Below are 115,343 nucleotides of genomic sequence, written 5' to 3'. Positions count from 1 at the left end.
TTGATGCTCGAGACCTGGCCGGCGCAGGTGGCGGATGCGCTGACCGGCGAGATCCACGACGTGCTGACCACGACCCGGACCGATGCGCTGACCATCGGCGCCGTGCTCGCGGTCTACTTCGCCTCGAACGGCGTCGAGGCGCTGCGGGTCGCGCTCAACCGCGCCTACGGCGTGATCGAGCAGCGCCGCTGGTACTGGCTGCGGCTGGAATCGATCGGCTATACCCTGGTCGCCGCGTTCACGGCGCTGGCAATGTCGTTCCTGATCGTGCTCGGCCCGCTGATGCTGGCCACCGCCCGGCGCTACCTGCCGCTGGCGGTGGAAGCCAACGAGCGCTTCGTCAACCTGACGCGCTACGGCATCACCATCAGCGCGCTGGTCGTCGCGCTGTTCATCCTGCACGCCTGGCTGCCGGCGGGGCGGCGCAGCTTCATGCAGATCCTGCCCGGCATCGTCTTCACCTTCATCGCCTCGCTGGTGTCGGGCATCGTGTTCGGCCAGTACCTGGCGCGCTTCGCCAACAACTACGTCACGATGTATGCGGGGCTCGCATCGGTGATCATCGCACTGGTGTTCCTGTATTTCATCGCCGCGATCTTCGTGTATGGCGGCGAATTGAACGCTTCGATCATCAAGTCGCGGCTGCCGCGCGGCGTGTCGCTCCAAGAAGCGCAGTCGCTAGAGCCCGCGGCGAAACGGGCTTGAGCAGGAACGCGTCCGCGCCGGCAGCACGCGAGGCCGCCTCGTCCTCGCCGCGTCCGGACACGCCGATGATCGGGATAGTCCCGTGGGGCGCGTCCAGCTTGCGAATGCGAGCAATCGCCTCGACGCCGTTGATGCCGGGCAGCACCATGTCCATCAGCACCGCATCGTAATTGCCGGCCGCGATCCGCTCCGGTGCGGCCTCGCCGCGGCCGATGAACTCCGCCTGGTGGCCGAGCTCGTTGAGGATCGTGTTGAGCACCACGCGGCCGAACGGATTGTCCTCGACGCCGAGGATGCGCAAGGGCCGCGTCGGCCCCAGGGTGACGCCATCTTCCGAGCCGCCCGCCGTGGTGTGCGGCGCGGCCGCCACGGTCAGCGCCACGGTCAGCGTGAAGGTCGTGCCGCCGCCTTCATGCGGCGCCACCGCGACGTCGCCGCCCATGGCGCGCGCGATTTGCCGAACCGAGGACAGGCCGAGGCCGGCGCCCCCGAAGCGCGAGGCGATCGAGACATTGGCCTGGCTGAACGGGCGGAACAGCCGCTTGATCTCCTGCAGGGTCAGGCCGATGCCGGAATCGGAAACACGGAAGGCGACCGCGACCTTGCCCTTGGCGGCGCGCCTGATCGGCCTGCCGCGCCCGGCCTTGCCGGCCAGCGCGATGTCCAGCGCCACGCCCCCCTGCTCGGTGAACTTCACCGCATTATCGATCAGATTTTCGAGTGCGGCGCGTAGCCGCACGGGGTCACCGACGACGAGCCCCGGCAAATCGTCGGAGACACGGACCTTGGCCTCCAGCCCCTTGGCGGCGGCGCGGCCGGACAGCGAGTCCCCGGCGGCGCGCGCCAGCACGCGCAGGTCGAACAGATCCTCGCGCAGCAGCGTCCCCGCGGTCTCCTGCTTGGCGGCATCGACGAACAGGGTCGCCAGGCTCGACAGATGCTCCGCGCCGGCCTTGATGGTGTCGACCCAGCGCCGCTCGCGCTCGCCGAGTTCGGATGTGGCGAGCAGGTCGCTGATGGCGAGAATGCCTGTCAGCGGCGTGCGGACCTCGTGGGCGAACACCGCCAAGGCGGCTTCGACGACTCCCGCACCTGGTCCGCCAGGCCCGAACGCCGCCCCTTTCGCCGAGACGGGCTTGGCTGATCCAGGTTTGGCTGATCCGGCCTTGGCCGCGCTGCGCCGGCTCCCCGCCATCGCCGTGACCTGAGGAACGTGCTTCTTGAGCGGTCGCGCCTTGGCGCGCTCCCTGGCCGGCGGCGCCTTCGCGGCGGGCGTCTTCGGCTTCCCTGCTTTGGACGAGACCTTCGACGGCGCCATTCCAGAGGGCGTCTTTCCACCGGCCGGCCTCGACGCCGCGGCGGGCCTGGGCGCAGCCGGCTTGGCCGGTCGGGCCCGGCGCCCCGTACTCATGTTCCGAACGCGCTTCATCATGGCCCCTGTGACATGAACTCCGAAAAACGAAGGGGCACTTCTACTGTCATGTCTCGTCGTGCCGCTTTCGATTGAAGCTCCCGATTACCCGCGCCACCGAGCAGCATGGCACGGTCGTTTCCGGGTGTCACGATGCCCCGGAGGTTGTCCCCGCCGGAAACGTGGGAAGACATCGGGCTTGCGGCAGGACGCGGCTAGACCATGCCGATCCTGTGTCGGATTTCCGCCGGCGAGACGCCTTCCGCGCGCAAGGCGCGCAATCCCGTCGCCTGGGTGGACTTGGACAGCTTGTGGCCCTGTGCGTCGCGAATCAGTTGGTGATGCCGATAGGCCGGCGCCGGCAGGCCGAGCAGGACCTGCAGCAGCCGGTGGACGCTGGTGGCATGAAACAGATCCTGGCCGCGCACCACCTCGGTCACCCCCTGCAGGGCGTCGTCGATCACGACGGAAAGGTGATAGCTGGTCGGTGTCTCCTTGCGCGCCAGAACCACATCCCCCCAGGCCTCCGGCCTTGCTTCGACCCTGCCGCTCTCGCCCGAAGGCCCGGCGCCCTGCTCGTCCCAGGCCAGCCGGCCCACGCGCGCGATCGCCGCGGCCATGTCCAGCCGCAAGGCATAGGGCACGCCACCGGCCATCAGCTCCGCACGTCGCGCTTCGGAAAGCGAGGTCGCCGTCCCCGGATAGAGCGGCGCCCCGTCGGGGTCGCGCGGCCAAGCCCCGTCCGCATCCCGTTGCGCGACCAGCCGCGCGATCTCGGCCCGGCTCTCGAAGCTCGGATAGACCAGCCCCATGCCCCGCAGCCGGTCCAGCGCAGCGCGGTACTCGGCAAGGTGCTCCGATTGTCGCCGCACCGGCTGCTCCCACGCGATGCCGAGCCAGGCGAGGTCCTCATAGATCGCCTGCTCGAACTCCGGCCGGCACCGGGTGGGGTCAATGTCCTCGATGCGCAGCAGCAAGCGGCCGCCGCTCTGCTGCGCGCATCGGACGTTCAACAGCGCCGAATAAGCGTGGCCGAGATGCAGATAGCCATTCGGACTGGGGGCAAATCGGAAAACGGGTGGCATGACATCTTGTCATTGCCGGACTTGAGCTGGCGCGATCCGACAATCATCCTTCAATTACGTTCGATCCGAGATGGATGCGCGGGTCAAGCCCGCGCATGACGACGCAGAAAGCTTTAGACACATGACCCTCCATCTCGACAGCCAGGACATTCTCGAGGACGCGGTCCGCGAGCTGGTGAAGCAGGACAACCGCCTCGCTCCGATCCTCGCCGCCACCGGCATGCCGGCGTTGCGGCGGCGGGAGCCGGGCTTTGCCGGGATCGCGCACATTGTCTGCGGCCAGCAATTGTCGACCGCGAGCGCGGCGGCGATCTGGGGCCGGCTGCAGGCGGCGTTCGATCCGTTCGATGCCGACGCGATCCGCCGCGCCCGTGCCGACCGGCTGGGCCGGCTCGGGCTCTCAGCGGCCAAGATCAAGACGCTGAAGCACATTGCGCGCGAACTCGGCGCCGAGCGCCTCAATCTCGACGTTCTCGCCAATGAGGACGCCGACGCCGCGCATGCGACCCTCACCGCGCTGCCCGGCATCGGGCCGTGGACAGCCGACGTCTACCTGCTGTTCTGCCTTGGCCATGGCGATGCCTGGCCGGCGGGCGACCTCGCCGTGCAGGAGGCCGTCAAGGTCGGGCTCGGCCTTGCGGCGCGGCCGACGGCGAAGCAGATGATGCCGCTTGCAGAAGGCTGGCGGCCGCTGCGCGGCGCGGCCGCGCATCTGTGGTGGAGCTATTACCGCGTGCTCAAGAAACGCGAGGGCGTCATCACGCAGGCGAACTAACAACTTCGGTGAACGCCGTTTCAAACAAAGTTGGGGTTGCAAAACGGTCATCGATGTCGGCCAGGATCGCACCACGACGCACATCATCGCATGGCCGGGGTCTTCATCATGCAATCGTCCGATTTCATCGTCGCACGCAGCGATCTGCAGCAGTGCCAGACGATCGTCACCGAGCTTCCCGGCAGCGACGCGCTTCCGGCCGACGCGCTGCTGGTCAAGGTAGACCGCTTCGCCTTCACCGCCAACAACATCACCTATGCCCTGCTCGGCGAGCAGTTGAAATATTGGCAACTGTTTCCTGCGCCCGGCGGCTTCGGCATCATCCCCGTGTGGGGCTTCGGCGACGTGATCGCCTCTCGCCATCCTGCCGTGGCGGAAGGCGAGCGCCTGTTCGGCTACTTCCCGATAGCGACGCATCTCGTCATCGAGGCCGCCGATGTGAGCAAGCGCGGCCTGCGCGACGCGGCCGCACACCGCCAGGGCGTCGCGCCGGTCTACAACGCCTATGCACGGGTGGGCGACGATCCCGCCTTTGCCGGACGGCACGGCGATCATCAGGCCCTGCTGCGCCCGCTGTTCATGCTGTCGTTCCTGGTCGACGACTTCCTTGCCGAGCAGGTGCATTTCGGCGCCACGACCGTCATCCTGTCCTCGGCCTCGAGCAAGACCGCGTTCGGTCTCGCCCACCTGCTGCATACCCAGCGCAAGGGCATCCGCGTGATCGGGCTGACCTCGCCATCGAATGCAGCCTTCGTCCGCTCGCTCGGCTGCTATGACGAGGTGGTGACCTACGATGCGGTCGACAGGCTCGACGCGGGGACGAGCGCGGCCTTCGTCGACATGGCCGGCAATGCCAGTCTGCGCGCCGCGCTGCATCGACGCTACGGCGACAACCTGGTCTATTCCGGCCGCGTCGGGCTGACGCATCAGGACGTCATCGACGACGCAGACGCGCTTCCCGGTGCCCGGCCCACCTGGTTCTTCGCGCCCGACCAGATCAGGAAGCGCGCCAGGGAATGGGGACCCGGCGGCATCGAAAAGCGGCTCGGCGCGGCGTGGCAGGACTTTTCCCCGCGGCTCGACGGCTGGCTGACGATCGTGGATGGACGCGGTCCCGACGCGGTGCAGCGGATCTATCTCGACACGCTGCAAGGACGCATTCCGCCGGATCAGGGGCACATGCTGACAATGACGGCATGAGGCGCTTTCCGCCGGGTGCCGGTCGCGTGTAGCCTTGCGGCAGCTCAGATCAGGCGAATTCCCGGAGGCTGCTTCATGTCCATCACTCTCGGCTCCGGCGAGCACAGCTATCGCGTCGTCAAGGGCTGGGCCAAGCTGCCCGACGGCTGGGCGCTGACCGACGTCGCCTCGGTTGCCGTCGACAGCAAGGACCGCGTCTACGCCTTCAATCGCGGCGCCCATCCGATGATCGTGTTCGACCGCGACGGCAATTTCATCAGGAGTTTTGGCGAGGGGCTGTTCAGCCGCGCCCACGGCCTGTCGATCGACGCCGACGACAATCTCTACTGCACCGACGATGGTGATCACACCGTGCGCAAATGTACGCCCGAGGGCAAGGTGCTGCTGACCATCGGCCTGCCGGAGCGTCCGACGCCCTTCATGAGCGGCGAACCATTCAACCGCTGCACCCACACCGCGCTGTCGCCATCCGGCGAGATCTACGTCTCCGACGGCTACGGCAATGCGCGGGTCCACAAATACACACCCGACGGCCGGCTAATCCGCAGTTGGGGCGAGCCCGGCTCCGATTCCGGCCAGTTCAACATCGTTCACAACATTGCGACCGATGCCGACGGCTTCGTCTATGTCGCGGACCGCGAGAACCACCGCATCCAGATATTCGACGGCGACGGCCGCTACGAGACGCAGTGGAACAATCTGCATCGGCCCTGCGCGCTGTGCGCCTGCGGCGCCGGCCGCAAGACCTTCATCATCGGCGAGCTCGGTCCGGGCATGCCGGTCAACCTCAACGTTCCCAATCTCGGCCCCCGGCTCACGATCACGGACGCCGGCGGCAAGCGACTGGCGCGGCTCGGCGGCGAGCATGGCCCGGGGCTGGAAACCGGCCGTTTCCTGGCGCCGCATGGCCTCGCAATCGACAGCCGCGGCGACATCTATGTCGGCGAGGTCGGCGTCACCAATTGGAGCACGAGCTTTCCGGACCGGCCGATGCCGGACGAGGTCAGGATCCATCGCTGTCTGCAGAAGCTGGAGCGCGTCCCTGGCTGACCTTGGCCACCAGCGGATGCTGGCCCCGGCCGAGGACATGCAACTGATTTGCAGTGCAGCGGCTGAGCGCTCTGCCACGGTTCTGACGCGCTTTGACCGCAGCTCGAAAGGCGGGAGAAGCCAGGTCAAACCATGTGTCAAGCCATTCTTGGGGCTTCACAATCCCGTCACGCTGCATGTAGTATGTCAGGGCATGCTGCTTCGCAGCCGTTATGGAGGCCAGGAGCGTTACTTGAACGCACATGTCTCGCAAGGCGGTTGGCCGGTGTTGGTGCTGAACGCGGACTTCCGGCCGCTGAGTTATTACCCGCTGTCTCTCTGGTCGTGGCAGGACGCGATCAAGGCGGTGTTCCTCGATCGCGTCAATATCGTCGAGTACTACGACCGCGCGATCCGAAGTCCATCCTTCGAGATCCAGCTGCCCAGCGTGGTTTCGCTGAAATCCTTCGTGAAGCCGTCGACGCATCCGGCCTTCACCCGCTTCAACGTCTTCCTCCGCGACCGTTTCGCCTGCCAGTACTGCCACTCCGGCGACGACCTGACCTTCGATCACGTCATTCCCCGCAGCAAGGGCGGCCAGACCACCTGGGAGAACGTCGTCGCCGCCTGCTCGCCCTGCAATCTGCGCAAGGGCAATCTGACGCCGCAGCAGGCCAAGATGTTCCCCAAGCAGGCGCCCTATGCGCCGACCGTCCACCAGCTCCATCGCAACGGCCGGCTGTTCCCGCCGAACTACCTGCATGATAGCTGGCTCGACTATCTCTATTGGGACACCGAGCTCGATCCGTAGCAGATCGGCACGTCGTCGGAGCTGGTGCGGACGTCGCCCTGGGCGCGGCGACGCTTTGGCTGTTGCCCGCGCATGCCCCGCCGCCCGATCCGCTGGCCGAATGGCGCGGCCGTCCGGCGGTATAATGGACTGGATTAACCCCGCCTTAGGCCCCTGTTCAGCATGATCGCGCGTTGCCGCGTGGGCCCCATCATGGCTGCCCGCTTCCGTCATTGTTCGAGCAGGCTGTCCGTTCCGCGCATGCAGACCGCAATCCCCGAGTGCAAGGCGGCGGCGCTCGCGAAAGCCCAGGCGGCGAGCTCGCTGCAGAACATTTCCCTGACCCTGTTTGCCAACGTGGCGATCGCAACCTCGCTGGCGCTGCTGCTGTATCTCAGGGAGGGCGGCACCCTCATCTTCGGGTGGCTGGGCGCCGCCATCGTTTTCGCCGCATTCCGCGCCGGATGGGTATCGTACCTGAAGGCATCCGGACGGATCGAGCGTGATGCCCAGCGCGTGCTGCGCAATCTCACCATCATGGCTTTCGCCAGCGGCGTGCTGTGGGCGATCGTCCCGATCGCGCTGCCGGCCTTCTCCCGCGCGCACAACGTCAACGACGTCGTCTTCATCATGGCCGGCACCACCACCGGCGCCATCATCCAGAGTCTCGCTTATTCGCCGATGGCGATCGCCTTCGGCGCGCCACTGATGGGCGCGACCGTGCTGCGGATGCTGATCTCGGGCAGCGACGTCGACTACGTCGTCGCGGCCGACGTCGCGTTCCTGACCTTCATGCTGTTCCGCGCCTCGCGGCTCGGCGAGCGCAACTTCATCGCGAGCCAGAATACCGCCATCGAGGCGACGGTGCTCGCGGAGTCGGTGGCCGAGGCCAATCACGCCCTGGAGCGTCTGGTTCGCACGGACTCGCTCACCGGGCTCGCCAATCGCAGTCACTTCCGCAGCGTGGCCGCGGCGGCGTGCCGGTCCGGACGCGGGGTCGCATTCCTCCTGATCGACGTCGACAACTTCAAGACCATCAACGACGCGCGCGGCCACGATGCCGGCGACCGTGTCATTCAGGCCATCGCCGCGCTGCTGCAATCCGCCTGCCGCGGTGAGGATCTGCCGGTCCGCCTGGGCGGCGACGAGTTCGTCGTCGTCATGCAGGGCGACGATGTGGCGAGCCGATCCGTCGCACTCGCCGAATGGCTGATGGCCGCCCTCGCGCAGCCGCTCGCGATCGCGGGCCAGTTGCTGCCCGTCAGCTGCTCGATCGGCATCGCGACGCATGCGGAAGGCCCGATCGATCTGGAAGAGCTCTCCGCCCGCGCCGACGTCGCGCTCTACCGCGCCAAGGACGACGGCCGCGCCTGCATGCGCGTGTTCGACGCCAAGATGCAGTCCGAGCTGACGCTGCAGCGCCGGCTCGACGCCGAGCTGCCGGCGGCGCTGGCCCGCCGCGAGCTCCACGTCGAATTCCAGCCTCAGGTGGCGATGGCGACCCAGGAGGTCATCGGCTTCGAGGCGCTGCTGCGCTGGAAGCATCCGAGCGCCGGATTGATCCCGCCGCCGGACATCGTGTCCGCGGCGATCCGGTTGCGCCTGTCCGGCCAGCTCACGGAGTTCGTGGGCGAGCGCGTCTGCGCGTTCCTGCGCGCGCTCGACCGCAAGAAGGCGCACGGCATCCGGGTGTCGATCAACGTCTCGCCGCGCGAATTCCCGCTTCACTCGCCGGCGCAGACCCTGAAGACCGTCTCCGAGCGCTACGGCGTCGATCCGCACCGGATCGAGATCGAGGTGACCGAAGAGGCGATGTTCGATCCCAGGCGCTGCGCCGACGAATTGAAGCTGATCGACCAATATGGCTTCGGTCTTGCGATCGACGATTTCGGCGTCGGCCATTCCTCGATCGCCAACCTGATGGCGGTCGAGATCGACACCATCAAGATCGACCGCTCCTTCATCCACGGCATCGCCGCCAACCGACGGGATCAGCAGCTCGTCGCCGCCATCACCGCGGTGGCGCTGCCGCTCGGCCACCGCATGATCGCCGAGGGCGTCGAGAGCGAGGCGGATGCCGAGTGCCTTCGCATGCTCGGCTGTTCCTACGGACAGGGCTGGCTGTACGGCAAGCCGATGAAGGAGGACGACGCGATCGCGTGGCTCGTCCAGCATCGCAGCGGTGCTGCTGCCGCAGGCGAGCCCTTGCCGCGCAGCGCGTAGGCGCGGCGCGGTCACGGAAGGACCAGCATCTGCGCAAGGCCCGGACCGAAGGCGCCGGCCCACGCGGCGGCAATCACGACGATGAGTCCAGGAACGAGGCGCAGGGCGAAGGACGACCCGCCGCTGGTCCACGCCACCACGATCTTGCTGATCGTGTTCGCCGACAGCGCCGCCAGCACCGGCGCCACGGCATCGGCGGCGCCGATCTTGCCCGACGCGGCAAGCGTGGCCGCAGCCACCGCCGGCGCATGGGTGTCGACCAAGCCGGCGACGGCGGCGCTCGCCACCAGGCCGGCTTCGCCGAACGCCTCGCGCAACGCGGCCGAGAGCACCAGCACCGCCGAGATCGTCAGCGCCAGCAGCAGCGCGCCCGGCAGGCTGAAGGCGCGCCCCGTCGGCAGGTCGGCGGCGCCGCTCTGGCGCAGCCCGACGATCGTGAATATCCCACCGTAGATCGCCGCCGCCGCGCCGGCACAGAGCAGCGGAACCAGCAGCGCGTGCAATGCCGGCAGGCTGGTGACGGCCAGCACCGCGGCGAGCTGGGCGATGGTCGCCACCGTCGACAATGCCGCGCCCGCGGCGGCGGCACCGCCAAGTTCCGGAGCCTTGCGCGCCCGCGCGCCCATCGCGCCGATCGTGGCGGTGCTGGAGACGAAGCCCGAGGCGAAGCCGGACACCGCGAGCCCGCCGCGGGCGCCGAGCAGACGCATCGAGATATGCCCGGCGGCGCCGATGGCCATCATCAGCACCACGAGCGTCCAGATGCCGCGCAGGTTGAGCGCCCCGAACGGACCGATCGGCTGATCCGGAAGCAGGGGCAGCACGACCAGCGTCGCCGCGGCAAAGATCAGGCCGTCCTTGAGCTCGCTCTCGCTGAGCACCGAACGGACGAAATCGTGCAGCATCGGCCGCGCCGCGAGCAGCACCGCCAGCACGACGGCGACGCCGGCCGCCAGGGCCGGACGCTCGGTGGCTAGGCCGCCGAGCAGGACGGTCAGGATCAGCGCCGCCTCCGAGGTCAGTCCCGGATCGTCGCTGCGCGAGCGCCAGTAGGCGATCGCCGTCAGGACCATGATTCCGGCGGTGACGACGGCCAGCAGCAGCTTGCCGCCGATCAGCATGCCGATCGCGCCGGCCAGCGACGCCACGGCAAAGGTCCGCAACCCCGCGGACGAGCGACCGGGTCCCTCGCCCTTGCGCCGCTCGCGCTCGAGACCGATCAGCAATCCGATGCCGAGTGCGACGACGATCGCGATGATCTCGGGACTGAGGCTCATGACATCCGGCATCGCCATCGTCCTGAATCACACCTGTTCACGGCGCGACGAATGCGCTGACGATCATCAGCAGACATGTGATGAGACCGAGTGCGGGAATCCATAGCGGCACCCTGACATGGGGAGCATCCGACCCGATGCGCCGGATGCGAATCCGGAGCAGGCACAGATTGACGATGGCAAAGATCGTCAGCGTCGCGAGCGAGGTGCCTTCCGCCAGCCGCTCCAGCGGGAAGGCCAGCGCCAGGATCGCGACCGCCAGCATGACGAGGCCGGTTGCGATCAGCGGCGTTCCGGTGCGGGGATCGACCCGACCGGCGATGCGCGGCAGGTCGCCCTGCCCCGCCATGCCGTAGACGACGCGGGCCGTCATCGTCATCTGGGCGAGAATGGTGTTGAGCGTGGACACGATCGCGATCGCATTGAAGGTGGCCGGACTGATGCCGGCGACGGCATTGAACACCAGGCTGAGCGGCGCCGGCGAGGCCGACAGCACGCCCGGCGGCACGGCGGTCACCGCGATCGCGGCAATCAGCACATAGAGCGCGGAGGTGATCAGCAGCGTCAGCGCCATCGCCCACGGAATGTTGCGCTGCGGGCGCTTGGCCTCTTCCACGACGTTGGCGAGGTCCTCGAAGCCGACGAAGGCGAAGAACGCCAGCAGGCCGGCGAAGGTAATGCCGGAGAGAACGCCGAGCTCGAGCGGCGGCGGGATCAGCAAGGCCGGGCCGAACGCGACGCCGGAGTGGACGGCCGAGACGATGATCCACAGCAGCCCGCCGGTCTCGATCAGGGTCAGCAGTCCGGCGAGCATCACCGATTCGAGAATGCCCCAGGACGCGACCATGCCGAGCGCGACCACGATCGCCATCGCGATCAACGGCGTCGGCAGGTCGATGAGCTGCCGGATGTAGCCGGCACCGCCGAGCGTCACCGCCGCCGCCGCAATGATGCCGGTGGCGAGTCGCAGCGTGCCGACCGCCGTCGACAACAGCCGCGACTTGAAGGCCCCGCGGACATAGGCGGCCTCGCCGGCGCTCACGGGATAGCGGGTTGCAAGCTCGGCATAGGAGGCGGCGGTGAATGTCATCACGAATGCCGCCAGCGCAAACGCCCAGGAGGAATGGATGCCGGCATGGCCGGCGACCGCGCCGATCAGGACGTAGATGCCGGCTCCGACGGTCACGCCCGTGCCGTAGAGCACGAGCAACGGCAGTCCGAGCCGACGCCGCAAGCCGGACGCAGGCACGATTGGATCTTGCGGCACCACGAATTCCATTCCTGATCACGACGAACAACAGAGTTGTAGGGGCTTAAGGGAGCAGGCGCGAGCCCTGTTGATCTCGGTCAACCGGGACCTGCGCAAGATCCGCTCGGCTGCGGCATTCGACCGCCTGTCAGCGCAACGCGGGTCGCCGACGCACCGGCGCCCAGTCGCGTTCGTGCTACATGCGTCTGCCGAGACACGCGTCTGCGCTCTCGCGGCGCAATCCGCCCGAGCCGTGCTGATAGAACTCCCTCTCTGCAATCGAGAGGGTGCAGGGAAGACCGAGCCTCGGCTGAGGCCCGTGGCCCCCGTGCGGAGAAAATGCACGGGGCAGGAACCACAGGTACAGCCGGATCGACCCGGCCTTCCCCGCGCGATGGTTTTCACGGCTGCTCCGCGCTCTCCCCGGGGACCGGCTTGTTTGCCCCCGTCATCCGCACGACACGTCATGTCGCAGCAGACTTGACGCCAGCGTCGGGGCGCCAGGACCACACGGCTTGACCGTCCGTCACGGCGTCAGTCGTCTGCGCGCGAACGCGCCCGACATCGCAACGGCCACCACTCCCCACCCCAGCGTATCGTGACGACGCGTACGCCCCTCTGCATGAGGCGGGATGGCGATAGATGACCACAAATTCCGAAAACAAGAAACAAGAATCTTTTTCGTCGAGGCTCTGGACAATGTCGGCCGATTGCGCGCGAAACATTGACTGATTTGGCCGGCGGGCAGCCCCGCACGACCTGAATACGCCTGAGCGACTCCATCACACGCGCGTTCGCCGCCTTCCACCGCGAGCCGCAGCGGCTTAGGATGCCACAACATCGCATCATTCCGGAACAGGCACTGTGCCCGAATTCGAGCCGCTCTACACGACAACCAGCGCCGAGAGCATCGGACGCTTCGTGGCCAATCACTACGTGCTATCAGAGCCGCTCGCGTGCCGAATGGTGAATCGCGGTTTCAACGACGTCTATCTTGTCACGACCGCGAGCGGCGACCGCTACGTCTTTCGGCTGTCGCATCACCGCGCCCGAGGCGCGGCCGATGTCCGCACCGAAACCGACTTTCTCGCGCATCTGGCGCGCTGCGGCGTGCCCGTAGCCGCGGCCGTTCCGGCGCGCGACGGCAACCTGTTCGTGCGCGGCGAGGCGGCGGAAGGCCGACGGGAAGGCGTGCTGTTTCCCGCAATCGATGGACGAATGCCGGACGTCGCCTCGCAATCCGATGCTCACGCCAACGGCGTCACGCTTGCGAGAGTCCACGATGCGGCGATGTCTTATCAGCCGGAAGCGCCGCTCTACCGGCTGGACCTCGACCATCTGTTGCACCGGCCGCTCGCGCGCGTTGAGAATCTCTGTCGCACCATCGGATCCGACGACGGCGGCTTTCTTCAGGAGGTCTGTGCGCGAACAGCCGCCGGAATCGAGGCGATGCAAGGCCTGGCGTGGACGCATTGTCACGGCGACTGCCATGGCTTCAATGCGCGTATCGGCGCCGCTGGCGAGGCCGTCTTCTTCGATTTCGACGATAGCGGCCGCGGCTATCTGGCCTATGACCTGGCTGTGTTCCTGTGGGCCAAGCTGTCGTTCGGTCGGCGCTTTCACGCGGCGTGGCATGCTTTCGTCGACGGCTATCGATCGGTCCGCCCGATCTCGGCGGCGGATTTCGAGGCCGCGCATGCCTTCGTGATCGTCAGGCACATCTGGCTGATGGGCGAACAGGCCAGCCGCTCGCGCGAGTGGGGCAGCGAGCCGGTCCGCTGGATCACGCAGCAGCGTGAATTCCTTGAAGGCTGGGAGGCGCAGCAGCTGGGGGCACGCCTTATATGAGCTTGACCGACGGCAGCATGGGAGACTTTGAACCATGACTGATACGATCGTTCGGGTACGCCGGCTCGGCATCATCGGCTGCGTGGCGGACATGTCGCTCAGGTCGCAGCGCTTCCGTCGCATGGGGTGCTCCCGGTAATCGATCCGCCACCGTCCTTCGACAAGGTCATCGTCGACGCATCGATTTCCTGACGTTGTTCTGATCGCTGCGGCGGTTGCCGTGTCGCGTCCGCCACAGCCAGCAGATCAACTCATCAGACGCATTGTCAAACCACGAACGATGTGATTAGTACGCCACCGGCGTCGAGCATTCCGCTCCGCCGATTGGAGAAAGACGATGACTGCGATCATCCGTTGCTCCGCCAGGAGCCGCCGGGCCTGATCCTCGCGTGAGGCGAGGTGTGGCGCGGCCTGCGTGCGCCTTCGCGCGCGCTGATCATCCCTGACCATATCTCCCTGTCTGTCTCCAAGGTACTCCCATGGGCATTTCCCATCGCGTGGACGGCCGTGCGCCGATTCACGGTTACTACTCGTCCAGCTCCTGGATCGAGGGCGCCGCCGTGCGCCAGCTCGAAACGGTGGCTGCCATCTCCGGCGTGCGTGCCGTCGCCGGCATGCCGGACCTGCATCCCGGCAAGTTCGGCCCGGTCGGCTGCGCCATTCTCGCCGACCATATCCACCCGGCCTTCGTCGGCTCCGACGCGGGCTGCGGCATGGCGCTGTTCGCGCTCGACCTCGCGTCGCGCCGCATCCGCGTCGACAAGGCGGCCGACCGGCTGCGCGACGTCGCCACACCCTATGACGGCGACATCGCAAGCGAGCTCGCGAGATGTGAGCTGGCACCGTCCGACTTCGATGCCTCGCTCGGCACGATCGGCGGCGGCAATCATTTCTGCGAGCTGCAGGCGGTCGAGGAGGTGTTCGATCCCTCCTGCGGCATCGATCGCGACCGCGCGCATCTGCTGGTGCATTCGGGCTCGCGCGGCCTCGGCCACGCGCTGCTCGAACGGCACGTCGCGGACGGGCTGAAGCCGCTCGCCCCCGACAGCGAAGCCGGTCAGGCCTATCTGGCCGCGCATGACCACGCGCTGCGCTGGGCGTCGTTGAACCGCCAGGTGATCGCTCGCCGGGCGGCAGCGGCCTTGCGCTGTGAGGCCGATCCGGTCTGCGCGTGCTCGCACAATTGTATCGAGCACCGCGCAGACGGCGTGCTGCACCGGAAAGGCGCGGCGCCGTCCGACCAGGGGCTCGTCGTCGTGCCGGGCTCGCGCGGCGCGCTGTCCTATCTGGTCGCGCCGCTCGCGTCAGCGCCAAACGAGGCGTTGTGGTCGATCGCCCATGGCGCCGGTCGCAAGTTCGACCGGTCATCGATGATCGGCCGTGTCGGCGCCACGCGATCGGATCGCGAGCGTCTCGCGCGCAATCCGTTCGGCGGCCGCGTGATCTGCGAGGACCGCGCGCTGCTCGCCGAGGAGGCACCGGAGGCCTACAAGCCGATCGCCGGCGTGATCGCCGATCTCGAAGCATTCGGGCTCGCGCGCGTCGTCGCCAGCTTCCGCCCGCTGGTGACGGTGAAGAAGATCGCCGTCGAGCGGCCGCGCAAGGAGGACCGTCGATGAGACGGCTGCTCCTCACGGCGGGGCGCGGTCCCGCCGAATGCCGGCTCGCGGTGGCGCATGCGCTTCAGCGGCTCGCCAACGAGGCCGAGGCGGCGGATTGCGCATGCGCGATCGCGCGAGAGCAGACCGACCGGCATGGGCCGGCCAGCGCGATCGTCGTGCTGGACGGGTCGACGGCGTCTGACCTCGCGCGGCGCTGGACGCAGGGCTCGCTGCTCTGGGTGTGCCGCAGTCCGCTGCGGCCGCATCACGGCCGCAAGAACTGGTTCGTCGGCATCGTCGATCTGCCCCTGTCGGAACGGATGGCGGCGTTGGCGGCCACCGACGTCCGGTTCGAAAGCTTTCGTGCCGGCGGGCCCGGCGGCCAGCACCAGAACAAGACCGAGAGCGCGGTGCGCGCGGTTCACGTGCCGACGGGGCTGGTCGCGATCGCGCGCGACGGCCGCTCGCAGCATCGCAACAAGGCGCTGGCGCTCGCGCGTCTCGCCGCACTGCTGGACGGCCGCGCGCGCCTGGCGGACGCCGGCGTGGCGCGCCTCATCCACGCGGCGCATGACAGCGTCGAACGTGGCGCAGCCGGGCTGCGCTTCGAGGGACCAGCGTTCAGGCCGGCGGGATGATCACCGGACAGCCGGGGGCGTGAGAGCCCCCGACTGCACCTTCGACAGGCAGGGATGCACAGTCATCTCTCCGCCAGACGACCGCCATGCGCGCCGCTCCGCATATTGGCGGATGACATCGCGCCGCCGAACGGCTAAGCGGACCGCCCCCCGGACGGAAACGAGACGAGCATGGCGGCAGCGGCCCATTGTGGCATCGACTTCGGCACTTCGAACACCACCGTCGGCCTCAGCGATCATGCCTCAGCCCAGCTCATCCCCCTGGAGGGCGAGCAGCGGACCTTGCCGAGCGCGATGTTCTTCGATTTCGAGGATCACGGCATCCAGTTCGGGCGCAACGCGATCGAGCGCTATCTGACCGGCCACGACGGCCGCTTCATGCGCGCGCTGAAGAGCATCCTCGGCACCGCGCTGATTCACGAGAAGACCTATATCCGGCAGAAGGCGGTGCCGTTTGCCGGCATCCTCGGCTTCTTCTTCGCGCATCTGAAGACGCAGATCGAGAAGAGGCTCGGCAGGGAGATCAACCAGGTCGTGCTCGGCCGTCCCGTCCGCTTCGTCGACAAGGATGATGCGGCCGACGCGGAAGCGCAGAGCGCGCTGGAGGGAATCGCGCGCGACCAGGGCTTCAAGCACATCGCGTTCCAATATGAGCCGATCGCCGCCGCGCTCGACTACGAGCAGCAGGTCGCGCACGAAGAGCTGGTGCTGATCGTCGACATCGGCGGCGGCACCTCGGATTTCTCGATCGTGCGCGTCTCGCCTGAGCGGCGCAGCAAGGCGCATCGCGAGGACGACATCCTCGCCAATGGCGGCATCCATATCGGCGGCACCGATTTCGACCGGCTGCTCAGTCTGAAGAGCGTGATGCCGCATCTCGGCTATGGCAGCCTGACCGCCGACGGCAAGCGCAATTTGCCGACGCTGTACTACCACGAGCTCGCCACTTGGCACCGCATCAACCAGCTCTACAAGAGAGGCGTGATCGGCGAGCTGCGCCAGATCCGCTACGAGGCCGAGCGGCGCGATCTGGTCGACCGCTTCATCAAGGTGGTGGAGGAGCATCGCGGCCATACGCTCGCGATCGGCGTCGAGCAGGCCAAGATCGCGCTGACAGCGGCGAAGTCGCTGACCTCGGTGCTGTCGGAGAAGGACGACTGGGCGCGCATCAAGTTCACGCGCAAGGATTTCGACCGCGCCATCGCCGATTCCGTCGAGCGCGTCGTCGGCACGGTGACGAAGCTGCTCGACGATGCCGGCGTCGAGGCCGCTGCCATCAACACCATCTTCCTCACCGGCGGCTCGAGCATGGTGCCGGCGCTGCGTCAGGCCATCCTGGCGCTGTTTCCGGCGGCGCGCATCGCCGAGACCGACCTGCTCGGCAGCGTCGGCATCGGGCTCGCGCTCGACGCGCGGCGCAAGTTCGGCTGACGCCAATTTCAGGAATGGCTCATTCGGGGGAGACCGTCGCGGCCGCCCGCGCCGGCTTCTTCGGTGCGTTCTGAAGCTGGGCGCGCGGCGCCGCCGATGTCGGGACGACGGCACGGACAGCGGCGGGTTTCGCGCGAACCGGACGGGCATCAGCCGCGCCGGTCCGCCCGGGATCGCCGCTGCGGATGATGCCCCAGGGTCCCGAATCCGTCCGAGGCGGCAGCGAATAGCCTGGCACGGTGCGACTCGTCCGCCGGGTCCGAGTCTGTTCTGCGCGCACCGGCGGTGCCGGGGCCTCGCCGACCGCGGGAGCAGCGACTGCGAGGGGCGCGGCGTCAATCGCAATGACCTCGGCCTTGGTGACGGCGGCGGGGGCCGGATCGAGGTCCACGGCAGGCCCGACCGGCGCCGGCGAGCCTGCGTCCGGAACGGCGTCCACGATCTGCCTTTCAGGTTGGACCGCAGCAGAAGGAGTGTCGGCCGGATCCGGCTCGTACAGGACCACGCCGGCCGTCTCGTCGGCCAGCCCGTGAAAAACATGGCTCGGCAGCAGAAACCCCGCCGCCGTCACGGCGACGGCCAGGCTTCGGCCAAGCGCGAGCTTCGTGGATGGGGGAATGGACATCGCGCCACCCGTCCGCCAAGCCAGGTCGACGCCGGCCACCGCAATGAACGCCGCAAGGCCGAGGCTGCCGCCGACCAGGGGCAGAACCGTCGAAGCCTGGACCAGAACCACGGTGAGCGTCAGCGCGGCCACGATCGGCTGCAACCGGCCTGACAGCCGCTGCGGCGAAGACATCCCGAGAAAACATCCGGCATAATAGGCATCGACGAGACAGCGTTCGTCGGACCAGAGCCCTCGCATGACCGCCATTCCGGCAAACGCCAGCGTGGCCGAGACGAAGGTGCGGGCTGCCCGCCCCGACTCTGCGACGTGCGGAAGCCGTTGCATGACCATGGTCAGGAACGTCCCGGCGAGACAGGCCGCAAGGATCGCGAGCGAGCCACCGAGCTCCTGGTCGAATTGATTCAGATGCCCCAGACGGAGCGATCCGCCTTGTCCGGCGAGCCACGGCCCGAGCGTGACGAACAGCAGCGATCCGATCGCAGCCAACACGCCGAGCCGACCACCATAGCCCTGCAACAGCACGACGCGCCGCCGGGTTTCGATCGCAGTGAAGATGCAGAACAGCAGGCCGCAGGATATCGACAGCAGATAGAGCGATGCCTCCTGTGGCAATCCGGTACGAGCGACGCTTTCGCTGAGCTGTCCGATCGGAGTCATGCCGCTGAAGCTGCCGCCATAGACCGAGGACGAAAACGTGGTCGCGGCGAGGTTGTCCGGAGACGCGACGACCAGGCCTGCGCACAGCACGACCGTCACCGCCGCCGAGGCGAGCGCGGGCGACAGGCCCAGCGCGTTCAGATGCAGCGTGGCAAGACAACCGAGAAAGGCGCCGGCGAAGGCCACGACAAGCGCAACAGGGAGATCAGAACGCCGCGGCTGAGGACGCGGCTGGAACAGGACCGGCAGGCCCGTCCGGTATGGCGCACCATCAAAGGCCTGCTGCATCTGCGAACCGCCCCCAAATGTGGATCGGCTCGGCCCTCACCTCCTCCTGACGCCGAACGACAGCCGCGATGCGGGCGAAAGATCCCACGTCGTTTGCGTCCTGACGTACGAGCAGAAGACAAGAGCCGGACGGGCCTGCATCATCCGCTAAGCACCGCTGTGTGCACGATGCAGTGAAAACATGGCAAAACGCGTGCGGAGGTATGGCCGAGTCGGGTTATGGCCGCAAAAATGCTCGCGGCCCGTCAGGGGCCCGCCAACGTCGACGGATCAGGCCGCCACTCCGGCACGGGCTGCTGCACCTCATGGCGGGCCATGATGTGCTGTCGGGTCGTCGCGTGCGGCACCACCCGTGTCTGTTGGCGCTTCAGCCGCGCAGCCAGGACGCCCGCCGGCCGACCATCGCGACCGATCCGCCGGGACGGCTCTGCAGACGCGGGCGACGCGGACTCCTGGGCCGGCTCACTCGAGGGCCGCAGGGCGAGCGGATTGGCGCCCTCCGGATTCAGGATCTGAAGCGGCAGATCCGGCGCTGTGTCAGCGGCCGAGGCCGGCTCGCCGAACGCCGCGCCATCGCGCCGATCCTCGTCGTGTAAGGGCATCGTGGTCCGCGCCGGCGCGGCGGCTTTGTCCGCGTTCACGAACGGACCGTTGGGCTCCGCCACCGGCGGCTGAAACATCAGCTCGCTGGCGAGCAGCACCGCGAAAATGGCGAGTGTGGCGACGACTCCCCGCGTCCAGGCGAGGACGGTCTGCCACGGCGATTCCCCTGCCTCGACGAACAGACGAACCGCAGCATCCACGAAGATGACCGAGACGAAGGCGATGTATCCGAGGCTGCCGCCGACGCTCGGCAGGATGGGACCGGTGAGGATCAACAGGCCCGTCAGCAGCACCGCCGCAGCCATCGCCTGCGGCAGGCTGCGCAGCCGCCGCGACGACGACATGCCGACGAAGCAACCGGCAGAATAGGCGTCGAGATCAGGGGCCCCGCTGGGCAGAAGCTGCAGCGCCACGAGGCCGGCAAAGGCCACCGACGCCGCAACGAAGATGCGTACCGCGCGGCGCGACCCTGCCACGGGCGCCCAGCGCAAGGCGGCCATCGTCGCCAGCATGCCGACCGCGCACAACGCGAAGGTGAGCGCGGTGCTGCCGAGCCCCTGCTCCAGCACGCCGCGGCGCGCGATCGGAAACAGCTCGCCCTCGGTGCCGAGCAGCGGCGCGAGACCGACGAACAGGAACGAAGCGACCGCCGCCAGCGCGCCCAGTCGTCCGCCATAGCCGCGCGCGAGCCCGCCACGCAGCCACATGTCGAGCGCACAGCCCAGACAGAACGCCAGTCCACAGAACAGCGAGAGCAGCACGAAGGCGGCGTCGAGCGGCAGGCCGGCGCGAATGACGCTTGCGTTCAACAGCGCCACCGGAGTCATGCCGACGAAGCTGCCGCCATAGGCCGACGAGAAGAACGTGCTCGGCACCAGATCCGCGGTCCGTGTCAGGATCAGCGAGGCGCACAGCAGCAAAGCCGCCGCGGCCGAGGCAATCAGCGGCGACAGCCCGGTTGCACTCAGATGCAGGGTCATCAGACAGCCGAGGAACGCGGCGATGAACGACGCCAGCGGCGGGCAGCCGAGCTGGAACAGCTCCGAGCCGTAGAACGGAACGGCACGGCCGAGCTGCCGATCGCGCCATGTGCGTGGATCGAAGCTCTGCTCCGCCTGCAGACGACGTAACTGACGATCCGCCGCTTTGCGCTTCATGTCCACGACACCCCGAATCGCGCCCGCCCAAGATCTGCGTGATGATCTCGCGGCAGACGAATGGTTGACGTTCGGGCGCAACCCTGAGCCCGAGCCGGCACAGTTTCCTGCGACGGTTGTACGCACGCTGCAGTCGCGCAGGTTGCGTGTGCCCGAATTCATGCACTGCAATGCAACGTTGTGGAAGTATCGGGCTCCAGCACGGGCGTGAAAGTTCCTGGCAACCTTAATGGCGACGCCCGATGCGCATTATCAGTGACATGCGGGTCGGGCGGCGGAGCAACCCCGGCTTGCGGACGAGCTTGGTAAACGACAACATGGCGTCATGCTCTCGCCCACGTTGCAGACCGCCCGTCTGATCCTGTGGCCGCTGTCGCTCGCCGATGCGCCGGCGATCCAGCGTGGGTTCGACAACTGGAACGTCATCCGCAACCTCGCAGCCGTCGTTCCGTGGCCCTATCCTCCCGACGGCGCCGAGACCTTCGTGAGGCTGCAGCTCGACAGGATCGCGGCCGGCGAGGAGCTGTATCAATGGGTGCTGGCGCTGCGCGACGGTGACGGCGAGGCCATCGGCAACATTCACTTCCGGCCGCGCATGGAATCGACGAAGGGCCATCGCGGCTTCTGGCTCGCCGAGCCCTATTGGAATCGCGGGCTGATGAGCGAGGCGGTCGCCGCCGTGAACGACTTCGCCTTCGGTCCGCTCGGCCTCGATCAGTTCACCGTCTGCAACGTCGCGAGCAACATCGCGTCACGGCGGGTCAAGCAGAAGACGGGCGCCGAGTTCGTCGACTTCATCGAGGTCGCGCACCACAATGGCGAGACCCGCTCCGAGCAATGGATCGTGCGGCGCGAGACGTGGCTGCAACGCCAAGAAAAGCAACGCGCTCCCGCCTGAGATCGTCGGCGCTACGCGCTCGCCGTCACGTCAAGCACCGCCTGCGCAAACGCCTGCGGCGCCTCCTGCGGCAGGTTGTGGCCGATGCCGCCAGTGATCAGCCGGTGTTCGTAGCGGCCGGTGAACTTCCTGGCATAGGCTTCTGGCGCCGGATGCGGCGCGCCGTTGGCATCGCCCTCCATCGTGATGGTGGGGACGCTGATGTCAGGAAAGGTCGCGAGCTTCGCCTCCAGCGCATCGTATTTCGCCTCGCCCTGCGCGAGGCCGAGCCGCCAGCGATAATTGTGCACGACGATGTCGACGTGATCGGGATTATCGAAGGCGGCGGCGCTGCGCGCGAACGTGGCGTCGTCGAACGTCCATTTCGGCGAGGCCGTCTGCCAGATCAGCCTGGCGAAGTCGCGCCGGTTCTTGTCGTAGCCCTCGCGGCCGCGCTCGGTCGCGAAGTAGAACTGATACCACCATTGCAGCTCGGCGGCCGGCGGCAGCGGCATGCGGCCGGCCTGCTGGCTGCCGATCAGATAGCCGCTGACCGAGACCATCGCCTTGCACCGCTCCGGCCACAGCGCCGCGATGATGTTGGCGGTGCGCGCTCCCCAGTCGTAGCCGGCGAGGGTTGCGATCCTGATCGCAAGCGCGTCCATCAGCGCGACGATGTCGGCGGCGACGGCGACCGGCTGGCCGCTGCGCAACGCGGACGGCGACAGCAGCCGCGTCGTGCCGTAGCCGCGCAGATGCGGAATGATGACGCGATGGCCGAACGCGGCCAGCGCCGGCGCGACGTCGGCGAAGCTGTGGATGTCGTACGGCCAGCCGTGCAGCAGGATGATTACGGGCCCATCGGCTGGACCTGTATCGACATAGCCGATGCTGACCTCGCCGGCCGTGACCTGCTTGATCGGTCCGAGCGACGTCCCCGCCCCCGGGCGGATCTCCGGCAGCTTCGACGCCGACTTGAAGCCCTGCGCCTGCCCAGCGCTGGAGCCGAGTTGAAGGGCCGCAACGGCGGTTCCGGCAAGGGTGAGGAAGCAGCGGCGGCTGGGGCGAAGAACGGTCGGCATGGCGGAGGCTCCTGGTTCCGATGTGCCGTTGTTGTGCGCCTTGCGCCCGCGCGGCGCTTGGAGGAGGCATTGATTTTTCCTTGAGGCCGGCTTGATTTTGCTGATCGCGTGACGCGAAGGTGAAGCCGGCGGCCAGGACGGTGCATGTGGTATATTGCTTCGACGATTTCGTGCTCGATCCCGACCGCCGCGAGCTGCGCCGCGGCGGCGGCCTGGTCGCGATGGAACCGCAGGTGTTCGACCTGCTCGCGTTCCTGATCAAGACGCGGGACCGCGTTGTCAGCCGAGACGACATCCTCGCCGAGGTGTGGGGCGGCCGCATCGTCTCCGAGGCGACGCTGGCGAGCCGCATCAGCGCGGCGCGCAGCGCGATCGGCGACAGCGGCGAGGCGCAGCGCCTCATCCGCACCATTCCTCGCAAGGGTGTCCGCTTCGTCGGCGAGGTCCGTGAGCAGGCCGAAGCGGTGCAGACGCCGGCGGTGTCGGCCGCGCCCGCGTTCGACGGCCCCGCCATCGCCGTGCTGCCGTTCACCAACATGAGCGGCGATCCGGAGCAGGACTATTTCGCCGATGGCATGGCCGAGGACATCATCACCGCGCTGTCCCGCTGCAGCGGCCTCGCCGTGATCGCCCGCAACTCCTCCTTCATATACAAGGGCAAGGCCGTCGATATTCGGGCGGTCGGACGCGAGCTCGGCGTCGGCTACGTTCTCGAAGGCAGCGTGCGCCGCGCAGGGTCCCGCCTGCGCATCAACGGGCAGCTGATCGACGCGGCGTCCGGCGCGCATCTATGGGCGGAGCGCTTCGACGGTCAGCTGGACGACGTGTTCGCGCTGCAGGACCGCATCACCGAAAGCATCGTGGCCGCGATCGAACCGACGCTCGAACTGGCGGAAGGCGAGCGGCGGCGGGCGACGCCGCCGCTGCATCCCGACGCCTACGACCTGCTGCTGCGCGCCGCCAGCCTGCGTGACGCCTTCACGCCCGACAGCCTCGCTGCGGCGATCGTCTGTCTGGACCAGGCGTTGGCGATCGATCCCGCCTGCGCACCCGCGATGGCGGCTTGGGCCTATTGCCAGGCGCTGCGCCACTTCCAGGGCTGGAGCGCGCCGGACGAGACCTATCGCACGGCTGCCGTGGCGCGGGCGTGGCAGGCGTGCGAGCATGCGCCCAGTGACGCGCAGGTGCTGTGGATGGCGGCCTTCGCGATCTGGAACATGGCCGAGGACATCGCCCCGGCACGAGAGCTGTTCCGCCGCTCGCTTGTGATCAACCCGAACTCGGCGATGGCGCTGACCTTGAGCGGCTGGATCGAGATCATGGCCGGACACACGGCTGCGGGACGCGCGATGATCGAACGGGCGCGGCGGCTGAACCCGCGCGATCCGCGGGGCTGGTTCGCAGCCGGCGCGCTGGCGATCTGTGCGGTGGCGGAGGACGATCTCGCCGGCGCCGTTCAATGGGCGGAGATCGCGCTGGCGCAGAACCGGCGTTTCGCCGTCGCGCTTCGCGTCCTGATCGTCGCCCTGGTCAGGAACGGAGAGATGGCGCGCGCCGGCGACGTCGCCCGTCAGCTTCTGAGCCTCGAACCGCATCTCACGGTGTCCGAGTTCCTCGAACGGATCCCATTTCCGGCCGGGACGCTCGCCACAACCTATGCGGAGGCGCTCCGCGCAGCCGGCGTGCCGCCATGATCCCGTTCACGTGCAGTGGGCCATGTTGCAACTGGAATTTTCGACATCAACGGCAGAGTTGCGAAACTTGGCTCGGCCTCGTTCATACTACCTTAGGTTCCATTCCGTAGTTTCGCGGGCATCGTCCTGGCGGGCTTTCGCCGGACGCCGGAGGGGATCAATGCGGAAATTGCTTCTCAAATTTTACGAGGATGAATCGGGCGCAACCGCGATCGAGTACGGCCTGATTGCGGCCGGCATCGCCCTTGCGATCATCACCATACTCAACAAGCTCGGACTCACCCTGGAAGGCATCTTCACGACCCTGACCACGAAGCTGAACGGCGGCTGACCGATCGATTGTCTGCGATGGCGTTCTCAGGACTGGAGCAATCCGGTCGCCATGGTCGGACTGGCCGGGCCTCGCGCCCGGCCTTTGTCTTTTTAATGGGCCTCCATTCTTCGATGGAGCAGCGCCGCAACCGGCCTCTCAGTGCGTCGTGCTGCGTCCCGCCTCCTCGCAGGCGTTCATGCAGCGACGGCAGGACTCGGCGCAGATCCGGCAATGGGCATGCATCTTGGCGTGCTTCTCGCACTCCTCGGCACATCGCCGGCAAGCCGCCGCGCAGGCCTCGAGCATGCGACTGATCATCTCCTGGTCGGAGCCCGTACGCCGCGTGGCAAGCCGGCCGGTGACGTTGCAGACGTCGGCGCAATCGAGATTGAGCCGGATGCATTGCGTCAGCCTGGCGACGCTGTCCTCGCCGAGACAGGCGTCGGCGCAGGAGGTGCAGATCTGTGCGCAGGAGTAGCACTCCTCGATGCAGCGGACGAGTGCATCGTCGACTCGGCCGCGGACGTGCGGGTGGGTTTCGATCATCTGTTGAGCGTGCATGGGAGCTCCTGTCCGTTGGACCCCGCGAGCGACAATGAAGATCGGCTGCAAAGGTTCTTATCGCCGCGCCGTTCGGTGCGATGCCTGACCTGTTCCCCGTGGCGCGACCTCGACCGTCTTACGATCCGCGTGACGGAATTATCAGTCCACCTGCGTCACGGCTTCCAGCCTTTCACTCCTGCCTCATGTGTATCAGCGCCATTTCGCAGAACTGCCATCCGAAACCTGGCGCCGCGCGCGTATGGACGACCCGGTTCGGTTGAGGCACAACACCTCTCGTCACTGACGTCGGCGGCCCGAGCCGCAGACCAAGAACGGGCGCCCGAGCAAGGCGGCCGACGATGTGGAGGAATGGATGCTGATTCCGATGGCCGACGTGCCGCGCTGGTATGCGGAGCGCAAACCCAGGGATAGCGTCGCGGTCCGGCACGGCACCGATACGCTGACCTGGGAGCAGCTCGAGCGCCGCGCCAATGCGCGTGCGCGCGCCTTCGCGGCCAAGGGCGTGAAGCCCGGCGACTTCGTCGCGATCGGCCTGCCCAACGGCAATGCGCTGTTCGAGACCAGCTTCGCGGTGTGGAAATGCGGCGCGACGCCGACGTCGCTGTCGTGGCGGCTGCCGCGCGGCGAGGCCGCCGCGGTGCTCGATATCCTCAAGCCGTCGCTGGTCGTCGGGGGCGAGGCCGACTGGAATGCGCCGAACGCGCTACCGGCCGATTTCATGCCCGAGGGCTTTTCCGACGCGCCACTCGCCGCGCCGGTGTCGCGCTATTGGAAGGCGATGACCTCGGGTGGCTCGACCGGACGACCGAAGGTGATCCTCGATCACCAGCCGGCGGTGACCGACACCGCCGCCGAGCCGCCGCTCGGAATCCCCAGGGGCGCATCGCTGCTCAATCCCGGTCCGCTCTATCACAACGCGCCGTTCATCGTGTCGCACTACGCGCTGTTCGCCGGCGGCAGCCTGACCGGGATGGTGAAGTTCGATGCCGAGGAGACGCTGCGGCTGATCCAGGCGCAGCGCATCCAGTGGGTCAACTTCGTGCCGACGATGATGCACCGGATCTGGGCGCTGCCGGAGGCGGTCCGCAACAGCTACGATGTGTCGAGCTTGAAGATGGTGTTCCACATGGCCGCGCCGATGCCGCCATGGCTCAAGGAAAGATGGATCGAGTGGCTCGGGCCGGAGCGCGTCTACGAGCTCTATGGCGGCACCGAGCGCCAGGGTCGCACCGTCATCTCCGGCACCGAATGGCTTGAGCACAAGGGCTCGGTCGGCAAGATCGACGAGTCCTGCAAACTGCGCATCCTCGATCCCCAAGGCAACGACGTGCCGCCGGGCGAGAGCGGCGAGATCTACTTCCTGCCGGCCGATGGCGCCGGCAGCACCTATCACTACCTCGGCGCCGAGCCGAAGCGGCGCGCCGATGGCTGGGAGTCGCTCGGCGACATCGGCCGGCTCGATGCCGACGGCTACCTCTATCTCGGCGACCGCCTCGCCGACATGATCCTGCGCGGCGGCGCCAACATCTATCCGGCCGAGGTCGAGGCGGCGCTGATGGCGCATCCCGACATCCGCTCCTGCGTCGTGGTCGGCCTGCCCGACCCGGAACTCGGCCAGCGCGTGCATGCGATCGTCGAGATCGACCGGGCCAGGAACGCACAGGCTATTGTCGACGGCATGAGCGCGTTCCTCGCCGACCGGCTGAGCCGCTACAAGCACCCGGAGAGCTACGAGCTGGTCGACACCATGCTGCGCGACGATTCCGGCAAGGTGCGCCGCACCCTGCTGCGCGACGAGCGCGCGGAATGGATCAAGGATGGCCGCGACTTCCGTCTCGCACCCACCCGGGCACGACCGGCCGCAGACTGACCGCACGGAAATTTTTCGAACGTTTACGATGCCGGCGTAGACTCCGTCAGGGGAAGGAGAGTCCGCGCCATGATGTCGAGACGACGGTTTCTGGGCGCCGCAGCCACGGCCGCGGCGCTGCCCCTGGCGCGGATGCCGCGGGCGCGGGCCGAGCTGCGCACCATCCTCAACGACGCCAGCCGGCTCAACCCGACGCCGGTTGCGAAGCATGTGGTGATCCGCAAGCCCGCCACCGACGATCTGATCGCGCGGCTGCGCGCCGAGCTGAAGGAGGCTGCGGCCGCGAAACGTCCGGTGACCGCGGCCGTGGCCCGGCATTCGATGGGCGGCCAGAGCCTGCCGCGCGACGGCACGGCAATCACGCTCGACGGCGGCGCGATCGAGCTCGACACGGCGGCAAAGACCTATCGGACCGCGGCCGGCAACCGCTGGTGGGACGTGATCGCCGCGCTCGATCCCAAGGGCTTCTCGCCGGCCGTGATGCAGTCGAACAGCGATTTCGGCGTCGGCAGCACCTTCTGCGTCAATGCCCATGGCTGGCCGGTGCCGTACGGCCCGTTCGGCTCGACGGTGAAATCGATCCGCATGCTGCTCGCCGACGGCACCTTGGTGCAGTGCTCGCGCACGGAGAATGCCGAGTTGTTCGGGCTCGCGATGGGCGGCTATGGCCTGTTCGGCCTCATCGTCGATCTCGAGGTCGAGATGGTGCCGAACCTGCTGCTCGAGCCGCGCTTCGAGCGCATGGCGCCGGAGAAATTCGCCGAGCAGTTCACACGCAACATCGATGGCGACGCCAATGTGAAGATGGCCTATGGACGGATGTCAGTGTCGCGCAAGGCGTTCTTCGACGACGCCCTGCTCGTCACCTTCCGCCCCGCCCCCGATGCTCCGGCGACCCTGCCCGCGGCCGTGAGCTCCGGCAAGCTCACCGGCGTCGCCAACACGATCTATCGCGCCCAGACCGGATGGGAGGTCGCCAAGGGCCTGCGCTGGTTCATGGAGACCCGGCTCGGCCCCGCCATTTCCGACAGCCGCTACACCCGCAACTCGCTGATGGCCGAGCCGGTCGCCAATCTGGCGCAGAAGGACATGCACCGCACCGACATCCTGCACGAATATTTCGTGGCGCCGGAGCGCTTCGGCGAGTTCCTCACCGCCTGCCGCGAGATCATTCCCAAAGCGCGCGCCGAATTCCTCAACGTCACCCTGCGCTACGTCGCCGAGGACAAGACACCCGCGCTCACGATCGCGCCGGTGCGCCGGATCGCAGCCGTCATGTCGTTCTCGCAGGCGACCTCGCCCGAAGGCGAGATCGACATGCTGCGGACGACCGAAGCGCTGATCAACCGCATCACCGCGATTGGCGGCGCGTTCTACCTGCCCTATCGTCTGCATGCCCGCCGCGACCAGGTCGAGAAGGCCTATCCGGCGGCCGCGCGTTTCGTCGCCGCCAAGCGGCAGTATGATCCGAACCTTCTGTTCCGCAACGCGATGTGGGACGCCTATTTCGCATGAATACATCAGCAGCAGACGGCTTCGCATTGGACCGCTATCGCATCGCCGCGCTCGCGCTCGCCATGGCGCTCCTGTTCGCGGCCGCGACCGACTACATCCCGACCTTCATCGATGCGCAGGGCCGCGTGTTCGGCCTGTTCCAGCTCGACATCTACAAGGATGCGCTGCATGTCGTCTCCGGCCTGTGGGCGCTGGCGGCGATGCTGACCCGCCGCAGCGCGGTGTTCTTCCTGCGCGTGTTCGGCTCGCTGTATTTCCTCGACGGCGTGATGGGCGTCTTCACCGGCTCGGGCTATCTCGACCTCTCGATCGTCATCGACGGCATTCGCGACACCTCATGGCTGGTGAAGATCCTCTCGAGCCTGCCGCATCTCGCGCTCGGCGCGATCGGCATCGCGGTCGGCTGGTCGCCGTGGCGTAGACAGGCTGCCGTCGCATGAGCCTGCGTCGCAAAGCGCTGTATCTTCTCGGCGTCGTCTTGGCAGCCACGGCGATAGGCATTGCCACCACCGTGATCAGCGTCGAGACGGTCTGCGTGGCCGACGTCCCGACCCCGGTGGTGAACTCCGACTTCGGCATCACCGATCCCGCCTATGCGAGGTCGCAGGGTGACAGCTTCCTGACCTTTCCTGAATGGTACATCGTCCACGCCTATGCCGACCTCGCTGCGGTGACCGGGCAGGCCTCGGAGTCCGACTTCCACTATCTATCGAGCGTCTCCGGCTTCTGGCGCAGCCTGTGCCGGGCCACGCGCCAGGCGGCCGGCTCCGGTCCCGCCACCTCGGAGCAGAAGCTGACGAACTACATCATCGGCTTCAGCTTCACCGCCGAGATGGCGTTGCAGGGCGCTTACGAGAAGAGCATCGGGGCGATCAGCTGGGAGACCACGGACGGCGTCAAGACGGCAGAGGACGTCTTCAACCTCGCTCTGCTGAAGGATTACGCGGCATTCCTGTATCAGACCCCCTGGTATCGCTATCCCTTCGTCGCCAAGCTCGATCAGTTCTGGCGCGAGACGCCCTTCGTGCCGTCGTTCCGCGCCGTGGAGCGGCGCGTCTCGCTCAGCCTGCAATATGCCGGGCGCGCCGCCTATGCGGCCGTCATCGGCTATGCGGCGGGCTACGATCCGGCCGTGCTGGCCATCCAGAGCGTCGTCACCGGCCTGCCTGCCGCCGAGCTTGCAGTCATGCCGGGCGTGAAGGTGATCCGTGAGGTCACGGACGCCAAAGGCATGAAGGGCGTGCTGGTGGAGACCGAGCGCTACGCCAAGTTCGATGCTTTCGCCAAGGAGCTCGGCCGTCATGACGGCGCCGGGCTCGGCGAGGTCGCGGGCAACCATCGCATCCTGGTCACGATCATGGTGCCGCCGGGCGACGGACGGCTGGCAGCTTTCGATGGGCTGCCTATATTCAGCGTCCCGATCCAGTCGCGTCCCGGTGCCCGCCGCATCGGCGTCGACGTACCGGTGCGGTCATTGGTTCAGGACATCGGCCGTTTCGAAGCCGCGGGATATACGTTCGAGCATGCCTACGACTATTGACCGGCCTCCCCCGTCCCGCGCCCTTCCCTTGAAGGGCGTGCTGGCCGTTGCCCTCGCCTGGTTTGCGGGCATGGCTGCCATGGCCCTGGTGATCAAGCCGGATGCGGTGGTCGTGTTCGGCCCGTCCGACCGTATGATCTCGGCGATCGTCGCCTCCGATGGAGCCTTGCTCGATGCCGGACGTTTCCACATCGCGGCCAGAACCGGAGCCTCGACTGTCGGCAGCCTGTATGCTGCCGGCGCGTGGCTGGTCTGGCCCCTGATCGGCAGGGGCTGCGGCCGCGGGTAGTCGGCACGGGCAGTTCCTCCCAGCGCCGGCGCGGGGCCCGCGGAACTGGCGCAGCCGCCCAAAGATGTTAAGCTCGCGTTCACGCTGTGGCCGTCACGCGACACGAAGCAGAAGCTTGGTCGATACATCCGGGCGTATCGACAGAGCAGGAGAACGAAATGCCTTCTTTGACCGAATGGAAAGTGCCCTCCGCCTTCCAGCCTCGCGCCGAAGACTATCAATACGATCTCGATCAAGCCCTGTCCTCGATCGTGGGCCTGCATGCCATCATTCCGTCCGACGCCTTCAGCGCGGAAACGCTCGGGACCGAGCGTGCCGGCAATGCCGTCGTCATCGACGACGGGCTGGTGCTGACCATCGGCTACCTGATCACCGAGGCCGAATCCGTCTGGCTGCACCCCAATGACGGACGCGTGGTCGAGGGCCATGTGCTCGGCTTCGACTTCACCACCGGCTTCGGGCTGGTGCAGGCGCTCGGGTCGCTCGACCTGCCCGCGCTGCCGCTCGGCTCGTCGGCGGCAACCAAGGTCGGCGATCACGTCGTGCTCGGCGGCGCCGGCGGACGGACGCGATCGGTCGCGAGCCAGATCATCGCCAAGCAGGAATTCGCCGGCTATTGGGAATATCTGCTGGACGAGGCGATCTTCACCCACCCCGCCCACCCGAATTGGGGCGGCACCGGCCTGCTCTCGGCCAAGGGCGAGCTGATCGGCATCGGGTCGCTCCAGTTGGAGCGCGAGCGCGACAGCAAGGACGAGCACGTCAACATGGTCGTGCCGATCGATCTGCTGAAGCCGATCATCGATGATCTCAGGCGCTTCGGTCGCGTCAACAAGCCGGCACGCCCCTGGCTCGGCATGTACGCGACCGAGGTCGACGATCGCGTCGTCGTGATCGGCGTCTCCGACAATGGCCCGGCCGCCCGCGCCGAGCTGAAGGCGGGCGACGTGATCCTCGGCATCAACGGCGACAAGGTGACGAGCCAGAGCGAGTTCTATCGCAAGCTCTGGGCGCTCGGCGCAGCCGGAGTCGACGTGCCGCTAACGGTGCACCATGAGGGCGTCACCTTCGACGTCACCATCGCCTCGACCGACCGCGCCAAGCTGCTCAAGGCGCCGCGGCTGCACTGAGGCGGCCGCGGGCCTGCGTTCACGCGTTGACGTGCCAGGCCGCGGCGATCTGGTCGTGCAGTTGCGCATCCGTCGGCAACTGTGATGCTACCGTGGGATCGAAGGCCGGATGCGCCTGGGCGTAGGTCGCCATCGCCTGCACGAGCTGCGACACCTGGGTATCGATCTCGAGACCGCCGGCCTTGATCTCCTGCAGCTGATAGGAGCCGCCAAGGAACCAGTCGGCGACGGTGACCTGCTGATGGGTGCCGAGAATGTCGATCTCGAGATCGTTGCCCGATTTGACGAACCAGAAATTGTCGGCCGTGTAGGCCATTCCGAAATCGAGCGTGCCGGTCGGCTTCGACAGCGAGGCGACGCCGTTGATGATGACGTCGTTGCCGTCGCCGGGCGCATAGACGTAGGTGGCGCCGACGCCGCCGACCAGGATGTTGTCGCCGGCCCCGCCCTTGAGCACGTCGCTGCCGCCGCCGCCGATCAGCAGGTCGTCATTGGCGGTACCCGCCAGCGTGTCGTTGCCGCCGCCGGCGATCAGCAGCGCACCGTCGGAGGCGGCAATGATCGCGCCGGGCACCGGATCGACCGCGACCGAGGTCGCGGCATCGCTCAGCGCCGCGCTGAGCCAGTCGAGATTGTCGGTCTTGCCGCCCCACAGCACGCCGATCGCCATGTCGATCAGGTTGGCGTCATCGCCCTCGAAGCTCGCAACCGCATCGATCAGCGCGAGCTTGCCGAGGATGTCCACCGTAGATCCGGTGTCGGTGTGCGACCACAGGTCGGACGACAGATCCGCAACCAGCAGGTTGTTGGCCGTATCCTGATAGAAAATGCCGTGCTCATGGCCGATCACGCCGGGCGTCGCCGTGACCTCGTCGTGGTTCTGCGCCAGCAGCGCCGAATATTCCACCACGATCTCGGCCAGCGCCTTCTCGACCCCGCCGTTCTTCAGGTAGGTCGCCGCGGTGTCGGCGCTGACGCTGTTGCCGAGCACGCCGCCGCTATTGAACAGGGCCTGAACGGCGCTGTTGCCGTAGCCGCTCGCATCGGTGACGGTCGAATAGGCGATCATGTCCTTCATCTTGTCGGACGGCGCGCCTTCGCCGCTCAAACCGGCCGTGGGAATGCCGACCGCCGAAGCGATCGCGTCATCCTCCAGCGGCGCCAGCAGCACAGCCGCCGCCTTCTTCCAATCCTGGGCACCGTTGTCGCTCGCCCACTGCATCATCGTCAGCAGCGCGATCGAGTGCAGGCTGACCGGATCCAGACCGAGATCTGTGCCCGCGCCGAGCACGGTCTTCTGCTCGGACGAGATGCCGATCGCAGCATCGGCGATGGCGAGCGAGCCGGCGACCGGTCCGAGTTGCAGCAGCGCCAGCGGCGCTTCCAGCACCGGCGCCGCTGCCCGCACATATTGCAGGATCTCGCCAGACAGGGAGACCATGTGAATGTCGGAATAGCGGTCGACCGGGTGCGACGTCAGCGCGCCCCAGAAGCCGTGCAACTGGTCGTAGCGGACTTCCGCCGCGAATTCGAACGGCATCGCGTCATACGCATAGGCCACCTTGTCGTTGAGCGCCGCGATGTAGCCGGCAAGTCCGCCACCGAGCGAATGTCCGGTCAGTGAGACGTTCGATGTCGCCCATGTCTTGTAGTAGGACTCCGCATCCGGGAACTGCGTCGGCCAGCCAGCCAGACCGGCGCCGCCGAGCCACGACGGCACGTCGGCGAGACTGTCGGTGCCGCGAAACGAAATGATCCGTGTCGATGGATCGCCCGCGAGCTGATAGGTCGCGGCCTCGAAATTGTCGGCGGTCGACGTCACGCTCGCCGCCACCAGCTCATAGCTCCCGATACGGTTGAAATTGACCACGAGCGTCGGGTTGACGCCTCTGTTGTAGACGTCCATGGCGAGCACCGCGTTGATCAACGCGGCCGACGGCGACTTGGTCATGATGCGAATCCCCCCTCGGCAACCGATCGGCAGTTTTGACCCAGGGCGGTGATCCATGAGGAACCCTCCGCTGCGCCGTCGGCTCTCACCAAGTGCGACATCGCGCCCGAATTTTGTCAATCAACTATCGTCTGCGCGTGTATTCGCGCGCGACTCACCTGCCACGCGCGACGGCAACGTCCGCACCATGTTGACTTGCGGGAGCCGCATCGCGAGATTGCGGCTTCGCGGAGCGAACACGCGTTCGGAAAATGGTCATTGCCCGGACGGCCGATTTTGCGTTGCATGACAGCGCTCGCCGGCAAACAGACGAGACGGCCAGACCCGCGGTTCGCGTATCAAGGAGACCTGCATGACGGATGCCGTGGTGGATGACATTCTCATCGTGTTGCCGCCACTGCTGCAGACGCTCGAAGCCCTGTCCTACGTCGCGCGCTACCTGAATCCGCCGGATTTCGATCGCGTGATGGCTGATGTCGGCGATCCGGAGCAGGCGCTGCACACGGCGCGGATTCATCTCACGTCGTGGCCGGCGGACTTCGCCCATATCCGTATCGCTTTCGACACCGCAGCGGACGCCGCGCTGATGTCGTTTGCCGGCCTGCGCGCCGTTCAGCGCGGCGAGGGCGACCTGGTCGACGTGTTCAGGGCCCTGCGTCAATTGCCGCGCGCACTCGAGGCGCTGTTTCCGCTCGCCGCGACGCTGCCGCCGCTGAGCGAATTCTTCCTCGATCCCGCCGTCGATGGCGACGACGGGCTGCGCCGGTTGCTGGCCACGTCCTCTGCAGGCAAGGACGCCGTGTTTCACGACCATAACGAGATCGGCAATCGCGGCGGCTTTTCGCTGTATGTGCCGGAATACTACACGGCGGACCGGCCCTGGCCGCTGGTCATGGCGCTGCATGGCGGCAGCGGCAACGGCCGCGACTTCCTCTGGAGCTGGCTGCGCGCCGCGCGCAGCCTCGGCGCCATCCTGGTTGCCCCCACCGCGGCCGGACCGACCTGGGCGCTGATGGGCGACGACGCTGATACGCCGAACCTGCTGCGCATTCTCGACCTCGTCCGCAGCCGCGTCGCGATCGATCCCACCCGCATGCTGCTGACCGGGATGAGCGACGGCGGCACGTTCTGCTACGTCAGCGGACTGGCCGCAGGCTCGCCGTTCACGCACCTTGCGCCGGTGGCCGCGACGTTCCATCCGCTGATGGCTGAGATCGCCGACCGCGACCGTCTGCGCGGGCTGCCGATCCAGATCGTGCACGGCCGGCTCGACTGGATGTTCCCGGTCGAGATCGCGCGGCATACCGCCAACGCCCTGGCCAAGGCGGGCGCCGATGTCGCCTATCGCGAGATCGATGATCTCAGCCATTGCTATCCGCGCGAGGCCAATGTCGAGCTGCTGCGCTGGCTGATGCGCTGAGCCAGCGTCTCCCGACGACATGGCTGATCGGTAATGCCGCCGACACAATGTCGGCGGATTTTGTCCGCACTGGTTCTGCTCGGCCATACAGCGGGGGCGCTGCATACGGGCGGCCATGAGGCCGCCGAAGGTCCGCTCATGCCCTCGCCGCTGATGCCCTCGTCTCCTGCGTCCGTCGCGCAAGTCTCCTCCGCCCGCTCCTCCACCTCCGTCGTGCTCGCCAATGGCGTCAGCCGTCTCGAAGTGACGCTGAAGCTCACGACCGCGATCCTGGCGCTGGCCGCCGGCGTCTACACCTATCTCGGCGTCCGCGAATTGCTCAACGGCAGTCCGACCACGGTGTTCTTTGCGGCGGTCATCTACTCGGTCGCGGTCTCGGTCGGCATCTACGCCTTCTGGGTGTTCATGATGCAGTTCATGCCGCACGTCACCAGCACGATCGGGCGCTTGATGATGGCCGGCTGCATGTTGCTGGGCTCGCTGATGATCGTCGCGATGTCGTCCTGGCTGAATGCCTCGGCGCTGGCCGGCGCCGCCGCAATCCAGCAGCATCTTGCGATCACCGTGCAGAACTACACGCGCGACCTCGACCGGGCCAACAGCCAGGCGATCGCTGCGCAAAGCCTGCTGCCGGACATCCAGCTCGCCTCCTCCCGCTTCGCCAAGCTGGCGGACGCCGAACGCGCGGGCTCGCTCACCGGCACCTCCGGATCGGGCACCGTGGTCCAGCTTCTCGCGCAGATGTCGACGCAGCTCGACGGACTGGGCCAGCAGGTCCAGGAGTCGGGCAAGCGCGTCTCCGCTCTCTATGAGCAGGGCGGCAAGAGCCTCGCCAGGATGCGCGAGCTGATCTCCGACCGCGGCCCGATCGCAACGCGCAGCGATGCCTTCGCCACGGAGTCGCTCAACCTGATGGGCGTGATCGCCAATCTGCAGCAGACCTCGGTGGCCCCTGCGGTGAAGCGCGCCGCGACGTCGCTGTCGGCCGGATTCATCGCGCCTGCCCCGGGCGGACGCAGCGGCGACCTGGCCGAGCGCCAGACCGCCGTCGTCGGCAAGGTGGAGGGCGCGATCGCCACGCAGGCCGCCTCGCTCGCCGACGCCGCCGACAAGATCCTGGCGCTGCCGCGGATCGAGCCGACCCGGTTCCAGACGCTGTCGCCCGCCGAAGCCGTGCTGCGCTACGCCGGCGACTTCATCCCGAGCTGGGCGGGCGCGATCTCGATCGACCTGATGCCGGCGGTGCTGGTGCTGATCCTCTGCGTCGTCCATGCCGCCATCCGCCGTGAGGGCCTGCCCGCCGTGAGCGCCTCCAGCCTGACGGCCAGCGATCTGGTCACCGCATTGCAGATCGCGCGCGAGGTCGAGGATGCCAGGCGGGCGGCCGAGCGACGGCCTGCCGAAACGCCTGCTGAGCAGCCTTCCGCGCCAGCCATCGAGCCGGCGCCGGCCGCGGTGGATGAGAACGTGACGTCGCTGTCGTCGGCTCGGCTTGGAAAGTAGTCCCGTGGCTTCGGCGCTGAACCGACGCGTCCATGCCTGGCTCGCGGACAATCCCGATGAGAGCATTCTGCGTTGGGTCTTCCGCAGCATCCTCGTCGTCACCGTCGCAGTTCTCGCGGCGGACCTGCTCGAGCTGAATGCTCCACAGGCGCCATCGGATGCGGCCCCGTCTCAGCTCGACATTCGGCGCGACGCGCCAGACATGCCGGCCGAATCACCATCCGTTCTGGCGCCCCTGATGAAGCGGCTGATGCCGCTGCCGCAGGGCGATCGTGCTTTGCAGCTGCCGATTCAGTTCGAGCTGCGCGGCGGCGGCCGGCTGTTCGCGATCGGCACGATCACGCCCGGCAGCGCGCGCAGCTTCGCGGACGCAGTCGAACGTCATGGCGAATATATCAAGACGGTCGTGCTGAACTCGCCAGGCGGCTCCGTCGCCGACGCGCTGGCGATGGGGCGACTGATCCGCGCGCGGAAATTCACAACCGAAGTGGAGGCGGGAAAATATTGCGCGTCGTCGTGCCCGCTGGTGTTCGCCGGCGGTGTCGAGCGCCGGGCCGGCGAGCGGGCGATCATCGGCGTGCATCAGATCGCCGCAGTCCCCACGTCCGGGACCACCGTGAGGTCCGGCGACGACATGAGCCTTGCGCAGAACATCTCGGCGCGATGCCAGCGCCACCTCGCCGCGATGGGCATCGATCTGAAGGTCTGGGTGCATGCGATGGAGACGCCGCATGACCAGCTGTTCACGTTCAAGCCCGACGAGATGAAAGCCCTCAATCTCGTCACCTCGCTGCCGGAATCGCGGCCTGAAAAATCGCGCAGTTAGGATGTTCTGATCGCGGTGGACCGGGACCGCGGCGAGCGCGGAACCAAGTTTCGACCGCGGCGTTGTTGGCCGTCACACTGGAGAACATGACATGCGGACATTCGTGGGAATGATCCTGGGGGCCCTCATCCTGGGTTTGGGCGTCTACATCCATGATTCGATGCAGACCTCGGAGGTCGCCAACGGACCGAGCGCGCAGTCGCGCCGGACCATCGTGAACTGGGACGTCGCGGCGGACAGCTGGAATTCGCTCAAGACCCGCGCGCATGACGACTGGGTTCGCATCTCGTCGAAGTAACGCGCACGACGCTTCGTTTTCAGGGCGCCTCGGCTTCGGTCGAGGCGCCTTTGCTTTGCCAGCTAGTTGGCCGCCTTAGTTGGCCGCCTTGGCCTTGCGCGCGTCGGCGATGACCTGCTCGAACTGCGCCATGGTCAGCACGCCGGGCACCCTGAACTTGCCAACGATGAAGGACGGCGTGCCGCGGAAACGCAATCCCCGCGCCTGCTTGTCGTTGCGCGCCAGCATGGCGTCGATGGCCTTCGCGTTGGCTGCGAGGTCGCGCTTGGCGCGGTCGATATCAACGCCGGCTTCAGCGAGCAGCTCGTCGATGCGCGGCTCGGTGAGCTTCGAACTGACGCCGATCAGCGCGTCATGGGCCTTGGCGTATTTGTCCTGATATTTGCAGGCCAGCGCCATCCGCGCCGCAACCACCGAAGTTGGCCCGAGGATCGGCCACTCCTTGAGAACCCAGCGCAACTTGCCATCATCATGGATGACCTGCTGCAGCTCGGGATCGAGCTTGCGGCAATACGGGCAATTGTAGTCGAACCATTCGACGATCGTGATGTCGCCCGCGGCATTGCCGAGCACCGGCGCATCGGGATCGCGCAGCACCGCGCCCTCGTCGGGCTCATCGGCATCCTCGGCGCGACTGTCGCGGGGCCACAAGGACAGCGCCGCGGTTGCGCCAAGAAGCGTCAACACGTCACGCCGGCTGCTGGCGGAGATGATCGCAGTCGAGGGGACGCGCTTCATTGAGGTCAGCTCCAGATATGCAGCAGGCTGCGTGTCAGCATGTACAGCGCCACCACCGCGATCACGACCGAAAACACCACGTTCAATGCGCCGCGCCGTTCGGACAGATGGCGCGCCAGGCGCGTGCCGGCAAGACCTCCGGCGATCCCGCCGGCGATGAACAGTCCGGCGAGATCCCAGGCGACGAGCCCGGACCAGGCATAGCTCGCCGCGGTGGTGAGCCCGAAGGTCGTCACCGCGACCAGCGACGAGCTGACCGCATTCATGATCGGCATGCCCGTCGCAGCCATCAGCGCCGGCACGATCAGGAAGCCGCCGCCGATGCCGAAGAAGCCGGACAGCGTGCCGGTGGCGAGACCGAAGCCGACGATCGCCGGGATGTTGGCCATGCTCATCTTCACATCGGGGGTGCCGATGCGGGCGCGCGTCTTCAGCATCAGCATGGCGATGACCATCATCACTAGCGCGAACAGCGCCAGCAGCTTCTGGCCATCGACCATCTTGCCGAGCAGCGAGCCGGTGAAGGCGCCGACGATTCCCGCCGTTGCGAACAGCGCCGCGATCGGCCAGATCACGGTGCCGCCGCGCGCATGATTGGCGAGATTGATGGCCGCGTTGGTGGCGACCGCGATCGCGCTCGAGCCGATCGCGATGTGCGGCTCGGGCACGCCGACGACATAGACCATCAGCGGCACCGCCAGCACCGAGCCGCCGCCGCCGACGAGGCCGAGCGAGAACCCGACCATCGCGCCGCAAACCAGGCCGAGCATACCTTGGACAGCAGAGATCATGGCGAGAGCAGGGTCATTTCCCGCACCGGAAGGCAAGCCCCAAAATCACCGGAGCAGCAATGCCCCGCCACCGGCGAGGACCGCCACGCGACATGCGCCGAGCGGAGTCCGGCCGGCGCTCTCGCGGCGATGCATGGCGTCGAGAGCGGCGGCCGGCCGCATGATGCCCCCGGCCCGCCGGCAACGTCACGTCAATCCGGATCAGGCAGCGCCCTTCAGCTTCTTGGTGCATTCGCTGTAGTAGCCGCCGCCCTTCTGGATCCACTTCAGGCCGCCATTGGCGTTGGTCGCCTTGTTGGCATTGTACTGATCGACGCAGGTCTGCAGCCGCGCCTTGCCGGGCTTCTCCTTCGCATATTTCGGGTCCACCGCGTTGGGGAACACGGCGGGACCGGTCGGCGCGGGAGCGGCCTCCTTGGCGTCGGATTTCGCCTCCTTGGCCGGCTTGGCCTCGGCCGCGGGTGCGGCCGGAGCCGCCGGTGCCGCGGCCGCGGTGGCATCGCTGCCGCACTGGGCCTTGCGGAAGTCGTTCCACTTCTGGCCGCCCAGCGTGCCGGCCTCCTTCGCCTGCTTGTACTTGGCGCTGCATTCCTGCGCGGTGAGCGCCTGCGCCGGCGCCGCGGCGAACGTCGCGAGGCCGATCACGGCCAGCGTGGCGAGTGATGAAGCAACCAACGATTTTGCGTGAAAACTCATCCCAGATCTCCCTGTGGAGCATGTTGAATGGGACGGTAATTCTAGCGAGACGCCTGCGACCGACAAAGCAGGCGGGAGCGTGGCCGCGCGAAAATATAATTTGCCTCGCGCGGCGATCCGGCTCATTCCATTCACTGCGGGTTCAGCATCGCCGGACATCGCACCATGCCTTTCGTTCGAGGACTTCAGCATGAGAGTAACTGCCCGGGCGGCGATTGCGGCCATCGCAATGGCCACCCTGTCGGCCGCGGGCCCCGCCCGCGCGCAACCCGGATTGACGCTGCCGGCGCGGCCCGATGCCGCCACCGACAAGTTCGCCACCCTGGACAAGGCTGCGCGCCGGACGATTTCCATCGCCTGCTCCAAGGAGGCCGACGAGCAGGGGCTGAAGGGCAAGGCACGCGGCAAATTCCGCTCGGCCTGCAAGCGCGACAAGGCGGCCGCCGCCGCGCCCGCTCCCTTGCCGACGCCGGACAAGCCGAAATGACCAGCGCCCGCGGACGCAAGCGCGCATGGCGCCTGCGCAACGGCGGGAATTGTTTGCGCAGGCAGCTTTTGGCATAAGGCGCCGTGCGCCAGATCATCTCCTCCCTCCCCTTCGACCTGCCGAGCCGCGCCAAGACCCTGAGCGCGATCGAGACCCTCGTGCTCGGCACCGCCGGCGGCCTGATCTTCCTCGTCGCCCATCTGCCCGGCGGGCTGATCTCCGGCGCGATGATCGCGACCGCGGTCGCCGCGATCGCCGGCCGCCCGCTGGCGATGCCGCCCATCCTGACCCAGACCGTTCTGCTGCTGCTCGGCATCTCGATCGGCGCCGTGGTCTCGCGCGAGCTGATCAACCATGTCAGCGCCTATCCGGTGACCATCGGCCTGCTGGCGCTCGCGACGTTCTGCTCGACCTTCGGCTCCAGCCTCTATCTGCAGCGCGTCCATGGCTGGGACCGCACCTCGGCGCTGCTCGCCGGCAGTCCCGGCGCGCTGTCGCAGATCACGATGCTCGCGGTCGAGCGCGGCGCCGACCTGCCGGCGATCGCCGTGGTGCAGACGCTGCGGGTGATCATCCTGACGGCGGCGCTGCCGCTGGTGCTGGCCGTGGCCGGCGTCGCACCCGCCGCGCCGATCTCGCTCGGCCAGAGCGTCGCCTCGCCGCTCGGCCTGCTCGCATTGCTGGTGGCCTCGCTGGTCGCGGCGATGCTGATGCAGCTGATCAAATTTCCGGCGAGCTGGCTGTTCGGCGCGATGGTCGCCAGCGGCCTCCTGCACGGCACCGGCCTCGTCGAGGGCGGCCTGCCGGAATGGATGCGCGGCGTGGCGCTGGTCGGCATCGGCGCCCTGATCGGCAGCCGCTTCGCGCGGATGCGGGTGAAGACCCTGGTCGGCCATATCAGGGCCGCGCTCGGCTCGTTCGCGATCGCGGTGGCGATCTCGGCGCTGTTCGTCACCGTGATCGTGCTGGTGACGCATGTGCGCTTCTCCGACACCATCGTCGCGTTCGCGCCCGGCGCCATGGACGCGATGATGGCGCTGGCGCTGACCTTGCACATCGACCCGATCTTCGTCGGCGCGCATCACCTGTCGCGCTTCGTGTTCGTCACCATCGCCACCCCCGGCATCGTCCATCTGTTCGGACGGCCGCAGGAGGATGTCGACGACTAGGCGCGCTTCCGGGTGATGCCCCAGCCGGCGATGGCGGCGATGGCGAGCGAAATCAGCACGCTGTAGCCGGCGAGCGACAGGCCGAGGAAGCGGAATTGCACCTCGTCGCAGCGCACGACCTTGACGCTGTCGAGCCGCTCCAGGAGGCTGCCGGCGCTGCCGAGATTGCCGATCGGCCCGGTGCATTCGGTCGGGCCCGGCCAGAAGCCCCATTCGACCCCGGAATGATAGACGCCGAGCCCGGCATTGCCGAGCGCGGCCAGCGCGACCACGCCGAGCCCCGCGAGCACCAGCGCGCGCGGTGCGCCGCCTTTGGCGGCGAGCGCGATCAGCAGCCCGAGCGGTACGATCGCATAATAGGCCCAGCGCTGCTTCAGGCAGAGCTCGCAGGGCTGCAGGCCCCAGACCAGCTGCATGTACCAGGCGCCGGCCAAGGCCGCCGCCGCGATGCCGGCCGCGAGCAGCGCCGCCGCCACCGCCGGGCTCATGCTCCCCGCCGCAGGGCGCGCCATCACAGAAGTATTGGTCATCGGTCCTCCCGAACGGGGCTGCATCCGGTCCCATGCCGGGCCGTTCCGGCTCCTACTCCGGCCCGCGAAAGCTGTCGAGATGCGCGCCCATCACGTCCGTGCGGGTTGACCCGGCCCGACCGCCCGCTATAGTCCGCCCGCTTCGCTATGGTTCCTGCACAGGCCCGGCGAATGCCCCTGTGGCGGAACTGGTAGACGCGCTCGACTCAAAATCGAGTTCCGCAAGGAGTGCTGGTTCGATTCCGGCCAGGGGCACCAACTAGGCCGTTCGGACCCGTTCTAAATCGCCCGCAACCGTTCGCGCAGCACTCGGAACCCCTTGAAAAATAGGCACTTCCGCGTACATCGGTGTTCGTCACCGTTTGTTCTCATCCGATCCCAGCCGTCCGATTTGTTGGTATTTTTGTTGGTATCGTGTTGGTATCGGGAGAACAAACGTTCACGGCGACTTTCGCTATTCCGAACGAGGAATTGAGCCGATGGCCCGCAAGAACGACGGCGCGTGCGCCAACCCCAAGCAGATCAGGACCGACGTCGACTGCCGCACCGCCCGACCGAAATTCGACAAGGGCGCGTGGAGCCCCGCCAAGATCTCGGATGTGACCGGCGGCGGTCTTTATCTCTTCGTCACGCCGGACAAGAGCAGACCTGGTAACGCGGCCTCCAAGCTGTGGCGGATGAGCTACCGCTTCCATAGCCGTCAGAAAACCTACTCCATCGGCCCTTACGGCAACGGCAAGGATGGCACGTTTTCGCTCGCCGACGCGCGGCGCGAGCGGGACAAGGCGAAAGACCTGCTCAAGGAAGGCAAAGACCCGAGCACCGAGAAGCAGCTCGATAAGCACAGGCAGGCGGCCGCCCGGCCTTTCGAGCAATGGGCCGACGAGTGGCTCGCGAAGAAGAAGGTGGAAAAAGTCAAACGGGGCAGGATCGTCGCGGTGCGCGACCCCAAGACCATCGAGGTGCTCGAGCTGCGCGTCGGCTACGTCAAGGCTCGTTTCGGCAAGCTGTGCAGGCAGGACATCAAGCGTCCCGACGTGCTCGCTTTCATGCGTTCATACGAAGCCGAGGGAAAGCTGGAAACCCGCGACCGCGTGCGCAGCATCGGTGCGCAAATCTGCGACTATGCCGACGTCGAAGGCGACGGCTACAACCCATTCCGCAACCTGAATGGGCAGATGATTGCCAACATTTCGACGCCGCGTCCCGGCGTAACCGAACCACGCGACGTGACGCGCGTCTTCAAGCTCATCAGCGCACCGTGGACGAGAGGGAGGTTTGGCGACATTGTTGGCCATGCCTTGCGCTTCGATGCGCTGACCATTCCCCGCCCCGGCATGGTCAATGAAATGGAGTGGAGCGAGGTCGATTGGGACGCCGAACGCTGGACTATTCCGGCTGCCAAAATGAAGACCGGTTGGGACCATGTCGTGCCCTTGTCACGGCAGGCACTCGCAATCCTGCGCAACGTCCAAAAGCTGACCGGCCATCGCCAGTACGTTTTTTCCTGCTCAAAGGATACCCCGCTATCGAACAACACGCTCAACAAGCGCTTGCGGCTGCTTGGCATTGACACCAAGACTGATCATTGCGCCCACGGATTCCGGACTACCTTCTCGACCCTGTCTCACCACGAAGAAATCAAGGAGGCCAAGGCATGGGATGGCGATGTCGTCGAGCTGCAGCTCGCGCATCTCGATAGTTCAACCGTGGAAGGGCTCTACAAGAAACACGGACCACTCGCGCTGATCGGCTCGCGCACAAAGCTGATGCAGCATTGGGCTGATCGTATCGACCACTGGCTCGATCCCAAGAAGGTGATGCCGATCCAGCGCGGCACGCAGCGCTGAGCCACGTATCTTCGTGCGCGGTTGATGCTGCCTGTTCGATCCCTGGCAAAGATCATTTGACGTTTCAGCAGACCGCTGGGGCAAAAATGGCCTGCTACCTCGTAACCTCTCCACCTGGCCAAAGGGAAAGACCTCGAATGCGGGCTAGAGACCGGCGGCCAAATCGCAAGCAACCCGAAGAGGAATATTTTCCGGTTGCTCACGTGAAATCGGTCACTGCGAGCTACTACATCTCAATGCATGGCAGCGAGCGTGACGCCAGCACAGATGAAGCTATCACCCATTTGCTTTCCGAAATCGTCACGACCAAACCCAAGATGCCCAAGCACCTCGGCAGGAAAATCCGCTGCTCTCTGATGTGCTCGCGCATTGTTCATCGCAATGATGCTAATGCTGCTCAGGCACACCCCGTGTTGCTGTACTTGAGACTCAAGCCGGACTTCCGGCTCTTCTCTTCCGGCAGACGTATTTTGGGCGCTGCAGACTGATCTGAAAAGTGGGCGGCTGCAGTATGTTGAGGCTCGGTTCAACAAGCCGCGATATGGCTCGGGCGAGCTCGTAAGTCTGTATTTCCCGGATATGCAGCCAGAGTAATAGCCTCTTGGGTCCGCAAGCGCCGACGGCCCACGCGCCCGATCCAAATAGAACGTCGATGCAAGGGGCATAGGTGTGGCCCGCCAGGGGCGGGATCGAACTTTACGCTATGATATACAGAGAGTTTCTTACGTCTCTTGGCTGTACCCGCCAGTGTATCTGTTTCGGCGCAGCGTGTGCCGGCAGACTTCATCTTCGGTGATTGCGGGGACCTGCAGCCATCTCAAATCGCTCTTCGGAGCGACTGCTTAGAGGCTATCCGGCAGCCTTTCGGGTCCGAGCGGCTCAGCGAGGCGGCTCTTTCGGTCAAGGAAAGCTGGCATTCCGGGCGCGCTTTGCCGTAGCCCATGGCGTTTCAGGCGAGGCTCCGCGCCGCGGATCCCTGTCGCGCGGAACTTGTTATATGATCCCGGCTCGAAAGCTATGGCAAGAGCACGATAGGGCAACCATGGCAACGCTCTCGCCGAAACCATCAAAGGCCTCTACAGAGGCTGAAGTGATCCATCGGCGTGGGCCATGGCGAAACTTCGAAGCCGTCGAGTTCGTGCTCCTGGAACGGGTGGACTGGTTCAATAACGGCAGGTTCCTTGAGCCCATCGGCAACCTCCCGCCGGCCGAAGCCGAGCAGCGACACTACGCCATGCTGGACCAACCCGCCATGGCCGCGCATCGTAGATCAAATGGCCTCCCCAAACCCGAGGCGGACCAGCCGGGTTCGGAAGCGCGCTCGACTGGGGTGTCAGTTTAACGGATGTCTCGCAACTCCGTACATTCCTACAACCCATGCCAGTCGTTTGACATAGCGCGATTCGTGTCTTCGGCGGCTTGCGCGAGCCAATTTACCAGAACTCTGGTGTGTGGATCTCCAATGCGATCCTGGCTCCAACGCGCAATGTGAACCTTTTTGGATAGTACATGAGGAGCACTCGCTAGTGCGGGCACGAGGCGCCCGTCGCTGATTGCATCGGCGACGAGGAGGGAGCGGCCGATGGCCACGCCAGCCCCCTCCACAGCGGCGGTCAGGCAAAGGCCCATGTCCCCCAATAAAAGACCGCGCGGTTCGGTGCGCTTAAGCCCAAGTTTCCCGAACCAGTAGGCCCAACTCCATTCACCCTCAGGGGGATGACCTTTCTGTATCAATGGAAGATCGAGCAGTGCCGTTGGGTCCGACAAAGGTATGCCCTGAGGAAGCAGAGACGGGGCGCAGACCGGAAAGATACGTTCGCGTAGGAGTGGTTCTTGCAATGGCGTGGCGCGGGACTCTGCGAGAGTAGTCCACAATATCCGCACATCCAGCGGCGGTTCATCGACAGCCTCAGATTCGACAAGCCGGAAATCAATCTCTATTTCCGAGTTGGAATGGCGAAAGGCTCTCAACCGGCGAACCAACCACCATCCGGCTAACGACGAGCCAGCTCCCAAGCGCAGCATCTGTCGGGCCGATCTATATCTTAACCTAGGCCCAAGACCGGCTATCTCGTTGAGGAGTGGGCCGAGCTCGCCTTCTAACCTTGCCCCGTCATCGCTCAATTCGACTCCTGGATTGCGGCGTATCAAGAGTTGCATACCGAAGAATTCTTCAAGGCGTCGCACCTGATGACTGATTGCGCTCTGGGTAACCCCCAGTTCGTCGGCCGCGCGCGTAAACGAGCGATTGCGGGCGACTGCGTCGAACGCGACAAGCGGGCCGAAGGGCGGCATGCGACGGATCATATGGGACCTCGCGTACCATGATACAGATTCATGCCGTTTTGAGAAGCGATCATTCGCGTCTGCCCGAGTTGTTCGGCATTTAAACCGGTATGACCATTGCGCCTTCGAGAAACGAGCATTGGTCGCAAAGCCTGCATTTTGTGCAACTGCAGAAAGCAATCCGGGCCGGGCAGCCCGCAGCTGGGACCTTATCGTCTTGCGTTCCGAACCGGCATTAATCACCTGGAATGCGTCGTCTTCCACTCTCGGAAGCTCTCCCGACGTACGCGTTATCCACCGGATGCGTTCATTCGCTAGAGCTCCGATAACCCACCCGAAATGTGGCAACACCTTCAGATAGGGGACGACACTTGACCGCGGAAAGTTCGACCAGCTTAGACGACTCCACATCGCTGCTGAACACGTTGGTTCCTACGATCGTAGGCTTGGTATTATTCGTCGTAAACTTCGATATCACAGCAATTGTTATGGTGATGCCCCTCGTAAAACAGGATCTGGCACTCGATGTCGGCGGATTCGCCTGGCTCATGGATTCTTACAGCATTGCGCTGACGGCCTTCTTGTTGTCCGCCGGAATTCTCGCCGACCGCTTCGGCAGGCGCATGATGTTGCTTGGTGGCGATGCCATCTTCCTTCTCGCGTCCCTCCAATGTGCCTTTGCTGGAGCTCAGACTTCTCTGATCATTGGCCGCGTAGGCCAGGGTATCGGCGCGGCCTTTATGATGTCCTCTGGGCTCGCAATAATTGGTAATCGCTACACTAATACAGCAAGTCGCGCTCGGGCGTTCGCCTGGACCGGAACGATGGCAGGAGTCGCAACAGCCCTCGGCCCGGCCGGGGGCGGCCTGATCGCGGACCTATTGGGGTGGCATTGGGTGTTCTTAATCAACATCCCCATATGCTTATTTATCGCAATTGCAGCGATCATAGTAGTCGACGAATCTCGCGATCCAGCTAAGCGGAAAATTGATCTCCGCGGCATCGCAACGTTGAGTGCACTGCTTCTTTCGGTCGTCTGGCTCCTGCTTCATGGTGCACGCATCTCGACCTTCGAAATTCCCAGTTGGCTTGCAATTCTATGGGTACTGGCCCTCTTTATTGCCTTCTGGTCAACTCAACGCTTTGGTACTCAACCACTTATAGAACTCGATATGTTTTCCAGCCGAACATTCGTGGGATTCTGTCTCGTGCCAGTTGCTCTGTCGGTCGCTTACTGGGCCGTGCTAATTTATCTACCCCTCTTCCTGCAAGAACGGTTGGGCCGCTCTTTTAGTGACGCTTGGGTCTTGATGCTGGCTGCAACCATGCCTATGGTTGCATTGCCCATGTTCTCCGCTCGCATTGCACTGGCAATGGAAGCGAGAGTCTTCTTTGGCGCCGGGCTTCTGATCGTCTCGATCGGCGCTTTTGTGATGGCCGCGGCCGCACAGATGCAGCATCTCGTCATGGGCCTTATTGGCATGGCCATCGCGGGGTGCGCAAACGGTGCACTCAATCCGCAACTAACGGCGAGGATTGTCGGATCTGTACGTCGCGAGCAGGCGGGAGCAGCTTCTGCGATAAGCGTAATCCTCCGTCAGGGTGGATTCGCTATCGGGATTGCGATGTTCGGTGCCGTGATGAGAACATCGTTGGAACAGCCCAGTTTAATTTTGACCGGAATCAACGTATTTGCCACGATCTTTGCAATTGCCGCGATCGCTGCCGTGGTCGGCTCGGCGGCGGTTTTTACTCTGATTGGGTTGCATTCTTCGGATCGAGAGTTGCCATCTCCAGCCGCAGTCAGCATCATGGATGACGATAGCGAGCGTAAGGCCAGGTCGGAATAAGAATGAAAGAGAGCGTGTAACTGCGCCACGAGTGCCAGAATGGCGGCAGCCCACGACTAGCAAAGTGCGGATGGCCATAGATGGTGAGCGCGACCTCCCGTATAAGCGGTATCGCGTTCAACATCGAGCATTCCAACAGTCTTATCGTTGTCAGCATCACACGAGGAACGTCACTCGGCGTAGACCCCGAATACTCGAGGAGCCTCAGTATTCCCGCCGACTTCCAATCTTCTCAGTAATTTTCTGACTCGAACGCGATGTCGGCGTACAACACACAATCATTTTTCCGACTATTGGACGCTCAAAGACCCCTATACGAAGGCCGGACACCTCGGACCGTCAGCACCTCTCAATCGCGTCAGCTTCTAGCCAGAGATTCTGGGAAAGAGTGTGGATCGCCATCGTCCCAGGATCCGGCGAACTCCCTAGCGCGCTTGGCGTTTTGGCAGTACCTCCTCAGTGATCGGATCAGCGCTCAAAAGCGCGATGGTTTCCAGCGTCATGTCACGGGCGCGCTGGACCGCCCCCTCGTTCTGCTCGAGCAGGATCGCGCCGACGAGACGAACTGGCGTCCCCGTTTGGGACGATGCCGACTACCTCGGCGCGCCGCTTGGTCTCGCCATTGACCTCTTGATTGGATTGGTCGAGTGCATCTTGGCGCAGTGCCGAGCCGGAACGCTCATATAGGCGAGCACATCAGGCTCGGCCTCATCCATGATGGCGGCGAGCTTGGACACCTTTTATTCCGCCGACCATTCTTGCTTCGCGAACAAGGCACTCATTCGTCATCCTCTATCTTGCGAGCCTTCCAGTAATGAGACCTTTGGGAGAAGTCCCATGCGATTGCAATCAGTCGGACCAAACGCGCTTTGCAGCGCTCCTTAAGGAACGCGCTGTGAGGACCAATTGGCCAATAGACGACTTGTACGCGATGGATTCCCAAAGGACTCTGGACGCACCCTCGGATTGAACCATTCGAACACCGCCGGTATAGGACGCCTATTTCGCAGGGACGAGCAAAGGTGGATGTGTGGCCGCCTTCAGCGTTGGTGTAGGCAACAAGCCGCATTCGGCGAGACGCCCGTACATTCTCGCAAAGTAGCTGCGGTCGAGTACTGGATATGGCTGTCCGAGTCGTTCGCGGAAGCGTCTGGAATTGTCTACGCCGAACCGCGGCCAATCGCGATTATCGACCTTCAGTTTGTCAATCATATCTGTCAGAGGTAGGAGGACATTGTCGCTCCCCGATTCGCGCTTTCGAACGAAGGCCGCGTACCACACGTCCCACGAAACGAGCGGCGCTTCATACCCGAACTCATCAAAATGGCCGAACATATCTTCCCATTCTAGCACTTCGGGATGGACAAGATGAAATGTACGGCCAATCGCATCTTCTTGCAGCGAGAACATCACCAGCATCCGAGCCACATCGTCTACGGTGCCGACCGGATAAGCTGCGCGCCGGCGCGGGGCTAAGCCGAGATCGATGCACCCCTGGGCAAACTTGGTGAAGAAGTCCTCCGGATTGCAAATCCCGGTATGCTGATGGCAGAGAACGTTGCCTGGCCGATAGACCACGACGGGTACGCCCCGTTCAGCGGCGAGACGACAGAGGCCTTCGGCGACCCATTTGCTCTCTGTGTAGGACGATGAATGTCCGACCGGAGGTGGAAGCGGATCTTCTTCGCCAACGAACGTTGCGCCGGTTGCAAAGGCTCCCACGTTGACGAACAGCGTCGAAACGTAGTGTACGGTCTTGAGACGATGACGAGTCGCCAAGCGCAGAACCTCTTCGGTTCCGAGGACGTTTGCGGTCTTCAAGACCGAATAGGGCCGAACGAAATTTACGCGTGCTCCGCAGTGATATATCGCATCGACACGACCAGCCAGAACCTCGTAGTCGGCGGCCGGCACGCCTAGCCTGGGCTTCTCAAGGTCACCTGGAACGACAACGAGCCGACCAGGCTTCGGAGCTGGCAAACCGTTATTGCTTAATGTCTCCAGCAATCGGTGCTCCCCTTCCACCGGATCGACAGCCCTGACCAAGCAATAGACGGTCGCTTCCGTCTGCTGGAGAAGTTCCGACAACAGGAACGCACCGAGAAATCCAGTGGCACCGGTAAGTAGTACTGCTGATGCTTCTCCCGGCCGGGCCGCGGGAAGGCCGGATGCTCGAATTGTCGGATCCAGAACCACTTCGGCGGAAAGATCGACGGCGGATCGACTCCCTGCTGCGCCAATCAGTGCAGCCAGTTTGCGGATGGTTGGCGAACCGAAGAAATCCGTTATCTTGATGGGCGCGTCGCTTAGTGCGCGAAGATGTGGCAGCATTTGTGCCGCAAGAAGCGAATGGCCGCCGACTGACTCGAAATGATCATCAAGACCGATCTTGTTGCAGCCTAAATGGCTCCGCCAAATCCCCGCGACGGCTCGCTCTCGTTCGGACATCTCCACGTCCGCGATATTGTCCGCCACATCGATCGGATCGACTTCCGGAGAGAATGATCCTTCTGCGGCATAACCTGACTCTTCGCCACTCGATCCGGGGCCGATAGCTTTGCCACGGTTGATCCAATAGCGCTTGCGCTGGAAGGGATAGGTCGGCAGCGATTCGCGCTGTGGCGCGTCAGCCCGGGTCAGGGATTTCAAGTCGATGGTTGCGCCAGACTGCCACAATCGGCCGGCTGCCCCCAGCAAGCTTTCGAAGTCGGTACGCGGATCATTAGGGTGCCGCAACGATGGTATGGCATTCGGGCGTGATTCCGCATGCTGTGCCCCGGCAAGTGTGCAGAGCGTATTGCCTGGTCCAACCTCGAGCAAAACCGTACCCAGCTGAGAAAGGGCTGTGCGAACCATGGATTCGAATTGAACGGGTGATCGAAGTTGTCGGGCCCAATAGCCGGGATCTGTTGCTTCTTCGGGTCTGATCCAATTGCCGGTGAGGCACGAGAGATAGGGAATTGTCGGAGGTGAAAGGTGGTATTCAGCCACGGTCCTTGTGAAACCGTCGAGATAGGGATCAACCAAATAGGAGTGGCTTGCCATTCGCACGGGCAAGACGCGGCACGTGACGCCGCGCTGCGCCAACTTCTCGCTGAGCGCTTCGAGATCGCCGTTGAGTCCAGAGACCAGGCACAATTCAGGGGCGTTTACCGCTCCTAAGGATAGCTTATCGCCAAGGAACGGCTTGATCTCAGATGCGGAAAGAGGAACGCCCATCATACGGCCTTCCGGAATGAGATCGAAAAGGCGCCCCCTCCTCACGCTCAGGCCTAACGCATCGGGTAGCGACAAAACCCCGGCCAAGCATGCGGCAACATACTCGCCGAGGCTATGACCGAGCATGGCGTCGGGCTTGACGCCCCAAGACTGCCAAAGCATGGCAAGGGCGTACTCGACGGTGAAGATAGCCGACAGCACGTGCGGCACTGATTCCCGATCCACCTCGACGCCCGGATAACGAGATGGAAACAGGTAGTGTCGAACGTCCATACCAAGACCCTGCAACACAATGGAGGCGCATAGATCAACCTGCTTCCGAAATTCCGGTTCACTCTCATAAATGTCGAGTGTCATGTCCGGATACTGGGTGCCGACCCCAGGAAACATGAATACGATCCGGGGCTTCGACCCATCGGAAGTGACCGCCTGTGCTGGCTCACGCAAGGCTCGCGCTGCGCTGGCGGCGTCTGCGGCCACGACGAAGCGTCGCGATTGCAGTCTCGACCTCCCCTCTGAGAGGGTGAAGGCCACGCTTGCAAGGTTCTGATCGAGATGCTCATCGATGTGGTTGGCGAGACGCCCCGCCACCACATCGATCGCCTTTTTATTGTGCCCGGATAATACGAGCAATTCGTGCGTTCGGTGCCGCGGGCTAACAACGGCTCTTGGCGGTGCTTCTTCGAGAATAACATGGGCATTCGTGCCGCCCACCGCAAACGCACTGACGGCGGCTCGACGCGGCCCGTCGACAGATTTCCATTCCCGTGGCTCCGTCGGCACATAGAAGGGAGATGTATCGAGCTTGAGTTCGCGGTTCGGCTCTACAAAATTCGCCTGTGGCGGGATACATTTTCGTTCGAGCGCCAACACCGCCCGGATTAGTCCAGCCACCCCGGCCGCGGCATCGAGGTGCCCGATATTGGCCTTTAACGAACCGAGAGCGCAGAAATTCCGGCGTTTCGTACGGAGCCGAAAGGCATCCGTCAATGCCGACACCTCGATGGGATCTCCAAGACGCGTACCGGTTCCGTGCGCCTCCACGTATCCGATTGTGTCTGGATTTACCGCGGCCATGGTGTGTGCCGCGATGATAGCCCGCATCTGCCCTTCTGGGTTAGGTGCTGCGAAGCTGACCTTATTACGTCCGTCATTGTTGATTGCCGCAGCTCGGATTACCGCTCGGATGTTGTCGCCATCAGCGATCGCGTCGCTCAGCCGTTTTAATGCGACAATTGCGCACCCCTCACCCGGAACCGCTCCGTTGGCAGCGGCATCAAATGGCCGGCAACGGCCATCAGGCGAGAACATCGCTCCTTCCGGCGCCAAGTAACCGGCGCTTAACGGCACTCTTATCGTAACGCCCCCTGCCAGCGCGATATCACAATCGTGCGAAAGCAGCGCCTGACATGCCAAATGCGTCGCGACCAGCGATGTCGAGCAAGCCGTCTGGACCGTGATGGCCGGACCTCGAAGATTGAGTTGATAGGCCACCTGTCCCGTGATGAAGTCCTTGTCATTGTAACGCCACGCGTAGTGAACCAGGGGTGACCGTGCGAATTCCTCGTTAGTATAAAGGTTAAAGATATAGCGGTTCATATAGCAGCCGCCATAGACTCCGATCATTCCTTCGAATCGGTGAGGGTCATAACCAGAGTCCTCGAGTGCCTCCCAAGCGCATTCCAGGAAGATCCGATGTTGCGGATCAAGCATCGTTGCCTCGCTCCGGCTGATGCCAAAGAATTCCGCGTCGAATTGATCGGCGTCGGTGAGCACCGCCGCGGCTGGAACATAGGCCGGGTCACCATAAAGCTGGCGTGGCACTCCGGCACCATCCAATTGAGCCGGATTGAACCATGTTACCGATTCAATCTTCCGGACAATATTGTGCCAGATCTCGTCGGTCGTCCGTGCTCCGGGGACACGCACTGTCATGCCGACGATTGCAATCGCCTCTATATCCTCGTAGCTCATGCTGACGCTCCTGTTGTACTGATCCGCTTTCGCCGGCTGCGTGAGGCAGCGAGGCGGCGCTCCGCCGCCTCCGCAGCGCGAGACGCGGAACTGTTGTTGTCCTCTTGTGGTTGCGCACGCGCCGCGAATGCGGTGGCGAGTGTGGCGACCGTCGGATGGCGGAATAGATCCACGAGAGAGACATCTCCAACGCGGTCGATTAGAAGACTCCGGGCCCCAACAATCAGTACGGAATTTCCACCAAGGCTAAAGAAATTGTCGTTCCGGCCGACCCTATCGATCTCCAGAACCTCTCGCCAAATCGCTGCGATCCTCTCTTCGAGATCGCTGAGCGGCCCCATATCGCCCTCGTTAGTATTGTGATTCACGACTGGATCTGGGAGCGCCTGCCGATTAATCTTTCCGTTAGGCGTCTGCGGCAGGGCGTCAATCCAGACGAAGTCGGAGGGGACCATGTACTCCGGTAAGGTGCGTGAACAGAAGGTGCGCAATTCAGCAACAGTGGGTGACGCATGCCCGGCAGCAATCTCGCCGTAGGCAACAAGTCGCCGTCCATCGCCGTCTCCACGTACATCACAAACGACACGTTTGACGGCCTCGTGCGCACCGATCGCAGCTTCGATTTCGCCCAGCTCGATGCGTCGGCCTCGCAGCTTGACTTGGTGGTCAACTCTTCCGAGGAACTCCAGGTCCCCGGATGGACGCCATCGGACCAAGTCCCCGGTGTGATAAAGTCGCCCATGACCGTCGACTGAGAAATGGTCTGCCGTGAACCGTTCGCTGGTTAGTTCAGGCCGATCATGGTAACCGTCGGCGACGGCTTCGCCCGCGATCATCAATTGACCCGCCACGCCGATAGGCACTGGCTGCATCGCAGCATCGACGACATAGGTACGATAGCCCGGCAGCGGTCGTCCGATCATTGGCGCCTGATCGGGCGACACAGTGTAAGAAGTTGCCCACACGGTAGCCTCAGTCGGCCCATACATGTTGTGGACTGTGCCACCAACGGCTTTGGCAAGGGCAGAAGCCAAATCCGGCGGCAGTGCTTCGCCGCCGACCAGGAGTCGTTGCAGACGCCGCATCTGATCGCCCGATCCACGCTCCGCTAAGAGCATGCTGGCGAGGGTTGGCGTGCACTGGAGATGGCTGACATCATGACGTCGCATGTCGTCGATGATGCTGCTGCCACCTTGGTACGTCGTCTCGTCTGCCCCCCGCTTGTTCAGATACAATTCTCGAGCTGAGACCAAGTGTGGCAAGGCCTCTAGGACGAGACTGTCGTCGATGCCGAAATCAATCAGGCACCCAACTTCGTCGACACCGATCTCAGACAGCTTTGCCACGGTCGTCGCGACGTCGCCGATCGAGCCGAGGAGTCCGTATTCTGCGAAGAATCGCTCGAACCCAAGGTCGAGCAAGCCTTCCAGTTCTTGTTCTGGGAGATCTCGTATATTGACCCCATGGGCGACGCCTAAACCCGCCATAAGATCATATGAAGAGCGGATGTAATCTTTGAGGGGTTGGCGAACCAAGTTCTTCACTAGGTGCACGTTATTGCCCACGAAGGTGTGCACCATCAGAGTGACATGTCCCCGCCCCGGCCGTCCGCTCCGGTTCCATGCATCTCGATAGATTGCAATTTTATCGGCAAGTTCGCTGAGACTCTGACCGATTAAGTGGGTGAGAACTCCAGCGCCGGCTTCACCTGCCGCGACAAACGTTTCTGGATGACGCGAGCTCGTCAACCAGATTGGCAATTCCCCCTGGACCGGTCGCGGATAGACAGAGACGTCGATCTCCTTCCCAACACCGTTCCGCCGACGTACCGTGTCGCCGTTCCATAGCTTTCGAACCTCTTCAATCCCCCGAAGCATCTCCTGCTTTCGGCCTTCGTACCGATCGCTAGCGAGTACGAAATCATCGGGCTGCCAGCCCGACGCAAACGCTATTCCAATGCGGCCGCCGGATAGATTATCCACGAGCGCCCATTCTTCGGCGACCCGTAATGGATCGTGGAGAGGTAGCACGACACTTCCCGCACGAATGCTGATCCGTTGAGTTGTGGCTGCCAGCGCCGCCGAAAGGACGGACGGATTCGGATAAAGTCCACCGAAGGCGTGGAAATGTCGTTCTGGAGTCCATATGGCGGTGAAGCCATTTTGGTCGGCGAATTTGGCGGCGTCGAACAACAGCTGATACCGCTCGGCTTTCCTATCACTGTCGGACGCGGCGTTGCCGAAGAAGAAAAGACTGAACTCCATCGGTCGCTCCGACGCGAAAGCCGGACGTGCAGGCAACGGTGTCGAGGGGGTCGTTTCTTGGAGCTTCTGATCGGCTCTGATCACCACTCGAAAGCCCTTCGTCAAGGTCCAAAATATCTCCAGCACTGATATGTCAAACGAGATACTTGTAACCGCGAGCCAGGTGCCTGGCGCGTCGGCGCCGAATTGGGCATCCATTGCGGTGAGGAATGTCGCGAGGTTTCCTTGTGTGACGCGAACGCCTTTTGGTCGCCCTGTCGAACCGGAGGTGTAGATCAGATAGGCGAGGCGTGCCGAATCCGCCTTGACAGGCGTTAGCTGGGCGCCTGAGTTCATGACCGTATCGACCGGAACAACGTGGGCTCCTAAGGAACGAGCCGCAGACAGCATTGATATTGTCGAAACGATGATCGCGGCTCCTGAATCCGAAACCATAAAAGACAAGCGGTCGATCGGATATTCAGGATCGAGGGGTAGGTACGCCGCGCCAGCCTTTAGAATTCCGAGCAACGCTACGACTGTCTGAACGGAACGTCCCATGTAAACGCCAACCACGGAGTCCGGACCAACACCGAGAGATTGCAGGTGTACTGCCAAGGCGTTCGCGGCCTCATCGAGGTCTCGATATGACATCGTACGCACGGCATCAACAACGGCCGAGGCACTTGGACTGCGCTTGGCTTGGGCTGAAATGCGTTCGTGAACGAGGTGGCGATTCTCCACCTCAACTGTTCCGCAAGCCCATTCTCTGAGGAGAAGGTCACGCTCGGGCGTGGGTAGAATCTCCAGAAGTGCAAGATCAGCTCCTGGGCGATTAACGCCTTCGGTGATCATGGTTACGAAGTGCCCGACGATACGGCTTGCCGTCGCCTCGTCGAATAGAGCCGTCGAATAGGCCAATCGCACAATGAGGGACGAGCCATTATGGATGACGTTCAGTGAGAGATCCCCATGGGCTGCACCGCTGAGGCCCATGGGTCGAAGTCCGCCGCTCGTCGCTTCGTCCTCTGTTAGATCCGTCTGGCCCTGCAAAAATGCGAAGAACACTTGGCAAACTGCACCGTGCGCGGCGTCGGGTTCTGGCCGCAACACCTCGACTAGCGCCGCGAACGGCATTCGGTATTCTGCATCACGGGTTAAATCTGTCGTCAATCGATCGACCAACTCGGAAAAGCAACGCGATGTGGAGACGACAGGCCGCACCACGACGACATCCGTGAAGACGCCACCGTTCGATTGAATCAAAGCGCCCGTCTTCCGCGGGAATGACGTGCCAATGGCGATGTCCGCATCGCGATTATATCGCTGTAGAACTAAGGCGAAAGCCGCCAGGCAAATCGCCTGCACGGACGCGTTCTGCTTCCTGCCAAGCGCGGCAACGCTAGCCTCCAATTCAGGAGGAAGGCTGCTTGTGATGCTCGCGTATCCGGTTTTCATTTCTGGCGCGCGATGCCGGTCTTCCGGCAGGTTGACGCACGGGGCCAGATCTGCAAGGCGTTCACGCCAGTAGGTAATCAGTCGGCTCCGTTCTGGTTCAAATACGTGCGGAATATTCCACTCCGCAGAAACGAAAATCTCGTGCCTACCGGCTGGCGTTTTCCAGCCTTGCATTCCGGTCTGCACGAGGGCACTGGATGGTGAGCGCAGCCAAATATGGCCAATCACTCCAGGCTCGACTGGATTGGCGGATTTGTCAGCAACAACTAACAATGAATCGTCTTCAGCCTCGTGAATCGCGACCAACGGGTCGCTGTCCGCCGGGCTGATCGGCAGAAATAGATCCGGTGACTCTCCGAATCCCGTGAGCGCCACAAGCGTGCTGTGGCTTGCCGCGTGAGCAGCCATTGCGGCAGAATGCGCAGGGTTCAGCCCTGTTCCATGGATTATTAGCCCGTCGATGGCTCTCAGTAGATTTGGTATTGCGGCCAACAGGGCATCCGCCGTAGCCGGTGTCAGAAAGATGGACATGCTCCCATGCTCATCCGCCTCGGAAGACAGCGTCTTGACGAGTGCCGCTAAAGACTCGCTCGCGGAAGGCATTAAATGGATGACAGAGCTCAAAAGTAATCCGGCCCAGAGCTCCGGCAGGAACTCCTTTGAGTGAGTATCCGAGAACAGCGCAATTCGCGTCGGATGGAAGCGACGTTGCTTCAAACCGTCCACAAAGGTCACAATTGGATGCTGGGGAACCATCGCCTTGTTCGACCCAACCGCCTGAGGCTTGTCGGACTTTGGTGGCGCGGGTTCAATGTGATGGGCACCATTCAATCGATCGATGACGTCCCAATCGTCTATGCAGATGGCCGGCGAAGATGGAAAACTCGCCAGTAGGGTACGTTCTGTAAGAACGATCTTACCGGATGTCGCCGCAACAAGGTCGAACCGCCACATCGACGGCGACAAAACTGAGCAGCTCCGCCCTGACAAGGCTGCGGCGATGATCGCAACCACGAGATGAGAGCCTCGACGAGCCACAATGGCAATTTCCTGTCCGTTCTGGGCAAGCGCCAAGACTCGATCAGCAATTGCGCTGGCTCGCTCGTTAAGCTCGCGGTTCGTAAGGGCGATGTCTCCGCATCTGAGTGCGATCGCTTCAGGGCGCTCCGCGATGCGCCTCAACCATAAGGATGCCAATGTCGGCCCGGGCGACCCATCCCACGAAGCCGAAAACGGCTTCGGCAACTCTGATCTCCCATCATGCGGGCGCGCTGGTCCGGCAATAGCGCAATCAACTCCGGCCGGTTGCGAGTGGTCTGTCATGTCAGCCTCACAACGCCTTGCGGTGAGGAAGAAACGTCCACGAGGCCGAGCAATCGTCGGGGCCTGCAGGCGACAGTACGAGGGACGACTCGGAGCCGAAGTCAAAGCGGCGGCCAGGGACGGGTCTGGCCATCTTTATCTTCAGCTCCACGGTCCCTTCTCGTGGAGATTCATCCGCGAGAAAGATAAATTCGGCATCTGTTCCACGCACTCGGATGCCGGAATCCATGGCTGACACGTCATATCCCAAGGTCGAGAGGACTGCTGACGCCCGTTCAATTCGACCGGGACGCAGTCGGACGGTCACCAGTGAAATGTCTTCCATAAGGTGGTCAGCCGTATGCAACCGTCCAAGGGCCGCGTTGAAACGTTCCGATCGATCCTGCCGGCCACCGGGACCGACCTTCGCACCGATTTCTGCCAAGAAGCCGGGTTGCATTTCATGCAGGAACAATGCGATCGGGCTGATCCCGCCCAATTCAGGTCTGGTGAATTCATACCAAGGGCTTCGGTCACGACCACCATCAGCCCGTGGCGTAACCCGCTCCACAATTTCGCTGCTGAACGGAAGCCCGGCCGAATGAAGTGCTCGATGAGCCTCCTTCATTTCGCCGGGGTGGTCGAAGCTGAGTACAATGCCTGCACAATGCTCAATAAACGTATCGTTGCCGCCGAATCTGTCGTGGAATATCTCCACAACAGTGTTTTTGCCGTAGGCTCGCGTTGCGGTGTAAGACGATAGCAGTGAGCTCTCCGAAGAGCGTGTTGCAAATCGACTAAACTGTTCACCGCGAAGGAACTCGCATTCGTTGATGAGTTTCAACGCTTCGGCGCCGACCGTCAGAAAGACGTGGTCCAAATGCGGAGGGGTTGCAAATGCCACGTCACGGCCGTCGATCTCATTGTTGCTATATTGAGTCATTGCGTGGTTACCATTCCCTTCAGGAGGCCGTTGCTTCGCGTCGGATTTATTACCTATCTCTGTCGACCGGAACGCGCGTGACGTCGTCACGCGAGGTGACACATGTGCGCCTCAAGTCCATCAAATGTTGGCACAATGACAAAGCCAGTTGGCGCCGTTAGTGCGCAAAAGATGCGAACCGGCGGTCCGTTCCCAAGGTCAATTGTGTGAACTGGCATTCGTGCATAGTTTGTTGAGACAACGTCAGTTTGATTATTGAAAATATAGGAATCCGGAGCGCTCAACTCGATCCGGTCGCTCCGGATGTGAAGAGTCGAAGATAAGTAGTCTGGATTTCGCACGCTGTTCACAGCCTCATGTATTCTTCTCGCCGTGTCACGCGCCGCTGATGGCGAGTCGATCACGTCTGCAACGGGAACGATTGACTCCAGAAACGCATTACCAATGAACGTGCGAGGAATATTTGGATGTACATTCCGCACATTCACCGGCACGCGAAGGCGGAGCGCCGTAGCGCCGCCCAGAAGTTTCGGGCCGTAACGATGAAACAGAAATGCCGTCAGCGCTTCGTTGAGAGTTGGCACGAACTGACCTGTCGCAAGCTCGCCGCGCAGCGAATCCAGAAACTCCCGACCAAAAGCGATTACGCTGAACGCGCGCCTGACGCGGAAGTCTTGTTGTCCATATGCGGCCTGCGACTCCGATGCATTAGAATGGACTATTTTGTTTAGCTGCTCCTCTGGGGATAGACGAGACGGAGGTGCGGCTGCCAATTGTTCAAGCAAATACGACATAAATAGATAGAACGAATAGCCATCGCCGACCGCGTGCGACATGCTCAATCCAATCACAGATCCGCCGTTCACGGGGGTCAGAGTAGCGGTGAAGACCGGATCTCCTGGCGCTAGATCTAAGCCAGTGACGAAGAGCGAAAGGTGATTCGCAGCATCTGAATCGGGATTCCAGGTCACCGGCGATCGTACGATCAGACGTTGCGGACTCTGTAGCGGTAGCAACTCGGACGATCCGCGCTGCGATCGAGCGAGTGCGGTCGCAAACTGCGGAAATCGTTCGAACGCCCGACTGAGTGCGAAGTTGAACCGCTCGATGTCGGGAACGTATCTGTAGCTGAGCACACGAATGACCGACGGCGCCAGGCCGAACGACTGGTCATAGGCAGAGAGCGGGATCGGAGCCGATTGTCTGATCATCGCTGCTTTCCTCAATATGCAGTCGCTTCGATTGCGCGCCGACGTCGTGCCGAGTGAGCACCCGTTTGCCCGCGGGAAGCGTTCCCCCGATTTGACGACAAGCAGCACTGCTCCATGAATTCATTTCGATCACAGGATGATTTGCGCATGCAACTATCAACCTAGGTAGGTGCGGCGAAGATCATTCGAATGGACCTGCACCTTACGAGATTGGTAGACTAGCGGCTGAGCAGTTGCTCAGATTCGAGGCTTGACTGGTTCGATCAGACGGGTCGGGAGGGAGGCCGGTGTTTGGCCCAACAGCGCACAGCTCGCGTTCGGCAGCATTGCTGCTCATGCTCCGCCGAGGGGCAATGCTCGAAGCATTTGAACACCTCACAGCGCTTGAGGCTTTAGTCGATTGCCTCGGCGATCTAGGTCTTGCCGGACGTCTCGGCGCGGCGTTCGTGGAGGGAAGCTTCAAGCTCTTCGACCAGCGAGCAGCTGCGCTCGTTGCGCAAGCCCTGCGCTGGTGGGCCGGCAGGGTGTTGATCTCGCGCTCGACCGCGTACAACGCATCGATCTTCGCGATCACTTCGGTTGTGATCGGCGCGTGCTTTCAGCTGCGCAATCTCGAAGAACTTGCGCCTTGCATGCGCCCAGCAGCCGACCTCGATGATCGAACCGGCTTGCGCGAGGCCTTGGAGAGGCGGCTAAAAGCCGGCATAGGCATCCGACCGCATTACCCGGCATACCCGGCACTATGCCGTCGGGACGTGCACCGGTGCGGTCGGGTGGGTAGACGAATGACACTACTGGCGGCGCATGCCCGACGAAGGGACGATCGTTGGAAACGTGGGTCCATACCCGACCGCTGCGCGTCTTGCTCGTGGCCAGAACCGGCACCGTGTCGTCGGCATGATGCGCACGCCCGTAAGCACCTCGATCGCCTCCACCACCGGCATCAATGTAGCAGCCGCCGCTCCGATCCAGTCAGCGAGCGTGGAGACGTCCAGCGCCACGCCGCCATTCCATCTCGCGTGGGCGCGCGGGACCGCGGCTGCTGGCGCTTGAGGTCATCGGCACGGAAATTGATGGGAGCCAAATCGAGTATATCGGCGAAGGCATCGGCACAATGGCGACGGGCGTGACTAGCGCCTTCTCCGTAGCAAGCGGATGCCTGACGGCATTCTGGATATGGACGCTGTTTCATATCGAGAAGAGGCGGCTCTGGCGAGTTGAGCTTCGCAGGTCCGTCGCCCCCCACCAGCGTCGCAGCACCAACCTGGGCAGCGTCTTCCTTCAGTGTTTCAGCCTGGCGAACCCACCTGACAGGGTTGCAAGGATGAATATCGGCGTCGTTCGCGTGACCGGCCATCCCGGATTGGATGGAAACATGCTTAGCCCCTTCGGGCAGCCGGACTGCCGTGGCGGATACACTATCGGTAACATCCCAGGCAGCTGACCGACGCCATAGCGCTGTTGAAGCAGGAATTTGGTCGGCTCGTTCAAAGCAGCAATATTCGAAACCTGCCGTCACACGCGGAAACATTGTGTTGCAGAGGCGCGCTGTTTTTGCGAAGTCTCGTTCATGAGCCCGAATTACGAGTTTGTGTTTCGACGAGCACTTTCGCTGTCTGGCGTTGAACGCCCCCGCGTCTTGGATTACGGCTGCGGGCGCGGCGAGGTGGTGGTCTATGGACGAAACGCAGGCTACGAGTTCTTCGGAGCGGACCTCGATGCCCCGGCATCGGAACGTCCTGAGCACTTCCGCGCGCTCCGCAATGGACGCCTCGATTTCGACGAAGGGTTCTTCGACGTTGTCATATCCAACCAGGTCTTCGAGCATGTGCGAGATCCGGAGCTTGCGGTCTCCGAGATCGCGCGCGTACTAAAGCCCGGAGGGGTATTCCTGGCCTTGTTTCCCGACCGCACGTCGTGGTTCGAGGGACACGTGGGACTCTACTTCGTGCACCACATGCCCGAGTTATTCGCCCATCTCTACATGCGAGCCGCGCATCGGCTTGGCTTCGGCTATTATCGGGAAGGCAAGAGCAGCAAAGAGTGGGCCGACTTCATGCTGTGGCAGCTCAAAACTGACGTTTTCTATTACTCGCCGGGTGAGTTGCGAAGATGGTGGCAATCGGCCTTTGGGTCTCCTCCGGTCCCCGCCGAGGCGGACTTCATGCGGTTCCGCATTCAGTCCGCAGGACGGCGCGGGCTGTCGTTGCTCGCTCGCCTGCCGGCGGCTGCGGAGGTCCTCTCGTTCGTCTGCCGCAAGCGCGCCGGTATTGTCTGGGTAACCCGCAAGACGGACGTCCCAGCCTGATGTCAATCGCCGACTGAACTCGATCATATCGGGCGAGCTTGACGTGCTCGCTACTTCCGGTCGAATGGCCTGACGAAGTCGGAATATGGTCACTTTGCTGAGCCGGCCGCTCGCCTCATGGCCGTTGGGCAGCGAACTGCGCCGGACAGCAACGGCTGTGCAGCTTCCGTGCCGGTGCAGCTAGCCGGAGGCGGCGCTCTCGGCCGAATTCCCCAAGGCCAGATTGCGAAGCCGGAGACTGATCGTAGCTGCACTCGTTGAGCGATTTGCATATCTGATGCGTGTGCTTCGCAGACCGCGAGCGTTGACGGCCTATCTTGAGCGCGCGGAGTAGTTCGGTCTCACCGCGAAGCCAATTTTGCCGGAGAAAACCGACGCCCTTCAATTGCTTTCGACAATTTTCGGTCGCAGTTTAGGATGACTATCGCCTCGCGCGCATCCGGATTGCGCAACCTCAGCGAGCTTTTACCTTGCTCGTGCGGATGATCGTTCGTATGATTCGAATGTGATCGGATCGTGAGAAAAGTTCACTGCCGGCACGAACTCCCTCCCAATGCTCGCGGGACCCGGCCAGTGTTACAGCGACGTAGTTTTCTCGGGCTTCCGTTATTGGCGTTGTGTGCCTCGGCGGACTTCGCCTCGGCGGGCAACTCTCTCGAGATGTCGAGAGTCAGAGTGACGATCGGCGGAAAGGCTTTTCTACAATACGCACCAGTGACGCTTGCAGAGCGCCTTGGCTTCTTCAAGGACGTGGGCCTCGACCCCGAGATTCTTGACGTGAGCGGCGGATCGAAAGCGCTCCAGGCTCTCGTGGCAGGAAGTGCTGAACTCACCGCTGGCGCTTTTGACCACACGATTCAGATGCATGCCAAGGGGCAGAAGATTGTTGGGGTTGTGCTGTTTGGCAGGCATCCGACGTTCGCCCTAGCTCTACGAAAAGAGAAGGCTGCGGAATATCGCGACCCGAGCAGCCTGAGAGGTATGAAGATTGGGGTGACGGCGTTGGGATCCCAAACGCAGTTCATGGTCGAGTACATAGCCCTACGAGCTGGCGTCTCGCCAGCCGACATTTCCTTCGTCAGTGTGGGTGGTGGCACAGGCGCGGTTGCCGCGATCCGCAACGGCGCTGTGGATGCGGTCGTCACGGGAGAGCCGGCACTCACGGCGCTGACAACCGCAGGCGACGTCAAACTGGTCGCGGACACTCGCACCAACGAAGGCACCATCGGCATTTTTGGCGGTCTCTATCCGTCAGGAACGATCTACGCGCGGTCGGACTTCATCGAACGCAACCCAGAGACGCTCCAGGCCTTTGTTCTCGCGATGGTGCGCGCCCTTCAGTGGATTGATCGCGCATCCGTCGATGAGATCGCCGATGCACTCCCGGAGGAATGGGCGAAGCCCGATCGAAACATATTCCTTGCCTCCATCCGAGGTACACGAGACATGTTTTCTCCCGATGGCCGGTTCAGCGCCGACAGCGCAGGCATCGCGCTTCAGGTGCTATCGACCGTCGACCCGCAATTGCGTGGCGTGAAGGTCGATCTCGCGGAGACATTTACGAACAGATTCGTCGAAAAGGCTCTCCAGACGCTAGCATCGAAATAGCATCGCATCGTGGAAAGCTCGGGTCGATGAATGCGCTCGCGGCACGGTGGGATCGAGGCTAGGTGGTGGCGCCCCGAGTTCCGCAGCATTCGAACGCTTCTGCTTCCGCCGTCAAGAAAACGGCGCGGAAGACGCGTCCGACAGATGAGCCCAAGCGCCCAAAAGGACGGTCCGCGATCCTTGCAAGACGCCGGCGCGACATACCGCTTCATCATCAGGTCTTCTTGGTCCTGCAGGACGAAATTGCAGAACGCCGCTATGCACCGGGAGAAGTATTGCCCGCGGAGGCGGATCTGGCTGTGCTCTTCGGCGTCTCGCGCGTGACGATCCGGGCAGCTTTGGACACTCTCGATGAGCTCGGATTGATTGAACGCCGCCAGGGCATCGGCACGTTCGTGCGGGAGCTCTCGAAGCCAGAGCCCCTCACCGTTCCGATGATGGACCTCGCTGCCCGAAACAGGGAGATCGTTCGCACAACGCGAGCTCACGTGGTCGAGTTCGAGTTCAAGGTGGCTCCTCGTCACGTTCGCGAGCACTTCCAAGCTCAGCCAAGCGACCTTTTCCAGCGAACAGTTCGCATCCGTTACATGAATGACTGGCCAATCATGCAGGTCACGACCTACATTCCGGAAGCGATCGGACGGCAATTTGGTCCTGAGGACATGGAAGGAGGGTCGCTCTATGCGATTCTGCAGCGCTTCGGCATCACATTTGCATCTGGCGAGCAGATTGTGACGGCAGCTGCAGCCGACCCCGTCGTCGCAGCACGCCTCAATGTCGCGATAGGCGCGCCACTCTTGAAGGTGGTACGCATTCATTTCGACAGTGCCGGACGTCCGATTCAGCACTTCGAGCTGCTGGCTCCACCTGCAACCTACGAGCTTCGCATGCCATTGAAAGACTTTTAGCCTGCCTGCAAACGCGCCAAGTCCCAAGCACGACCTGTCCCAACTGACATTTCGGTGCGCGAAGGGAAGCGCTCTCGATCTCATGGGGCCGCCGCGAGCGGACCGGCCCACACCGGGAGGCATCACAAGACATGAGCCTCTGCACGGCGGCCGAACGACACAGATGACGTCCGAACCAGCTTCTCCTTCATTCCCTCGCTTTCAATCGACGGTCCCGCACTACGTGGCCGGGCGACCAAATTACGCGCCCGCGCTCATCCAAGCCGTGGCAGATCACCTACGTCTGACGAAGGACCACCGATTGATGGATCTTGGCTGTGGACCAGGGTGGCTCGGCATCGCATTTGCGCCGCTGGTCGGCAAGGTCATCGGAATAGATCCGGAGCCTGCCATGCTGGAGGCTGCTCAGGCGATCGCCGACGCGGCGGCCGTTGAGATCGAACTGATTGAAGGCAGCTCGTTCGACCTCAGCCCGCCGCTGGGCCGCTTTCGCGCCGTCGCGATTGGACGCGCCTTTCATTGGATGGATCGCGCCGATACGCTGCGAAAGCTCGACCCATTGATCGAGGAGGACGGCGCAGTCCTGCTGTTCAATGACGTACGTCCCGATGTTCCACAGAACGCCTGGTACAAGCGTTACTCGGACGTCGTCGATCGCTTCACCAACAAGAGTGTCGGTTTCGCACCCGAGCGCCTACGTCACGAACCGATCCTGCTCGAGTCGCGCTTCAGTCAGCTCACCAGAATTGGTGTCATTGAGCAGCGTCTCGTGCCTGTCGCTCGCCTGATCGATCGCGCATTGTCGATGTCGACCTCCTCGCCTGAACAGCTGGGCGCACTCTCAGGTCAGCTGGCGCAGGACTTGACGATGGAGATGTCGCCATTCGCAACCGCCGGCGCCGTCGTAGAAGTCATTGAATCGCAAGTTCTCATTGCGCAACGCCGCTGATGCCGACAAACTTCGCTGCCGAATCGACTTACTTGGCCACACCGACAGCGGCGGGAGCGCCGGCACACGCCGGCCGCCAAGGGACCATCGTGCCGCCCCATGACGGAGACGGCCCGCAGAAAAGACCCTAGCTTAGCTCAGCTCTACACCGGCGACTGAACAAGCGGATTCGATGAGATGCCGCACTGTCCGGGCATCCCAGTCGAGCCTCTCGGGGACGTCCGTCCAGTAGTTCGATAGCACATGTGCAGCATGTCGTGCCTTTACCCCCAGACCGACGACCGTTCTGGCTGGAATCGCCATGATGGCGCGCTCAATCGGGTCAAGCGAGCTCAAGATCGCTTCGATGCGCTCTACGCAGGGCGCGACCACGGCGGTCACCTGCGATTTGGCATCGCAGGTGACGGCAGCTGATTGCGCATCTTGCTGTTGGAGAGTTACGAGTTCCGCGGAGAGCGTTTCAAAGCTGCGGCCAAGAGCAACCAGCACGGCATCGGGATTGCTTTCGATGGCTTGCTCATCGAGCATCAGACCACCAGGCTCGACGGTTGCCAAAATCCGCAGTGTTTCATCAAGAGACATCACCGAACTCCAGGCCGAAAACGGTCGGTGGAAGGTCGCCGACAGCCGGTCGGTTGCAAGGGATCGACGTGCACCCAGCGGACACCGTCCGCCTCTCCTTCTCGACGTGAGACGATATCGCCCAGTCGTATCAACATCAATACAATATCTGTTTCAGGCCGTAATCAATAGGTCCCAGACTGCCAGAGTCCAGTGACGACTCAACGCGGAGAGCTCACATGGCGAGCGCCGGATAAGGCGTCTTCTTTGACGCCGGCTCATGCCGCGAGATGACCCGACACAGAAAGAGAGGTTGCGCTCGGCTAGCCTGACCCATTCATGTCACGCAAGCTTGCGCTTGGCGAGCTACCGAGATTGGTGGTCCTACGCCGGCGGCGGCGTCACTGGTTCAGGCATCCGTAGTGCGGCCTATTGCTTGGCGAGCCTTCTTCATCATTGCTCGCCTTACGCGAGTAGTCAGATGCCTGCCGACCTCCACTCGGCACTGCGATGGGAGCCCGGGCCGGGCGCGCACATTTGGACGTCGATCCAAAGTCTGGATTCAATCGGTCCGCCATCCAGATTGAACATCGATCCGATCCATCTCTCAGATCGTGCATCGAGACGTCTCACGATCCGCCTCACAACCAGTCTCAAGCTCGCGCGGTCAGAATGCCCCTGCGGCGCGAACGCGCTAATCTCCCATTCATGCAGGTGCCGGTACCAGCTCGGTCACGCGCAATCGCGCTGCGCCCTCCCGTCGCATCCGCATCAGATCATGGAGCGGCGCAATCAAATGTCCCGGTTGAGCAGGTGGCTACGACTATGGTCGCTTGAATTGCGCAATGGCAGAAACAAGGGATGCCGTGCCGCGTTGCCGCGGGCCAAACCACGAATTGCCAAGTTGCGAGGCAACTGGCGTATGGAAAGCGGGCGTTCAAGAGCCGGAAAGCTCGCAAGGTGGTACTCGAACCACGCGCCATGAGAGCTGCATCAACCATCCTTGCGCTGGATCGTCCGGCTATCCGGGGGTGGATGCGACGTTCTCGACGAGCGACGCACCGACAAGCCGAGCTGGTCTGGAGCCAGTCGAACCGCAGGGAAGGATGAGGCGCCTGTAGTGCACCCGCAACCTGTCATTTCGGTGCGGGCGCCGGATGACGGCGTCAACGTCGTCGAAGAGCGGCTTGCCTGTACGAAGCACATGGTCGTAAACGCCACGGACCCATTGGCCGTAATGATAGTCGGGCTGCTCCTCGAGCGGCAATCCCGGCGCATGCTGCTGCCAGGTTCTGCCGAAGCTTTCAAACCCCGAGCCGATGTCAGCGAAGATAAGCCGGCCGTCGACAGGCTCGATGATGACGAAGCGCTGCAGCGAGTGTAGATCGAGGAGGCCCTTCAGTTCGGTATTGTCGCGGCCCTGATCACATTCGAGCCATCGCATGAACAGGACCCCAAGAGGCTCTGCCTCTTTGGCAAGCGCAGTGATGGGCAACTCACGGCTTCTGAACACCGGCGACAGATGCAGGCGGGCTCGCGCGACCTCATCCCCGATATAGGTCATCGCCTGGCCGACCCTCGGGAACATTCGCTCGACAACTTCATCGCCCGTTTTCACAACGATGATTCGCTCCACGGCCCTATCCGCGATGAAATATAGCGCCGAAGCGATGCTGATCCCGCAGGCGGTCCTCGGCCTGAGCCGGATCCGGGCTGATCGGCTGTCGATCATGGTGACAGCGACAAATCCAAGATTGTCGACCACATAGGACGAGAAATCGAAATCCGACACCGGGCATTGCAGGAATCTCCGCAATACAGGGGAATGAGCATCCCAAGCTCGCCCATGATCGTCCAGAAGGATGGTTGTCATCGGATCCACGCCATCTTCAATACGAACGCGGCAGCGCGCCAGCGTCTCTGCCGCCCATTGATGTATCGTCATCAGATCCGCCAAACGGCGGATCCGGATGCCGAACGAAGCAACCAGTTGAACGCATATCGGTCCTCGCCGCTACTACAAGCTTAGGTAGCGGCCGGCCATCGCCCTCTCTCCAGGCACGCGACTTTCCGCGGCGGCGCAAGCGGACACGGCAGGGCCGCGGCCCCCTTGCCTGCTCGCCGGCAGTGCTCGCCCTCGGGCGAGATCGCCTCCGTTGCCCCTCCCCACCGGAACCTATGCACTGCTGTGACTACCAGAGTTAGTAATTGATCCCAGCTTCGCAAAACTGTCAACTAGTGGTTGATGACAGACCCGCACGGGGAAGGGAGACCTTGCATGCTCACGCGACCGCAATCGATCCGTCATACCGCAGATCATCGTCCGGAACTCGTCACTCGCGCCGCAGTGCTCCGCGAGCAGATCTGCTGCAATCGAGATCTGAGCTTTCTGATGGAGGCCCATGATGGGCTCTCAAGCGCCGTCGCCGAGCGCGCCGGCTTCAAGGGCCTATGGGCATCCGGCCTGTCGATCGCCTGCTCTCTCGGCTATCGCGATGCAAGTGAGGCGTCCTGGACCCAGCTCATCGACGTCGTCGAACGCATGGTCGATTCGACTGATCTCCCGGTTCTCGTCGACGGTGACAGCGGCTTCGGCAATTTCAACAATGCGCGCATTCTGGCCCACAAGCTCCGTCAGCGGGGCGCCGCCGGTGTGGCCCTGGAAGACAAGCAGTTTCCGAAGATGAACTCGTTCGTCGGCGATCGTCATCCGCTCGCCGCTGCCGGCGAATTCTCCGGGCGTCTGCGCGCCGTGAAGGATGCGGTTGGAGACGAACTCGTCCTCGTCGCCCGCATCGAGGCCTTGATCGCCGGCCACGGCATGGACGAGGCCCTTCACCGCGCTCACGCCTATGCGGACGCCGGAGCGGACGCCATTCTCATCCATTCCCGGAAGAGCACGGCGGACGAGATCTTCGCCTTCGCCAATGGTTGGCAGAACCGCCTCCCTGTCGTGATCGTCCCAACGAAATACTATCGGACTCCCGCGTCCGCTTTTCGTGCTGCCGGCATCTCGACCGTGATCTGGGCCAATCATTCGATGCGCGCCGCGACAAGCGCGATGCGCAATGTCTGCGAGCGCATCATCACCGAGCAGAGCATCGCGGGGATCGAGGCTGAGGTCGCGACCCTCGAGGATGTCTTCTCGCTGTTTCACTACGACGAGCTGGCGCGCGCCGAGGCCCGATACCTGCCCGTGAATGCCGCGCCAGGCCAGCCAGACTAGCCGAACAACTCATGCCGTTCTCGTAAAGGATCAGACCCATGACCCCGACTGCACTCGCATCTCGCATCGACACGCCGACCGATGTCTCACAGGTCGACCGCCCCGACATTGCCAAGGTCATCAAGTGGCGGGACAGCTCATACGCCGCCGACCTCTACATTGCAGCGGTGTCCTGGCTCGACCTGTTCACCTATCTAGACGGTCATCCCGTCTCTGAAGACGAACTGCGGGAGCATTTCTCGCTTCGTGACCGGCCGACACGTACAATGATCAGGCTCTTCGAATCCTGGGGCCTGATTGCCCGCGAGGGCGGAAAACTTCACGCCACCATCGAAGCCGTCCGATATCTCAGCAGCCGATCCGACGAGAATGTCGCCTCCTACATCGCCACAATGAAGTACAAGTCGTCGGTTCGCGAGCTGTACGACGTCCTGCGGAACGACGGCTCCGACACCTGGCATGTCGCGCGCGGCGACACGACCAGCTGGGACGATCTGATGCAGACGGATGAGTTCGCGGACCTCAACACGCGCGGCATGGAGGAGCGCGGCCGGATCTTTGCCCCGCATCTCGCTACCCTGCTCGATTGCAGCGGCGATACGTCCATGCTCGACATCGGCGGCGGCTCCGGCGTCTATTCCGCTCATCTGCTGATGCGATATCCTCGGCTATCCGCGACCATCTTCGAGCGCCCCCCGGTCGACGAGCTCGCGCGATCCTGTCTGATCGCACGGGGTCTCTATCCCGACCGCGTCCGTATCGTCGCTGGCGACATGTTTGTCGACCCGCTGCCACGCGATGCAAGCCTTCATCTCTATTCCCACGTTCTTCACAATTGGGGACCCGAGAAGGTCCGCCTGCTGATGCGCAAGTCCCACGGCAGCCTCCAGCCCGGTGGCCGCATTGCTGTCTACAGCTGCCATCCCGACGATCGCGGCGGGCGTCCGGCCCCGGCCGCCGAAGCTGAATATTCGGTGCTCCTGACCACGGGCTACGAAGGCTGCTGCTACAGCTTTGAAGACATGCGCGGGATGCTCGAACAGGCCGGATTCGGGCAGGTCGAGTACCACAGATCGCTCTGCAATCGCAGCCTGATCGTGGCGAAGAAACTCAGTTGAGGTCACAGGACGTCGATTCATTGGGGGCGGCAGAGCCGCTCCCAATGCCCTTGTGCAGGAGCAAAAAGACATGTCCGTGCCGACGAGCGTTCTTCTATCGAGATTGAGTGCAGCACGCTACACCTTCTTCTCGGGCGTTCCGTGCTCGCACTTCGCTGACCTGTTTGAGAGGGCGACCGAAAGCAGCGCGTTGACCGACGTACCCGCGGCCAACGAGGGCAGCGCGGTGGCGCTCGCCGCCGGCGCCGCGCTGTCTGGACAGCGCGCCGTTGTCGCGCTGCAAAACTCCGGTCTTGGTCACGTCGTCAATCCACTCACCTCGTTGTTGATGGTCAACAGGATCCCGGTCCTGTTGCTGATCTCGGTGCGAGGCCATCCCGACGAGAGCGCAGATGAGCCGCAGCACATCTTCATGGGTGCCGCGACCAAGGCGATCCTTGATCAGCTCGCCATCGACTGGGACGAGTTCGACGGAACGACGGGCGGACTGGATCGGCTTCTCGTCCGCGCCGCTGAAGCACATCGGCAGGAGGCACCTTTTGCTGTTCTGTTGCGAAAGGGCCAGCTCACGCCGAGCGCCGCAGGGGCGCCCCCTGACGCACCGCTCGATTACCCGCTCAGCGCGGGAGAGGCGATCGAACTGATCTGCGAGCGGCTCGATCCGACCACGTCGATCGTCTCGACGACCGGATTCATCACGAGAGAGCTCTTCCGGGTCAACGATCGTCCCGAGAATTTCTACATGCAGGGCTCGCTCGGGCACTGCAGCGCATTGGCGGCAGGCCTCGCCATCGCCATGCCCAACCGTCCCGTGCTCGCACTGGATGGCGACGGCGGCGCGCTGATGCACATGGGAGTCATGTCCACGATTGGCCACACCCAACCCCAGAACCTCATCCACGTCGTGCTCGACAATGAAAGCTACGCATCCACCGGTGGCCAGGCCTCGACGTCACGAAGCTCGTCCCTGGATCTTGTCGCATCCGCCTGCGGCTATCGCTCGTCGGTGCGTTGTGCTGAAGCCGGGGATATCCTGAAAGCAATGGAGCACTTTGCGACGACGCGGGGCCCGCATTTCCTGCTTTGCAAGATCAATCGTTCCCATCCCGCAACGCTTCCGCGCGTGACCACCCGCCATACGCCTGTCGGGAACAAGCGCCGATTCCAGGACGCCATGGGGCGCCATGTTCTTGAACCTTCAGCTGCCGGCTAAAGGGAAACGATGTGATGGTCCGCAAGACGTCTGCTTCGGCAGCCCTCTGCCTGATCTTCGTGATCCTGATCTGGGGCATGAACTGGCTCGTCATCAAGGACGCGCTGCAGATCGCGCCGCCCCTGTTCTTTACAGGACTGCGTCTTCTCGGCGGCGCGGTGGCGATCGCGGTGGCGCGCCTCGCCTTGGGGTATCAGCTCCGCATCGGCGATCGCGGACGGCTCAACCTGCTTGCCGTGGGCATGCTGCAGATGGCCTGCGGGCTGGGCCTGAGCCTTGTTGGGCTCCAATATCTGGACGTCGGCCGAAGTGCTCTCATTTTCTATACGATGCCGCTCTGGCTTGCGATCATTGAGTGGGTTTTGGACGGAAGGCGGCAGACCGGCTTCGAGCTTGCAGCGATCGGGAGCGGGCTTGGTGGAATCATGTTGTTGGGCGCCAATGGCCTCGGGCCTATGGCTGCGCCAATGACTTTCGACAACGCGGAAGGGGTTGCCCTGCTGCTGATTGCGGCCATCTGCTGGGCCTTGGGAACGTGGCTCGCCAACCGAGCTCACAGCGATATCGACGTCTGGAGCCGGACCACATTCCAGCTCGCAGCGGCAGGGATGGCGGTCATGACGGCCTCAGCCGTCCTCGAGCCGCATTTCGAGGTCAAGCGCCTTTCAGCTCTCGCCTTCCCGATCGCGTTCAACTGTATCGTAGCGACCGGCCTCGCATTCGTTGCCTGGTACTATGCGTTGGCTTCAATTCCGGCGCGGATCGCATCTCAGAGCCTCGTTCTCATTCCCGTCGTCGCGCTGATCTCAGCTCTCATCCTGCAGGGGGAGGAGCTCGCGTTGCGCACGGTTCTTGCCTGCCTGCTGATCATCATGGGCGTCACGGTCGTGATCTGGCAACGCGAAGAGCGGCCTTCGCGCAACAAGCCGGCCAGAGCGCCTTTCAGCCAGATCGACGAGGCCGACAAGCCGCAAGCAAGCGTCAGCCGGCGCAGCCTTTGAGTTGAGGAGCCATACATGGACGCTGTTGAGCCGATCTACCAGCCGATGCTCCTGGCTGGAGCATCAGCAGACGCGGATCGCGTCATTGAAGTCAGGAATCCCTTTTCCGGCGCGCTCGTCGGGACGGTGCCGCAGGCAGAGCCACGTCAAATACGGGCTGCATTCGCGGCGGCCGCGCGCTTCCGCCCGAAGCTGAGCCGCCGCGAAAGGTCCGATATCCTGCTCGGCACGGCGCGCGCGATCGCAAGAGATCAGGACCGGCTCGCACAACTCATAACCGCCGAGACCGGTCTCTGTCTGAGGGACTCCCTGCATGAAACCAGGCGCGCCTGCGACGTCTGGTCGTTTGCCGCCCATGCGCTGATTCAAGCTGATGGCGAGATCTACCCTGGCGACATCGGCGGAACCCCTCATCAGCGGCGCATTTTTTCAATGCGTACGCCGCTCGCGGGGGTCATCGCGGCCATCACCCCCTTCAATCATCCGCTGAACCTGGTCAGCCACAAGCTGGCGCCGGCAATTGCGACCAACAACCGCGTGGTGCTCAAGCCGTCGGAGCAGACGCCCCTGACGGCACTTGCGCTGGGCAGAATCCTCCGCGAACAAGGCTTGCCGGAGGGCATGCTCTCGATCGTGACCGGAACGCCGCGCGATCTTGGAGATTGCGTGTTCACCGATGAGGACGCCGAGCTCGTGACATTCACGGGGTCGGTTCGCGTCGGGCACCAGATCGCGGAACGGGCAGGTTACCGGCGGCTCGTCCTCGAACTGGGTGGGAACGATCCGTTCATCGTCCTTTCGGATGCGGACGTCGATCGGGCCGCGCATCTGGCCGTGCAGGGCGCAGTCAGACATTCCGGTCAACGCTGTACGGCCGTGAAGCGGGCGCTCGTCGTGGAGGAGCTTGCCGATCACTTCGCCGAGCGTGCCCTGCACCACATGCAGCAGCTCTCAACAGGCGACCCCAGCGATCCTTGCGTTGATCTCGGCACCGTCATCAGCGAAGACGCAGCTCAGCTGATTGCCAGACGCGTGGCCGGTGCGGTCGCGGCAGGTGCCAGGCTTCTGCTCGGCGGTGAACCTCGCGGCGCCTTTTATCCTCTCACCCTGCTCGATCATGTCTCGCCCGCTTGCGAGCTCGTTGCCGAGGAGACGTTCGGCCCGGTTCTGCCGATCATCCGATGCAACAATGATATCGACGAGATCATCAGGATTGCGAACGCCACCAAGTTCGGACTTTCCGCCGCCGTCTGCTCCAACCGCCTCGATCACGTCACGAGGCTCATCGAGGGCCTCGCGGTCGGCTCCGTCAATGTGTGGGAAGTTCCCGGCTATCGCACCGAACTCACTCCGTTCGGAGGCATCAAGCAGTCCGGCCTCGGTCACAAGGAGGGCATCCTGGAGGCAATGCGCAGCTTCACGCAGGTGAAAACCTACTCCCTGCCCTGGCCGGTCTAGGGCCTCGACCTGCTCGCCGGCTGCCACCGAGCGAGTAAGCGGTCGAGCCGCCGCGCCAGGAACGAAGCGGCCGCGCATGCAATGCCCACCTAGTCGACCAGCAGCTTCTCCGCCGCATTTTCATCAGTCACGAGAACATGACAGAGCCCGGCCAGCAGCGCGGCGCGAATGATCGCGACCTTCTGCAGTCCTCCCGCTGCCAGAACCCGGTGCTTGATCCGATGAATATGCTCCCAGGGCGGATTGATGGTCCGCCGCGACAGCGGATGATCCACCCGTTTGCCACCGCGATCGAGGTAGTGGCCGCAAATGTCTCCGACCGCGCCGGCCGCTCGCAGCGATGTCCAGGTCTTGCGCGAGATGACGTTGTATTCGAGCACCTTGGACTGCTCGGAAAGGTCGATCGCGCTCAAGAGGGCCATGTCCAAACTTGGCACCATGGCCAGCACGGAGCGAACCGGCTCGCTGTCCACGATCAGGTTTCGGAAGGCCGCGTCGTCGACGAACATGGGCGCGGTGAGATAATAGCAGCGGGCTCCGAGTGCGCGAGCGATCATCGCAGCGTTGTCGTACGGATTGATCGGCGCGCTTTCCGCCAATCCGCCGCAGAGCAGGACGACCTTGGTGTTCTGACCCTGACGCGGCCTCAGGTTCTGGGCGGCTGCGTTGATCGTCCCTCCCCAGGTGATCCCAAGCGAGCCATCCGCGGGGAGCTGTTCAGCAACGTAGTTGGCAGCTGCCGCTCCCAGAAACGACCTGACGTCCGGGTCGGTCATAGGGGTTGGGACCACGATGGCTTGCGTCAAGCCGTATCGTGCAGCGAGCTCCGCCTCGAGTTTCGTTCTCTGCCCGGCGGGATCGGTGATCGTGATCTGTACGAAGCCGCTTTCCCGCGCGAGCCCGAGGATCCGGTTGACGCGCTTCCGCGTCATGTTCAGCCGCTGCGATATCGCTTCCTGGGTCTGCCCTTCCTTGAAGTAGTACCAGCATATTCTGGCAACCAGGACCCGGTCTTCCAGGATCGTATCGGCGTTGTCGGTCTCGCCGTCGCGCAGTTTCAGGTTTGAGGTGGTCACGTCACAGCCTGAGTCGGGTTTGGGTCAGGACCCATGTGTGCCCCGTCGCGGTCGCTACGACAACTGCCATACCGGATAGCCCAATTGTACCTTACACGTCACAAATGTGTCAGCGAAGCGGGTTAAGTACCCCCTACCAAAAATGGGGGGCCTGACCATGCGAAGCCTACTGCTGTCGGTTGCATTTCTGTCCGTCTCGATGAGTGCCGCATTGGCCGAATTCTCGGACGGCAAGGTCGTGATCGGCGTCATGGGAGATCAGAGCGGCGTGGTCGCCGACGTTGGTGGTCCTGGCTCGATCCTCGCGGCCCGGATGGCTGTTGCCGATTTCGGAGGAACCGTCGACGGCACCCCGATCGAGATCATCACGGCAGATCATCAGAACAAGCCGGACATCGCATCCGGCATCGCCCGCGAATGGTTTGACCGGCGCGGCGTCGATGCCATCGTCGATCTGCCGCATTCGGGCGTGGTTTTCGGACTGATCCCGCTCGCAACCGACAAGAAGCGCTCGCTTCTAATTTCCGGCGCAGCCTCCACCGACATCACGGGCCGCTATTGTTCGCCCTATGTCACGCACTGGACCGACGACACCTATGCGCTGGCCCGCGGCACTGCGGCGTCGCTACTCGACCAGGGCTTGAAGAGCTGGTTCTTCCTCACCGCGGATTATTCCTTCGGCCATGATCTGGAGGGAGTGGCGCAACAGGTCGTGGACGAGCGCAGCGGCAAGGTGATCGGCAGCGCTCGCCATCCGCTCGGAACCGCCGACTTTTCCACTCTCCTGGTGAGGGCCCGCAGCTCCTCCGCCGAGGTGATCGCGCTTGCCAGCGCCGGCGCCGACACCGTCAACGCCATCAAGCAAGCCGGCCAATTCGGGATAGGGCGGGCCGGGCAGAAGCTGGCCGCGCTGCATGCCTTCGTGACGGATATCAACAGTATCGGTCTGGAGACGGCGCAGAACCTGATCATCAGCACCGGCTTCTACTGGAACGACAATGATGCGACGCGCGCATTCGCCCGGCGGTTTTTTGCCGCCCACGGACGGATGCCAACGCGTGAGCAGGCCGGCGTCTATGTCAGCGTCCTGCACTATTTGAAGGCCGCACGGGCAGGGCACAGCGACGACGCCGCTTCTGTCAACGACCAGATGCGGCAGCTGCCGGTCGACCGCTTCGGCCGCGAAGCGCACATTCAGGCGAATGGACGGGTGACCTATGAGATCGGCGTCTATCGCGTGAAGGCACCTGCCGAAAGCAAGGAGCCGTGGGACTTCTACGTCCGCACGGCCACGGTTCCTGCGAGCACGGCATTCCGTCCCGCGTCGGCATCCGGCTGCGGCTCGCAGGCGGCCAAGGCGCAATAGACATGGTAGCCAGCGCCTCGCTCCAGGCTTTCGAAGATCCGAGAGCTGTCTCTGCTCCGCTGCCGACCAATCCCGTGCTGAAGGTTCGTGCTCTGACGGTTCAGTTCAAGGACTTCGTCGCCTTGAACGAGGTGTCGCTCGACCTTCGGGAAGGCTGCATTCATGCGGTGATCGGTCCCAACGGAGCAGGCAAATCCACCCTCTTCAACGCGATCAGCGGCTTCATCAAGCCCACCCGCGGCCAGATCGAACTGTTTGGACGCGACGTCACGGCCTGGCCTGCCAATCGGCTGGCCAGGCTCGGGCTGGCCCGATCTTTCCAGATCTGCGCGGTATTTCCCGAATTGTCGGTCGAGGAGAACATGTTGGTGGCGCAGGCCCATGCCAGCCCACCACTCCGGCTGTTGCGCCGCCGCGTCAGCGGCGATCTCGCCCCTCACAACGAGACTCTGCTCGCACGAGCTGGCCTGGCCTCCGACCGACGCAGGCAGGCGCGTGAACTCTCCTATGGCCGGCGGCGCCTGCTCGAAATTGCAACCACGCTCGCCCTCAGACCTCGCCTCCTGCTTCTCGACGAGCCGATGTCGGGGCTCGGCCGGGAAGACATCGGTCCAGTCGTCGACATGATTGCCGACGCAGCGCAGGATTGCTGCGTCCTGCTGGTTGAACACAATCTCAAGGTCGTCGAGCGGCTCGCGAACCACGTCACCGTCCTGGCGAACGGGGCCGTTCTGAGCGACGGATCCTATCAAGACGTTGCGCGCGACCACCGCGTCCGCGCCGCCTATCTGGGTGCAGCCGCTGATGCTTGATCCGGAACGAAGCGAAGCAGGCCTTCCCCTTGCGATATCCAACCTCAAGGCCTGGTATGGCGAGGTCCAGGCGCTGTTCGGGATCGACTTCACCGTATCGGAGGGTGAGGTCGTCGTGCTGCTGGGCCGCAACGGCGCCGGCAAGAGCACCATCCTGCGCGCCATCATGGGCCTGTTGCAGCGGCAGTCGGGGCATGTGCTGGTGCAGGGGCGAGAGGTGCGTTCGCTGCGTCCATCGGAGCGCGCGCATCTTGGTCTCGGCTACTGTCCGGAAGAGCGAGGGATCTTCGCCAGCCTCACCGTGGCCGAGAACATGGCGCTATCGCCCACGCTGGGCGGCTCCGGCATGAGTGATGATGAGATCTTCGAACTGTTTCCGAATCTCAGGTCGCGGACCCGCCATCTCGGCGGGCAGCTGAGCGGCGGCGAACAACAGATGCTGGCGATCGGGCGGATCCTGCGAACCGGTGCCCGAACTCTGCTGCTGGACGAGCCGACGGAGGGGCTGGCCCCCATCATCATCCACCAGATCGAACAGGCGATCACCGCGCTCAAGCAGCGCGGCTACACCATCCTGCTGGTCGAGCAGAACCTCGCTTTCGTGCTGGGCGTCGCTGACCGGGTTGTTGCAATCGAGAACGGACTGGTTGTCGACAATTGCCCGACCTGCGAGGCCGAGCGCATCGAAGCGCGCCTCTCCAAATACGTTGCCGTGTGAATCTTATGTCAAACCTCGTTCTCTCGTATCTCACGATCGGTCTGGTCAATGGATCGTTCTATGCCCTGCTCTGCCTCGGCCTCGCATTGATCTTCGGGCTCTTGAACATCCTCAACATGGCTCACGGCGCGCTCTACATGATGGGTGCATTTGCCGCCTGGGCGGCCGTTGCGCGCCTTGGTCTTCCCTATCTCGTGGGCCTGTGTGCGGCTGCCGTTCTGGTTGGATCGACCGGGATGGTGCTGGAGCGCCTCTTGTTGCGGCGGACCTACAGTCTCGATCCGCTCTATGGATTCATGCTGAGCTTCGGGCTCGCAACCGCGATCCAGGGCGGATTTCAGGTCATCTTCGGCTCTACGGGACTGCCCTTCACGACGCCCGCCTGGCTGTCGGACGTGGTCGATCTCGGCTTTGCAGTATTCCCCGTCTACCGGCTGTGGGTCGTCATGGTCGCCTTTATTGTTTGCCTTGGGGTGTGGATCGCGATCGCACGAACCAAGGCTGGAGCGACGCTTCGGGCGGCATCCGAGAACGCCAAGATGGCCGAAGCGCTGGGCGTCCCGATTCCTGCGGTGATGACGGCAACCTTTGGGCTGGGCGCGGCGCTTGCGGGCCTCGCCGGCGCTCTTGCGGCGCCGATCTATCAGGTGAGTCCGTTGATGGGGTCCGACGTCCTGCTTGTTGTCTTCGCCATCATTGTGATCGGCGGGATGGGCTCTCTCGGAGGAACAATCCTGGCGGCCTACTGCCTGGCATTGCTCGAGAGCGCGACACTGGCGGTGTTCCCGCAAGCGGCCAATGTCATGATCTTCGCTTTCATGTGCATCGTCCTGTCGGTCCGGCCGCAGGGCCTGTTCGGCATCGAGGTGCTGCGTCATCATTCCTTTGCCGGCATTCCTCCCCCGGTCACGGCCACGCCGGATGTACGCGCGGACAGAAAATACGAGCGCATCCTGATCGTCGTCATCATCGCAGCTGCACTCGCTGTCCTGCCGGCACTGCTCTACCCGATCTTCCTGGTCAAGATCTTCTGCTTTGCGATTCTTGCCGCGTCGTTCAACTTCCTGCTGGGGTTCGCCGGGGTCATGTCGTTCGGACAGGCGGCGCTCTACGGGACGGCCGCCTATGTCACCGCGCATGCGCTGAAGCACTGGGCGATGTCGCCGGAGCTGGCCATGCTGGCGGGGATCACTGCCGCTATTCTGCTCGGCATCGTCATGGGAGCGCTGGCGATCCGGCGGCGTGGCATCTATCAAGCCATGATCACGCTCGCCGTCGCCCAGATGGTCTACTTCGTGTTCGTCCAGTCGAGCTTCACGCATGGCGAGGACGGGCTGCAGGCGGTGCCGCGTGGCCTCCTGTTCGGTCTGATTGATCTGCGCAACGACCTCGCCGTCTATGCACTTGCCGTGGCAGCCTTCTGCTCCGTCCATTTCGGCATCAAGCGGCTGCTGTCGTCTCAGCTTGGGATGATGCTTGTCGCGGTCCGCGACGACGAGCGGCGCGCCTTGTCCCTTGGTCAGAATGCCCGGGGCCTCAAGCTGTTCGCCTTCGCGATCGCCGCCGGCTGTGCCGGCCTCGCCGGGTCACTGAGTGCGGTTGCCTTTCAGCTCGCGACTTTGTCCGGCGCACACTGGCACCTCTCCGGAGAGGCTGTTCTGATGTGCCTCATCGGCGGCCTCGGCACATTGAGCGGACCCTTGGTCGGCGCCACGGTCCTGGTCACGATGCAGCACTTTCTCGCTCCCTATGGGGCCTGGGTGCAGGTGCTCCAGGGCGTCGTCTTCGCATCATGCGTCCTGACCTTTCGTGACGGGATGATGCCTCGACACGCGTTCGCCTGGCCTTCGCGGCTCCGCGGGACCAGCGCCAGCTCATTCGCACCTGCCGAGACCCTCGAGGAGACGGGCCGATCATGACCATGGCGATCCCACACAGTCGGCGTCAGCTTTGCGAGATGGATGGCGATCCTTCGCAGCTGACGGCCACGGCTGCAGCTTCGGCCATACGCGAACGACGCCTCTCCGCGGCCACACTGCTCGAGGCCTGCCTCGCGCGCATCGCGGCACGCGACGGCGAGGTCCACGCCTTCACTCATGTCGCGGTGGACGCGGCGCGCGAACAGGCGTTCCTCGCCGACAAGGCGCAATCGGAAGGCCGGCTCGCCGGAGCGCTCCACGGCCTGCCCGTCGGCATCAAGGATGTCTTCGATACGATCGACATGCCATCAGAATATGGCAGCAGCCTGCTGCGCGACCGTCGCCCGGCAGCGGACGCCGCGGCGGTCGCGATCCTCAGGCGATCCGGCGCCATCATCATCGGCAAGACGACGACGTCGGAATTCGGCATGTATCATCCGAGCGCGACCCGCAATCCCAATGATCTCGGGCGCTCACCTGGTGTGTCTTCGGCCGGCTCGGCGGCAGCTGTGGTCGACCGGATGGTCCCTCTTGCACTCGGGACTCAGCACACGGCGTCGACGGTGCTGCCGGCATCATTCTGCGGAGCGCATGCGTTCAAGCCGTCGTTCGGGGTTGCAAGCATGGAAGGCTCCAACATCCTGGTGCCGCGGCTTGCGCAGATTGGCTATCTCGCGAGATCCGTCCAGGATCTCTGCTTGTTCGCCGGTGCATTTGATCCCGTTGTCGACAGCGCCGCCGACCGGATCGGGCGCCCTCCGAGGCTCGCTGTGGTGCGCGGACCGGGATTCGAGCAGGTCGCTCCGGACGCGGGCGAGGCTTTGACGGCCTTCATCGGTGCGTTGCCGGTCGCGGTCCACGAGCTGGATCTTCCGAGCGAGTTCGGCGATGCAATCGAGGTGGCTCTTGGCCTTTTGAACGCTCATCTGGCGGCTCGCTTCGGCGATCTACCCCAGCATCTCGCTGCCAAGCTGTGTCCACCGTTGCGGGATGGAATTGCCGCAGGCATCGCGCTCGGCGCAAAACGTTACATCGAGTTGAACGCGTCGGCCGATCGCTTGATCGGCCTGACGTCGAAGCTGTTCGCCCAGCACGATGTGCTTGTGACCCTTTCGGCGCCGGGCGAGGCGACAAGGCTCGATGAAGGTCCCGGCTCGGGGAGTCTTGCCATGCCCTGGAGCCTGTGCGGTCTGCCTGTCCTCTCAATGCCGCTGCTCTGCGGCGCACACGGCTTGCCGATCGGTCTCCAGCTCATTGGGCGTCATGGCTCTGACCGTGAGCTGCTTCAGAGCGCCGCCTGGATTGCTCACACCTGCCGCCTGCCAACACGGGTTGATCATTGATGCGATATACATCCGCCACCGAGCCGACAACGGGCTGCGACACGCAGATCGAAGTGAACGGACGGGTCTACAATTGGCCGCGCGTTTCCACCGTCATCATCTGCTTCGATGGCTGCGATCCCGACTATATCGCAGCGGCAAGCAGCGCGGGCATCGTCCCTGCCCTCGATCGCATGCGACGCGACGGCTTTGCGACCACGGCGCTCGCGGCCATGCCGACCTTCACCAACCCAAACAACGTTTCGATCGTCACCGGGGTTGCGCCCGCGCACCACGGGGTGTCGGGCAACTTCTACATCGATTCCGCGAGCGGAGAGGAGGTGATGATGGTGGACGCATCTCCGATGCGGGCGCCGACGATCCTTTCCGCCTTCTCCCGTGCCGGAGCCAAGGTGGCCGCCGTGACGGCCAAGGACAAGCTCCGCAAGGCGCTTGGCAAGGACCTCAAGGGCATCGTGTTCTCGGCCGAGAAGGCCGATTGCTGCAGCGAAGCCGAGAATGGCATTGCAGACGTGCCGGCGCGGATCGGCCGCTCCGTCCCTCGTCAGTATTCGGCGGACCTGTCCCTGTTCGTCCTGGACGCGGGTCTCAGGCTCTTGGCGGATCATCGTCCTGATCTGATCTATTTGTCGCTGTCCGACTATGTCCAGCACGCCTACGCACCGCACGAGCCGGAAGCCCTGGCCTTCATGGCCGAGGTGGATCAGAGACTCGGCGCACTGCTCGCCGAGGGCGCGCTCGTCGGGATCGTCGCCGATCACGGTATGAGTGATATGGCGCACGCCGATGGTTCGCCCAATGTCATGTTTCTCGGCGATCAGCTCGACGCAGTCTTCGGCCTCGGGCGGACGCGGGTGATCTGCCCCATCACCGACCCGTTCGTCCGCCATCACGGCGCGCTCGGCGGCTTCGTCCGGGTTCACCTCCAGGATCCAGTCCTGCGCGCCTCAGACGTCGTTTCGTTTCTCGCGGGGCTTCCGGGCGTCGGTCTCGCCTTGACCGGAGACGATGCGGCCGCCCGCTTCGAGCTGCCGCGCGACCGCGAGGGCGACGTCTGCGTGATCGCAGCAAAGGGAATAGCCCTGGGCGCCCGGGCATGCGACCACGAGCTTTCCAACCTGGCGGGCGCGAGGCTGCGCTCGCATGGCGGTCTCGCCGAGCAGCGCGTCCCCTTCATCCTGTCTCATCGGCTTCGCGCGAGCCCGGGCGCGCCCGATGGGCGCACTTTGCGCAATTTCGATATTTTCAGTGTCGCACTCAATGAGGTGGACCTTTGACCATGAAGCGTGTTGTCATCATGATCCTCGACGGACTTCGACGGGACCTCATTTCGCCTGCGACCACGCCCCATCTCGCAGATTTCGCCGCGCGCGCCGAATGGTTCGAGGACTACCGGACCGTCTTTCCTTCGTGCACACGCGTCGTGTCGGCGAGTATTGCGACCGGATGCACTCCGGCAAGACATGGACTGCAAGGCAATTCCGTTGCCCTGATCGAATCCGGCAGGTTGGTGCTGCGCGACGCCGGAGATCCGCAGTTTCTGCAACACAAGCGCCGAGTCACTGGATCCTCACTGCAAGTGCCGACCCTGGCGGAACGCGTCAAGACCGTGGGTGGCCAGATCGTCTTCAGCAACGTGTCCCCGGGGGCGGCATACGCCCATGATCCCGACGGGCATGGATTTGTCTATCACCGGGCCGGCTCGTTCGGTCCTGGCCGCATCGAAGTCGCGGCCGGCGATCGATTGGACGTCACGCTGGACAGCGGCGGTGACGCCAGGATGACAGCCCGCTTCATCGACGACGTGGTGGTGAAGCGTCGCCCGGCGGTCGGCATTTTGTGGCTTGGCGAACCGGACCATATTCAACACAACGCACCGCTCGGTTCTCCTGACCATCTTGCCGTGCTGGCGGAGGCGGATCGTCGGGCGGTCGAGGTGATCGCAGCCGTCGAAAGACAGCGCGACCAGGGCGAGGACATCCTGCTTCTGATCGGATCGGATCATGGTCATCAAACGGTCGAGGACATCGTCGACATCGATGCGGCGCTGATCACCGCGGGACTCAAAGCCAACCCCATGTCCGACGAGATTCTGGCCATCTCGAACGGGACCTCGGCCTTGATCTATGTCGATTCCCAGCGCGGCCCCCCGCTGCAAAGCGTGCGATCGCTTCTGGAACGCAGTGATTGGGCCGGGCAGGTCTTCGGGCCGGACGAGCTCGACCGCGTTGGACAAGCTCACACCGGCGGCCTTGCGTTTGCCGTGTCCATGCGGTCCAGCGACGTCCCCAACCGCTTCGGAATCCGCGGTTCGAGCCTCGCGGCCAAGCCTGCCCTTGGCAAGCCCGACCGACTTGGATGCGGACAGCATGGAGGACTCGGGACCTACGAGCAGGCTCCGTTCCTGATGGCATGGGGCGAAGGCTTCAGTCCGGGTCGGATCCGCAAGCCGCCCGCGCGCGTTATCGACATCGCGCCGACAGTGCTGGCCCATCTCGGGCTGCCCCGCACAGGGATGGACGGCGAGGCGTTGCAGGCGGCAGCCTGGCGTTCCGAGACGCGCGCCATGACGGCCTGACGCCCGCGCTGTACACGCATTGGCCCAAACGATGTCCAACCAACCATCTGTGGCCAATGCCCGACGGCTGCACCGCGGCACCCCATCCTGTCGATGCCCCCTGGGCAGAGCAGTTGTTCACTGCTGCCGAGAGCGCGTGGCCACTGTGCTGATCAGAGCGCCGGACTGTCGAAGAACGTCCGCCGCAGGCCGATGCGGCCACCGCTGAGATGATAGACATCGGCAAATCTGGCCTTCAAGGGACGCCCATTCTTGTCCTGGCCCGCAAAGCTGCCCCAGCAGGCGATCTGTTTGCCGTTGCTCAGCACCTGCTCAAGCAGGTGCTCTCCCGAGGCCACGATGCGCTCGTGGCGATAGAACTGCATGATGGCCAACTTGCCGACAAAGGGCTCATATCCTGGACGCTCATAGACGGCACCGTCATCCAGCAGGCTGGACAAGCCTGCCCAGTCGTGAGCGTCGATACAGGCGAACAGGTGCCTGACATATGCCTCGGCTTCCCGGTGACCCAGCGGTCCCTGCATGCTTTCCCCCGCCATTGAGAGCCGGCTCTGCTCACATCGCCGCTGCGCGCGGATCGGATTCCTCGCGCCAGCTTACGCCCATGGCGGCCTCCAGATCGGCCAGCATCTCCTGCACCGGCATCCAGACAAGACCACAGCGCATCGATCCGAGCGGAGATACGACCAGTTCGACGCTCGACCGCTCGATCCGGGTGTAGCCGGTGCGATCCGCCATGCCGCCGGCAATCACAGCGTCGGCCATCATGCTGATCGTGAAATCCGTATTCCAGCGCGCATGAGCATAGGCACGCGAAATCCGGGGCAGGATTCGCGCCAACCCTCTGCCGCGAAAATCGCGCCGGTACCAGCCGGCGCCGGAAAACACGACCCTGCCCGCAATCGTCGACGCCACCGGGGTCGCAATCATACAACCGTCGCCGCGCGCCAAGGCGGCTGCCGGATCTGCGTAGAACATACGAAGCGAGATGGCTTCCTCGAACAGCGTCGTGGCTGTCCAGTCGTAGTACCGACCCGCCTGTGTCGCGACGACCTCCCCGTTCTTGTCTTTTCCGACCATAACGAAGGTGTTCTCAGCTGTCGCGCCGCCGAGGTCGGGCTGGAAGATCGGCACCAGCGGTCGCCAGCTGTCGGAATTTGCGCTGTTGACGTCGAGCAAATCCTGTAGGCTCGCAAAATAGACGCTGACGCCGCGCTTTTGGGCGGCGGTGTCAGCGGCGAGGAAGAAGCGTCCCAGGAGGCCGATCGGACCATGATCGATCTTCAGATTGGAAGGCACGCGGCCAGATTGAGGACAGCAATCCTGCATCGACATTCCTTGCCCTTTGCTACGTCACGCACATCAAACCGTGGCTGGCGACGATTGCATTTGATCTATCCTCTGTAGTTGTAGCGCGAATGACATAATTCTGGTTGATTGTTTCAAGCTGAGATTGATGCTTCATGGACGAACATCTTGGATACGGCATGAGGTAAGCGGACGTGGCGACTTCCAAACAGCTCCCTGACGGCCGCCCCGCTGTGTCCCGAAACCAAGGCAAGCGGCTCAGGAGGTCATCCAAGAAGCCCAATCATGTCGATCAGCATGTGGGAACGCGCTTGCGCCTGCGACGGAACCTGCTCGATCTCAGCCAGGATGACCTGGCAAGACGCCTCGGCGTGACAGCTCAACTCATTCAGAAGTATGAAGCGGGCGAGACCCGGATCAGCGCATCTCGGCTGTACGAAATCGCAAACCAGCTCGCTGTTCCGATCACCTGGTTCTTTGACGAGATTGACGTCAAGGCAGGCGCCGCTGTGCCAGAGGCGTCTCATGAGCAGACCGCGGACTTCAGTGAGCTTGTGACCAAGCGCGAATCTCGCCAACTGCTCGAGCTCTATTTCGGCATATCCGACGAGCGGCTTCGCCGAAAGGTGCTGCAGATGGCTGAACTTCTCCGCTCGCGCGACGACGAGTAATGCGCTCAGGACATCGGCCAAGCCGAATGACTGAGTTTTCGCATCCCTCATGCAGTCCTTGCCAGAAGGGTCGACGTCCGCGGCGGCTGCGAGACGGACCAGCGCGCCGATCATGCTGATCGCCGCTGGCTACGCAGCAGATTTCGATAGCCGCCTCGGATCAGGGTCTGACCTGTTTGAACCAGCCGGATCGTCCGGCTGCGCAGGTCGTGCGTTTTCCATCCCCGATCTTCAACTCGCTCGGCCCCGAACAGAGCCGTGGCGATCGCCCGATAATTCTGGCCCGCGAGGCGGCCATCCAAGGCGCGCAGCGCAAGAACGAGGCGCCGGCGCTGCTGAACGGGCCCGGTGTGAGCCGGCAGCCGGATCGGACCTCGTCTCAGCGCCGTCCAAAGCCGATAGGCCGCGCGCGTCTGCAAATCGAAATCACGGTCGAGCGGCAGCTCGACAGCCACGGCCGTCCCCTTCGCCGGAAGCCGGGAGAGCAGCAGCCGGTGCGTGGCGCCGCCCAACTGCAGCACCGCGTACCAGCCATCGGACGCCCGTCTCAGCTCGGCGCCGGGCGATCCGCGAAGGTCGAGATGAGAGAATGGCGCAAGCGAGCCTTGCGAGGCTGGAGCAAGGCGAAGCACGGTCGGCAGCACCTCCGGCGCCCAGAATATGGCCTGAGCATCAAACCGGCGCATTGGGTCAGCCGCGAAAAGAAAGCCCCCATCGCTGCCGGAATTCAGGATGGGTCGGGCCGTCTTTGTCTTGTGCAAGCAGATCGCTGTAATCTCGCCGATAGTCTGGATTACGACGTAGACATTCCCAGGCAAAATCGGCCGCATCGGCTGTTTCGAGCTTCTTGTAGGACTCGGCCGACCGCCAGTTGAACTCGCTCATTACACACTCGTCCCTGCCATTTCCGCTCTCTCAACAACGTTTGCAGAGGCTAGCAACGAGGGCTTCTGCACGGGGCTATCAATCTGCGGAGTTGGCACCGATCGAGCGCAACACGGTGGATTTTGCGTATTCCTGGGACTTTCGGTTTCACTCAAATCGCGCGATTCCGGGCAGCGATGATGAGGCCCCGCTGCTGTCTGCGCCATACTGGCCTTGCCTCGGGTCCACTTTGCCAAGGATTTCAGCAGAATCGACGGCCGTCGCGCGACTCTATCAAGTTTGCTTACGCCCGAAGCTCACGCGCGCTCTCAAATGGCGCTCACATCCGTTTGAGAAGTGCTTCGTCCGACCTTGGCAATTTCGGTCAAGCGATCTGGCCGCAGCTCAATCTGCGGGGGCGAGCTGATGTTCCAGCCATCGTGCCGCACGATCAGAGATCAGCTCCGGACGAAGTCCGGCTACGCCGGTGCTCCTGTGAGGCGCCCCTATCGTAAGCCATTCCCCGAGCGCGCGCGCCCACCCTGCGGCAGGATCAATGGCCAAAAGAGGTGCAGCCAAGCTGCCCTGGCAGAATGGGAGACGCCATACCGTTCCCTCAAGCACACATATGTCGTCGCGAACGATGACAGTCCAGTGCTCAACAAATCCGGACCATTCGAGCGCGGATGGTGGCGGTGACGTTCCCGTGCGCAAGCAGCCGAGCAGCTTTGCTGCGAACACAAGGTTCGCCTTTGATCCCCGCCAGTTCGTCCCGCAATCTGCCCGATGGGGACAGAGCAGACGGGCAGTATCCGGTCGTGCAAGGGCGGGAGCATCCGTTGCGACGCTCGGTCCGATGAAAACAGGTGTCTTGACCATGCCGGCCTTCTCGCTGCTCAAAACAAGATTTCAAACAGAGACTAAAGGTCGATCCGATTGACGTATGGCGCTTTCACGTCGACGGCGACCGTAGCGTCGTCTTCACCGCACTGAAGGATTTCCCGATATGCAGAAGCTGAGTGGCCGGTCCCTCCTCGCCGGCTTCACACGTACGCTCCCGTCCAGGGGATGGGACAAAGCCATCTGTATAGGCCTGTTGCCAGGAATACCTTTGCCGCCGTCTCATCGCCCGCTGGGCCTACTGGGCGACCGCAAGCCGCTCGACGGGCGACGCGCCATTCGAGCTGGCGAACAGCCTTGCTTCCAGCATCGATTGCAACGGCGCAACGTCTCCCCTTCGCAACGCGCCGATCGCATTTGGAATCCCAGCCGCGACACGAGCATCGGCGCGACCAGCTGCAATGGCTTGGAACTTGTACCCGATGTCGTCCCAGCTCATGGGGTTCGTAGGTTCTCCCTTCGGCGCCAACACGGTCCGCTCAAAGGTGCCCGAAGCCGTGGTGATGCGAACCCGCCCAGGAACCGCAGCCGGGAACATCAGCTCAAATTCGGGATTGACCGTCATGTGGACGCGTCCAGCGATCTCGATGGCTCGTTGGTCTGTCAGCGACTCGTTGCTCAAGGGGAGCAACGCTGGTGCGCCGCTGATCGCGGCGACACCGAGGCAGAACGGAAGGCTGTATTGCGCTCCTTCCAGCGTACGCGGCGCCGCCTCGTTGCTCAGGGTCAACGACCTCCCAAAGGTCTCCACATCGATGCTGATGATGGCTTTCGGATGAATGTCATGATCGTTCAGCAATGTGATCAGCGCGTCAATCGGCGCGTGAATCCAACGGCAGCAACTATAGGGCTTGAAATAGGTGCTGTTGATGAGCCAACTCGTTCCGAGCCCGTCGAGAAGCCGCGCGCGATCGTAACGTTCTGAACTGTCCAGAATGTCGATCGGTCCGGTGAAGCCCTGCTTGGCCAGATCGGCCGCCAGGACGCCATTGGCAGCTCCCCATGGGATGCCCTCCTTGACGCTGTTGCCTCTGAACCGGGTGTATGGAGTAGCCGACTGGCTCGGTGCCGTTGTCCCAGCGATCGAGATCGCGTGTGCGATCTGGCTCCGCGACAGCCCTCTCAGCCAGCCCACCGCTGCCGCAACGGCTTGACCGCTCCAGAGGCCGCTGTTCACCGTCGGGACGCTTCGCAGATCCCGGGCAGCAGAAATACGAACGCCGATCTCATATCCGATGGCAATGGCTGCAAGCGCCCGTTGCCCATCCAAGGACGGACTGCCGAGCAGTGACAATACCCCCGGAATGATCGCTGCGCCGGGGTGCCCCGAAGCGGCGCGGTGGCCATCATCCAGGTCGAGCGAGCACGCGCAGGCCGCATTGACGAAGGTTGCCCCCGCAGCGGTCGACCGCTCTCCTGAAAACCACATCGCCGCCGGTCCATGGCCCCAGGTCGCGCTCGCTATTCGGCGCACGGCGACCGCATTTGGCGTCTCATGGCCGGCTATCGCGGCGGTCATCAAATCGAGCACGCATTTCGCCGCGCTGATCCGGGCTTCTTCTGGAACTTTGCTCGCGCTGACCCATTCGGCCAACAGCTCGGCAGCGGTGTATGTCATGCGGGCCTCCAGGGATTCTTCAACATGTGTGCAGATCGGACGAGGTGAGCTAGCGCATCCGTCCGACCCATGATTGGCAAACCGAACTCTATCGAAGTGGCACGAAGCTGGCCTTGAGCATCTTCCGCGCGAATGGCAGCAGGAAGTCAAAGTCGAATTTTGTGAGCACCTATTCGTCGGAGTTATGGGGTTGAGCCGGATCCGCGCCGATCCTTTCAGTCGGTTTTGGCGCGGGCCGTCGCGGTGTCGTGCCACTTGCCGGGCAGGCGACGCTTTGACGAAACTCCGGCCAGCTGCTCGTACATCGCTATGAAGAGATTTGAGGCGATTACGACGGCAATCCCGGCCAGCTCGATCGGGACCGGCATCTCACGCCAGACGAGGAGACCAAGCAGAAAGGCAAAGACGAAGGTGGCGTATTCGAAGGGTGCAACGACGCTCGCCGGCGCCATCTGGTAGGCCTTGGTGAGCAGAATCTGGGCAGCGCCGCCCAGAACGCCAATTGCGACGAGGATCGGCAAGTCAGTCACGCTCGGCCAGACTGCAGAGAACGGCAGCGTCGCTGCACTCACCAATGTGCCCGAGAGCGAAAAGTAGAAAACAATGGCCATGCTCGTCTCGGTGTCCCGCATCTTGCGGATGGAGATCAATGCAAGGGCCGTAGCCACCGCACCGGCCAGCGCGAACAGGACTCCCGAGGAGAGCCCCCGGCCATCGGGATGGGCCATCAGCAGCACGCCGCCAAATCCGAAAACGACGCCAACAAGACGATGGAGGCGAATGCTCTCCCCGAGCAAGGGAATGGCAAACAGCGTGATGAACAACGGCGCCGCGTAGCCCAGCGCCGTCGCAGTCGCGAGCGGCAGCATCCCGACCGCCGTGAAGCTGAAGAAGAGGGAGCAAAGACCGGCAACGGAGCGGCGCAGATGAGCGCCCGGCCGTTCGGTGCGAAGCAGGTGATAACCTCCGAGACGCCGGACAAGCCAGAGAATCGGCAGCAGAGCGAAGAAACTCCGAACGAAGACGATCTGTCCCACGGGGTACTCGCCGCCCAGCTTCTTGATCAAGGCGAACATGACGGCGAGCACCGCTGCCGAGAGCACCTTATAGCCGATTGCCGGCAGGTGAGATGACACCGAGCTGTTTGTCACGTCCTGCCGGCTGCTAACGATCGTCATACAAGCCTCATGGTCGAGAAGCGGCCAAGATCTACGCGATACGGCGAAGCTCATCGTCCCAGGGCGCAAGCGGTGCGCTGAATGTCTCGATCACCTGGCCCTTGGAAGCCGCATCCAGTCCCAGCCTGCGCAGATTTCGGCCGGTCTCCAGATAGTCCGTTTCGTTGACGATGGAGGCCAGATCGATGATCGACTTGATCGCGGTGGAATAGAGGCCGACCTTGACGCCGAGCTCGAACCAGGGAACCAGAACGTATGGAACGTCCTGCACAATAAACCTGTCGCGCATGTGCTGAGGTGCCATCTTGGTCGTGTTGTGCTCGACCGTCTCTCTGGCGAACTCGCCGAAACTGGTGAAGGCCCTGTCGTAGTAGCTGTTCATGATCGCCACGACAGGCTGCGGCTTGAAGCCAAATTCCCTGGCGATCGCCATTCTCTCCTTGTCGACTTCGTCGATGACGCGGGCGACCGACGTCGACATGCCTTCACGATAGAAATAGAAGTCGCCCCTTCGCGTCTCGATCCATCCGGCGTTCATCAGCGCCGGCGTCGGATGAATCACGCCGGTAATGCAAGACATGCCGATCTCGAGAACATTGCTGCGCCACTCCAGCGGCATCGGGAAGATCGCGCCAATCTCATCGCGCAACGCTTCACTGACATCGACCGGCATCGCTGCGATCGGCATGATGCTCTTGATGCCCATCACCGTCACCTTGCCATCCTGCATTCTCGAGGCGTAGGGCGCCGTGGCGGTTTCGAGGATGTACCGCGCATTGATCTGTCTGCGCGCCATGAGAGCGAAGAAGTTGCCCGTGATCGAAATGACGACATGCTTGCTGAGGTCGAACTTTGCGAGTTCGCTCAGGACGGCCTCATGGCCATATGACGGGACCGTGATGATGATGAACTTGGAGAACCGGACGACGTCGGCCATGTCCGAGCTGACATCCGGATGGAAGCGCCCCTCGATCTTGAGGCCTGCTTCCAGATAGCCGTTGCGGTCGATTGTCTCCGCGTGCCGGCGATGTTCGGGGTGCGCGTACAACAGTACGTTCGCTCCTCGACTGGCAAGATCGGCCGCGAAGGCACATCCGCAATTCCCGGCACCAATGATCGAAACCGACGTCTGCATGTCGCTGCTCCATGACGCAACCTAACGTAGATAAGTATTCTTGGAGCAGCGCGATCCGGTCAACATAATAATCCTGTAAACATACGGAAGCATCTCGCTCACGTACGCGCCTCGGACACTAATAATGGGCTGGCGAGGACACACAAAGATGCGCGCATTGACTTGCCTGTGCAGGCAATAGATCGCCTTTATCCTTGCACGACTGGCTCACGCGCGCGGAGGCGTCATCCTCCGCTCGGCCAAGGACAACCGCCAGGATCCTGCTTCGTCCAAAGCGAGCTCTGGGACGCACCAATTCATGCAGAGAGGTGCGAAGTCACAACCTGCAGGGAATTCGTCTGGGCGTGGCGTCGAGCTCCAAGCTCACCGCGTATGCGACAGCTGTTGCAGGTTCTCGTTCGCCTCGACCATCCCTGGAGCAAGACTGAGATGATCCGGCCCACCGAAGCTCCACCAGGTCGCAGCCATGGCACCGTACTGGGCGAGCAATGCTGCTCGACAGTGACCGGGGCTCGATTGAAGAATAAGATCGCCCCGATAACCCGCGAGTCTCAGCTGATTGAGCGCGCCGGCGAGGTTGGTTCGCTGACGAGACGGCGAAGCGCGGTTGACGTGCAGATTCCAGTCCTTCAGGTGGACGTTCACGATCCGGTTGCCGCAAGCGGCAAGGGCCTCATGCGCATCAGCGCTCGTCGAAGGTCGACATCCAACCGTGTATGTAATGCCGAACCGGTCTGCCGGGCATGGTTCGATCAGCGATGCCAAGAGCGGCGGATCGAGATCAGACTCAAGGGAGAGGACGACGCCGCAAGCCTCGAGGAGCGGCGCAAGCCGATCCAGTCCGGATCGAAGTGCCGCTGCCTCGCGGGAGGAAAGCTGCCCGCCGTTCGCGAGTGGCATCACCAGGAGCTTGATGCCGATCTCAGCACACGCCTCGATCACGGCACCGAGCAGATCGAGCCTCGCCCAATGCTCACGGCCGGTGACCTTGTAGAAGGGGGATTGCATCATGAAGTCGGCGGACAGCGATGGAATGCAGATGTCGCACTCGCGACTAAGCTGCCGCATCTGATCTCGTCCAGTGGAAGACATCACAGGATTCATCAGGATCGGCTCTTCACCAATCCTCCACTCGATCAATTCGAAGCCGACTTTTTGGGCAACCGAGAATTCCTCGCGCCAGCAGTCCGTGAGAAAGCCTCGTCCTCTCTTGTCAGCCGGCTCGATCAGATCACCCTGCATGAATCCGATGCGGCTGACCATCTGCGCCTCTCCGAAAATCATATCATGGATCCTTCGACTGGACGCGCCAAAGCTTGATGACTTGCGACCGGCTGCGGCACGGAGAGCCTGCACCGCAAACATAGGGCGACCGACCACACACTGCCACTACCAACCCTGGTAGAGGTCCGCGGTCCGGAGCGGAGACTTCTTGTTCCGCAGCGACGACCGCATATGCCGAATTGCATCACCATTGACGGATCCGTACCCGTCCCAAGGTTGCCGACGGCAGCCGTACACGTCCGGCCCCCTATCCGGCTTGGTAGCTTCCGCGCGCGCCGGAAGCTGCTCTACTGCATCTGACGATGCAGACACATGATGGAGATGGGAATGGTGCACAGGGCAATCCTAGCTGGCAGTGACGAGCGGGCAGAAGAGTTCTGCGGTGTCGCAAACTCAGCTAAAAATCAGGACAAGAGCCTTGCATTCGCGACCGGCTGGACACCGGATTCGGGGGCCAACCAACCCGCGGCGGGATGCGGCCAGATGTCTGCTCCTGCAGCCCGCGACGGAGGACGCTCCGTCTCCGTGCCTTCGAGACCACGCGTCCTGCTGGTCGGCGACAAGGGATTTACGAGCCTGCTCAAATACATTCTCGAGAGCAACGGCTTCGACTGCATGCTGACAGACACCCTGACAGATGCGATCGCCTCCGCCACCGCCGCGCGCCCCGGCTTGATTGCCCTGGACGATGTATCGTGCGGGGATTGCGTGGCCTTCGCGCTCGAACAGTTGCACCGGGACCCCGCAACGCAGAATGTCCCGACGCTGATCATGGCAAGCGTATCGCCTCACCTCGAGGAGGCGTGCGTCCATACGGATCGGACAAGCTATATATTGAAGCCGTTTCTTCCGGACATCTTCATCGACCGGCTGCATGGTCTTCTGCGCGAATCGACTTGTCCCAGTCCCAAAGTGCTTCGATTTGCCGACATTGTCATGGAGGCCGACGCGCATCGCGTCTCCCGAGGCGCGCGCTGCATTCGCCTCTGCCCCGTCGAGTATCGGATCTTGCAACAGCTCCTCGAATGCCCCCGAAAGGTCTTTTCTCGGGAGCAGATCCTATCCGGCATCCGAGCACATACTCAGGAGAACGCCGTTCGCTCGATCGATGTTCATATCAGCCGCATTCGCAAGGCTCTTTGCGAACGTGGCGAGCCGAACTATATCCGTACGGTGCGAGGATTGGGCTATTCGCTCGACTTCGCCCCGGACGGACCTGCCACCTACCTTCCCCGACCTGAGCCGGTCAGCAACGCGCGAATGCTGCACCGATCGGATCGGATAAACCCCGCTCGCCGCTGATCAGGGAGCGACTCTGGCGCTCGCCTCCAGCGAAGCTTCCGCTCGGTCGACTTCAATCCAAGGAATTGGGCGACCGGATTACGATCACGGCATACTCGCCAATGAACTTCTTTGGCGGGGCTTTGATCATCGCGCTCCGATGCGCAAGCTTCCCCACGCGATCTCGCTTGTTTCCGGGAAGTAGCATGCCCGGAATCGGCCGTCCCCCGACGTCTCCAACTGCGGCTGTTCGACGGAACACAGGCCTTCCGCTCGCGCGCAACGCGGATGAAAGCCACAGCCCGGAGGCGGATTGGCTGCAGAAGGAACCTCTCCCACGATCTGGATCAGAGGCCGGCGGGCCCGCGGATCCGGCACTGGATAGCTGTCGCGCAGAAGCCTGGTGTAAGGATGCAACGGACGGTCAAGAACATCTGCCGTCGGCCCCTCTTCGATGATGCGCCCCAGATACATGACGGAGACTCGGTCGCAGAAATGGCGGACCACCCCGAGATCATGTGAAACGAACAAGAACGACAGGCCGCGGCGTTCGCGCAGCCCCTCCAGCAGTCGAAGAATTTGCGCCTGGACCGACACATCGAGAGCAGAAACGGCCTCGTCTGCGACGACCAGTTCGGGATCCAAGACCAGCGCCCGTGCAATGCCGATCCTTTGCCGCTGCCCGCCGGAGAACTCGTGCGGATAACGTTCCAGTGCTTCTCGCGGCAACCCGACCTCGAGCATGGCGGCTTCCGCCTTCTCGCGGATGTCCTTGGACGAGAGTCGCAGATGAACACGAAGGGGTTCTTCCAGAGTCTGGCGGATTGTCCGGCGCGGATTGAGCGAAGAATACGGATCCTGAAATACGATCTGCATCCGGCGCCGCAACGCGCGCAAGGTGGCCCCCTTGGCGGCGCGGACATCGATGCCGTCGAATAGGATTGATCCGCTATCGGGCTCAATGAGCCGCAGGATGGCACGCGCGACGGTTGACTTGCCACAACCGGACTCGCCCACGAGGCCAAGGGAAGCCCCCTTTGGAATGCGGAAGGACACATCATCGACCGCCCGGACGCGTCTAGCGCCTGAACCTCCGTGTCTCACGAAGGTCTTCGAAAGATGACGTACAACAAAGTCGCCGCTTCCCAGGGATGTCGTCATCAATGCACTCCTCCGACCGGTCTGACGGGACAGCGCACCAAATGTCCGGGATCACCTGATGATATGAGCTCTGGGTGCAGTTCGGTACAGCTGCGGTCCTTGAACGGGCAGCGGGGCGCATAGGCGCAGCCTGCTGGAACAGCAGACAGGGCCGGAACGCTGCCGGGGATCGGCTCCAGACTCTCGCTGGCCCGGTCAGCTCGCGGCATGGCGCGCAGCAACGCCGCCGTATAAGGATGCATTGGCTTTGCGAACAGCGCGTCGACAGTCGCAAGCTCGACAATCTCGCCTGCATACATCACGGCAACGCGGTCGGCGATCTGCGCAACCACGCCAAGATTGTGCGTGATGAACAGCATCGACATTCCGTAGGCCTGTTTGAGCTCTTCGAGTTGAGTCAGCACCTGCGCCTGGATCGTCACATCGAGTGCCGTCGTCGGCTCGTCGGCCAGAAGAACCCTCGGATGGCAGGCAAGTGCCATGGCAATCATGACGCGTTGGCGCATCCCTCCCGAAAATTGATGCGGATACTCATCCAGACGGCTCTTCGGCGACGGAATCTTGACCTCCGCCAAGAGCCGAAGCGCCTCGGCCTTGGCCTCCATGCGCGACCCTCCGCGATGAATGAGAATCGCCTCCGCGATCTGGTCTCCCACGGTCATGGTCGGATTGAGACTCGTCATCGGCTCCTGGAAGATCATCGCAATCGAATTGCCCCGGATCGCGCTCATGTCCCGCTCGGACAAGGTCACCAGATCTTGCCCCTCGAACAACACCTCTCCGCCTTGGATGCGAGCACCGGCATGCGGAAGCAGCCGTAGGATGGACAGGGCCGTAACGCTCTTGCCACTGCCCGACTCGCCGACGACCGCGAGCGTCTCGTTTGGCATCAGCGATACCGAGACGTTTCGTACTGCGGGGTACCAATGGCCGCCGATTCGGAATTCGGTCCGCAGATTGCGCAGGTCGAGAGCTGGCCTAGGAAACGATGTCATGCCTGCTATTCCCCCCGCAACTTTGGATCGATGGCGTCTCGCAGAGCGTCTCCCAGGAGATTGAGGGCAAGCACGGTCACCAAGATGGCAAGGCTCGGGAAGACCGCGAGCCACCAGGCGTCGAGGATGTTGTCGAACCCTTCTCGGATCATGCTGCCCCAGGTCGGGGTCGGAGGCGGAACTCCTAACCCGATGAAGCTCAGGGATGCTTCCGTGCGAATCGCGGAAGCCATCCATAGTGAACTCATCACCACGACATCCGAGATGAGATTGGGGAGAATATGAACCCCCATGATCCGGACGGGTCCGAACCCAAGCGCTCGACCGGCGATCACGAAGTCCTGCTGCTTCAAGGCGATCGTAGGCGCCCGGGCAACTCGCGCAAACGGCGCGATCTCCGTGATTGCGATTGCAATGATCAGGTTCTGAAGGCTGGCGCCGAGCATCGCCGCAATCATGAGGCCGAGCAGGAGAGCTGGAAACGAAAGCATGACATCGAGCACTCCCATCACGAGCTGATCCAGCGCTCCTCCGACATAACCCGCAACGATTCCTATCGTGCAGCCGATTGTCATCGCAATCAGGATGGCGACGAAGCCGACCATCAGGGAGATGCGGGCTCCATAGATCAGACGGGACAGGACATCTCGGCCGTAATTGTCCGTTCCGAACAGGAACTCCGCTGACGGCGGCTCGAGCCTGGCCACGATATTCTGCTCCAGCGGGTCATGAGGCGCGATCAGCGGCGCGAGCACCGCCACCACGATGATGATTGCAAGAAGCAGCGCCCCCAGCCAGAAGAGAGGATTTCTGGAGAAGGCCAGCCACAATCGACTAGGCTGCGACACTGCAACCGATGCAACCCCGATCGTCATTTGTATTTCACCCGCGGATCGATAAGCCCATAGGTAATGTCCGTCAGCGTATTCACGACGATGACGCAGATGGCAAAGATGATCATCAGCCCCTCGAGCAGCGTATAGTCGCGAGCGTTGAGTGCCCCGAAGATCAGCTTGCCGAGGCCGGGTCGGTTGAAGATGATCTCCGTGAGCACCGAATTTCCGATCAACGTACCGAAGTAGAGGCCAACAACGGTCACCACTGGAATGAGGCCATTGCGCAGAGCGTGTCGCATGACGAGGCGCGTGGGAGTCACTCCCTTCGCGCGCGCCGTGCGGATGTAATCCTCGCCAAGAACTCCCAGCATGGATGACCGCGTGACACGCACCACATAGGCCATCAGGATCAAGCCGAGATTCAGCGCAGGCAAGGCAAGGCTTCGTAACCGTTCGATCGGATCAGTGCTATCGGACGCGAGAACGGGGAACCATCCCAGCTGGATCGCGAATACGATGAGCAACAGAATGCCTGACACAAACGCTGGGAACGATAGCCCGACCAACGAGACCAGCCGCGAGACGTAGTCGATCCAGCTGTTGCGGCCGAGCGCGGCGAGAATTCCGAGCGGCAGACCCAGGACGATTCCGATCACGATGGCCGCCAAGGTGAGTTGGATCGTGGAGGGCAACACCAGCAGGACCTCCTGCACGACAGTCCGGCCGCTGCTGAGCGATTGCCCGAGATTTCCAGTGAGCACCTCACCGAGAAAGTGAAGATATTGAACCTGGATCGGCTGATCGAGCCCGAGCCGGGCTCGCATCGCGCGAAGCGAGGCTTCGGTTGCCTGGTCGCCAAGGATGACGGATGCCGCATCACCCGGAACGAGACGCACCAGCACGAAGATTGCTGTCAGCATCACCAGCAAGGTGGGGATGGCCAGCAACAGCCGCTTGAAGGCAAAGCTGATCATTGGACCACCCAGCACATTCGCGAACAGAAACCAGAATGTTCGGACTGAACTCTTCTCTCCAGACAAGGAAAGTGCCTCACAACACCTCCTCCTTTTGATCGAGTGTGGCCAGCTCTCCAAGCGTCACGGGCTTGAGCGGGGGCCTGACGCGATAGAAGCCGACCTCCTTTGCGGGACAATCCTGGATTTCCGCGAGGATGCGGGTGACGCTATAACCGCATTGCCGCCCCTGGCAGGGGCCCATCCCTGCACGCGTGAAGGCCTTGATCTGGTTCGGGCCGGAGCCGCCGATCTGCGCCATCGCCCGGATCTCTCCTGCCGTGACCTCCTCGCAGCGGCATATGACAGTCTCATCGGACGGACTAAAAATCCTGCCGTGGGGTCTGAACATGGTGTCAAGAAAGGGCCGCAAGGCAAGTTCGCGAGCCAAACTCCTTTGAACGCGCAACGCTTCCTTGAGCACGACCTGCTCGCCCGCATAGCCGAGCTTGACCGCCAGCCTGTGTGCTGCGAGCGCCCCACGATATTGCGCGGCCTTCGCGCCAGCAATACCCGCGCCATCCCCGGCAATGAAGATACCGGCCTTGGTCGTTTCACCCCATTGATCGAGAACCGGAACGTAGCAATCCTGCTCGTCACGCCATTCAACCGCGCAGCCCAGCCCCAGCGGTGCATGAACGTTCGGCACGACACCTTCATGCACAAACAGATTATCCGCGGAAACGGTCTTCTCTTGTGCATCGGCCGCTCGATAGCTGATGGATTCGATCCGGTCCGATCCGTGCGCCACGAGGTCGACGACATGACGGACGACGGGCACACGCCGGCGTCGAAGGACGGCCTTCCACGCGAGTCCTTTGAGGAGCGCCCCACTGGCACGCAGGGCCTTCGGCAGATGCTGGAGCGCCGCCCAATGACTCCCGGCCGGTGTCGTGTCCAGATAGCCGGCGATCTGACCTCCGGCGTTGAGCAACTGAACGAGGTAGAGAAGCGGCAACGGGCCACAACCAGCGACCCAGACTGGCTTGGAGGGGATCTGCCCGGCGGTCTTCAACAGGACCTGAGCGGCACCTACCGTGAGGACTCCCGGCAGTGTCCAGCCTGGGAAGGGAGCAGGCCGCTCCTGGGCGCCGGTTGCGAGGATGATGGCGCGCGCCTCGATCGTCCGGGCTTTGCCATCATGGGTCACGAAGGCACGAAAACCAGGTTCGACCTGCCAAAGCTGTGTACGAGGCTCGTACCGCGCGCCGCTTGCGCGGAATGCATCGGTCGCAGCCTTTCCGTCCTGATAAGCCCTTCCAAGGATGGCTCCCCTCGGGGTCGCCGCTTGGGTTTCGACCGAGCGCCAGATCTGCCCGCCAGGCGAACTTTGATCGTCCACAACCAGGACGTCAATTCCATGGCCGCGCGCTGTGATGGCCGCTGTCATGCCAGCAGGGCCAGCCCCTACGATGAGAAGGTCGGTCGTGCTCATGACGGCAAGCACCGCTTACGCTGCTGGCGCTCAACCTTCATGCCCTCCTGAACCGGGGTCATGCAGGTCTGAACCGAGGCGATTCCATCCACCTGAGCGAGACAGTCGAAGCAGACGCCGATCATACAATAGGGAGCTCGCCCGCTCCCTTTGACCGGCGTGGGGCGCGACCAGACGACAGCCTGCCGGAGCAGCACAGCTGCCAAGCTTTCGCCGGGCTCCGCCGTGACAGGTTTGCCTTCGACATAGACAGTCACGGTCTCAGCGGGCTCATGCAGCTTTCGGAACATCAAAGCGACTCTGATGAAAGATATCGAGCGAATCCGGCAACTGGCCGGCCGAGATGGCATCGGCCAAGACGGTGGAATGCAGAGCTGCAAGCGTGACGCCTGAATGGCACAACGCCACGAAGGCTCCCCGGTGCTTCTGGGACTGGGCGTAGACGGGACACCCATCAGGGGTCATGATGCGCAACCCAGCCCACTGCCGAACCAATTTAGCCTCAGCAAGCCCGGGCACGATGCGAAGCGTCCGCCGACTGAGATCTGCCGCCGCGATCGCGGTCGCGGAACTATCGAAACCGGTCTCCTCATGGGTAGCACCGATCATCACAGTGCCTTCCCGGGTTTGACGCAAGCCACTCGTCGGCAGAGGCAGAAATGGTTCGAGGCGCTCGGTCACCAGGATCTGCCCGCGTTGAGGCCGCAGCGGGATTTCAAGACCCACTTGCCGCGCCAGCGCCTGAGACCCGAGACCCGCAGCGATCAGCACGCGCGGCGCACTGACGGTCTCGTTTCCGAACGTCACCGTAAAGCCCGCCTCGCTGGGCACGATCTGCCGCACCGCAGCGTTTCGGCGCAGATCCCCACCCAGACGCAGGATTCCGGCATGAAGAGCGGCAAGGAGCTGGAGCGGATTGGCATGCCCGTCCCGCTGGCCGAAGCTGGCGCCGGCCACGTCGGGCCCCAATCGAACCTTCGGAAGCAGTTTGCCCAATTCAGCGCGATCGAGCATCCGCCAATCCGCCTCCGCTCCGCCGAGCTGGTTCTGCAGCCGCTGAAGGTCCAAGCGGCGCTTCTCGAACGCGTCATCTCCGAGGCAGAACGCCAAACCGCCATTCTGCTCATACTGAAGATCCAACGCGGCCAGATCAGTGAGTTCCGACGCAAAGTCGGACCACATGCCGACGCTACGGCGTGACAGCTGCTGATAGGCGGGCATGTTCTGGCCTTTGCCCTGTAGCCAAACAAGGCCGAAATTGGCCCGCGCCGCACGATGGTCGCGATCGTCACCGTCGAGCACGAGTACTCGGCGTTGTCTTCGCGCAAGCCCATAAGCGATCGCAGCACCAACCGTGCCCGCACCGATAACTATTATCTCAGGATGCATCAGATTTCCTCTTGCCCAATATGACGACAAAAAGAGATATTTGGTCAAAGTCGAAAATCTCTGGCTGTATTCTTCAGGGTTATGGGATGGCTCGTCAGATCAATCTCAGACAGGTTGAGGCGTTCAAAGCGGTGATCGAGAGCGGCTCGATCAGCCGAGCCGCTTTGATCCTCAACATCTCCCAGCCCGCGATGAGCAAACTGATCGCTCATCTCGAAGAGGATACCCGGCTCAGCCTGTTCGATCGCGTCAAGGGGCGCCTTGCTCCGACAGAACGCGGCATGCGGCTTTACAAGGAGATTGATCGGATTTTTTCAGGTGTCCGCCAGGTGGAGAATGCCGTCGAGGCCATCCGCCGCGAGGAGCAGGGGCAGCTTCTTGTCGGAGTCATGCCGGCTTTGTCGCGTTCGTTCATCCAGCAGGCGACGATGGGCTTCCTTCAGCAGCATCCCAACGTGTTCTGCTCGGTCAAGTCACGCAGCTCGGAATGGATCGTGGACTGGCTGGTCACACGCAAGCTCGATGTCGGCCTTGTCAGCTCGCGGATCGACAATCCCTATGTGATCGCCGAACCGCTGACCCAGCACCCGCTCGTCTGCATCATGCCGACCGATCATCCCCTCGCCATGAAGAACGTTGTGGAGCCGGATGATCTCGACAACATTCCCTTCGTGTCTTTCGATCCTGAGAGCCAGGCCGGTCAGTGCATTGCGACGATGTTCGACGCCTACAACGTCAGACCCAACACCGTGCTCGTTGCCAATGTCTCGCCGACCCTGTGCGAATTCGTGGCAGCCGGCCTCGGCGTCGCGCTGGTGCACCCTTTGATGTTCAGCGGGCTTCAGGATCGTCTGGCCATCAGACGCTTCGAGCCCGCTTTGTCTTACGACTTCCAGCTCTGTCGAATGCGCGACAGCCGCAATGCAAGTCTGGTCGACGCCTTCCTGCAGCAGGCGCGCACGACGGCCGCACGGCTTTCCCAGGAGTCGCTCAGCGCGGCATAAGCGTCGTCGCCTCGGTGATCGGCGGAGCGAGATTCATGGCTCCTTTGAGCTCATAGCCGTAGTTGACACGCTTGCTGTGCCCCCAGACCTGCTGAAGCTCGAACAGCGGAACAGAACAGACGGCGTCGTGGATCTTGCGCTGAGCCTCCTTCCACAGCTCCTGCTGCCGCTCCACACTGCCTTCCACCCGCGCCGCCTGTATGTCGGCGTCCGCAACGTCGCAATGGGAGAAATTTGCAACCGCCGTCGGCTTTCCAATGCTCGAGCTCGAGTGATAGAACTCGGTCAGATAAGTGTCGGCGACCGGAAATCTGGCGGCGCCATAAAACACCAGAGCACTGGCATTGCCGCGAATTTGGCTCTGATAGGTGGCGTGATCGACAACGCTCATATCCAGCTTGATACCGGCCTTTGCGAGCTGGCGCTGAATAATTTCCATTGTCGGCAGGATAGCCGAGATATTGGACACCACGACCTTGAGCGTCAGGCCATTTGGGTAGCCCGCTTCGGCCAGAAGCGCCTTGGCCTTCACCGGATCGTAAGCATAAGCCCCAGATGAACAATCCTCTCCGATGTAGCCCGGGGGCACGACCGAGCAGCCTTTCAGACTCACGCTCTTACCGACAAACTGCACGAGATCGTCGAGATTGACCGCAGCGGCGATTGCCTGTCGGACCTTCAAGTCATCGAGCGGCGGAATACTGTTGTTGATGTGAAGCGTTCGAAACTCTCCTGGACGGAAGACATCAACGACCATGTTGCCGCGCTGGCGGGTCATATCGACCCAGCGTTGCTCGCGCCGGCCTTGGATGACGTCGAGCTCTCCGGACGCAAAGGCGAGCTCGCGGGCGCTGTCGGAGGGGATCGTACGGTACATGATATTGCTGATCTGCGGCCGGCCGCGGAAATAGCCCTCGTTTGCGACCAGCTTCACATGCCGCTGCGTTTCATGCTCTGAAAACGCAAACGGACCCGTACCAACGGGGTTGGAGGCAAACTTGTCTCCGAGCTCCTCCACTGCTCTTTTGCAGACAATGTTTCCACCGTGATAGTTGGACAAGCGGCCGAGGAAATTCGGATCTGGATACTTCAGGGCAATGCGAACGGTGGACCCGTCTACCTTGGCGATGCTATCCACCGCGGAGAAGTCTGCAGCGAAACTCGATCGGCTGGGGTCTGCGGCACGTGTCAGCGAGTAGACGACATCATCTGCGGTGAGGCTGCCCCAGTCGCCGTGAAACTTGACGCCCTTCCGGAGGAAGAAGGTCCAGACTCGTCCGTCTGGAGACGTTTCCCAGCGCTCGGCGAGATCGGGTTCGAGATCCTTGGGGTCCGCGCTCCCTGGCTTGAATCGAACCAGGCCGTTGAACATCAGGCCGATCAGCGGCTTGTCGGTGCTGGTCGTCGCACGATGGGGGTCAAGCGTGGTAATGTCTGATCCACCGGCCCCGATTTGCAGGGTGGTCCCCGGGGCTTCCGCTGCAGACACATCACCGGTCGCATGCACCGTGACGGCGATGCAGAAAGCCAAAATAGAGACGTATTTCATAGAGACGTACTTCATAGAGACGTACTTCATCCGGTGCCTCGCCCGTTGCCCACGCGTCAGGCTGGAAGAGTCCCGCGTCTCTGTCAAAGTCCGAAATCAAGGAGACCTATTCTTGGGCGTTATGGGCTAACGGCGAAGCTCAACCGCGGCAGGAAATTTCGAGTACCAGGATCCAGGCGGCGGCAGTGACTGCAGACCCGGCGAATCGTCTACCCGGAGCGCGCCGCCTCCATCCGGAACGGCCCCGCACGAGAGCATGAGCATAGCTCCGTCACAGGCGGCACGCGGAACCGAGTGCCGCCACACCGCCGCGCGCATCGGCGGAGAACGCGCCGTGGTTGGCTTACGGAAGCGATCGATCTCAAAGCTAGCGATTGCGCGCGACCATCGCGCCGTTTCGCCAATTGCGCGCCGCGCAGGACCGGCGCTTCTTCGTGAGTGTCAAAGCGGCAACGGTTGGGCGGCGTCGGCTTCAGTCGGTGGCGTATCGGTCCACGCCGACACGGATGAGCCGGATAATCCAGGGATCTCAATGAGACCAAGCCTTATTGCCCTCACGACGGCGACCGTCCGGCTGTTCGTGCCAAGCTTTCTCATCGCCTTCTTGAGGTGAAAATTGATCGTGTTTTCGCTGATCTTGAGGATGATTCCGATATCCCAGGAGGATTTGCCCTCTGCGGTCCACTTCAGGCATTCGCGTTCGCGCTGCGAGAGCCCAATCGCCTTCTTACCCATCGCTGGCTGGGCAAGCTCGCCAAAAGCAACATGGAACTGACACGCCAAGGCGTGAAGATGCTTCATGTGCCGGATCGGCTCGGCATCGTCGAAGCTGGATGCAAAGGATAGAACGGAGATGCGCCCCGACGGCCCAAACAGCGGCACGCTCACCCCGTGCTTGAGACCGGCTTCGCGGCTCTCACGAAGGACCAACCGCTCACCGTCCTGCAGCTGCTTCTGCTCGAGCAGCTGATCCCACATGAATGGACTGCTATGAAACGGGGTTCGCCTGACGACCGGATCGATCTCGTGATACTTGCGCTCGAAATAGTGCTCTCGCCAATCGAGCGGAAAGTTGAGAGCGACGGCCGGCATAGGATGCTCTGGCAGCCGTACCGTCTCTTCATAGTTCAGGGCGCCATAAGCCACTTGGCCAAACCCCTCATCGGCTGCAGAACCGACGAGAAGATCGAAGAGGTCGGACAGCGACTGCGTGCGGTTTGCACAATCGATGAAGCTGAAGAGGTCCATTGCTACCTCACGGCAGACAAAGCTGCGCAAACTTCGGCCCAGATGTAATCGTGAAAACGAATCCGTCTGAATGTCCCGATTGCCGACGGTCCGTCCTTGCCCCCTCGGCCCCCTCGTCTGCCTCTATCAAGGCGAGAAGCAGGCGCTCGATTGTCCAAACCCCGACCCAACCTGAGGTAGACCGTACCATGATACGCTTCGCCGTGCAATTGACGATCATATTCGATTGATCTTTTCAGAAGTCGCGATGTCATCAACATCGCCCTCCTCCGGAAGCGGCGGCCCTGACGGTCTTGCCGACTCAGGCAACCAGATCGCGCAGCAAAGTGCCTGTTTGATAAGCGCTCCTCGGCACGTGTGTCAGCATGCATGAGGTTGCCGGCTTAAGTTTCGATCGGATCATGCGCACTAGGGACATTCTTCCCGGCACGCAGCACGCGCAAGTCAGGCCTCGCGGCCATCCCACACTGAACCCGTTCAAACGGGCCTGGACGAGCCTTGCAAAAGCCAAGAACTACACCCCAATACAACCCAGAATTGCGTCCGATTGTAGGTGATATTGGGGCGATGTCTGACAGTTGTCTTCCTCTGAGCAGCCGGTAGGACCGCAGCCGCTCCATAGACGCATGAACTACTCGACTGGGTAGCTGCCTCGCTGGCGCTGTGCCGATTAGTCTGCATCTTCCCGTCACGTGGCACATTGGAAGATGCTCATGCGTACCCTTTTGATCAGGTGGGAAACCGTCCATCGATATGGCGAAGCCTGGATTTCGCATCATCGGTTGCGGTACCGGATGTTCGTCGAGCGCCAGGGCTGGTCCGTGCCTCATTATCAGGGCATGGAATATGATGAGTTCGACACACCGGCAGCCACCTACATCCTGGTCGTGGACGAGCAAGATCAGGCGCTTGGAACTGCACGGCTGATTCCGACCACACGCCCCTACATGGTCAAGTCCTTGTGGCCCAACCTGGTTGAAGGCTTGCTGCCGCATTCGGACGAAATCTGGGAAGCATCGCGATTCGGCTGCGATCGTGCGCTGAGCGCCGGCGGACGGCGCCGAGTGATCGGGCAGCTCATACAGGCCTGTCAGGAATTCGGCCTCGCCAACGGCATCTCGTCCTATCTTGGCGTCATGCCCAGCTGGATCTTCAAGAATGTCATCGCTGCCCATGGCTGCCCGGTGAGGCCACTGGGAGCGAAGCTGCCGTTTCCGGGGCATGACATTGGGGCAGCCTATATCGGGGTATCATCAGCCGTGCTGGAATTGGTTCGCCAGCATACCGGCCTTCCGAAGGCGCTGCATGAGAGCCCTTCTCCTGGACCTGCCGCATCAGCACTGTCCCCGCGCTTGGCAGAGGATGCTCCATCGGAGACCAAAGGACTGGCCTGCAGCCCGGAGTTGGAAGGGCTCGTGGAGGCTGGATGAGCGCGATCCCGAACCTTCGACCATCTTGCCGCCGTAGGGCCCGCCAGCGAGGGCCGATCAGCGCTTGCATCAGGCTTTGGGCCTAAGCGCGATTGACGGTCTCTGAAGAAGATGCGGCATCACCGCAATCGGTGGCGATCAACGCGTCGGCTCCTTCGCTCAAGAAAGCCCGCCACGCTGGATTTGGCGCTCCAAAGCTTCCTGCTTCAGGAACGCCGAATGCATCAACTTTGAGCGCCGGGCGGTCGTGGGTTGTATGCATTGCGGAGCAAGCCGACGCGATGCGCGGCTCCGGGTCTATCTGGCTTTGATGGCGGGTGCTCGCTTCGACTTGGCAAACGCCCGATCAGTCGCCATGAAACGTGCCACCATGGCCGAGGCCAGGCGACCAAGATCATTGGCCGGCTGGTCCGAATGGCGGCCGACAGCTTCGGCGTAGGCCTGCAGATCGCGAAACACGTTCGCTGACAGTTCGACCGTGATCTTGACCGGCTTCTCATCGGGAAGTTCCGAGATCTTCAGCTTCGCCATGACTGCTACCCCTGATACGGCTCGAGCACGAGATCACGATTGACGATCACGCGGACCGGAAAGCCCGGCCTCACTGTCAGAGTCGGCTGGACGTTCATCTGCTGAGCAACCAGCTGCTGACCTGTGCGGCTCATGGAGCTGCCGAAGCCCTGGCGGAGCGCCTGGATGATCGCGGCATTGTTCGTATTTTGATTGGCGCCCGCATTGACCTCGCTGCCCATCGAGAGCAGCGTCGAGAGCAGCGCTGCGCCAACCAGCTGCCTGAAGTGGTTATCGACCTCGTCCGAGAGACCCGAATAACCGGCAGCGTCGGCGCCCTGCTGCCGTTCCAGGACGATCGACCGGCCATTGGGCATGATCAGCCTGGTCCAGACCAGGAGCACGCGCGATTGCCCGGCCGTCACCTGGCTATCGTATATCCCGATCAGCCGTGCTCCCTGCGGGACAAGCAGGAAGCGGCCTGACGGGGAATCGAAGACGTTCTCCGTGACCTGAGCGGTGATCTGTCCCGGCAGATCGGAGCGAATGCCCGTGATCAGAGCCCCCGCAATGACGGTCCCGGCCAGAACCACATAGGGGGAGGCCGGCCGGCTGACACGGTCGGGACTCGTGGTCCGGCGATCGACCGCGGCATTGACGAAGGCGAGCTTGCGGTCCTGGCCATTCTGGGTGAACGCGTCGTCGGGACTGGACATCGCGCCCCCGCGTTGGCTGGTCTGAGGCCCGCTCGCCGCGGCCTCGGTGCCACGAACATTGACTGTCGCGAACAGGCGGCTCAAGCGAGCGGCGTCCCGCTCCTGCTCATGGCGGAGCTGCTCCTGATCGGGGGTGACCGCAAGTGCCTGGCCCTGCGCAGCGACAATCGCCTTGCCGAGATCCCCGGGCAGCGGCGGTCCGATCACTGGGACGTTTGTCGGGAGATTCTTGGGAAGACTGGCGTAGTCACGCGGCAGGGCCGAAACCCCGTCCGCGACGTCGTGATGATCGGTGCTGTAGAGCTCGGATGGGCCCGATTTGCTCGGCCTGTTGGTCTGCAATGTCCAGACGACGGCGCCTCCCATCAACAGGAGCGCCACTGCGCTGCCGCCGGCCAGGACATTGCGCGACAGCCGCGTGACGGGGGGAAGATCTCCGTTCAGGTGCATTCTTTTCGTGCGCCGCTCAGCCTTCTCGGCTGCAGACGGAGCCTGAGACGCAGAAGCCTCATCCTCCTCGTTTTTCACCCTGAGGCTCCATCGGTTCTGACGATCCTGACCTTGCGCTGCTCCTCGCCGCCGAGGCGCAACTCGGCTGCGGCAAACAGCCGATCGACGATCATGATGTTGCGGAAGGCACGGTAGTTGACGATCTCGGGCGCACCATCGCTCCCGATGACGAACAAGGGCGGCAATTCACCCTGCACGATGCCAGGGGCAAACTCGATATAGACCTTGCGACCGTCGTCATAGGCGTTGACCGGCCTCCATGGCGGATCATCCCCCTCGATGCGATAGCGGAAGCGTCGCAGCGCCGGATTGGGCAGCTCCGGCCTCAAGACGAGCTGGCGCGCTCTCGTCTCGGCATTCTGGGGATAGTACCAGGCCACGGCGGGCATATACGGCTTGTCACGAGCGCGCAGCTCGAGCAGATAGGTCCGCCGGTCGGTGTTGACGATGAGATTGGTTTCGATCGCGGCACGCGTCGGCTTGACCAGGATGTGAACGCGGCGGCGTTCGCCCGCACCGCTCTCGGTATCGCCGACGACCCAGCGCACGGTGTCGCCGGCGGACACGGGTCCCGACCCTGTGAGCTGTTCACCTTCCTCGAGCATGATGTCGGTGATCTGCCCGGGCGCCGCATAGACCTGATAGAGCGCGCCGGGACTGTAGGCATAGATCTGCGTCGCGTTGAAGTAGCCCTTCTTGCGCGGTTCGACCCGCGCCGCGCTATTGGCCATCTCGACGCGGTCGAGCGGCTCCGCTTCTTCCTGGGCTCCCGCCTTGCCACCAAGGGACACTTTCCAGGGCGGCGGAAGATGAAGCGGCTGAACCTTTCCATCCAGCGCGGCTGGCGGCGCCGGCAAGGGTGGTGCTTCGCTGTCATAGGTGATCTTCGGCAGATTGGTCGTTGTGCAGCTGCAGAGCAGAACCAGAACGGCGGCCCCCGCCATCATTGGCCCTCCAGCCCTCCGGACCATTGGCTTGCTCATTGCGACAGCTCCTTCGACCAGTTGATGGCTTGGACGTAGACGCCGAGCGGGTTCTTGCGCAGGCGGTCGGCATCGTCCGGCATGGCGAGCACGAGGGTGAGGATCGCGCTCCAGCGTTCGGTCGCAACCGAGGCGCCGTTCTCGTAGCGACGCTCGACCCAGGCGATCCGGAAGCTGTCCGGCGAGGCGCGGATCACACTGGAGACCTCGACCGAGACCTGGATCTTCCCGAGCTTGCTAAAAGGATCGTTGGAGCGGGCATAGTCATTCAGGGCAGCCGCGCCGCGATCGGTCGTGAAGTCGTAGGCGCGCAGCCAATTCTGGCGCAGTACGATGCCATCGGCTGGCAGACCTCTCACGTCCTCGATGAACCGGGCAAGATGGAAGGCGACCTGCGGATCGGTTGGCATGTAGTCAGCCACCGCAGGCGCCACCCGCTGGACCTCGCCGAGATGGCCAACCTCGACCACCCAGGGCGTCACCGTACCGCGGGCCGACTGCCAGATCAGGGCGGACGCGAGGCCTGCGGCGAGTGTGAGGCAGCCGAACGCCATCAGCCGCCAGTTCTTGGCCTGCACGCGCGCAGAGCCGATGCGCTCATCCCAGACCTGTGCTGCCTTCTGATAGGGCGTCACCGGCTCGGGCGTACGGCCGTAATGAACAGATGATCGCTTGAACATGTCAGGATTTCCCCTCGGAGAGATCGACCGCGCTTCCCTGCCCGCCGTGCTCGGCATGGCGAACGGCCTGTGCCGTTGTAGATGCGCCCTGATGGACGGCGCGCGCAGCCTTCATGCGCCGCGCCCACATTGGAGAGCCAGGGCCGTCGGCCTGACCCGGCTGATCCGAGCCGCCGGCCTCGGCATTCGCCTTTGGACGCAGGGGACTCGCGTTCGCTCCTGCGGCCTCGACGGCAGCGCCACCGACGCGCCCTCCGCCGGACGCCACAGCGCCAAGCGGCGCGACTGCACGGCTCGCACCAGAGATCGCGCCGCCTGCGAGTCCCGCTGCACCAGCGGCCATGCCGGCGCCGGCAACGACGAGACCGCCCGCTGCAAGCGACGCTCCGACCGCGCTCCCTGCTCCAAGCTGCGGTCCGCCACTGACAAGACCATTGGCGATCCCGGGCCCGAACAATCCAAGGCCGAGCAGCGACAGGGACGCCAGGACCAGGGTCATGGCGCTCTCCACCGTTGGAGGATCGGCAGCCGTCACCTGGGTCAACTGCCCGAACAGCGATGAGCCGGCTCCTGAGATCAGGGCGAGCAGCAAGACCTTCACACCGGAGGAGATGACATTGCCGAGCACACGTTCGGCCGCGAAGGCGGTCTTGCCGAACAGACCGAACGGGATGAGCACAAATCCAGCAAGCGCCGTGAGCTTGAACTCGATCAGGGTGACGAAGAGCTGAATGGCCAGAATGAAGAAGGCGAGCAGCACGACCACCCACGCAAACAGCAGGATCGCAATCTGCAGGAAGTTTTCGAAGAAGCTCACATAGCCGAGGAGGCCCGAGATCGCCTGGAGCAGTGGCCGCCCGGTGTCGAGACCGACTTGCGCGATCCTGCCCGGGCGCAGGAAGTCCGCTGCCGACAGCGCCGAGCCAGCCGCCTTCAGGCCAAGTGCTGCGAAGCTCTCGAAGACGACGCGGGCGAGGCTGTTCCAATTGCCGATCAGGTAGGCGAACACGCCGACAAACAAGGTCTTCTTCACCAGCCGGGCGATGACATCGTCCTCGCCGCCGAAAGCCCAGAACAGCGCAGCCAGCGTGACATCGATGGCGACGAGCGTGGTTGCGAGATATCCGACCTCACCGCCCACCAGACCAAAGCCGCTGTCGATGGTCCGGGTAAAGGTCTCCAGGAACTGATCGATGATCCCCGTTCCTGTCATCGGGCCATCTCAGCGATGAGCTGCCGCGCGGCAGCAGCGAATCCGCAGGTTTTGTCCAGAACTCTCTTCATCATCAGTGAAACATTCGTACGTTGGAGGGCTGGTCGCCCTGACCCTGCGTCAGGAAGCGGCGAAGCTGTTCGCGTGCCTGATCCTTTGCCGCCGCGCCCTCCGCCATGGTGAGGCTCTGGGCCCGTCCCTGGGCGGCCACGACCGCCGTCAGATCCGCAAGCTGTTGCGCCTGCATCGCCAGGATCTGGTTGCCGGCTTGCCTGACAGCCAAGGCGCCGGCGGCTCCTTGGCTCGCGGCAACCAGCGCGGCGGACTGGCTCTTGATGGTGTCGAGATTGCCGACCACGCCTGCCTGAAGCTTGAGCGCATCCTGCAGAGCGGCTACGGACGTCTGCCAGCGTGAGCGCGCATTGTCTGCGAGGTCAGCGGCGCTGGCGCCGGCGGCTGCCGGCGCGTAGATCGTCTTGAACGCCTGCTCGATCTGCTGCACGTCGTAGGCCAGGCGCTGAGCCTGCTTGAGCAGTTCCCGGGTCCGCTCGATGGATTGCTGCAGCTGCGTCAATGACGAATACGGCTGGCTGACGAGGTTGCGCGACTGATTGATCAGCATCTGAGCTTGGTTCTGCAGGGCCAGGATCTGATTGTTGATCTGCTGCAGCTCGCGCGCTGCGGTCACCACGTTCTGAGCATAATTGTTGGGGTCGAAGACGACGAGCTGGGCCCGCACCGGACCCGCCGAGGTCAGAACCAGCAGCGCCAACGCCGCGGCCCATCGCTTGCCAGAGATCATTGCCGCGTTTCCAGATTGTCCAGGCCGGGGATGAGGTCGGCTGCCCAGCCAAGCTTGAGGTGCCGCAACCACGCTGCCGCAAAGCCGTCCCTGCCGGCGGACTTCAGAACGTCCGAGATCGCGGCCTGATCGGCTTTGGACGACGCCGCGGCAAAGGCGAGCGCGACCTCGCCGAGACCGAGCTCGAACATGCGGTTGCCGCGGCGCGACTGGCAGTAATAGTCGCGCTTGGGGGCCGCACGGCTGACGAGCTCGATCTGACGATCATTGAGACCGAAGCGACGATAGATGCCCATGATCTGTGGCTCGAGCGCCCGCTCGTTCGGCAGCAGGATGCGGCTCGGGCAGCTCTCGATGATGGCGGGTGCGATCGGCGAGCCGTCGATGTCGGATAGCGACTGGGTCGCGAAAACGACGGAGGCGTTCTTCTTGCGCAGGGTCTTCAGCCACTCCCTGAGCTGGCCCGCGAAGTCGGCGTCGTCCAGCGCCAGCCATCCTTCATCGACGATCAGAAGTGTCGGGCGGCCGTCGAGCTGCCGGGCGATCTTGTGGAACAGATAAGCGAGGACAGCCGGAGCTGCAGCGGTCCCGATCAACCCTTCGGTCTCAAACACCTGCACCGCCCGATCGCCGACGAGCTCATGATCGGCATCCAGCAGTCGTCCGTGAGCGCCATCGAGGCAATACGGCTTGAGGGCCCGTTTCAAGCTGTTCGACTGCAGCAACACCGACAGGCCGGTCAGAGTCCGCTCAGAAGCTGGCGCGGAAGCCAGCGAGGTCAGCGCCGACCAGAGATGCTCCTTGGCGTCCGGCGTCACCACGATCTTCTCGCGAGCCAGCAGGCCAGCGATCCAATCCGCCGCCCAAGCGCGCTCCATCACATCACCGATGCCTGCCAGCGGCTGCAGCGCGATCGAGGTCTCGCTATCGGCCGACAGCGCTCCACCGAGATCATGCCAGTCACCTTCCATGGCAAGCGCGGCGGCCCGCAGGGAGCCGCCGAAATCGAACGCAAGGATCTGCGCATTCGGATAGCGGCGGAACTGCAGCGCCATCAGCGCCAGCAGCACCGATTTGCCGGCTCCGGTCGGTCCGACCACCAGCGTGTGGCCGACATCGCCGACATGGAGCGAGAACCGGAATGGCGTCGCGCCCTCGGTGCGGCCGAACAGCAGCGCAGGCGCCCTCAGATGATGGTCACGCACCTCGCCTGCCCAGACCGCCGAGAGCGGGACGAGATGCGCAAGGTTCAGCGTCGACAGCGGCGGCTGGCGCACATTGGCATAGACGTGCCCCGGAAGGCTGCCGAGCCAGGCCTCAACCGCATTCACAGTCTCCGTCATGCAGGTGAAATCGCGCCCCTGGATCACCTTCTCCACCAGGCGCAGCTTCTCGTCAGCTCTCGCCGGATCAGGATCCCACACCGTCACAGTCGCGGTGACATAGGCCTGGCTGATCTCATCGGAGCCGAGATCCTGCAGCGCCGCATCGGCGTCAGCGGTCTTGTTGTGGGCGTCGCTGTCAACAAGGCTTGCCGCCTCGTTGGTCACGACCTCCTTGAGGATCGCCGCCAGAGATTTGCGCTTGGCAAACCACTGCCGGCGGATCCGTGTCACGAGCTTCACGGCATCCTGCTTGTCGAGCATGATGGCGCGGGTCGACCAGCGGTAGGCGAACGCAAGCCCGTTCAATTCGTCCAGCACTCCTGGCGTCGTCGCAGAGGGAAAGCCGATGATGGTGAGCACGCGGAGATTGACCGCCCCCAACATCGGCGCGAGGCCGCAGGTCAGCGGTTGGTCGGCGAGCAGCCCATCCAGATGCATGGGGATTTCAGGGACGCGGACCCGCTGGCGCTTGGTCGAGACGGTCGAGTGCAGATAGCTCAGCACGGCGTCGTCGCCGAGCCAGCCGCATTCCGGCATGAAGCCGCCGACGAGCTGCAGAATGCGGTCGGTGCGATCGACAAAGCTGCGCAGGATGTCGCGGCCGCGCGAGCCCTCCGGCTGCGGCGCGCCTTCATAGAGCACTCGTTCGGAGCGGGCGACGTCTTCTCGCGGCGGCAGGTACAGAAACGTCAAATAATAGCTCGACTCGTAGTGCGCCGCCTGCTCCTCGAACTGTGCCTTTCTCTCGGCATCGACCAGGGCGGACGCGGCATCCGGAAACACGCAAGTTGGGTAGGCTCCGGCCGAATGCCGCTGCGCCTCGACGAAGATCGCCCAGCCCGACCCCAGGCGCCGCAAAGCGTTGTTGAGACGGAAGGCGACTGCCGTGAGCTCGGATGCGACCGAGCTCTCCAGGTCAGGCCCGCGAAAACGCGCCGTCCGTTGCAGCGAGCCGTCCTTGTTGAGAACGACGCCCTCGTCCACCAGCGCCGCCCAGGGCAGGAAGTCTGCAAGCCGGATATTGGTGCGGCGGTATTCGGCCAAATTGAACATGAGAGCCTCACTGGCTGAGATGATTGGGAATCCGCAGGTGGCGGCGCACGACCTCGACAAAGGACGGATCGCGCCGTGTCGCCCAGACCGCGACCATGTGGCAGACGAACCAGAGCAGCAGGCCGAAGAGCCAGAGCCGCAAACCGAGGCCGAGCGCCGCCGACACGGTGCCGTTCACAATCGCGACCGATCGCGGCGCGCCCCCGAGCAGAATGGGCTCGGTCAGCGAGCGATGCACAGGCGCGCTGAAGCCCTTGATCTCGCCATCCATCAGAACACCACGCCGCCGCCGAAGGAGAAGAACGACAGGAAGAAGCTCGAGGCGGCAAAGGCGATGGAGAGACCGAAGACGATCTGGATGAGCCGCCGGAAGCCACCGGAGGTTTCGCCAAACCCCAGTGACAGACCCGTCGTGATGATGATGATCACGGCGATGATCTTGGCGACCGGTCCCTCGACCGAAAGCAGGATCTTGTTGAGCGGCTGCTCCCAAGGCATGTTCGAGCCCGCCGCATGCGCCGGCGCCACCGCCACGAGCACTGCGGCTGCAGCAATCGCAATCGTGGCGACGGACCAGCAGGACAGTCGCGCCTTCATCGCTGATTTCCCAAAGGAACGAGGATGTAGTCTCCGCAAGGTGAGAGCCCCTCGACACGCACGAGCTCGCCGAGCCGCCGCTGCGAGCCGCGCCCGGCGAGAACGGCGATCACGTTGATCGTCTCGGCAATCAGAGCACGTGGGACGCTCACGACGGCCTCCTGAATCAGCTGCTCCAGCCGCCGGAGGGTGCCGAGCGCGGACCCGGCATGAATGGTG

Annotated in this window: 98 protein-coding genes, 1 tRNA gene and 3 pseudogenes (2 of these 102 cut by a window edge); 51 read left to right on the top strand and 51 right to left on the bottom strand. The window is 63.3% G+C overall.

The annotated features are described in order from the left end of the window. A protein-coding gene (locus tag ACQR1X_RS25550) for a YihY/virulence factor BrkB family protein (protein ID WP_315718152.1) crosses the window boundary here: on the top strand, positions 1–705 show its 3' portion. It extends 189 nt beyond the left edge of the window; 705 of the gene's 894 nt are visible here — the last part of the coding sequence; its start codon lies beyond the left edge, outside the window; its stop codon occupies positions 703–705. On the opposite strand, the gene ACQR1X_RS25545 is transcribed toward ACQR1X_RS25550, so the two are convergent. Both ACQR1X_RS25545 and gluQRS read right to left on the bottom strand, forming a co-directional pair. After that, positions 632–1,774, bottom strand: coding sequence for an ATP-binding protein (locus tag ACQR1X_RS25545; protein ID WP_434899870.1), 1,143 nt, complete (start codon positions 1,772–1,774; stop codon positions 632–634). The genes ACQR1X_RS25550 and ACQR1X_RS25545 overlap by 74 nt on opposite strands. Before the next feature lie 557 nt (positions 1,775–2,331). After that, positions 2,332–3,201 carry a tRNA glutamyl-Q(34) synthetase GluQRS gene (gluQRS, locus tag ACQR1X_RS25540; RefSeq protein ID WP_434899849.1) on the bottom strand — a complete coding sequence of 290 codons (870 nt, stop codon included), beginning with the start codon at positions 3,199–3,201 and terminating at the stop codon, positions 2,332–2,334. 121 nt (positions 3,202–3,322) lie between these two features. On the opposite strand from gluQRS, the gene ACQR1X_RS25535 reads away from it, so the two are divergent. From ACQR1X_RS25535 to ACQR1X_RS25515, 5 genes are all read left to right on the top strand, one after another. Then, on the top strand, positions 3,323–3,976 hold the full coding sequence (locus ACQR1X_RS25535; protein WP_434895758.1) for a DNA-3-methyladenine glycosylase family protein: 654 nt from the start codon (positions 3,323–3,325) through the stop codon (positions 3,974–3,976). Positions 3,977–4,084: 108 nt separating this feature from the next. Then, positions 4,085–5,176, top strand: coding sequence for a DUF2855 family protein (locus tag ACQR1X_RS25530; protein ID WP_434899848.1), 1,092 nt, complete (start codon positions 4,085–4,087; stop codon positions 5,174–5,176). A 75-nt stretch (positions 5,177–5,251) separates the two neighbouring features. Continuing rightward, complete coding sequence (locus tag ACQR1X_RS25525; RefSeq protein WP_434899847.1) at positions 5,252–6,226, top strand: peptidyl-alpha-hydroxyglycine alpha-amidating lyase family protein; 975 nt, start codon at positions 5,252–5,254, stop codon at positions 6,224–6,226. Positions 6,227–6,458: 232 nt separating this feature from the next. After that, positions 6,459–7,016 carry an HNH endonuclease gene (locus tag ACQR1X_RS25520; RefSeq protein ID WP_042340571.1) on the top strand — a complete coding sequence of 186 codons (558 nt, stop codon included), beginning with the start codon at positions 6,459–6,461 and terminating at the stop codon, positions 7,014–7,016. Positions 7,017–7,256: 240 nt separating this feature from the next. Next, on the top strand, positions 7,257–9,218 hold the full coding sequence (locus tag ACQR1X_RS25515; protein ID WP_434893130.1) for a putative bifunctional diguanylate cyclase/phosphodiesterase: 1,962 nt from the start codon (positions 7,257–7,259) through the stop codon (positions 9,216–9,218). Positions 9,219–9,229: 11 nt separating this feature from the next. On the opposite strand, the gene ACQR1X_RS25510 is transcribed toward ACQR1X_RS25515, so the two are convergent. Together ACQR1X_RS25510 and ACQR1X_RS25505 are read right to left on the bottom strand one after the other, a co-directional pair. Then, entirely contained in the window at positions 9,230–10,507 is a 1,278-nt protein-coding gene (locus ACQR1X_RS25510; RefSeq protein ID WP_434893131.1) for an MgtC/SapB family protein, read from the bottom strand. 25 nt (positions 10,508–10,532) lie between these two features. Then, positions 10,533–11,762, bottom strand: a complete 1,230-nt coding sequence (locus tag ACQR1X_RS25505; RefSeq protein WP_434890807.1) for an APC family permease — start codon at positions 11,760–11,762, stop codon at positions 10,533–10,535. Positions 11,763–12,608: 846 nt separating this feature from the next. On the opposite strand from ACQR1X_RS25505, the gene ACQR1X_RS25500 reads away from it, so the two are divergent. The 4 genes from ACQR1X_RS25500 to ACQR1X_RS25485 all read left to right on the top strand — a co-directional run bounded on the left by ACQR1X_RS25500 (position 12,609) and on the right by ACQR1X_RS25485 (position 17,262). Next, on the top strand, positions 12,609–13,592 hold the full coding sequence (locus ACQR1X_RS25500) for a phosphotransferase enzyme family protein (protein ID WP_434893132.1): 984 nt from the start codon (positions 12,609–12,611) through the stop codon (positions 13,590–13,592). A gap of 479 nt (positions 13,593–14,071) precedes the next feature. Further along, positions 14,072–15,211 (top strand): RNA ligase RtcB family protein, encoded by a 1,140-nt coding sequence (locus ACQR1X_RS25495; protein ID WP_315805669.1) that lies wholly within the window; start codon positions 14,072–14,074, stop codon positions 15,209–15,211. Next, the gene (prfH, locus tag ACQR1X_RS25490; protein WP_434893133.1) at positions 15,208–15,831 is read left to right on the top strand and encodes a peptide chain release factor H; all 624 of its coding nucleotides are present in this window, start codon (positions 15,208–15,210) and stop codon (positions 15,829–15,831) included. The genes ACQR1X_RS25495 and prfH overlap by 4 nt, the downstream gene beginning before the upstream one ends. A 171-nt stretch (positions 15,832–16,002) precedes the next feature. Next, positions 16,003–17,262 (top strand): Hsp70 family protein, encoded by a 1,260-nt coding sequence (locus ACQR1X_RS25485; protein WP_316217996.1) that lies wholly within the window; start codon positions 16,003–16,005, stop codon positions 17,260–17,262. 19 nt (positions 17,263–17,281) lie between these two features. Here ACQR1X_RS25485 and ACQR1X_RS25480 read toward each other — a convergent pair whose 3' ends face one another. Both ACQR1X_RS25480 and ACQR1X_RS25475 read right to left on the bottom strand, forming a co-directional pair. Further along, positions 17,282–18,835 carry a hypothetical protein gene (locus tag ACQR1X_RS25480; RefSeq protein WP_434893134.1) on the bottom strand — a complete coding sequence of 518 codons (1,554 nt, stop codon included), beginning with the start codon at positions 18,833–18,835 and terminating at the stop codon, positions 17,282–17,284. Positions 18,836–19,080: 245 nt separating this feature from the next. Further along, a complete protein-coding gene (locus tag ACQR1X_RS25475) occupies positions 19,081–20,595 on the bottom strand; it encodes a hypothetical protein (RefSeq protein ID WP_434893135.1) in 1,515 nt (504 codons plus the stop codon). Between the two features lie 325 nt (positions 20,596–20,920). Here ACQR1X_RS25475 and ACQR1X_RS25470 point away from each other — a divergent pair, with 325 nt between their 5' ends. Next, the gene (locus ACQR1X_RS25470; protein WP_434887562.1) at positions 20,921–21,493 is read left to right on the top strand and encodes a GNAT family N-acetyltransferase; all 573 of its coding nucleotides are present in this window, start codon (positions 20,921–20,923) and stop codon (positions 21,491–21,493) included. Positions 21,494–21,504: 11 nt separating this feature from the next. Here ACQR1X_RS25470 and ACQR1X_RS25465 read toward each other — a convergent pair whose 3' ends face one another. Next, positions 21,505–22,554, bottom strand: a complete 1,050-nt coding sequence (locus ACQR1X_RS25465; RefSeq protein ID WP_434899846.1) for an alpha/beta fold hydrolase — start codon at positions 22,552–22,554, stop codon at positions 21,505–21,507. 146 nt (positions 22,555–22,700) lie between these two features. On the opposite strand from ACQR1X_RS25465, the gene ACQR1X_RS25460 reads away from it, so the two are divergent. Both ACQR1X_RS25460 and ACQR1X_RS25455 read left to right on the top strand, forming a co-directional pair. Beyond that, positions 22,701–24,248 carry a winged helix-turn-helix domain-containing protein gene (locus ACQR1X_RS25460; protein ID WP_434899845.1) on the top strand — a complete coding sequence of 516 codons (1,548 nt, stop codon included), beginning with the start codon at positions 22,701–22,703 and terminating at the stop codon, positions 24,246–24,248. A gap of 160 nt (positions 24,249–24,408) precedes the next feature. Next, entirely contained in the window at positions 24,409–24,579 is a 171-nt protein-coding gene (locus ACQR1X_RS25455) for a Flp family type IVb pilin (RefSeq protein ID WP_315736183.1), read from the top strand. Between the two features lie 138 nt (positions 24,580–24,717). Here ACQR1X_RS25455 and ACQR1X_RS25450 read toward each other — a convergent pair whose 3' ends face one another. Then, positions 24,718–25,122: a four-helix bundle copper-binding protein gene (locus ACQR1X_RS25450; RefSeq protein ID WP_315804543.1), complete on the bottom strand. Its 405-nt coding sequence runs from the start codon at positions 25,120–25,122 to the stop codon at positions 24,718–24,720. A 355-nt stretch (positions 25,123–25,477) separates the two neighbouring features. On the opposite strand from ACQR1X_RS25450, the gene ACQR1X_RS25445 reads away from it, so the two are divergent. From ACQR1X_RS25445 to ACQR1X_RS25420, 6 genes are all read left to right on the top strand, one after another. Continuing rightward, complete coding sequence (locus ACQR1X_RS25445; RefSeq protein WP_434899844.1) at positions 25,478–26,995, top strand: AMP-binding protein; 1,518 nt, start codon at positions 25,478–25,480, stop codon at positions 26,993–26,995. Between the two features lie 69 nt (positions 26,996–27,064). Further along, positions 27,065–28,510, top strand: a complete 1,446-nt coding sequence (locus ACQR1X_RS25440; protein ID WP_434899843.1) for an FAD-binding oxidoreductase — start codon at positions 27,065–27,067, stop codon at positions 28,508–28,510. Further along, positions 28,507–28,950 carry a DUF4383 domain-containing protein gene (locus ACQR1X_RS25435; protein ID WP_434899842.1) on the top strand — a complete coding sequence of 148 codons (444 nt, stop codon included), beginning with the start codon at positions 28,507–28,509 and terminating at the stop codon, positions 28,948–28,950. The genes ACQR1X_RS25440 and ACQR1X_RS25435 overlap by 4 nt, the downstream gene beginning before the upstream one ends. After that, complete coding sequence (locus ACQR1X_RS25430) at positions 28,947–30,050, top strand: hypothetical protein (RefSeq protein WP_316181214.1); 1,104 nt, start codon at positions 28,947–28,949, stop codon at positions 30,048–30,050. The genes ACQR1X_RS25435 and ACQR1X_RS25430 overlap by 4 nt, the downstream gene beginning before the upstream one ends. Then, a complete protein-coding gene (locus tag ACQR1X_RS25425) occupies positions 30,034–30,339 on the top strand; it encodes a hypothetical protein (RefSeq protein ID WP_315804548.1) in 306 nt (101 codons plus the stop codon). Before ACQR1X_RS25430 ends, ACQR1X_RS25425 begins: the two co-directional genes overlap by 17 nt. 158 nt (positions 30,340–30,497) lie before the next feature. Continuing rightward, positions 30,498–31,469: a S1C family serine protease gene (locus ACQR1X_RS25420; RefSeq protein WP_315804549.1), complete on the top strand. Its 972-nt coding sequence runs from the start codon at positions 30,498–30,500 to the stop codon at positions 31,467–31,469. A gap of 19 nt (positions 31,470–31,488) precedes the next feature. Here the strand turns inward: ACQR1X_RS25420 and ACQR1X_RS25415 are convergent, their stop codons facing one another. Then, positions 31,489–33,420, bottom strand: coding sequence for a calcium-binding protein (locus ACQR1X_RS25415; RefSeq protein WP_434899841.1), 1,932 nt, complete (start codon positions 33,418–33,420; stop codon positions 31,489–31,491). Between the two features lie 352 nt (positions 33,421–33,772). Here ACQR1X_RS25415 and ACQR1X_RS25410 point away from each other — a divergent pair, with 352 nt between their 5' ends. The 4 genes from ACQR1X_RS25410 to ACQR1X_RS25395 all read left to right on the top strand — a co-directional run bounded on the left by ACQR1X_RS25410 (position 33,773) and on the right by ACQR1X_RS25395 (position 37,467). Then, positions 33,773–34,840 carry a phospholipase gene (locus ACQR1X_RS25410; RefSeq protein WP_434899840.1) on the top strand — a complete coding sequence of 356 codons (1,068 nt, stop codon included), beginning with the start codon at positions 33,773–33,775 and terminating at the stop codon, positions 34,838–34,840. Between the two features lie 138 nt (positions 34,841–34,978). Continuing rightward, positions 34,979–36,343, top strand: coding sequence for a hypothetical protein (locus ACQR1X_RS25405; protein WP_434899839.1), 1,365 nt, complete (start codon positions 34,979–34,981; stop codon positions 36,341–36,343). A 4-nt stretch (positions 36,344–36,347) separates the two neighbouring features. Continuing rightward, positions 36,348–37,169, top strand: a complete 822-nt coding sequence (locus tag ACQR1X_RS25400; protein ID WP_434899838.1) for a hypothetical protein — start codon at positions 36,348–36,350, stop codon at positions 37,167–37,169. Between the two features lie 91 nt (positions 37,170–37,260). Further along, positions 37,261–37,467: a hypothetical protein gene (locus ACQR1X_RS25395; RefSeq protein ID WP_315804553.1), complete on the top strand. Its 207-nt coding sequence runs from the start codon at positions 37,261–37,263 to the stop codon at positions 37,465–37,467. A 75-nt stretch (positions 37,468–37,542) separates the two neighbouring features. Here ACQR1X_RS25395 and ACQR1X_RS25390 read toward each other — a convergent pair whose 3' ends face one another. The 3 genes from ACQR1X_RS25390 to ACQR1X_RS25380 all read right to left on the bottom strand — a co-directional run bounded on the left by ACQR1X_RS25390 (position 37,543) and on the right by ACQR1X_RS25380 (position 39,692). Further along, entirely contained in the window at positions 37,543–38,205 is a 663-nt protein-coding gene (locus tag ACQR1X_RS25390) for a DsbA family protein (protein ID WP_434899837.1), read from the bottom strand. A gap of 5 nt (positions 38,206–38,210) precedes the next feature. Beyond that, positions 38,211–38,996, bottom strand: a complete 786-nt coding sequence (locus tag ACQR1X_RS25385; RefSeq protein ID WP_316218004.1) for a sulfite exporter TauE/SafE family protein — start codon at positions 38,994–38,996, stop codon at positions 38,211–38,213. A gap of 201 nt (positions 38,997–39,197) precedes the next feature. Beyond that, the gene (locus tag ACQR1X_RS25380) at positions 39,198–39,692 is read right to left on the bottom strand and encodes a hypothetical protein (RefSeq protein ID WP_315804556.1); all 495 of its coding nucleotides are present in this window, start codon (positions 39,690–39,692) and stop codon (positions 39,198–39,200) included. A 190-nt stretch (positions 39,693–39,882) separates the two neighbouring features. On the opposite strand from ACQR1X_RS25380, the gene ACQR1X_RS25375 reads away from it, so the two are divergent. Then, positions 39,883–40,179, top strand: coding sequence for a hypothetical protein (locus tag ACQR1X_RS25375; protein ID WP_434899836.1), 297 nt, complete (start codon positions 39,883–39,885; stop codon positions 40,177–40,179). Between the two features lie 83 nt (positions 40,180–40,262). After that, a complete protein-coding gene (locus tag ACQR1X_RS25370; protein ID WP_434899835.1) occupies positions 40,263–41,348 on the top strand; it encodes an AbrB family transcriptional regulator in 1,086 nt (361 codons plus the stop codon). Here ACQR1X_RS25370 and ACQR1X_RS25365 read toward each other — a convergent pair. Beyond that, the gene (locus ACQR1X_RS25365) at positions 41,345–41,878 is read right to left on the bottom strand and encodes a disulfide bond formation protein B (protein ID WP_315804559.1); all 534 of its coding nucleotides are present in this window, start codon (positions 41,876–41,878) and stop codon (positions 41,345–41,347) included. The two genes, ACQR1X_RS25370 and ACQR1X_RS25365, sit on opposite strands and share 4 nt — an antisense overlap. A gap of 173 nt (positions 41,879–42,051) precedes the next feature. On the opposite strand from ACQR1X_RS25365, the gene ACQR1X_RS25360 reads away from it, so the two are divergent. The 4 genes and pseudogenes from ACQR1X_RS25360 to ACQR1X_RS25345 form a co-directional block, all read left to right on the top strand. Next, positions 42,052–42,136, top strand: a tRNA-Leu gene (locus tag ACQR1X_RS25360). 221 nt (positions 42,137–42,357) lie between these two features. Then, entirely contained in the window at positions 42,358–43,728 is a 1,371-nt protein-coding gene (locus tag ACQR1X_RS25355; protein ID WP_434899834.1) for a tyrosine-type recombinase/integrase, read from the top strand. Positions 43,729–43,865: 137 nt separating this feature from the next. After that, positions 43,866–44,216: a hypothetical protein gene (locus ACQR1X_RS25350; RefSeq protein WP_434899833.1), complete on the top strand. Its 351-nt coding sequence runs from the start codon at positions 43,866–43,868 to the stop codon at positions 44,214–44,216. A 550-nt stretch (positions 44,217–44,766) separates the two neighbouring features. After that, positions 44,767–45,070 (top strand): annotated as a pseudogene (locus ACQR1X_RS25345) (hypothetical protein); the annotation flags it as partial. 26 nt (positions 45,071–45,096) lie between these two features. Here the strand turns inward: ACQR1X_RS25345 and ACQR1X_RS25340 are convergent. Continuing rightward, positions 45,097–46,278, bottom strand: a complete 1,182-nt coding sequence (locus ACQR1X_RS25340; RefSeq protein ID WP_434899832.1) for a LysR substrate-binding domain-containing protein — start codon at positions 46,276–46,278, stop codon at positions 45,097–45,099. A gap of 182 nt (positions 46,279–46,460) precedes the next feature. On the opposite strand from ACQR1X_RS25340, the gene ACQR1X_RS25335 reads away from it, so the two are divergent. Beyond that, a complete protein-coding gene (locus tag ACQR1X_RS25335) occupies positions 46,461–47,864 on the top strand; it encodes an MFS transporter (RefSeq protein ID WP_434899831.1) in 1,404 nt (467 codons plus the stop codon). Positions 47,865–48,289: 425 nt separating this feature from the next. Here ACQR1X_RS25335 and ACQR1X_RS25330 read toward each other — a convergent pair. The 7 genes and pseudogenes from ACQR1X_RS25330 to ACQR1X_RS25300 form a co-directional block, all read right to left on the bottom strand. Then, positions 48,290–48,604: pseudogene (locus ACQR1X_RS25330) on the bottom strand (transposase); the annotation flags it as partial. 259 nt (positions 48,605–48,863) lie between these two features. Further along, a complete protein-coding gene (locus ACQR1X_RS25325) occupies positions 48,864–53,057 on the bottom strand; it encodes a type I polyketide synthase (protein ID WP_434899830.1) in 4,194 nt (1,397 codons plus the stop codon). Next, positions 53,054–58,003, bottom strand: a complete 4,950-nt coding sequence (locus ACQR1X_RS25320; protein WP_434899829.1) for a MupA/Atu3671 family FMN-dependent luciferase-like monooxygenase — start codon at positions 58,001–58,003, stop codon at positions 53,054–53,056. Before ACQR1X_RS25320 ends, ACQR1X_RS25325 begins: the two co-directional genes overlap by 4 nt. Before the next feature lie 85 nt (positions 58,004–58,088). After that, on the bottom strand, positions 58,089–59,003 hold the full coding sequence (locus tag ACQR1X_RS25315) for a DUF5829 family protein (RefSeq protein ID WP_434899828.1): 915 nt from the start codon (positions 59,001–59,003) through the stop codon (positions 58,089–58,091). An 86-nt stretch (positions 59,004–59,089) separates the two neighbouring features. Beyond that, entirely contained in the window at positions 59,090–60,214 is a 1,125-nt protein-coding gene (locus tag ACQR1X_RS25310) for an acyltransferase (RefSeq protein WP_434899827.1), read from the bottom strand. A gap of 413 nt (positions 60,215–60,627) precedes the next feature. Next, a complete protein-coding gene (locus tag ACQR1X_RS25305; protein ID WP_434899869.1) occupies positions 60,628–60,870 on the bottom strand; it encodes an IS66 family transposase in 243 nt (80 codons plus the stop codon). Further along, a complete protein-coding gene (locus tag ACQR1X_RS25300; RefSeq protein WP_434899826.1) occupies positions 60,785–61,099 on the bottom strand; it encodes a hypothetical protein in 315 nt (104 codons plus the stop codon). Before ACQR1X_RS25300 ends, ACQR1X_RS25305 begins: the two co-directional genes overlap by 86 nt. A gap of 685 nt (positions 61,100–61,784) precedes the next feature. Here ACQR1X_RS25300 and ACQR1X_RS25295 point away from each other — a divergent pair. The 4 genes from ACQR1X_RS25295 to ACQR1X_RS25280 all read left to right on the top strand — a co-directional run bounded on the left by ACQR1X_RS25295 (position 61,785) and on the right by ACQR1X_RS25280 (position 65,987). Next, entirely contained in the window at positions 61,785–62,522 is a 738-nt protein-coding gene (locus ACQR1X_RS25295; RefSeq protein WP_434899825.1) for a class I SAM-dependent methyltransferase, read from the top strand. Positions 62,523–63,197: 675 nt separating this feature from the next. After that, positions 63,198–64,130, top strand: a complete 933-nt coding sequence (locus ACQR1X_RS25290; protein WP_434899824.1) for an ABC transporter substrate-binding protein — start codon at positions 63,198–63,200, stop codon at positions 64,128–64,130. A gap of 224 nt (positions 64,131–64,354) precedes the next feature. Beyond that, positions 64,355–65,038: a GntR family transcriptional regulator gene (locus ACQR1X_RS25285; protein WP_434899823.1), complete on the top strand. Its 684-nt coding sequence runs from the start codon at positions 64,355–64,357 to the stop codon at positions 65,036–65,038. Between the two features lie 163 nt (positions 65,039–65,201). Beyond that, the gene (locus ACQR1X_RS25280; protein WP_434899822.1) at positions 65,202–65,987 is read left to right on the top strand and encodes a class I SAM-dependent methyltransferase; all 786 of its coding nucleotides are present in this window, start codon (positions 65,202–65,204) and stop codon (positions 65,985–65,987) included. A gap of 132 nt (positions 65,988–66,119) precedes the next feature. Here ACQR1X_RS25280 and ACQR1X_RS25275 read toward each other — a convergent pair whose 3' ends face one another. Continuing rightward, positions 66,120–66,569 (bottom strand): hypothetical protein, encoded by a 450-nt coding sequence (locus ACQR1X_RS25275; RefSeq protein WP_434899821.1) that lies wholly within the window; start codon positions 66,567–66,569, stop codon positions 66,120–66,122. A gap of 1,000 nt (positions 66,570–67,569) precedes the next feature. Next, entirely contained in the window at positions 67,570–68,505 is a 936-nt protein-coding gene (locus ACQR1X_RS25270) for a hypothetical protein (protein ID WP_434899820.1), read from the bottom strand. Between the two features lie 390 nt (positions 68,506–68,895). Here ACQR1X_RS25270 and aepX point away from each other — a divergent pair, with 390 nt between their 5' ends. The 5 genes from aepX (at position 68,896) to phnY (ending at position 74,564) form a co-directional block, all read left to right on the top strand. Continuing rightward, positions 68,896–69,774 (top strand): phosphoenolpyruvate mutase, encoded by an 879-nt coding sequence (gene aepX, locus ACQR1X_RS25265; protein WP_434899868.1) that lies wholly within the window; start codon positions 68,896–68,898, stop codon positions 69,772–69,774. Positions 69,775–69,941: 167 nt separating this feature from the next. Beyond that, positions 69,942–70,892: a methyltransferase gene (locus tag ACQR1X_RS25260; RefSeq protein ID WP_434899819.1), complete on the top strand. Its 951-nt coding sequence runs from the start codon at positions 69,942–69,944 to the stop codon at positions 70,890–70,892. A gap of 70 nt (positions 70,893–70,962) precedes the next feature. Further along, positions 70,963–72,105, top strand: coding sequence for a phosphonopyruvate decarboxylase (gene aepY / locus ACQR1X_RS25255; RefSeq protein WP_434899818.1), 1,143 nt, complete (start codon positions 70,963–70,965; stop codon positions 72,103–72,105). Positions 72,106–72,119: 14 nt separating this feature from the next. Continuing rightward, a complete protein-coding gene (locus ACQR1X_RS25250) occupies positions 72,120–73,106 on the top strand; it encodes a DMT family transporter (RefSeq protein WP_434899817.1) in 987 nt (328 codons plus the stop codon). A gap of 15 nt (positions 73,107–73,121) precedes the next feature. After that, positions 73,122–74,564 carry a phosphonoacetaldehyde dehydrogenase gene (gene phnY / locus ACQR1X_RS25245; protein ID WP_434899816.1) on the top strand — a complete coding sequence of 481 codons (1,443 nt, stop codon included), beginning with the start codon at positions 73,122–73,124 and terminating at the stop codon, positions 74,562–74,564. 89 nt (positions 74,565–74,653) lie between these two features. Here the strand turns inward: phnY and ACQR1X_RS25240 are convergent, their stop codons facing one another. Continuing rightward, entirely contained in the window at positions 74,654–75,640 is a 987-nt protein-coding gene (locus ACQR1X_RS25240) for a sugar-binding transcriptional regulator (RefSeq protein WP_434899815.1), read from the bottom strand. A 157-nt stretch (positions 75,641–75,797) separates the two neighbouring features. Here ACQR1X_RS25240 and ACQR1X_RS25235 point away from each other — a divergent pair, with 157 nt between their 5' ends. The 8 genes and pseudogenes from ACQR1X_RS25235 (at position 75,798) to ACQR1X_RS25200 (ending at position 84,376) form a co-directional block, all read left to right on the top strand. Beyond that, on the top strand, positions 75,798–77,006 hold the full coding sequence (locus ACQR1X_RS25235) for an ABC transporter substrate-binding protein (RefSeq protein WP_434899814.1): 1,209 nt from the start codon (positions 75,798–75,800) through the stop codon (positions 77,004–77,006). Positions 77,007–77,008: 2 nt separating this feature from the next. Continuing rightward, positions 77,009–77,818 carry an ABC transporter ATP-binding protein gene (locus ACQR1X_RS25230; protein WP_434899813.1) on the top strand — a complete coding sequence of 270 codons (810 nt, stop codon included), beginning with the start codon at positions 77,009–77,011 and terminating at the stop codon, positions 77,816–77,818. Then, positions 77,811–78,536, top strand: a complete 726-nt coding sequence (locus tag ACQR1X_RS25225; RefSeq protein ID WP_409997899.1) for an ABC transporter ATP-binding protein — start codon at positions 77,811–77,813, stop codon at positions 78,534–78,536. Before ACQR1X_RS25230 ends, ACQR1X_RS25225 begins: the two co-directional genes overlap by 8 nt. A gap of 5 nt (positions 78,537–78,541) precedes the next feature. Beyond that, positions 78,542–79,396: pseudogene (locus ACQR1X_RS25220) on the top strand (branched-chain amino acid ABC transporter permease); the annotation flags it as partial. Between the two features lie 6 nt (positions 79,397–79,402). Next, the gene (locus ACQR1X_RS25215; RefSeq protein WP_434899867.1) at positions 79,403–80,455 is read left to right on the top strand and encodes a branched-chain amino acid ABC transporter permease; all 1,053 of its coding nucleotides are present in this window, start codon (positions 79,403–79,405) and stop codon (positions 80,453–80,455) included. After that, entirely contained in the window at positions 80,452–81,798 is a 1,347-nt protein-coding gene (locus tag ACQR1X_RS25210) for an amidase (RefSeq protein ID WP_434899812.1), read from the top strand. The genes ACQR1X_RS25215 and ACQR1X_RS25210 overlap by 4 nt, the downstream gene beginning before the upstream one ends. Next, on the top strand, positions 81,798–83,075 hold the full coding sequence (gene phnA / locus ACQR1X_RS25205) for a phosphonoacetate hydrolase (protein ID WP_434899811.1): 1,278 nt from the start codon (positions 81,798–81,800) through the stop codon (positions 83,073–83,075). Before ACQR1X_RS25210 ends, phnA begins: the two co-directional genes overlap by 1 nt. A gap of 2 nt (positions 83,076–83,077) precedes the next feature. Then, the gene (locus ACQR1X_RS25200; protein ID WP_434899810.1) at positions 83,078–84,376 is read left to right on the top strand and encodes an alkaline phosphatase family protein; all 1,299 of its coding nucleotides are present in this window, start codon (positions 83,078–83,080) and stop codon (positions 84,374–84,376) included. Positions 84,377–84,528: 152 nt separating this feature from the next. Here the strand turns inward: ACQR1X_RS25200 and ACQR1X_RS25195 are convergent, their stop codons facing one another. Then, positions 84,529–84,900 carry a nuclear transport factor 2 family protein gene (locus ACQR1X_RS25195; protein ID WP_434899809.1) on the bottom strand — a complete coding sequence of 124 codons (372 nt, stop codon included), beginning with the start codon at positions 84,898–84,900 and terminating at the stop codon, positions 84,529–84,531. Positions 84,901–84,931: 31 nt separating this feature from the next. Continuing rightward, positions 84,932–85,711: a hypothetical protein gene (locus ACQR1X_RS25190; protein ID WP_316182294.1), complete on the bottom strand. Its 780-nt coding sequence runs from the start codon at positions 85,709–85,711 to the stop codon at positions 84,932–84,934. Between the two features lie 167 nt (positions 85,712–85,878). Between ACQR1X_RS25190 and ACQR1X_RS25185 the strand changes: the two genes are divergently transcribed. Next, on the top strand, positions 85,879–86,355 hold the full coding sequence (locus tag ACQR1X_RS25185) for a helix-turn-helix domain-containing protein (RefSeq protein ID WP_315716414.1): 477 nt from the start codon (positions 85,879–85,881) through the stop codon (positions 86,353–86,355). Positions 86,356–86,465: 110 nt separating this feature from the next. Here the strand turns inward: ACQR1X_RS25185 and ACQR1X_RS25180 are convergent, their stop codons facing one another. The 6 genes from ACQR1X_RS25180 to ACQR1X_RS25155 form a co-directional block, all read right to left on the bottom strand. Continuing rightward, positions 86,466–87,041, bottom strand: coding sequence for a DUF2285 domain-containing protein (locus ACQR1X_RS25180; protein WP_434899808.1), 576 nt, complete (start codon positions 87,039–87,041; stop codon positions 86,466–86,468). A 4-nt stretch (positions 87,042–87,045) separates the two neighbouring features. After that, a complete protein-coding gene (locus tag ACQR1X_RS25175; protein ID WP_315801428.1) occupies positions 87,046–87,240 on the bottom strand; it encodes a transcriptional regulator domain-containing protein in 195 nt (64 codons plus the stop codon). A gap of 1,117 nt (positions 87,241–88,357) precedes the next feature. Then, a complete protein-coding gene (locus tag ACQR1X_RS25170; protein ID WP_434899807.1) occupies positions 88,358–89,737 on the bottom strand; it encodes an MmgE/PrpD family protein in 1,380 nt (459 codons plus the stop codon). Between the two features lie 215 nt (positions 89,738–89,952). Continuing rightward, positions 89,953–90,915 (bottom strand): DMT family transporter, encoded by a 963-nt coding sequence (locus ACQR1X_RS25165; protein ID WP_434899806.1) that lies wholly within the window; start codon positions 90,913–90,915, stop codon positions 89,953–89,955. A gap of 31 nt (positions 90,916–90,946) precedes the next feature. Continuing rightward, positions 90,947–92,050, bottom strand: coding sequence for an NAD/NADP octopine/nopaline dehydrogenase family protein (locus ACQR1X_RS25160; RefSeq protein WP_434899805.1), 1,104 nt, complete (start codon positions 92,048–92,050; stop codon positions 90,947–90,949). Between the two features lie 363 nt (positions 92,051–92,413). Continuing rightward, positions 92,414–93,313, bottom strand: coding sequence for a sugar phosphate isomerase/epimerase family protein (locus tag ACQR1X_RS25155; RefSeq protein ID WP_434899804.1), 900 nt, complete (start codon positions 93,311–93,313; stop codon positions 92,414–92,416). A gap of 333 nt (positions 93,314–93,646) precedes the next feature. Here ACQR1X_RS25155 and ACQR1X_RS25150 point away from each other — a divergent pair, with 333 nt between their 5' ends. Then, positions 93,647–94,636, top strand: coding sequence for a response regulator transcription factor (locus ACQR1X_RS25150; protein WP_434899803.1), 990 nt, complete (start codon positions 93,647–93,649; stop codon positions 94,634–94,636). Positions 94,637–94,762: 126 nt separating this feature from the next. On the opposite strand, the gene ACQR1X_RS25145 is transcribed toward ACQR1X_RS25150, so the two are convergent. The 7 genes from ACQR1X_RS25145 to ACQR1X_RS25115 form a co-directional block, all read right to left on the bottom strand. Further along, a complete protein-coding gene (locus tag ACQR1X_RS25145; protein ID WP_434899802.1) occupies positions 94,763–95,776 on the bottom strand; it encodes an ABC transporter ATP-binding protein in 1,014 nt (337 codons plus the stop codon). Continuing rightward, on the bottom strand, positions 95,776–96,771 hold the full coding sequence (locus ACQR1X_RS25140) for an ABC transporter ATP-binding protein (RefSeq protein WP_434899801.1): 996 nt from the start codon (positions 96,769–96,771) through the stop codon (positions 95,776–95,778). Before ACQR1X_RS25140 ends, ACQR1X_RS25145 begins: the two co-directional genes overlap by 1 nt. Positions 96,772–96,776: 5 nt before the next feature. Further along, positions 96,777–97,646 (bottom strand): ABC transporter permease, encoded by an 870-nt coding sequence (locus tag ACQR1X_RS25135; RefSeq protein WP_434899800.1) that lies wholly within the window; start codon positions 97,644–97,646, stop codon positions 96,777–96,779. Continuing rightward, the gene (locus ACQR1X_RS25130) at positions 97,643–98,581 is read right to left on the bottom strand and encodes an ABC transporter permease (protein WP_315754288.1); all 939 of its coding nucleotides are present in this window, start codon (positions 98,579–98,581) and stop codon (positions 97,643–97,645) included. Before ACQR1X_RS25130 ends, ACQR1X_RS25135 begins: the two co-directional genes overlap by 4 nt. Positions 98,582–98,657: 76 nt before the next feature. Beyond that, the gene (locus ACQR1X_RS25125; protein ID WP_434899799.1) at positions 98,658–100,055 is read right to left on the bottom strand and encodes an FAD-dependent oxidoreductase; all 1,398 of its coding nucleotides are present in this window, start codon (positions 100,053–100,055) and stop codon (positions 98,658–98,660) included. Next, a complete protein-coding gene (locus ACQR1X_RS25120; RefSeq protein WP_315716423.1) occupies positions 100,052–100,345 on the bottom strand; it encodes a (2Fe-2S)-binding protein in 294 nt (97 codons plus the stop codon). Before ACQR1X_RS25120 ends, ACQR1X_RS25125 begins: the two co-directional genes overlap by 4 nt. Then, positions 100,326–101,492 carry an NAD(P)/FAD-dependent oxidoreductase gene (locus ACQR1X_RS25115; protein WP_434899798.1) on the bottom strand — a complete coding sequence of 389 codons (1,167 nt, stop codon included), beginning with the start codon at positions 101,490–101,492 and terminating at the stop codon, positions 100,326–100,328. Before ACQR1X_RS25115 ends, ACQR1X_RS25120 begins: the two co-directional genes overlap by 20 nt. 38 nt (positions 101,493–101,530) lie before the next feature. Between ACQR1X_RS25115 and ACQR1X_RS25110 the strand changes: the two genes are divergently transcribed. After that, positions 101,531–102,448 carry a LysR substrate-binding domain-containing protein gene (locus ACQR1X_RS25110; RefSeq protein WP_315801440.1) on the top strand — a complete coding sequence of 306 codons (918 nt, stop codon included), beginning with the start codon at positions 101,531–101,533 and terminating at the stop codon, positions 102,446–102,448. Here ACQR1X_RS25110 and ACQR1X_RS25105 read toward each other — a convergent pair. Continuing rightward, on the bottom strand, positions 102,435–104,027 hold the full coding sequence (locus ACQR1X_RS25105; RefSeq protein ID WP_434899797.1) for an ABC transporter substrate-binding protein: 1,593 nt from the start codon (positions 104,025–104,027) through the stop codon (positions 102,435–102,437). The genes ACQR1X_RS25110 and ACQR1X_RS25105 overlap by 14 nt on opposite strands. Before the next feature lie 411 nt (positions 104,028–104,438). Next, the gene (locus tag ACQR1X_RS25100) at positions 104,439–105,245 is read right to left on the bottom strand and encodes a helix-turn-helix transcriptional regulator (protein ID WP_315801442.1); all 807 of its coding nucleotides are present in this window, start codon (positions 105,243–105,245) and stop codon (positions 104,439–104,441) included. 713 nt (positions 105,246–105,958) lie between these two features. Here ACQR1X_RS25100 and ACQR1X_RS25095 point away from each other — a divergent pair. Next, entirely contained in the window at positions 105,959–106,675 is a 717-nt protein-coding gene (locus tag ACQR1X_RS25095) for an acyl-homoserine-lactone synthase (RefSeq protein WP_434899796.1), read from the top strand. Positions 106,676–106,972: 297 nt separating this feature from the next. On the opposite strand, the gene ACQR1X_RS25090 is transcribed toward ACQR1X_RS25095, so the two are convergent. The 10 genes from ACQR1X_RS25090 to trbB all read right to left on the bottom strand — a co-directional run. Beyond that, complete coding sequence (locus tag ACQR1X_RS25090; RefSeq protein ID WP_315716438.1) at positions 106,973–107,206, bottom strand: DUF2274 domain-containing protein; 234 nt, start codon at positions 107,204–107,206, stop codon at positions 106,973–106,975. Between the two features lie 5 nt (positions 107,207–107,211). Beyond that, positions 107,212–108,429, bottom strand: coding sequence for a TrbI/VirB10 family protein (locus ACQR1X_RS25085; RefSeq protein WP_434899795.1), 1,218 nt, complete (start codon positions 108,427–108,429; stop codon positions 107,212–107,214). Further along, a complete protein-coding gene (trbG, locus tag ACQR1X_RS25080; RefSeq protein ID WP_315801445.1) occupies positions 108,426–109,358 on the bottom strand; it encodes a P-type conjugative transfer protein TrbG in 933 nt (310 codons plus the stop codon). Before trbG ends, ACQR1X_RS25085 begins: the two co-directional genes overlap by 4 nt. A gap of 32 nt (positions 109,359–109,390) precedes the next feature. After that, entirely contained in the window at positions 109,391–110,074 is a 684-nt protein-coding gene (gene trbF, locus ACQR1X_RS25075) for a conjugal transfer protein TrbF (protein ID WP_315801446.1), read from the bottom strand. Between the two features lies 1 nt (position 110,075). After that, a complete protein-coding gene (gene trbL / locus ACQR1X_RS25070; protein WP_434899794.1) occupies positions 110,076–111,287 on the bottom strand; it encodes a P-type conjugative transfer protein TrbL in 1,212 nt (403 codons plus the stop codon). Between the two features lie 73 nt (positions 111,288–111,360). Next, positions 111,361–112,089, bottom strand: a complete 729-nt coding sequence (trbJ, locus tag ACQR1X_RS25065; RefSeq protein ID WP_434899793.1) for a P-type conjugative transfer protein TrbJ — start codon at positions 112,087–112,089, stop codon at positions 111,361–111,363. After that, positions 112,086–114,527 carry a conjugal transfer protein TrbE gene (trbE, locus tag ACQR1X_RS25060; protein WP_434899792.1) on the bottom strand — a complete coding sequence of 814 codons (2,442 nt, stop codon included), beginning with the start codon at positions 114,525–114,527 and terminating at the stop codon, positions 112,086–112,088. Before trbE ends, trbJ begins: the two co-directional genes overlap by 4 nt. 7 nt (positions 114,528–114,534) lie before the next feature. Further along, positions 114,535–114,798 (bottom strand): VirB3 family type IV secretion system protein, encoded by a 264-nt coding sequence (locus ACQR1X_RS25055; RefSeq protein WP_315828470.1) that lies wholly within the window; start codon positions 114,796–114,798, stop codon positions 114,535–114,537. Then, the gene (locus ACQR1X_RS25050) at positions 114,798–115,124 is read right to left on the bottom strand and encodes a TrbC/VirB2 family protein (RefSeq protein ID WP_315801451.1); all 327 of its coding nucleotides are present in this window, start codon (positions 115,122–115,124) and stop codon (positions 114,798–114,800) included. The genes ACQR1X_RS25055 and ACQR1X_RS25050 overlap by 1 nt, the downstream gene beginning before the upstream one ends. Beyond that, positions 115,121–115,343: the final stretch of a P-type conjugative transfer ATPase TrbB gene (gene trbB / locus ACQR1X_RS25045; protein WP_434899791.1), read on the bottom strand. Its footprint extends 749 nt past the window's final position; 223 of the gene's 972 nt are visible here — the last part of the coding sequence; the start codon falls outside the window, past its right edge; the stop codon is at positions 115,121–115,123. Before trbB ends, ACQR1X_RS25050 begins: the two co-directional genes overlap by 4 nt.

The organism is Bradyrhizobium sp. HKCCYLRH3073 (assembly GCF_051167995.1).
Lineage (GTDB): Bacteria > Pseudomonadota > Alphaproteobacteria > Rhizobiales > Xanthobacteraceae > Bradyrhizobium.
Note: the sequence above shows the minus strand (reverse complement) of the source record. Positions and strands in the feature narration are given on the sequence as shown.

Excerpts from the sequence above, each read along its gene's own strand:
- gluQRS (WP_434899849.1), bottom strand. The coding sequence starts at position 3,201 with ATGCCACCCGTTTTCCGATTTGCCCCCAGTCCGAATGGCTATCTGCAT.
- ACQR1X_RS25535 (WP_434895758.1), top strand. The coding sequence starts at position 3,323 with ATGACCCTCCATCTCGACAGCCAGGACATTCTCGAGGACGCGGTCCGC.
- ACQR1X_RS25530 (WP_434899848.1), top strand. The coding sequence starts at position 4,085 with ATGCAATCGTCCGATTTCATCGTCGCACGCAGCGATCTGCAGCAGTGC.
- ACQR1X_RS25525 (WP_434899847.1), top strand. The coding sequence starts at position 5,252 with ATGTCCATCACTCTCGGCTCCGGCGAGCACAGCTATCGCGTCGTCAAG.
- ACQR1X_RS25515 (WP_434893130.1), top strand. The coding sequence starts at position 7,257 with ATGCAGACCGCAATCCCCGAGTGCAAGGCGGCGGCGCTCGCGAAAGCC.
- ACQR1X_RS25510 (WP_434893131.1), bottom strand. The coding sequence starts at position 10,507 with ATGCCGGATGTCATGAGCCTCAGTCCCGAGATCATCGCGATCGTCGTC.
- ACQR1X_RS25495 (WP_315805669.1), top strand. The coding sequence starts at position 14,072 with ATGGGCATTTCCCATCGCGTGGACGGCCGTGCGCCGATTCACGGTTAC.
- prfH (WP_434893133.1), top strand. The coding sequence starts at position 15,208 with ATGAGACGGCTGCTCCTCACGGCGGGGCGCGGTCCCGCCGAATGCCGG.
- ACQR1X_RS25485 (WP_316217996.1), top strand. The coding sequence starts at position 16,003 with ATGGCGGCAGCGGCCCATTGTGGCATCGACTTCGGCACTTCGAACACC.
- ACQR1X_RS25480 (WP_434893134.1), bottom strand. The coding sequence starts at position 18,835 with ATGCAGCAGGCCTTTGATGGTGCGCCATACCGGACGGGCCTGCCGGTC.
- ACQR1X_RS25475 (WP_434893135.1), bottom strand. The coding sequence starts at position 20,595 with ATGAAGCGCAAAGCGGCGGATCGTCAGTTACGTCGTCTGCAGGCGGAG.
- ACQR1X_RS25470 (WP_434887562.1), top strand. The coding sequence starts at position 20,921 with ATGCTCTCGCCCACGTTGCAGACCGCCCGTCTGATCCTGTGGCCGCTG.
- ACQR1X_RS25465 (WP_434899846.1), bottom strand. The coding sequence starts at position 22,554 with ATGCCGACCGTTCTTCGCCCCAGCCGCCGCTGCTTCCTCACCCTTGCC.
- ACQR1X_RS25455 (WP_315736183.1), top strand. The coding sequence starts at position 24,409 with ATGCGGAAATTGCTTCTCAAATTTTACGAGGATGAATCGGGCGCAACC.
- ACQR1X_RS25450 (WP_315804543.1), bottom strand. The coding sequence starts at position 25,122 with ATGCACGCTCAACAGATGATCGAAACCCACCCGCACGTCCGCGGCCGA.
- ACQR1X_RS25445 (WP_434899844.1), top strand. The coding sequence starts at position 25,478 with ATGCTGATTCCGATGGCCGACGTGCCGCGCTGGTATGCGGAGCGCAAA.
- ACQR1X_RS25440 (WP_434899843.1), top strand. The coding sequence starts at position 27,065 with ATGATGTCGAGACGACGGTTTCTGGGCGCCGCAGCCACGGCCGCGGCG.
- ACQR1X_RS25435 (WP_434899842.1), top strand. The coding sequence starts at position 28,507 with ATGAATACATCAGCAGCAGACGGCTTCGCATTGGACCGCTATCGCATC.
- ACQR1X_RS25430 (WP_316181214.1), top strand. The coding sequence starts at position 28,947 with ATGAGCCTGCGTCGCAAAGCGCTGTATCTTCTCGGCGTCGTCTTGGCA.
- ACQR1X_RS25425 (WP_315804548.1), top strand. The coding sequence starts at position 30,034 with ATGCCTACGACTATTGACCGGCCTCCCCCGTCCCGCGCCCTTCCCTTG.
- ACQR1X_RS25420 (WP_315804549.1), top strand. The coding sequence starts at position 30,498 with ATGCCTTCTTTGACCGAATGGAAAGTGCCCTCCGCCTTCCAGCCTCGC.
- ACQR1X_RS25415 (WP_434899841.1), bottom strand. The coding sequence starts at position 33,420 with ATGACCAAGTCGCCGTCGGCCGCGTTGATCAACGCGGTGCTCGCCATG.
- ACQR1X_RS25410 (WP_434899840.1), top strand. The coding sequence starts at position 33,773 with ATGACGGATGCCGTGGTGGATGACATTCTCATCGTGTTGCCGCCACTG.
- ACQR1X_RS25405 (WP_434899839.1), top strand. The coding sequence starts at position 34,979 with ATGCCCTCGCCGCTGATGCCCTCGTCTCCTGCGTCCGTCGCGCAAGTC.
- ACQR1X_RS25395 (WP_315804553.1), top strand. The coding sequence starts at position 37,261 with ATGCGGACATTCGTGGGAATGATCCTGGGGGCCCTCATCCTGGGTTTG.
- ACQR1X_RS25390 (WP_434899837.1), bottom strand. The coding sequence starts at position 38,205 with ATGAAGCGCGTCCCCTCGACTGCGATCATCTCCGCCAGCAGCCGGCGT.
- ACQR1X_RS25385 (WP_316218004.1), bottom strand. The coding sequence starts at position 38,996 with ATGATCTCTGCTGTCCAAGGTATGCTCGGCCTGGTTTGCGGCGCGATG.
- ACQR1X_RS25380 (WP_315804556.1), bottom strand. The coding sequence starts at position 39,692 with ATGAGTTTTCACGCAAAATCGTTGGTTGCTTCATCACTCGCCACGCTG.
- ACQR1X_RS25375 (WP_434899836.1), top strand. The coding sequence starts at position 39,883 with ATGAGAGTAACTGCCCGGGCGGCGATTGCGGCCATCGCAATGGCCACC.
- ACQR1X_RS25365 (WP_315804559.1), bottom strand. The coding sequence starts at position 41,878 with ATGACCAATACTTCTGTGATGGCGCGCCCTGCGGCGGGGAGCATGAGC.
- ACQR1X_RS25355 (WP_434899834.1), top strand. The coding sequence starts at position 42,358 with ATGGCCCGCAAGAACGACGGCGCGTGCGCCAACCCCAAGCAGATCAGG.
- ACQR1X_RS25350 (WP_434899833.1), top strand. The coding sequence starts at position 43,866 with ATGCGGGCTAGAGACCGGCGGCCAAATCGCAAGCAACCCGAAGAGGAA.
- ACQR1X_RS25325 (WP_434899830.1), bottom strand. The coding sequence starts at position 53,057 with ATGAGCTACGAGGATATAGAGGCGATTGCAATCGTCGGCATGACAGTG.
- ACQR1X_RS25315 (WP_434899828.1), bottom strand. The coding sequence starts at position 59,003 with ATGACTCAATATAGCAACAATGAGATCGACGGCCGTGACGTGGCATTT.
- ACQR1X_RS25310 (WP_434899827.1), bottom strand. The coding sequence starts at position 60,214 with ATGATCAGACAATCGGCTCCGATCCCGCTCTCTGCCTATGACCAGTCG.
- ACQR1X_RS25295 (WP_434899825.1), top strand. The coding sequence starts at position 61,785 with ATGAGCCCGAATTACGAGTTTGTGTTTCGACGAGCACTTTCGCTGTCT.
- ACQR1X_RS25280 (WP_434899822.1), top strand. The coding sequence starts at position 65,202 with ATGACGTCCGAACCAGCTTCTCCTTCATTCCCTCGCTTTCAATCGACG.
- ACQR1X_RS25275 (WP_434899821.1), bottom strand. The coding sequence starts at position 66,569 with ATGTCTCTTGATGAAACACTGCGGATTTTGGCAACCGTCGAGCCTGGT.
- aepY (WP_434899818.1), top strand. The coding sequence starts at position 70,963 with ATGTCCGTGCCGACGAGCGTTCTTCTATCGAGATTGAGTGCAGCACGC.
- ACQR1X_RS25250 (WP_434899817.1), top strand. The coding sequence starts at position 72,120 with ATGGTCCGCAAGACGTCTGCTTCGGCAGCCCTCTGCCTGATCTTCGTG.
- phnY (WP_434899816.1), top strand. The coding sequence starts at position 73,122 with ATGGACGCTGTTGAGCCGATCTACCAGCCGATGCTCCTGGCTGGAGCA.
- ACQR1X_RS25235 (WP_434899814.1), top strand. The coding sequence starts at position 75,798 with ATGCGAAGCCTACTGCTGTCGGTTGCATTTCTGTCCGTCTCGATGAGT.
- ACQR1X_RS25230 (WP_434899813.1), top strand. The coding sequence starts at position 77,009 with ATGGTAGCCAGCGCCTCGCTCCAGGCTTTCGAAGATCCGAGAGCTGTC.
- ACQR1X_RS25225 (WP_409997899.1), top strand. The coding sequence starts at position 77,811 with ATGCTTGATCCGGAACGAAGCGAAGCAGGCCTTCCCCTTGCGATATCC.
- ACQR1X_RS25210 (WP_434899812.1), top strand. The coding sequence starts at position 80,452 with ATGACCATGGCGATCCCACACAGTCGGCGTCAGCTTTGCGAGATGGAT.
- phnA (WP_434899811.1), top strand. The coding sequence starts at position 81,798 with ATGCGATATACATCCGCCACCGAGCCGACAACGGGCTGCGACACGCAG.
- ACQR1X_RS25200 (WP_434899810.1), top strand. The coding sequence starts at position 83,078 with ATGAAGCGTGTTGTCATCATGATCCTCGACGGACTTCGACGGGACCTC.
- ACQR1X_RS25195 (WP_434899809.1), bottom strand. The coding sequence starts at position 84,900 with ATGCAGGGACCGCTGGGTCACCGGGAAGCCGAGGCATATGTCAGGCAC.
- ACQR1X_RS25190 (WP_316182294.1), bottom strand. The coding sequence starts at position 85,711 with ATGTCGATGCAGGATTGCTGTCCTCAATCTGGCCGCGTGCCTTCCAAT.
- ACQR1X_RS25180 (WP_434899808.1), bottom strand. The coding sequence starts at position 87,041 with ATGCGCCGGTTTGATGCTCAGGCCATATTCTGGGCGCCGGAGGTGCTG.
- ACQR1X_RS25175 (WP_315801428.1), bottom strand. The coding sequence starts at position 87,240 with ATGAGCGAGTTCAACTGGCGGTCGGCCGAGTCCTACAAGAAGCTCGAA.
- ACQR1X_RS25170 (WP_434899807.1), bottom strand. The coding sequence starts at position 89,737 with ATGACATACACCGCTGCCGAGCTGTTGGCCGAATGGGTCAGCGCGAGC.
- ACQR1X_RS25165 (WP_434899806.1), bottom strand. The coding sequence starts at position 90,915 with ATGACGATCGTTAGCAGCCGGCAGGACGTGACAAACAGCTCGGTGTCA.
- ACQR1X_RS25160 (WP_434899805.1), bottom strand. The coding sequence starts at position 92,050 with ATGCAGACGTCGGTTTCGATCATTGGTGCCGGGAATTGCGGATGTGCC.
- ACQR1X_RS25155 (WP_434899804.1), bottom strand. The coding sequence starts at position 93,313 with ATGGTCAGCCGCATCGGATTCATGCAGGGTGATCTGATCGAGCCGGCT.
- ACQR1X_RS25150 (WP_434899803.1), top strand. The coding sequence starts at position 93,647 with ATGATGGAGATGGGAATGGTGCACAGGGCAATCCTAGCTGGCAGTGAC.
- ACQR1X_RS25145 (WP_434899802.1), bottom strand. The coding sequence starts at position 95,776 with ATGACGACATCCCTGGGAAGCGGCGACTTTGTTGTACGTCATCTTTCG.
- ACQR1X_RS25140 (WP_434899801.1), bottom strand. The coding sequence starts at position 96,771 with ATGACATCGTTTCCTAGGCCAGCTCTCGACCTGCGCAATCTGCGGACC.
- ACQR1X_RS25135 (WP_434899800.1), bottom strand. The coding sequence starts at position 97,646 with ATGACGATCGGGGTTGCATCGGTTGCAGTGTCGCAGCCTAGTCGATTG.
- ACQR1X_RS25130 (WP_315754288.1), bottom strand. The coding sequence starts at position 98,581 with ATGATCAGCTTTGCCTTCAAGCGGCTGTTGCTGGCCATCCCCACCTTG.
- ACQR1X_RS25125 (WP_434899799.1), bottom strand. The coding sequence starts at position 100,055 with ATGAGCACGACCGACCTTCTCATCGTAGGGGCTGGCCCTGCTGGCATG.
- ACQR1X_RS25120 (WP_315716423.1), bottom strand. The coding sequence starts at position 100,345 with ATGTTCCGAAAGCTGCATGAGCCCGCTGAGACCGTGACTGTCTATGTC.
- ACQR1X_RS25110 (WP_315801440.1), top strand. The coding sequence starts at position 101,531 with ATGGCTCGTCAGATCAATCTCAGACAGGTTGAGGCGTTCAAAGCGGTG.
- ACQR1X_RS25105 (WP_434899797.1), bottom strand. The coding sequence starts at position 104,027 with ATGAAGTACGTCTCTATGAAGTACGTCTCTATGAAATACGTCTCTATT.
- ACQR1X_RS25100 (WP_315801442.1), bottom strand. The coding sequence starts at position 105,245 with ATGGACCTCTTCAGCTTCATCGATTGTGCAAACCGCACGCAGTCGCTG.
- ACQR1X_RS25095 (WP_434899796.1), top strand. The coding sequence starts at position 105,959 with ATGCGTACCCTTTTGATCAGGTGGGAAACCGTCCATCGATATGGCGAA.
- ACQR1X_RS25090 (WP_315716438.1), bottom strand. The coding sequence starts at position 107,206 with ATGGCGAAGCTGAAGATCTCGGAACTTCCCGATGAGAAGCCGGTCAAG.
- trbG (WP_315801445.1), bottom strand. The coding sequence starts at position 109,358 with ATGATGGCGGGGGCCGCCGTTCTGGTTCTGCTCTGCAGCTGCACAACG.
- trbF (WP_315801446.1), bottom strand. The coding sequence starts at position 110,074 with ATGTTCAAGCGATCATCTGTTCATTACGGCCGTACGCCCGAGCCGGTG.
- trbL (WP_434899794.1), bottom strand. The coding sequence starts at position 111,287 with ATGACAGGAACGGGGATCATCGATCAGTTCCTGGAGACCTTTACCCGG.
- trbJ (WP_434899793.1), bottom strand. The coding sequence starts at position 112,089 with ATGATCTCTGGCAAGCGATGGGCCGCGGCGTTGGCGCTGCTGGTTCTG.
- trbE (WP_434899792.1), bottom strand. The coding sequence starts at position 114,527 with ATGTTCAATTTGGCCGAATACCGCCGCACCAATATCCGGCTTGCAGAC.
- ACQR1X_RS25055 (WP_315828470.1), bottom strand. The coding sequence starts at position 114,798 with ATGGATGGCGAGATCAAGGGCTTCAGCGCGCCTGTGCATCGCTCGCTG.
- ACQR1X_RS25050 (WP_315801451.1), bottom strand. The coding sequence starts at position 115,124 with ATGAAGGCGCGACTGTCCTGCTGGTCCGTCGCCACGATTGCGATTGCT.